Raw genomic sequence first — 89,537 nt, 5'->3', positions numbered from 1 at the left:
AACAATCGCCGCTTGCTTGAGCCGATCGGCAGCATCCCACCGGCCGAGGCCGAAGCCAACTATTATTCCAAACACAAGCAACCCAACGAGTCCGCCATGTCGGCGTGACTCAAACCAAGGAGTCTCCGGGAAACGCGGGGCGGTTCAGTCGATCTCGATGCAGTGGCGCCAGGCGGCATAGCTCTCGGGGAGGTGGCGGGACATGGTGTCTTCCGGACGAGAAAACGAACGCGTAGGCGCGGGCCGCAGATGACCTCTCGTTTTTGCTGGATTAGTGTTACTTTATAACAATGATCCGCAGCTGCGCAGTCTTGCCTACCGTGTTCTGTTTGCTCCCGTCCCTGGTGTACCGTCCGGAATCGCTGCGAGTGCCGTGCTGCCGTTTGTCGTGGCGAGTCGATTGCCCGCCTCGTAAGGGGAGGGCATGTTGAAGCGCCGGCACCTGCTACATGGCGGAGCTGCCGCATTGATGCTTTCGCCTGCGCTGGGATCTGCGCAGGGGCTTGCAGTCTTACGGGCATGCAGCGTGCAGCAGGGCGAGCTGTTGCGCCTGCGGCTGGAGCTGAGTACGCAGCTTGCCTACCGCAGTTTCAGGTTGTCCGATCCCGAACGCCTGGTCATCGATCTGCCTGGCGTGTCGTCGCAGCCGCCGCGCATCGATCCAGTACCCGCCGGTACGGCGGTGGCCCGCATCCGCTGTGCGCCGCATCTCGATGGTCTGCGCGTGGTGTTTGATCTGCAGCAGACCTGTTTGGTCAACCCGCGCTGGGAAGGCAGTACGTTGGTGCTGGAGTGTGCTGCCAAGCTCGGTAGCGTGGCCTTGTCCGCGAGCGAGGCTGCCGCTGTGGCAGCGCCGATAGAGCCGGCCGAGCAGACCACGCCTGACCGATCGCGCCTGCATCCCTATGTGGTGGCGATCGACGCCGGCCACGGGGGGAAGGATCCCGGTGCGGTGAGCGCCGATGCACGCTACGAGAAGCATGTTGCGATGGCGATCGCTGCGCGTCTGCACCAGCGCCTGGCCGCCGATGTGCGCTACCGGCCGACCATGATCCGCAGCGACGACCGTTTCGTGCCCTTGCACGAGCGGGTGTTGATCGCCCATCGCCGCAATGCCGATCTGTTCGTGTCCATCCATGCCGACGCCGCGCCCAACGCACAGGCGCGCGGTGCATCGGTGTATGCGCTGTCGGCGAACGGCGCCAGTTCGGCCATGGCCCGTTGGCTGGCCGACAGCGAGAACGCTGCCGACGACATGGGCGACACCGCGCGCCGGCTGCGTGTTCCGGGCAATCCGGTGCTGTCGCAGGTGCTGGCCGACCTGTCGTTGAGCGGCACCATCACCAGCAGCGTGGCATTGGGCAAATTGATGCTCGGGCGTCTGCAACAGGTGACGCGGCTGCATCAGCCAGAGGTCGGGCAGGCAGGCTTCGCGGTGCTGAAATCGCCGGATATCCCGTCGCTGCTGGTGGAAACCGGCTTCATGAGCAATCGCGACGACTGCCAGCGCCTGTGTGGCGACAGCCATCAGGACGAGCTTGCGCAGGCATTGCACGCCGGCATCGACGACTACTTCGCACGCAACGCCAGGCACGTCACACGGTCCTAGCGTCCCTGGTCGCGCACGTCGTGCGATCGCCATTTTCCACCAACGAGTTTGCGATGTCCGCCACGCTCCCCGATGTTGCCGTCTCCGAACCGTCCACGTTGAGCGCGCCGTTGCGCTGGGTGGGCATGCACGATATCGCCATTCCCGTACGCCTGGATGACGCCGAGCCCGGCGCGACGGTGGGCGCGCGCGCCAGCGTGCAGGTGGATCTGCCGCGGGCAGACCTCAAGGGCATCCATATGTCGCGGCTGTATCGCCTGCTGGATCGGCATCTCGAGCAGCCGCTGTCGCCGGCGATGCTGTCGCAGTTGTTGCAGGCCTTGATCGACAGCCACGACGACTGCGGCAGCCGTGCGGCGCGGGTGTCGCTGGCTTTCGAGGTGATGCTGCGGGTGCCGGCGCTGTTGAGCGAAGGGCTGGCGGGCTGGCGCGCCTATCCGGTGCGTCTGGAGGCGCAATGCGTGGAGGGGCGTAGCCGTGTCCAATTGCAGGTCGATGTGCTCTACGCATCGACATGTCCCTGTTCGGCTGCGTTGTCGCGCCAGCTGCTGAGCGAAGCGTTCGTTCGGCAGCACGCCGGGCGCGATGTGCTTTCAGCCGAGGCGGTGGCGGCGTGGCTGCAGGTCAACGGTTCGTATGCCACGCCGCACAGCCAGCGCAGCATCGCGCAGGTGCGCGTCGACCTGATGGGCCGCATGCAGCGGCTGGAGATTCGCGACCTGGTGGGGGTGTGCGAGCAGGCGTTGGCCACGCCGGTGCAGGCGGCGGTACGACGCATCGACGAGCAGGCCTTTGCCCGCTTGAACGGCGCCAACCTGATGTACGTGGAGGACGCGGCACGGCGGCTGCGCCAGGCGCTCGCAGAGCGCTATACGGCTTTCCATGTGGCGGTGCGCCACCTGGAAAGTCTGCATGCCCACGACGCCGTCGCCGAGACCGGCTGCGATGTTGGGCAATCACCTGTGGCAATCGTCTGAGGAGGCGAGATGCAGTGCAAATTCCCCGGCCGCCCGCCCGCGCGGGCACGCAAGCGCATCGCCCCGCGTGCGGTTCTGCACAGCGGATGCCTCGGCGCGCACAGCGTCTTGTGCGTCTACGCAAAGGCGGCCCTGGCGTTGTTGTGGTTGGCATGATCCGATGGGGCGCATGCAGCGCCGCGCGCAGGCCTGCCGAGAGTGGTCATGGGGTGACGGGAGTCGTCAGGTCGGGCACGCCGGTACCAACCAGACACGACCATGTCGCCGTACGGCTGTGGGGCGAGGTTTCCGGGAGGAGACTGCCGGCAATGCGCGGCCGCGCATGACGCGTGCCATGTAACGCAAAAGCCCCGCAATGCGGGGCCTTGGCAGGATCTGCTGCGGAACGGATGGCGCTCCCTAGGGGACTCGAACCCCTGTTTTAGCCTTGAGAGGGCCACGTCCTAACCACTAGACGAAGGGAGCGTTTTGTCGCGTCTTGAGCAGCGCGCTAGTATAGTGGGGTAATAGCCGTTGGGCAATCCTGCAACACAAGACGGAAGCGCCATCATCGAACCCTCAGTTACATCCCCGTTCACGCTGCGCGTCATTCCGCGCGACCAGCACACCATCTCGCGCAAGGACATCAGCCCCAACGCGCTGCGCGTGCTCTATCGGCTGCGCGAATGCGGCTTCGGCGCCTATCTGGTCGGCGGCGCGGTGCGCGATCTGCTGGTCGGCGGCCACCCGAAGGATTTCGACGTGGCCACCAGCGCCACCCCGGAAGAGGTCAAGGCGCTGTTCCGCAATTGCCGCCTGATCGGGCGCCGTTTCCGTCTGGCGCATGTGGTGTTCGGGCGCGAGATCATCGAGGTGGCCACCTTCCGCGCCAACAGCGACGATGGCAGCGGCGACCGCGAGCTCGATAACGGCCGCCTGGTGCGCGACAACGTCTACGGCACCATCGAAGACGATGCGATCCGCCGCGATTTCACCTGCAACGCGCTGTATTACGCCATCGAAGATTTCTCGGTGCGCGATTACTGCGGCGGCTTCGAGGACGTGCAGGCGCGGCTGATGAAACTGATCGGCAACCCGGAGCTGCGCTACCAGGAAGATCCGGTACGCATGCTGCGTGCGGTGCGATTGGCGGCCAAGCTGGGCTTCGAGATCGAGGCCGGCACCGCCGAGCCTATCCCGCGCCTGGCCGGGCTGCTGTCCGAAGCCGCACCGGCGCGGCTGTTCGAGGAGATTCTCAAGCTGTTCCTGTCCGGGCACGGGGTGGCCAGTTTCGAGGGCCTGGAACGTTACGGCCTGCTTGGCGTGCTGTTCCCGGAGAGTGCGGCGGCGCTGCGCTCCAATCGCAGCGGTGCGTTACGCGCGATGGTGCTCGAAGGCCTGCGCAACACCGATGCGCGCGTGGCCAACGACGAGCCGGTGTCGCCGGCATTCCTGTTCGCACTGCTGCTGTGGCCTGCGTTCTGCCGCACGCTGATGGCGTTGCAGGCGCAGGGCGTGCAGCCGGAAGATGCACAGCGCCGTGCGGCCGACCGGGTCACCTTGCACCAGCTGGAGCGTGTGGCCCTGCCGCGCCGCTTTTCCTTGCCGATGCAGGAGATCTGGTTGCTGCAGACGCGCTTTTCCTCGCGTCAGCGCAAGCGCGTGTTCCGTACCTTGTCGCATCCGCGCTTCCGTGCCGCGTTCGATTTCCTGGCGCTGCGCCAGTTCGCATCGCCCGACCATGCGGCCGATGTCGCGTTCTGGCGCGAGGCGCAGCAGGCCTCGGGCCAGGAGCTGGTGCAGGCCATCGAATCGGCGCAGGCCGACCACGGCGACGAGGACGGCGCGCCCCGCAAGCGTCGCCGCCGTCGCCGCCGCACCGGCGCGCCTGCGGGCGAGTAGGGCATGCACTCCGCCTTTGTCGGCCTGGGTGCCAACCTGGGCCCGGCCGAGGCCAGCATCCGTGCGGCGATCGGCGCCCTGGGTGCGCTGCCGCAGTCCACCCTGGTGGCCGCCTCGCGTCTGTATCGCACGCCGGCCTGGGGCCGCGAAGACCAGCCCGATTTCATCAATGCGGTGGCCCAGCTGCGCACCGGGCTGGCGCCGCTGCAGCTGCTGGACGCCTTGCTCGGCATCGAGCAGGCGTTCGGGCGCGAGCGCCGTGCCGGCGAGCGCTGGGGCCCGCGCACGCTGGATCTGGACCTGCTGCTATACGCCGACCAGGTGCTGGATCTGCCGCGGCTGCAGGTGCCGCACCCCCATCTGCATGCGCGCGCCTTCGCGCTGCTGCCGCTGGCGGAGCTGGCGCCGGAGGCGATCATTCCGGGCCATGGAACGGTGCAGCACGCCCTTCGTGCCATCGATGCCTGCGGGCTGGAGCCGATTGGGTAGATAATGGCCGGCTTACAACCCCACGTAATGAGTTCATGAGCAGCCACAGCGACAGCAAGCCCTGGACCGTGCCCGCCCTGGCCGAGGCCAAGCGGGCGGGTCGAAAACTGGTCATGTTGACCGCCTACGATGCCGGCTTTGCGCGGACCTTCGATGCCAACGGCGTGGATCTGATCCTGGTGGGCGACTCGCTGGGCATGGTGGTGCAGGGGCACGACTCGACCTTGCCGGTGACCACGGCCGACATGGTCTACCACACCGCCGCGGTGGCGCGGGCGCTGCAGCAGGCCTTGCTGGTGGCCGATCTGTCCTTCCAGGCCGACGCCACTCCCGAGCGTGCGCTCGATGCGGCCACCCGGCTGCTGCAGGCCGGTGCGGAGATGGTCAAGATCGAAGGCGCCGGGCACAAGCTGGAGGTCATCCGCTACCTGGTCGAACGCGAGATCCCGGTGTGTTCGCACCTGGGGTTGACCCCGCAATCGGTGCTGCGCTTCGGCGGCTACAAGGTGCAGGGCCGTGGCGAAGCGGGCGAGCAATTGCGGCGCGACGCGCAGGCGGTGGTCGATGCCGGCGCCAGCCTGGTGGTGCTGGAATGCGTGCCGACGCCGATCGCTGCGCAGATCAGCGCCGAACTGCAGGTGCCGACCATCGGCATCGGCGCCGGCCCCGGCTGCGATGGCCAGGTGCTGGTGATGCACGACATGCTGGGCCTGGACAGCGGCCACCGCCGGCCGAAGTTCGTCAAGGATTTCCTGGCCGAGGGCGGCTCGGTGGCCGGCGCGGTGCGGGCCTATGCACAGGCCGTGCGCGACGGCAGTTTCCCCGATGCAGAACACGCGTACGCCGCATGATCCAGACCCTCACAGATCTGTCCGCCCTGCGCGCCCTGGTCACCGGCTGGAAGCGCGAGGGCCTGCGCGTGGCGCTGGTGCCGACCATGGGCAACCTGCATGCCGGCCATTATTCGCTGGTGATGCTGGCGCGCCAGTACGCCGACCGCGTGGTGTCCAGCGTGTTCGTCAATCCGACCCAGTTCGGGCCGAACGAAGATTTTGCGCGTTACCCGCGCACGCCCGAGGCCGACCTGCGCGGCCTGGAAGATGCCGGCTGCGACGCGCTGTGGCTGCCTGATGTGGACACCATGTATCCGCTGGGCACGGCGCTGGCCACGCCGATCCATGCGCCCGGTGTCAGCGATGTGCTGGAAGGCGTGTGCCGGCCCGGGCATTTCGACGGTGTCTGCACCGTGGTGGCGCGCCTTTTCAACCAGGTGCAGCCGGATGTGGCGGCGTTCGGAAAGAAGGATTACCAGCAGTTGGCAGTGATCCGGCAGATGGTGGCCGACCTGGCGTTTCCGATCGAGATCCTGGGCGGCAGCATCGTGCGCGAGGCCGACGGCCTGGCGATGAGCTCGCGCAACCAGTATCTGTCCGCCGCCGATCGCCCGGTCGCCGCGCAGATCCGCAAGGTGCTGTTGCAGATGCGCGACAGTGCCGCCGCCGGCACGCCGCGCGCCCAGGTCGAACAGGCCGCCACCGGTGCGCTCGAAGACGCCGGATTCCAGGTCGATTACGCGGTCGTGCGGCTGCCGGACCTGAGCGAGCCCGGCCAGGGCGGCGCCGGTGCGCGGGTGGCGCTGATCGCCGCGCGCCTGGGCAGCACGCGCCTGATCGACAACCTGGAATTCTAGACGGGGCCGCCGGCAGCGCTGGCCGATGGGCGGCGCGACGGCCGTTGGGCCAGCGCCGTCCTGAAGCCCTCACGACCGGCTGCGGTGCAGGCCGGTGGGTGCGGACGCTTTCCGCTAAAATGCCGGCTTTCCTTTCGTCGTTGCCTGCGTCCATGCACCTGTCCCTGCTCAAAGCCAAGATCCACCGCGCCACCGTCACCCACTCCGAGCTCAACTACGAGGGCTCGATCGCCATCGATGGCCTGCTGCTGGAAGCGACCGGCATCCGCGAATTCGAACAGGTCCACATCTGGGACGTCACCAACGGTGCGCGCTTCAGCACCTATGCCATTCGGGCCGAAGAAGGCAGTGGCATCATCTCGCTCAACGGCGGCGCTGCGCGCCATGTGCAGGTGGGCGATCTGATCATCGTGGCCGCGTTTGCCAGCATGAGCGAAGACGAAGCCAAGACCTTCAAGCCCAATCTGGTATATGTGGGTGCGAACAACGCGATCTCCCACACCAACCACAGCATTCCCACACAGGCCGCATGACACAGACCAACGGATTCGACGCGCTCCACGCCCACGCCCAGCGCCTGCGCGGCGCTGCCATCCCCGCATTGCTTGCCGCCGAGCCCCAGCGGCCCACGCAGTACGCCAGGCAAGTCGGTCCGTTGTATTTCAACTTCGCGCGGCAGAAGTACGATCGCGCCGCGCTCGATGCCCTGTTCGCCATTGCGCGCGAGCGCGATGTCGCAGGTGCGTTCCAGCGCTTGTTCCGTGGCGAGCAGGTCAATGTCACCGAACAGCGCGCTGCCTTGCACACCGCGTTGCGTGGCGACCTGACCGACGCGCCGGTGGCTTCGGAGGCCTACACCACTGCTGCAGAAGTGCGGCAGCGGATGGGTGCGCTGATCCAGCAACTCGAAGCCACCGACGTCACCGATATCGTCAGTGTCGGCATCGGTGGATCGGACCTGGGCCCGCGCCTGGTGGCCGATGCGTTGCGCCCGGTGTCCGGTGCGCGCTTCCGCGTGCATTTCGTTTCCAATGTCGATGGCGCGGCGATGCAGCGCACGCTGGCGACGCTGGACCCGGCGCGTACTGCCGGCATCCTGATCTCCAAGACCTTCGGCACCCAGGAAACCCTGCTCAACGGCAGCATCCTGCATGCCTGGCTGGGCGGCAGCGAGCGCCTGTACGCCGTGAGCGCCAACCCCGAGCGCGCCGCCAAGGCCTTCGACATCGTTCCCAGCCGCGTGCTGCCGATGTGGGACTGGGTTGGCGGACGGTATTCGTTGTGGTCGGCAGTGGGCTTCCCGATCGCGCTGGCGATCGGCTTCGAACGTTTCGAGCAACTGCTCGAAGGCGCCGCGCAGTTCGATGCGCATGCGCTCGACACGCCGCTGGAAGAAAACGTCGCAGTTCTGCACGGCTTGACTGCGGTGTGGAACCGCAACCTGCTGGGCAGCGCCACCCACGCGGTGATGACCTACGACCAGCGTCTGGCCCTGCTGCCGGCATATCTGCAGCAGCTGGTGATGGAGAGCCTGGGCAAGCGTGTCAAGCTCGACGGCTCGGCGGTGGACAGCGACACCGTGTCGGTGTGGTGGGGCGGTGCGGGCACCGATGTGCAGCACAGCTTCTTCCAGGCGCTGCACCAGGGCACCAGCGTGGTGCCGGCCGATTTCATCGGCACCGTGCACAACGACGACCCGTATGCGGAGAACCATCTTGCGCTGATGGCCAATGTGCTGGCGCAGACCGAGGCACTGGCCAACGGCCAGGACAGCAGCGATCCGCACCGGAGTTATCCCGGTGGGCGTCCGAGTACGGTGATCCTGCTCGATGCGCTCACCCCGCAGGCGCTGGGCGCGCTGATCTCGATGTACGAACACAGCGTATACGTGCAGTCGGTGATGTGGGGCATCAACGCGTTCGACCAGTTCGGCGTCGAGCTGGGCAAGCAGCTGGCCAGCCAGTTGCTGCCGGCGCTCAAGGGCGAGGCGGCCGACGTGGCCGACCCGGTCACCCGTGAGCTGCTGGGCAAGCTGCGCGGCTGAGCCTGTCGCGCATCGCTGGTGTCAGACGACGGGGCCCCGCGGGCCCCGTTTCGTTTTTCTGGAGCTCCTGCCTGGCAATAAATTTGGACTAAATGGCCAAATTTCCCAAAATGGGACGTTGGGAGTAGGCTGAGGCAACCACCGCGCGCAGGACCGCCCATGTCTCGCCTCCAGGATCTGCCCAAGCTCGAAAAATCCCCCGCCGCCGACATCAAGGTGAAGGGCTGGCCCAGCCTGATGCGCAAGGTGCGCTCGCATGGCGCGGTGGTCATCACCAACCACAATCACCCCGAGGCGGTGGTGGTGGACGCGGAGGAGTATCGCCGGCTGGTCAACCAGGCAAATGCAGCGACGGCCGCCTCGACGCGCGCGCAGTCGCTGCAGGCATTGCAGACCAGGTTCGATGCGCATCTTGCGGCAGTGACCAATGGCGCAGGTCTGGCCAAGGCGATCGGCAAGCCGGCACGCCGGGGCAGCAAGATCGACCTGGGGCCGTCGCTCTAAATCGTGGGGAACATTCTGGTGCTGGCCGGCGTCAACGGCGCCGGCAAGAGTTCGCTGTTGGGCAGCCTGCTGCGGGAAGACGGCGCCACCTGGTTCAACCCGGATGCGTTCACCAGAGCGCTGGTGGAGCAGGGCTGGATACTGGACGATGCCAATGCGCAGGCCTGGCAGGAGGGCGTACGACGGCTGCGCCAGGCAATGGCCGATGGCAGCGATTACGCCTTTGAAACCACGTTGGGCGCGAATACCATCCCGCGCTTGCTGCGCGAGGCCTGTGCGCAGCACACGGTGGCGGTCTGGTTCTGCGGCCTGTCCAGCGTCGAGCTGCATATCGCACGTGTGGCGGCGCGCGTGGCCGCCGGCGGGCATGCCATCCCCGAGCACAAGATCCGCGAACGTTACGATGCCTCGCGCGCCAACCTGATCGCGTTGTTGCCGCACCTGTCGGTGCTGCATGTCTACGACAACAGCGCACCGGCCGATGCCGCAGGGCAGGTTGCGCCGTTGCTTGTGCTGGAAGCAGATCGCAGCGGCCTGCAATATCCACAAACCCCGGAAGAATTGGCACAGGTGCCCGATTGGGCCAAGCCCATCGTGATGGCAGCACTGGAAACGCGCGGCATGCCTTGAAGCCCATCCGGTCCTGCAAGCGGTGAGGGCGCCACGCACCGGACTCACTCAGCTTCTGGCTGTACCCAGACACTGCGACGACTCAAATCCCTGGCTGTTTTTGCATCCTGTGTCTGGATGGATTGGACGTTTCGGATAGATCAAATGCTGAGCGCATGATTTGCAGCATGGCTGCAAGGCCCAGTCGAGATGGTCGCTGTGCATGCTTCTCAATAAAACAGCCAGCAAACTCTCTGGTGCGGTGTCCTCGCCGATTGCGGGACCCTTGGCGGCATGGATGCCGCCACGGAGCCTCCAGGGAAGGATTTACGGCGTGTCCCGCGAGCGGTGAGGGCACCGCGCCCTCGACCGACTCAGCGTTTGACATGGGCATGCCGCTCGCAGCGCTTTGCCAGCACGCGAGCGGCGACACCACGCGCTTACGCCTTACCCAACTGCACCGCCACCGGGTCGCCGGTGAGGTAGCCCACCGCTGCGCCGAAACGGTTCTTGTAATTGGCGCGCACCAGTGGATCCAGCGTGGCCTTGACGGTGTCGTGCAGCGGGCTCTCCCAGTCGCCGGGATGCTGGAAATTGCTCATGACATAGGTCCAGCCGTGGATCTGGTCCACCGCGTGCAGACCGGTGGATTCGGCGCCGGCCGGCACCGATAGCAGGCGCGTCAGGCTGCCGGTGTCCACGTTGTAGGCCCACAGGAAATTGTTGACGTGCAGGCTGCTGTCTTCGCCGATGAACAGGGTCCGCAGCGATTCGGAGAATTTCAGGTTGTCGGGATTGGCCAGGCGCTCCGGGTCGGCCAGGTTGCCCAATGCATCGGGCTGGGCCAGATCGTGGCCGGTGAGGGCGGCCGGTGCGGCCATGTCGATCGGCACCCACTCGCTGTGGATCGGCGCGCCGCTGCTGTCGCGGCGTCCGCCGCGCAGGTTCAAGGCGTACACCGCGCCAGCATCCGGGCCTTCCACCTTCACGTCGCCGGAGCCATTACGCATGCTGGTGACGATGTAGGACATGGCCATGTAGGCAACCTTGTCCCTGGCATTGACGGTGGTGCCTTCGAGCTTGGTGAAGCCCAGGCTGCCGCCGGCCAGCGCGGCGTAGCGGTGGGTTTCCAGATAGGTGGCGGCCTTTTCCATGCCGGGCTTGATGCGGATCCAGTTGAAGGTGCCGTTGAACGGGATCCTGGTGAACGAGGCATCGCCCGGGTCGCTCAGATGCACGTCCAGGATGTCGGCGGCAGTGAGGCCATCGGCCAGCGCTTCGATCTCGGCGCTGGTGGCGTGGCCCAGCTTGATCCAGCTCAGCGTGGCCGCGCCCGGGCCGACGCCGGAGGTCTGGTGCCACTTGCCGACATAGAGCGTACCGGCGGAAAGGTCGGCCTTGCGGTCGGCGATGAACATGAAAAGCCCGCCATTGGTGGCGTCGTCGCCCATCAGCACGGTGCGTTGGTCGGGCATCACCTGCACCAGCTCATGCGAGATGCGGCCCAGGCAATAGTGCTTGCGCACGCTGCCGGTGCCGTCCGGATGCACGGTGATTTCCGGCAGGTGGCCGTAGTGATACGGGTTGGCCTTGTCCGGGTCGCCATAGAGGTGCGTGCTGTAGCTGCGGAACTGGGTGTTGCCCGCCAGCGCGGTCGCGTCGGGCTCGTATTCTTCGCTGGACAGATGGGTATTCCACGGCGACAGGCTGGCGCCGCAGGTGGTCCACAGCCCGTGCACCGGCGCGGTATCGACGTTGTGGTACTTCACCAGCGACAGCTTGCCGGTGGCTGGGTGCTGATCGAGGGTGAGGACGGCGATGGGCGCGGGAAGGTGGCGATTGGTGTCGTTGCCGGCCTGATCGCGGGTGGTGTATTCGAACTGCACCACGGCGAAGACGTGGTTGCCCTTGACCCCCGGAACCCTCGCATCGCGCAGGGTCAGCAGCGAGGAGCCGTCCGGGCAATCGGAGAAGAATGGGCGTTCGGCACCGGGCCTGGAGCGGTCGATGATGGGGCGGTGGTGGATGTCGTAGTAGCCGCCGGCCAACACGGTACCGCCGTTGCCGTCCGGCACCTGATCGCCGGTGACGAAGAAGGGCTGATAGGCCAGCGTGTAGCGCTGGGTGCTGCCGTCGCTGCGGGCCACGCTCAACGACGAGCCCACCGTGGTGGTGGCCATGGCGGCGGGGTTGGCCAGGCTGGGGGCGGGCATGCCATGGAAGGTGGCCGAGACCAGCGGGGCCGGTGTTTGCGAAGGCCGCAACGAACGGGCCGCCAGCGCGGTATTACCCGGTTGGTTGAACGCGGCGGCACTGGCACTGCCGAGCGGCAACAGCGGAGCGGCCGCCAGCAGTTGCATCAGACGGCGACGTGAGGGGTTGTGGGAGGCGGACATCGAAACTCCAGGCAAAGGCAACGACCGCCGGCGGCGACGGCGCAGCGGCAAGCCGGTCACGCTAGGTCGGGCGTATGACAGTGGTTTGACGGCGAGCTCACCTGTTGAGCCGCGGTCGGGTTGTAGCTGCCGAAGCGAACACTGCCAGCGAGTCACGCAGTACAGGCCGCTGCGCAGTCGCTGGCCCAGGGAGTGGTGCGGTGCAGCAAATGACGATCGGTGGCGATGCCAGCTCGGACAGCCGATTCAGCCTATTTGCGTGGTTTGGCGCCGCCTGCCGGTATTCCAAGCATATAGCCCGGGCCAATAAGTTGGCCGTCGTTTGGCATATAAGCGCGCGTTGTTGACAGGGTAGGGGAATCACGCAAGCGTACGCCGCCTAATGGCCTGCGGCGTCACGCATCGCCGTGGGGAGAACCACCTGGAGACCTGGATCTTGGACAAGCTGCTTCGTCGTACCGCCGCGCCCGTCGCGCGCCGCGCCCTCTCTCTGGCCACCGCCGCTGCGGTGCTGATGCTGGCCGCCTGCCAGGGCAAGGACACCGCTGCCGAGGCGAGCAAGACAGCGCCGGCGGCTACGCCCACTGAAGCCTCCACCGCCATCCATCCGGATCAGTGGCCATCGCCGAAGTGGCCGTTCGCGCAGGATGCGGCGCTGGAGCAGCGCATCAGCGACGTGATGGCCAAGATGAGCGTGGAGGAGAAGGTCGCCCAGACCGTGCAGGGCGACATCGCCAGCATGACCCCGGACGATGTGCGCAAGTACCGCATCGGCTCGGTGCTGGCCGGTGGCAATTCCGACCCGGGTGGCAAGTACAACGCCAGCCCGGCCGAGTGGCTGAAGCTGGCCGACGCCTTCTACGAAGCCTCGATGGATACCTCCAAGGGCGGCAACGCGATCCCGATCATCTTCGGCATCGATGCGGTGCACGGCCAGAGCAATATCGTCGGCGCCACGCTGTTCCCGCACAACATCGGCCTGGGCGCCACGCGCAATCCGGAGCTGATCAAGAAGATCGGCGAGGTCACCGCTGCCGAAACCCGCGTCACCGGCATGGAATGGACCTTCGCGCCCACCGTTGCGGTGCCGCAGGACGATCGCTGGGGCCGCAGCTATGAAGGCTATTCCGAATCGCCGGACGTGGTGGCGAGCTTCGCCGGCAAGATGGTCGAAGGCGTGCAGGGCACGCCGGGCACGCCGCAGTTCCTGGACGGCAGCCATGTGATCTCGTCGGTGAAGCACTTCGTCGGCGACGGCGGCACCACCGACGGCAAGGACCAGGGCGACACCAAGGTGTCCGAAGCCACCATGCGCGACATCCACGCCGCAGGCTACCCGCCGGCCATTGCCGCCGGTGCGCAGAGCGTCATGGCGTCCTTCAACAGCTTCAACGGCGAGAAGATGCACGGCCACAAGGTCATGCTGACCGACGTGCTCAAGGGCCGCATGAACTTCGGCGGCTTCGTGGTCGGCGACTGGAACGGTCATGGCCAGGTCAAGGGCTGCAGCAACGACAACTGCCCGGCCTCGTTCATTGCCGGCGTGGACATGGCGATGGCCGCCGACAGCTGGAAGGGCATCTACGAAACCGAACTGGCAGCGGTGAAGTCCGGCCAGATCAGCATGGAGCGTCTGGACGATGCGGTGCGCCGCATCCTGCGCGTCAAGATGCGTCTGGGCCTGTTCGAGGCCGGCAAGCCGTCCAAGCGCCCGCTCGGCGGCAAGTACGAATTGCTGGGCGCGCCCGAGCATCGCGCCATCGCCCGCCAGGCGGTGCGCGAGTCGCTGGTGCTGCTGAAGAACCAGGCCGGCATCCTGCCGCTGGATCCGAAAAAGCGCGTGCTGGTGCTGGGCGATGGCGCCAACGACATGGGCAAGCAGTCCGGCGGCTGGACGCTGAACTGGCAGGGCACCGGCACCAAGCGCAGCGACTATCCGAACGGCAACACCATCTGGGAAGGCCTGGACAAGCAGATCAAGGCTGCCGGCGGTAGCGCCGAGCTGGCCGTGGATGGCGCCTACAAGACCAAGCCCGACGTGGCGGTGGTGGTGTTCGGCGAGAACCCGTATGCCGAGTTCCAGGGCGACATCGCCACCCTGCTGTACAAGCCGGGCGACGACAGCGAGCTGACCCTGATCAAGAAGCTCAAGGCCGAGGGCATTCCGGTGGTGGCGGTGTTCCTGAGCGGGCGTCCGCTGTGGACCAACCAGTACATCAACGCCGCCGATGCGTTCGTGGCCGCCTGGTTGCCCGGTTCCGAGGGCGAGGGCATCGCCGATGTGCTGCTGCGCAAGGCCGACGGCGGCGTGCAGAACGACTTCAAGGGCAAGCTGAGTTTCTCCTGGCCCAAGACCGCGGTGCAGTTCGCCAACAACGTGGGGCAGAAGGATTACGACCCGCAGTTCAAGTTCGGCTACGGCCTGACCTACGCCGACAAGGGCGATCTGGCCGCGCTTCCGGAAGAATCCGGTGTTTCCGGTGAGCAGTCGGTGGGCGGGGTGTACTTCGTGCGCGGCAAGCCCGCGCTGGGCATCGCCATGCAGCTGTCCAACGCCGGCCAGGCCAACATGCCGGCGACCACGCTGCCGGTGGGCCTGTCAGACGGCAGCCTGAAGATGAGCGCGGTCGATCACAAGGCGCAGGAAGATGCGCGGCGCCTGGTGTGGTCCGGTGCCAAACCTGCAAGCGTACTGCTGGTGTCCGGCAAGCCGGTGGACGTCTCGCGCGAAAGCAATGGCGATGTGCAGCTGCAGCTGACCCTGCGCCGCGACAGCGCAGTGACGGCGCCGGTGTGGTTGGGCGTGGGCTGCGGCGACAAGTGCGGCGGCCGGGTGGATGCGCAGAAGACCCTGGCCGCGCTGCCGCAAGGCCAGTGGAAAGTGGTCGGCATTCCGCTCAAGTGTTTTGCGGTGGCCGGTGCCGATGTGACCAAGCTGACCCAGGTGGCCAGCATCGAAAGCGGCGCTGCGCTGGAGATCGCGGTATCGAAGGTCGCGCTGGGCGCGCTCAACGAAGCCGAAGTCACCGTGGATTGCCCGGTAAAGTGAATCGCAGGCCCGCAGGTATGCCTGCGGGTGGTGCGTCGATGCAATGAAACAGGGCGTGTCGCCGCCATCGGCGGCGCGTCACAACAGCGGCCACCGATCGCGGTGGTGTCATCAGCCGCCGCGGGGGCGGCGTCTTCGATCGGCCGGGATGGCCAGCAGCCGCGGTTCGCCGCGCTGCCGTCGTGCACGGGGTGCGCAGCGGCGGCAGTGGGCAGTCCTGCCTGATCGTTGGCGCTCTTCCCCAAAGCCAGACAGGAGAGTGCAGTGGGTTTGGCGACGTTGGATATCGTGATCGTGCTGGTCTATCTGACCGGCATCTTCGTGCTCGCGCAATTGGTTTCGCGCGAGAAGGCCGGCCACAGCAAGAGCGCCGAGGATTACTTCCTGGCCAGCAAGTCGTTGCCGTGGTGGGCAATCGGCGCCTCGCTGATTGCCGCGAACATTTCCGCCGAGCAGATCATCGGCATGGCCGGCTCCGGTTATGCGATCGGGCTGGCGATCGCCTCCTACGAATGGATGGCGGCGCTGACGCTGCTGATCGTCGGCAAGTTCTTCCTGCCGATCTTCCTGCGCAACGGCATCTACACCATGCCGCAGTTCCTGGAACAGCGCTACGGCAAGTGGATCCGCACGCTGATGGCGGTGTTCTGGCTGCTGCTGTACGTGTTCGTCAATCTCACCTCGATCCTGTGGCTGGGATCGATCGCGGTCAGCCAGGTCACCGGCATGGATCAGACCCTGGCGCTGGCACTGATCGGCGTGTTCGCGCTGGTCTATCAGCTGTACGGTGGGCTGAAGGCGGTGGCGCTGACCGACATCGTGCAGGTCACGCTGCTGGTGCTGGGCGGGCTGCTGGTGGCCGGGCTGACGCTGTCGCGCATCGGCGACGGTGCCGGCGTGCTGGCCGGCTTCCAGCATCTGTGGACTGCGCATCCCGAGCACTTCCACATGATCCTGAGCAAGGACAACCCGTTCTACAAGGATCTGCCGGGCCTGAGCGTGCTGCTGGGTGGGCTGTGGATCATGAACATCAGCTACTGGGGCTTCAACCAGTACATCATCCAGCGCGCGCTGGCGGCAAAGAACATCGGCGAGGCGCAGAAGGGCATGGTGTTCGCCGCGTTCCTGAAGCTGCTGATGCCGCTGGTGATCGTGGTGCCCGGCATTGCCGCAGTGGTGCTGGCGCCGGATCTGGCCAAGCCCGATCAGGCCTATCCGACCATGATGCAGTTGCTGCCCACCGGCATCCTGGGCCTGGTGTTCGCCGCGCTGGTGGCGGCGATCGTGGCCTCGCTGGCCTCCAAGATCAATTCGGTGGCGACCATCTTCACCCTGGATTTCTACGCCAAGTTCCGCCCGCACACCGAGCAGAAGACGCTGGTGCGCGTGGGCCGCATCGTGGCCGCACTGTCGGTACTGATCGGCATCCTGACCGCACGCCCGCTGCTGGGCAACTTCGACCAGGGCTTCCAGTTCATCCAGGAATTCACCGGTTTCTTCACTCCAGGCGTGGTGGTGATCTTCATGCTGGGCCTGTTCTGGAAGCGCGCCAACGAAGCCGGTGCGTTGACGGCGGCGATCGGCTCGGTGGTGTTGTCGTTCGCGCTGAAGTTCGCCTGGCCGGAACTGCCGTTCATGGACCGCATCGGCGTGGTGTTCCTGGCCGCACTGGTGCTGGCGGTGGTGGTCTCGCTGCTGACTCCGGCCACGCAGGCGCGCGATCTGATCCGCACCGACGATGTGGCCTATGGCACCACGCTGGGCTTCAAGGTCGGCGCCGCCGGGGTGATCGCGATCCTGATCGTGCTGTACACGGTGTTCTGGTAAGCCAGGCAGATATCGGGAGTGGCTGACGCAAGGCATGTCAGTCGCTCCGGCAGCGATCATCATGCGGCGCGGCACCTGGGTGTCGCGCCGCATTGCGTTCAGCGCCTCCAGGTGACGCCGGCATCGGACGAGCGGGCAGTGCCAGCTCGCGGAAAACCTCTGCTCGCATTCCCGGGCGCGTAAAGAATGCCAAATCCACACCGACGGCAGTGCCGTCCATCGGTCGACGATCTCAGACGCGCGCGGCGGCCATGTCTGCGGCCAGCAGATCGACCGGCGCGGCGTACGGCTGGTGCCAGGGCGTCTGCAACCAGGCTTCCAGCGCGGCGGCAGGCATCGGCTTGGCGATCCAGTAGCCCTGGCCCTCGTCGCATCCCCAGGCTTGCAGCTGCGCATAGGCCTCGGCCGATTCGATGCCTTCGGCCACCACGCGCTGGCCCAGGCTGTGGCCGAGCTGGATCATCGCCGGCACCAGGGTGCGGTCGGTGCGGTTGTCCGGCAGCGAGCGAATGAAGGATTGATCGATCTTCAACGAGCGGGCCGGCAGTTGCTTGAGGTAGCTGAAGTTGCTGTAGCCGGTGCCGAAGTCGTCGATGGCGATGTGCACGCCCAGCGCGGCCACCGCGGCCAGTTGTTCGGCCAGATGTTCGGGATGGCGGATCATCGCGCTCTCGGTGAATTCGATCTCCAGCCGGCGCGGATCCAGTCTGTGGCGTTCCAGCCCGCGTCGCAGCAACGCCGCAAAGCCGGGGCGGTCCAGGTCGGCGGCCGATACGTTCAAGGCCAGATTGAAGTCCAGGCCCTGCCGCTGCCAGCGCGCGGCCTGGGCGATGCCGTTATCGATCACCCAGGCGGTGATGCGGTTGATCAATGCGGTCTTCTCGGCCATCGGCACGAAGTCCGAGGGCAGCACCGGGCCGATCATCGGGTGTTGCCAGCGCAGCAGCGCCTCGACCGCCACGCAGCGGTGGTCGTGCAGGTCCACACGCGGTTGGTAATGCAGGCGGAGCTGACTGGCGCTGTCCAGCGCCGCGGGCAGGGCGGCAAGCAGGCGGAAGGTCGAGCGCTGGGCCACGTCGTGCTTGCGTTCGTACCGGCTCCACGCCAGCCCGCGCTCGCGCGACACGTCCACGGCGGTGGTCAGCGAGCGGATGGTGTCGGCCGCACCATAACTGCTGTGCAAGGCCACCGCGCCGATCGAGGCCACTGCGGTATGCGGAATGCCCTGATGATCGAGCGGTTCGGCGAAGGCCTTCGACAGCCGGGTGCACAGGCTTGCCAGCCGCTGGTTCTCGGCCTGGGTGAGAAAGCCGAAGGTGGTCGGATCCAGCCGGTACAGCAGGGTGTCGCCCGGCAGGTAGGCGGCCAGCCGGCGCTGCGCCAGCGCCACGTAGCCGTCGGCATAATCCCAGCCGAGCGCCTTGACCATGTCGCGAAAGTAATCGCTGCCGCAGATATCGATCGCCACCGCGGTGGTGGCCGGCGCGGTTTCGCGCTGCGCCAGCCAGACATCCAGATCCTCGCCGAAGCGCGAGCGGTTGGGCAGGCCGGTGGCGCCATCGCGATAGGTGGTGCTGCGCAGGTTCTCCACCCGCAGCACTGCCAGATCGCGCAGCCCCTGCAGATGATCGAGCGCGTCGGCGTCCAGCGCGGTGCGGGGCGTGGTGCCGATCACGCATAAGGTGCCGATGCGGTGGCCGTCGCGCAGCGTCAACGGCGCGCCTGCGTAGAAGCGGATGAACGGTGGCCCCAGCACCAGCGGATTGTCGCTGAAGCGCGGGTCCAACCGCGCATCCAGCACCACCATAGTTTCGTCCGACGCGATGGCATGCGCGCAGAACGCCTGGTCGCGCGGCGTTTCGGGAGTTTCCATGCCAAGGCGTGCCTTGAACCACTGGCGGTGCGCGTCCACCAGCGAGACCAGCGCGATGTCGGCCCCCAGGCTGCGCGCTGCCAGCGCGGCAATGGTGTCGAACACCGGATCCGGCGGCGAATCCAGCAGGCACAGGCCACGCAGGACGGCCACGCGGCTGGCGTCGTCGATGACGGAAGGGGGCTGGGACACGGGGGCAGGGTCGGACGGCATGTTGCTCTATCGGCCTCTGCCGCATTCGCTTGACGCACGTGCCCCGTCTTATTCAGCTGCCAGCAGCGCAATCGCATGGTGCAGCGCAGGGCAAAGCACGTCCGTGTCCGCCGCTGGTCCGGGCAAAGGGCCGCGGTTTTCGCGTTGCAACACGCCTCTGCGCGAGCGGGCAAAGCCCGTCCCGTCATGCCGGCAGGCGATTCGGGCGCATCGGCTGGCCTGCGCCTGCGCGCGGACGCTCGAAAGTTAACGTTACCAGCGCTCGCCGACGGCAGTCTGCGCGCTCGGTCCACATCCAGGCGTTTTTTCGGTTCTGTGACCTGGGCGCGGCGCGCGCCATCGTGCTTCGCGCACGGTGGCCACTGCGGGCCCGGCCGCGCGCGCGCCGCCATGCCCGTGTTCCCCATCTTCTGGAGCCGATCATGAACATCTTCAATCGCCTGGCGCAGCGCGCCGTGCTGCTGGTTGCCGGGCTTGCGCTGACGTCGCTGGCCCACGCCGGTCTCTCCGTTTCCGGCACGCAATTACGCGAGTCCAACGGCAGTGCGCTGGTGTTGCGCGGAATCAATCTGCCGCATGCCTGGTTCGCCGACCGCACCGACACGGCGCTGGCGCAGATCGCCGCCACCGGCGCCAACAGCGTGCGCGTGGTGCTCAGCTCAGGCCATCGCTGGAACCGCACGCCGGAAGCGGAAGTGGCGCGCATCATCGCGCGCTGCAAGAGTCTGGGCCTGATCGCGGTGCTGGAAGTGCACGACACCACCGGTTATGGCGAAGAGGGCGCCGCCGGCAGCCTGGCCAATGCCGCCAGCTACTGGACCAGCGTGCGCGGTGCGCTGGTGGGGCAGGAGGATTACGTCATCATCAATATCGGTAACGAGCCGTTCGGCAACCGGCTCAGCGCCAGCGAATGGGTGACCGGGCACGCGCGTGCCATCGCCACGCTGCGCAATGCCGGCCTGACCCATGCGTTGATGGTGGACGCACCCAACTGGGGCCAGGACTGGCAGTTCTACATGCGCGACAACGCCGCGGCGTTGCTGGCCCAGGACAGCCGCCGCAATCTGGTTTTCAGCGTGCACATGTACGAAGTCTTCGGCAGCGATGCGCCGGTGGACAGCTATCTGCGCGCCTTCCGCAGCAACGGCCTGGCGCTGGTGGTAGGCGAGTTCGGCGCCGACCATCGCGGCGCGCAGGTGGACGAGGCGGCGATCATGCGCCGCGCGCGCGAGTACGGCGTTGGCTACATGGGCTGGTCGTGGTCGGGCAACGACAGCAGCAACCAGTCGCTGGATATCGTGCTGGGCTGGGATCCGGCCCGCCTGAGCAGCTGGGGGCGCACCCTGATCGAGGGCCCGGACGGTATTCGGGCGACCTCGCGCAAGGCCAGCGTCTTCGGTACCAGGCGGCGCTGAAGCGGCCAACGGAACATGGCGCGCAGTCGTCGGGTGGGGCGGCCGCGCGCGGTCATCGGGAACGTGCGCGCGACATCTGCCGGTTCCGGTCACCGGCCGCGCCCGGCTGGCGGTGAGCGCAGCGCCTTCGCCGACCGCGCCTGGCTGGACGCCCTGGCGCATGTTCGGGTGCGGCCTCCAGGGCGATCAGCGCCCGGGTTCGCGCAGCGGCCCGGGGCTCGGCCGTTTGGTCAGCTTGCGCTGCAGCGAGCGGCGGTGCATGCCCAGCAGACGCGCGGCCGCGGACACGTTGCCGCCGGTTTCGTGCAGCGCCTGCTGGATGTGCTCCCACTGCAGGCGGCTGAGCGGGGTCATCATGTCCTGTGCGGCCTCTTCCTCATCCGGCTCGGGCAGGTCGTCGTCCTCTTCGCCCAGCGCCCGCATGATGGTCGGGATGTTGGCCGGCTTGGGCAGGTAATCGTCGGCGCCGAGTTTGATGGCTTCCACCGCGGTGGCGATGCTGGCGTAGCCGGTGACCAGCAGGATGCGCATGTCGGCGCGGATCTCGCGCAGCGGCTGGATCAGGCTCAGCCCGGAATCGTGGCCGAGCTTGAGATCGATCAGGGCGAAGTCCGGCAATGCGCTGCGCGCAGTGGCGAGCGCGCTGGCGGCATCGGTGGCGGTCAGGGTTTCCACGCCGCGGCGTGCCAGGCTGCGCTGCAGCGTGCGCAGGTACAAGGTGTCGTCGTCGACCAACAGGCCGGTACGGATCGGAGTGCTTGTCATGCCAGGACCTCGTGGTCGGAAAGCGGCAGCCGGAACCCGACGCGGGCACCGCTGCCTTCGGCGGGCAGCATCCACAGCTCGCCCTGCAGGCGTTCGACGGTGGCATGCGACAAGGCCAGGCCAACGCCCATGCCGTCGTGTTTGCCGCTGTTGAACAAGGTACCGGGCAGCATGGCCTGCGCGGTGTCGAAGCCGGGCCCGTAGTCGCGCACCTCGCCGCTGAGGTGATCGTCTTCCACTCGAAGCGTGAGGTCGATCTGCGGGCGGCCGGCCCGCTCGCCGGCATCGGCGGCATTGTTGAGCAATACCATCAACAGGTGGCCGACGCCTGGCTGCAACAGCAAGCGCATCGGGGCGTCCTCGTTGCGGCGCAGCTCGATGGTGGGGCGCACCAGCCGCCATTGCTCCAGCACTTCCTTCACCGCGACTTCGCGGCTCAGATGGCCGTTGTCGGCCGGTGCGGCCAGCGCCAGCACGCGCTCGTGGCACTGCACCAGCAGCTCGCGCAAGGTGTCCAGGTCCTCGCGCAACTCGGCCTGATCGCATTGGTCGGCGATATCGTCCACCAGCAGCGTCATCGTCGCCAGCGGGGTGTTGAGTTCGTGCGCCACCGACGCCGCATGCGTGGCCAGCGCCACGATGCCCTCGTTGCGGGCGAAGCGCTCGCGCAGGGTGGAGATCTCGCGTTCGCGTTCGCGCATCGATAGCGCCAACCGCGTGGCGAAGGCCAGCACCACCACGGTGGAGAGCAGGAAGTTGGCCGCCATGCCCCACATGTGCAGGCTCAGCGGATCGAAGCTGCCGTACGGCAGCGGCAGGCCGAACGCTGCGCTGATCACGTAGCCGGCCACGCACGACGCCGCCACCGCCATCGCCCAGCCCAATGGCAGGGCCAGTGCGGCCAGCGCGATCAGCACCAGGAACAGCGAGCCGAACGGATTGGCGATGCCGCCGCTCCAGCCCACCATCCAGGTCAGCACGGTGACATCGACCAGGATGTGGCCGAATTCGGTGGCCGGGCCGACCGCGCTGCGGTGGGCGACGCGCAACTGCGCATACAGGTTGAACACCGCCAGTGCGGCTACGCCGGCCCACAGCGGTTGCTGCGGCAGGTTCAGGCCCATCAGGCCGGTGGCGACCAGGATGGTGGCGGCCTGGCCGGCCGTGGCCAGCCAGCGCAGGCTGCACAGGGTCCGCAGGAAGGAGGCGTCGGAGCTGTTCATCGCCACAATGCTATGCGCTCGGGGCAGTGGCGGCCTGCGACAAACCGTCGCATCGGCCGGCAGGACGGCCCGCAGCACGCTTCAGCTGTGAGCGGACGGAGGACAGGCTAAAATACGCCGATGCATGACGCCGTGACCCGCCCAACTCCTCCCGCCGACGCCACCGCCTGGCCGCGTCGCATCACCCAGGCCGTCAGGATCGGCAGCGTGACCGTGGGTGGAGGCCACCCGGTGGTCGTCCAGTCGATGACCAATACCGATACCGCCGACATCGCCGGCAGCGTCAAGCAGGTGGCCGAGCTGTGGCGCGCTGGCTCGGAGATGGTGCGCCTGACCGTCAACAACGCCGAGTCCGCTGCCGCCATCCCGCGCATCGTCGACAAGCTGCGCATGATGGGGATCGAAGTGCCGTTGATCGGCGACTTCCATTACAACGGCCATCAGCTGCTCGCCGCCGAGCCGGCCTGTGCGCAAGCGTTGGCCAAGTACCGCATCAACCCGGGCAACGTCGGCTTCGGCAAGAAGAAAGACCTGCAGTTCGGGCAGCTGATCGAATTCGCGATCAAGTACGACAAGCCGGTGCGCATCGGCGCCAACTGGGGCTCGCTGGACCAGTCGCTGGCGGCGCAGCTGATGGACGAGAACTCCAGGCGCGAGTCGCCCTGGGACGCCGGCCGCGTGCTGCGCGAGGCGCTGATCCGCTCGGCGGTGGATTCGGCCGAGCGGGCGGTGGAACTGGGCCTGCCGCGCGAGCGCATCATCCTGTCGGCCAAGGTCTCCGGCGTGCAGGAGCTGATCGCGGTGTACCGCGACATGGCCAGCCGCTGCGATTTCGCGTTGCACCTGGGGCTGACCGAAGCCGGCATCGGCAGCAAGGGCATCGTGGCCTCGGCCGCGGCATTGAGCGTACTGCTGCAGGAAGGCATCGGCGACACCATCCGTATTTCGCTGACGCCCGAGCCGGGCCAGCCGCGCACGCAGGAAGTGGTGGTGGCGCAGGAATTGCTGCAGACCACCGGCCAGCGCGCCTTCACGCCAATGGTCACCGCCTGCCCGGGCTGCGGCCGTACCACCTCCGAGTTCTTCCAGGAGCTGGCAGGCGTCGTGCAGAGCCATGTGCGCGCGCGCATGCCGGAATGGAAGATCTCCAACCCCGGCGCGGAGAACATGACCCTGGCGGTGATGGGCTGCGTGGTGAATGGGCCGGGCGAATCGCGTCACGCCAATATCGGCATCTCGTTGCCGGGCACCGGCGAAGCGCCATCGGCGCCGGTCTTCGTGGATGGTGAGAAGGCCGTCACCCTGCGTGGCGAGAACATCGCGCAGGACTTCATCGCGCTGATCGACCAGTATGTCGAACGCACCTATGTCCGACGCGCCGGCTGAATCGCCGGCCGGGTTCAAGGCGTGGTTGCGCCGTAACGCATGGCGCATGGGGCTGTTGTTCGTCGGCGTGCTGGTGCCGCTGGGCCTGTTCGTGGACCTGGCCGACGAAGTCCACGAGCTGGAAAACTTCTATTTCGACGAACCCTTGCTGTGGAGTCTGCGCAGCATTGCCACCCCGACGCTGGATACATTTTTCGGGGTGATCTCCAGGATCGGTTACCAGTACGGCGTGATCCCGGCCGATGTCGGCATCGTGCTGGTGCTGCTGGCGCTGCGGCGCTGGCGCGAAGGAACCTTCGCGGCGTTGGGCTTCGGCGGTTCGGCCTTGCTCAACATGGGCGCCAAGCAGTTCTTCCAGCGCGACCGGCCGAGCCTGTGGGAATCGATCGCGCCGGAGAGCACTTTCAGCTTTCCCAGCGGCCACGCGATGGGCTCGATGACCCTGGCGGCGGTGGTCATCGCACTGGCCTGGCGCACCCGCTGGCGTTGGCCGGTGACCATCGTGGCCAGTGCGTTCGCGTTGCTGGTCGGCGTGTCGCGCATCTACCTGGGCGTGCATTACCCCTCCGACATCCTGGGCGGCTGGTCGGCGGCGCTGGTGTGGGTGGTCGGCCTGTATCTGGTGATGTTCCGCGGCACGCGGCGCCCGCATTGGCGTCGCGTTCGCGTGTCGACCTGAGTGCATCCAGTTCTTCGCTATTTCAGCCAGGCGCCAGCAGATGGATGGGCGCATTGCATGCCCATCGATGTCTGCCTGGATCTCGTGCAGTCCACACCTGCATGCGGCGCACGAACAGCCATCCATGCGCTGACCGGCACGTCCAAGGTCTGGTACGGCGCGGCACTAGAACATCACGCGGTGGTCGCACCCGGTGACTTTCTCTACATCCCGGCCGGCATGCCGCATCAGTCTTACAACAATGGGGGCGCAGCCAGCGGTGGTGCTGCCTGAGCTGGATCACCTGCATGGATGACGGCGGGGCATGGGCGGTCATGCAGCAGCGCTGGAATTGCAGTGTCGAGCGGCTGCCTCGGACTGCAGTGTCCGCGTGGATGCTGCGATGAGCGCTATGCCTGGCCCCGCAGGGAGTGATTCTTTGCGGGGGCATGGCGCAGCAGCTGCAGGCCGGTCACGCTGCCGATCAGCGCGAGCAGCATCACGTAATAGCCCGCGCCCATCGGGTGCTGCTTGACCAGCATCACCACCAGCAGCGGCGTCAGCCCGCCGAAGACGGCATAGCCCAGGTTGTAGGCGAACGACACGCCGGACAGGCGCACCGCCGGCGGGAACATCTCGACCATGATGCGCGGGATCACGCCCAGGATGCCCAGTGCCGCGCCCAGTAGCGCGTACAGCGGAAACACCAGCTGCGGATCGCCGGCCAGGCGATAGAACAGCCACGCCGCTACACCGAGCAACAGGCTGCCGATGAGCAGCACGCGTCCGTTGCCATGGCGGTCGGCCAACGTACCGGCCACCACCGAACCCAGCGCCTGCAGCACGATCGCCAGGCTGTTGGCCTGCAGCGCCACCGCCGCCGGGTAGTGATAGCTGCTCTGCAACAGGCCGGGCGTCATCAACGACACCACCAGCACGCCGCCGGCCACCATCCAGGTCAGTGCCAGTGACCGCAGTACGCCGCGCCGATGATCGCGCAGCACCAGCTTGAGCGGGGTCTCGCGTGCGAGCGCGCGCATGGCGACCAGCTCTGCAAACACCGGCGTTTCGTGCAGCCAGCGCCGCAGATAGACCGATATCAGCCCGAACACCCCGCCGGCGAGGAACGGCAGGCGCCAAGCGTAGTCGGCGATCTCGGCAGTGGTGAAGTAGCGGTTGAGCGCGCCGGCGCCCAGTGAGCCAAGCAGCACGCCACCAGCCAGGCCGGCAGTCAGCGTGCCGCAGGCCAGCCCGGTGCGATGTGATGGCACATGCTCGGCCACGAAGACCCAGGCGCTGGGCACTTCGCCGCCGATCGCGGCGCCCTGCAACAGGCACGCGGCCAGCAGCAAGAGCGGCGCTGCCATGCCGATCTGCGCGTAGGTCGGCAACAGGCCGATGCACAGCGTGGGCAGTGCCATCAGCAACAGGCTCAAGGCGAACATGCGTTTGCGGCCGACCAGGTCGCCGAAATGGGCCATCACCATGCCGCCGAGCGGCCGCACCAGGTAGCCGGCCGCAAAGATGCCAAAGGTCTGCAGCTGCCGCATCCACTCTGGAATGCCGGGCGGGAAGAACAGCTGGCCCAGCACGGCGGCGAAGAAGATGAAGATGATGAAGTCATACAGTTCCAGTGCCCCGCCCAGTGCCGACAACGCCAGGGTCTTGTAGTCGCTCGCGCGCAGGGGCCTGGGGGCGGCGGGCGAGAGCGAGTCAGTGGTCACTGGCAGGCATCCTTGTAGGCGTGGGACGCGCGCAACGCCGCGCGTCGATGTGCCGCCATGCTAGCGCGGCCCTGCTGGCGGTACGGCGCGGCGTACTTGCCGGCGTGTGCGCAAATACGAACCGGCCGCCGCGCTCAGCCCAGGCTGGCCCGCGCTGCCGCTTCGGCATGCAGGGCGGTGGTATCGAACAACGGTACATGGGCGTCGCTGGCGTCCACCAGCAGCGCGATCTCGGTGCAGCCCAGCACGATGGCCTGCGCGCCATCGGCGACCAGGCCGGCCATGATCTGGCGGAACAGCAGGCGCGAGGATGCCTGGATCACGCCCTGGCACAATTCTTCGTGGATCACCCGGTGCAGCTGCGCGCGTGCCGCCTCCGGCGGGACCAGTACCTGCAGGCCGCGTGCTTGCAGGCGCAGGCGGTAGAACGGCTGCTCCATGGTGAAGCGCGTTCCCAATAGCCCGACGCGGGTGATGCCTGCGGCATTCAGCGCATCGGCGGTGGCGTCGGCGATATGCAACAGCGGCACCGACGTGGCCGCGGTGATGGCATCGGCCACGCAGTGCATGGTGTTGGTGCACAGCACCAGCAGCTCGGCACCGGCCGCCTGCAGTGCACGCGCAGCGTCCGCCATGGCATCGCCGGCCGCGTCCCAGTCGCCGGCCTGTTGCAGTCGTTCGATGGTCTGAAAATCCACGCTGTACAGCACCAGCCTGGCCGAATGCAGACCGCCACAGTCGCGCCGCACCGCCTGATTGATCAGCCGGTAATAGGTCTGGGTGGATTCCCAGCTCATGCCGCCGATCAGGCCAAGCGTCTTGACGGGTTTCAACGCGGTGGGTGCGGGTGGCATGCCGTAGGCCCTGGAGTGGCGAACACAACGTTGCGAAGCGTTGCCGGGTAGGGCGTGGACGACGCATCCAGACCCGGGAGTGTACGGGTGCTAAGAGAATTCCGGGTACCTGCCGCGCCGGTCGGGCGACTGCGCAGCAGGATGGTCGGCCGCGCCTACTCGCCCGGTTTGGCGCCTTCCACCGGCGCATGGGTGGCGGCACGGCGCGCCAGCACGGCTTCGCGGTGGGCGATGTAGACGTTGGCGCCGATGATGATGGCCGCACCGATCAGGGTATGGCGTTCGATCGCCTCGCCGAACAGCCACCATCCCAACAGCGCCACCAGCGGCAGCTGCATGAAGCTGATCGGCTGCAATGCCGAGACTTCGCCCAGCTTGAGCGCGCGCGTCCAGAACAACTGCCCGGCGGTGCCGAAGATGCCGGTGGCCAGCAGCCACAGCCAGTCGATGCCCTGCGGCCAGCTCCACTGGAACAGCGCGGGCAGCAGCGACATCGGCACCCAGAACACGTAGGTGTAGAACACCACCGTATCCGAATCGTCGCTGCGCGAGAGCTGCTTGATCTGGATCGCGACGATGGCGCTGATCACTGCCGCCAGCAGCGCCACCAGCAGGCCCGGGCTGAAGGTGGACGAGCCCGGTCGCAGGATCACCAGCACACCGATGAAGCCCGCCGCCACCGCCAGCCAGCGCCGCATGCGCACTTGTTCCTGCAGCCACACCACTGCCAGCACGGTGACGAACAAAGGGGTGGAGTAGGACAGCGAGATGGCCTGCGACAACGGCAGATGCCCGATCGCCCAGAATCCGCACAGCATCGAGGCCAGGCCGATCAGGGTGCGGGCGAAGTATTGCGGCAGCTGGCGTGTGCGCGGCAGCGGCTTGCCCGGACGCACGATCAATGGCAACAGTGCCAGCAAGCCGAAGGCATTGCGGAAGAACGCGATCTCGGTGGTGGGGATGTGCGCGGACGCCAGGCGGATGCTGATGGCCATCAGCCCGAAGGCGAGCGTGCTGATCAGCATCCAGATGGCGGCGCGTATCGGCGCCGGCGCTGCCGTCACCAATGCGCTCCGATGATGCGCGGCTCCGGCTCCAGGATCACCGAGTAGCGCTCGCGCACCGATTCGGCGATGCGCCGCGCGAAATCCAGCAGCTGCGCGCCGCTGGCAGTGCCGTAGTTGACCAGCACCAGCGCGTGATCGGGCGACACGCCGGCATCGCCTTCGCGCCGCCCCTTCCAGCCGCATTGCTCGATCAACCACGCCGCCGACAACTTGCCCTGGCCGGCGTGCTCGCCTGGGTACACCGGCAGCTCGGCGAAGCTGGCCTGCAAGGCGGCGATCTGCTCGCTCGGCAGCAATGGGTTCTTGAAGAAACTGCCGGCATTGCCCAGCACATCCGGATCCGGCAGCTTGCGCCGGCGGATGTTGATCACCGCCTGCGCCACCTCGGCCGCACCGGCCAGCTCGGCCCCCATGCTGGCCAGTTCCTCGCGGATGCCCGCGTAGTCCAGCCGTAGTTCGTGCAGCAGCGGCAGGTTGAACTCCACCGCCACGATCAGGTAACGCTCGGGCTGCTGCTTGAACACGCTGTCGCGGTAGCCGAATGCGCAGTCGTCTGCAGCCAGTCGCACGAACTGCTGGCTCTGCCGATCGAAGGCCTCCACCGCGTGGATGAACTCGCCCACCTGCGCACCGTATGCGCCGATGTTCTGGATCGGGCTGGCGCCCACGGTACCGGGGATCAGCGCCAGATTCTCCAGGCCCGACAGGCCCTGCTGCAGCGAATACAGCACCAGCGCATGCCAGTTCGCGCCGGCACCGGCACGCACGATGGCGTGGTCGGCATGGTGCGCAATGATCGCGATGTCGCGGTTGTCGAAACACAGCACGCAACCCGGCGGGTCGCCGGCCAGCAGCACGTTGCTGCCGCTGCCCAGCACCAGCAGCGGTTCGCCCGCGATCTGCGGCGCTGCCAGCGCCTGCGGCAAGGCCCCGGGCGTGTCGATGCGCAGCAGCCAGCGTGCGGTGGCCTCCACATGAAACGTGTTCAATTCACGCAGCGAGGCGTGTTCGCTCAGGCGCCAGCCCGGTTGCACGGCCTCGCTCATAGCGGCGACACCGCTCCACCGCTGGGTGCCTCGCGGCGGCGGCGGATCGCATCCACGCATTCGCCGATCAGCGGTGGCCCGCGATACACCAGGCCGCTATAGCACTGCACCAGACTCGCGCCAGCGGCCATTTTCGCCACCGCATCGGCGCCGGAGGTGATGCCGCCCACGCCGATCAGCGGAATCGCTTCGGGCAGGCGCGCGCGCAGGCGGCGCAGCACCAGGGTGGACTGCCCCAGCAGCGGTGCGCCGGACAGACCACCGGCCTCGGCGGCCAGCGGGTGATTGGCCACCAGCGTGCGCGTGACCGTGGTGTTGGTGGCGATCACGCCGTCCACGGCCAGATCGGCCAATACGCGCGCGGCCGCATCGATGTCGCGGTCGTTGAGGTCCGGCGCCACCTTCACCAGCATCGGCACGCGCTTGCCATGTTGCGCGCCCAGCGCTTCCTGGGTTTCGCGCAGCTCGGCGATCAGGCGCCGCAGCGCCTGTTCTTCCTGTAGCTCGCGCAGTCCGGCGGTATTGGGCGAGGAGATGTTGACGGTGATGTAGTCGGCCAGGGGGTACACCCGCTCCATGCAGTAGCGGTAATCGCCTGTGGCCTCTTCGTTGGGGGTGTCCTTGTTCTTGCCGATGTTGATGCCGAGCAGGCCGTCGCGCCGGCGCGCACGCTGCACATTGGCCACCAGCGCATCCACACCCAGATTGTTGAAGCCCATGCGGTTGATCACCGCCTGATACTCGGGCAGGCGGAACATGCGTGGCTTCGGATTGCCCTCCTGCGCGCGCGGGGTCACTGTGCCGATCTCGACGAAGCCAAAGCCCAGCGCCATCAGCGCGTCGATATGTTCGCCATTCTTGTCCAGCCCGGCGCCGAGCCCGACCGGATTGGGAAACATCAGCCCGAAGGCGGGCGTGGGCAGCGGCACCGGGCGCCTGGCCAGCAGCGCGATGGTGCCGGCGCGGTAGGCGGTCTCGATCGAGCGCAATGCCAGCGCGTGGGCGCGTTCGGCATCCAGGGAAAACAGCAGGGGGCGGGCAAGCGAATACATGCGGGTCAGTTCAAACTCCCGGCGAAGATGCGGGTCTGGTAATGGAAGTCGATCACCCCGTCGTGCGCGTACGCATCGAACAGGGCGCGTAGCGCGGCCAGCATCGGCGCATGCCGCGCATCGTGCGCCAGCGGCGCATACGAAGAGGACAGCAGCCGGCCACGCAAGGCGTCGAAATCCAGCCGCTGCACGTTCGGAAAACGCGCCATCGCCCGGAACCCACCGCCGAACCAGGCCTGCATGGTGGCATCGTCCTGATAGCGTTCGGCCACCGCCGAATAGTCGGTGCCGTAGTCCAGCAACAGTTGTTCGTAGCCGCGCAGGAAGGCGGTGCTCTCCAGTTCGCGCGAGTTCCAGTACACCACCGCCAGGCCACCGGGCTGCAGGATGCGGGCCCACTCGCTGCGCACCGCCTGCATGTCGAACCAGTGGAAGGCCTGCGCTGCCGACACCAGGCCCACGCTGGCATCGGCCAGCCCGGTCGCCTCGGCGGTACCGTCGATCGCCTGGAACCGGGGAAATTCCGCCAGCCATTGCTGCGCGGCCGCGCGCATGGCCGGGTTCGGTTCCACCGCGGTGACTGCGTAGCCGGCTTCCAGGAACAGGCGGCTGGAGATGCCGGTGCCGGCGCCGATATCGGCCACCGGCAGAGCAGGGGTGACGCCCAATTCGTCGTGTAGCCAGAGCAGCAGCTGCGGCGGATAACTCGGCCGGTAGCGAACATACGCCGCCACCCGGTCGTTGAAGCGCTGTGCCGAGGAGGGCGCGGCCGTACTCAACTGTTGGCGGCCGCCAGCCACGCCATGCCACCGAAGAACAGGACGAAAACGGCAACGCCCAACACCCACAGTGCCAGGGCCAGCCAGCCCAGGATCAGGCCGCCGATCGCCAGCCCGTCGCCGTCCAGCCCCTGCGGATTGCGGCGGATTTCCGCGCGCGCCATGTGCCCCGTGATGATGGCGCAGACGCTGCCGAGGAACGGAATCAACGTCCAGCCGAGAATGCCGGCCACCAGGCTGACGATGGCCATGGCGCTGGTCTGTCGAACGACAACGTTCATCATGAACTCCTTGAGGGGCCGGCAGCCGGCGGCTGGCGTGGCACGATTATCCCAGAGCGGCCGCCCAAAAGGCGTGCCGGTTGAGGCGAACCGTGCGGTATGGCCGGCTTCGAGCGGGGCCAGCGGAGCCGGGGCAAGCTGCGACAACGCATCGAACGCGCGCGGGATGCGTCGGCGGCATGGCCGGGCAGGAGCGAACGGCTGGGTGCAGGCATGCGTTCAAGACTGCCGGGTCCAGCCGGATCACACGCCCTGCATGCAGCAAGAGCTGCCTCTTTGCACGCCGCGGGGGTGTCCCAACGCGCCGGAGCAGTGTCCGGCGCGAGGGCCTGGCATCAGAGATCGAACTTGATGCCCTGGGCCAGCGGCAGCGAATCGGAGTAGTTGATGGTGTTGGTCTGGCGGCGCATGTAAACCTTCCACGCGTCCGAACCGGATTCGCGGCCACCGCCGGTTTCCTTCTCGCCACCGAACGCACCACCGATTTCCGCACCGGAGGTGCCGATGTTGACGTTGGCGATGCCGCAATCGCTGCCCGCCGCCGACAGAAACTTCTCGGCTGCTTTCAGGTTCTGGGTGAAGATCGACGACGACAGGCCTTGCGGCACGCCGTTCTGCAACTCGATCGCCTCGTCCAGCGTGCTGTACTTCATCACGTACAGGATCGGCGCGAAGGTTTCGTGCTGCACCACCGCGTCGCTGTTCTGCAGCCCGGTCACGATCGCCGGCAGCACGAAGTTACCGGGGCGGTCGATGGCGGTGCCGCCGATTTCCACCGTGCCGCCGGCTGCCTTGGCCTTGGCGATCGAGGCCAGGAACTGCTCCACCGCGCCCTGGCTGTTGAGCGGACCCATCAGGTTGGCCGGGTCGGTGGGGTCGCCGATCTTGCCGTCGAGCTGCTTGTAGGCCTTGATCAGCGTGGCCAGCACGGTGTCGTAGCGGGACTCGTGCACGATCAGGCGGCGGGTGGTGGTGCAGCGCTGGCCCGCGGTGCCGACCGCGCCGAACACGATGCCGGGAATCGCCAGCTTCAGGTCGGCGGTTTCATCCAGGATGATGGCGTTGTTGCCGCCCAGTTCCAGCAGGCAACGGCCGAGCCGGCGGGCCACTTTTTCGGCCACCACGCGGCCGATCTGGGTCGAACCGGTGAAGCTGATCAGCGGAATGCGCTTGTCGTCGACCAGCGTCTCCGACAGCGCGGTGCCGGCATCGTTGATCAGGAAGAAGATGTCCGGGAAGCCGGCATCCTTGAGCGCCGCGTTGCAGATCTTCATCGTCGCGATCGCGGTCAGCGGCGTCTTGTTGGACGGCTTCCAGATGCAGATATCGCCGCAGATCGCTGCCAGGAACGCATTCCACGCCCACACCGCCACCGGGAAATTGAACGCACTGATGATGCCCACCAGCCCCAGCGGCTGGTACTGCTCGTACATGCGGTGGCCGGGACGCTCCGAATGCATGGTGTAGCCGTAGAGCATGCGGCTCTGGCCCACCGCGAAATCGGCGATATCGATCATCTCCTGCACTTCGCCGTCGCCTTCGGGCTTGCTCTTGCCCATCTCCAGCGCCACCAGCGAACCAAGGGCATCCTTGTGCGCGCGCAGCGCTTCGCCACACAGACGCACCGCTTCGCCGCGACGCGGCGCCGGCGTGGTACGCCACACCTTGAAGGCGGCCTGCGCACGCGCCACGATCAGCTCGTAGTCGTCCGGCGTGGTGGCCTGCACATCGGCGATCACCACGTTGGTGGTCGGATTGAGCGGCTGCAGCACCCCAGCACCGGTGGCCTGCGACCAGGTCGCTTCGCCGAGATAGGTGCCGGAATTGGACGCGGCGAGGTCGAGCGCCTTGAGCAGGTCAGCGGACATGGGATCTCCTGGAAACGGTGGCGGTCGCGCGGCGGCGAGACCGGCCCACGACACGGGTAGCCGGCGATTTTAGCAGGCTCCACCCACCCCGGCCGACTTGGCAAGCTGGCTGAACATGCGACAATGCCGCCCTTGGCCCCGTAGCTCAGCTGGATAGAGCGTCCCCCTCCTAAGGGGAAGGTCGCCCGTTCGAATCGGGCCGGGGTCACCAAGATCAGTCAGGTGAGCGCTAGCTAGATCGAACCGCTGTACTTACTTCTTCAGTTGCGTTGGGCGCTTGTTTGATTGAGTCGGAACTTGCCTGCTGCCGTATCGCGCCTTCACACGCATTTCCAAAGTTGACCATCCGTCAAATCTGACTGATACTCTGTTTTGGCGTGTTTGAGATGTGCTAATGCTGCGGGAATTCGGGTTCAGCAACTACTACGGCTTCCGCGAAGGGATAACTGTCTCTTTTGAGCTCGGTGCTAATTGCCCAAAAACGATATCGAACGGCTTGTCCGTCAGTACAATAATGTGCGTTAAAGGCGCGAATGCAGCAGGTAAAACGACGGTTTTGCGGGCGCTGTCGTTTGTTGGAGAGTTTGCCACAAAGTCTTTCAGTGCTAAGCCAAATGCTGCTATACCTATAGCTTCTTATTTCCGCTCCGAGGACCCTACTGAATTTTTTGTAGACTTCGAGGTCGGCGGCGTTCGCTATATTTATGAAGCAGCTATGACGGATAGGACGGTCGTAAGCGAAGAGATTTTTCGGAAGGTTAAAAAGAAAACGTCGCTCCTAAGGCGAGAGGGCGATCGTATCGTCTCAAACATCGCTGATTGGTCGCTCCTTAAGGTCATGAAGCTACGTAGCAATGTTTCGGTGATAGCTACGGCACGTCAGTATGATTTTTCTGAATTGGATGGGGTTTTTAATTTCTTTTCAAGCATTAACGGAAACGTGGCTTTTTCGGGTTTGTTGTATGAGAAGGCTTCACTTTCAGATGTCGCTAAAGAGCTATATGCCGACCCGGATAGGCGGGATTTTGTAGAAGGTTTTCTGAAAGAAGTGGATGCTGGAATAACTCAGTTTGTTGTTTATGAGTTCAAAGAGCCAGACCCTGTTGATCCTGAGAAAGACAAGAAGACTTATGTTCCATTTTTTGTACACGGTGCGCCTGAGAATGCAATCACTTGGCATACAGAGTCCAGTGGGACAAGAGCGCTTGTTCATAAGCTTTCAAAAATAAAGCAAGCCATTCGATCGGGTGGGGTCCTGCTCGCCGACGAACTAGATCTACACTTGCATCCAAAGATCGTTCCGAAACTCTTGCAGCTTTTTACGTGTTCTCAGTCTAATCCCCATTGTGCTCAGCTTGTTTTTACGACGCACCAGTCAGATGTTCTGGATATAGCGGGGAAATACAGAACTCTCATTGTAAGCAAGCGAGACAATGAGAGCTTTGGTTATCGTCTCGACGAGGTTGCAGGCGATCTTGTTAGGAATGATCGTCCCGTTGCGCCAATTTATGATGCTGGCAAGATCGGAGGGGTGCCGCGTGTATGACTAAGTTTGGCAATGCGCGTAAGGATGCGTTCCTTCAGGAGTTACCCCGGAATGAGCTCGCTTCGAAGGATGATTGCCTCACATCAAGATGTAAATTCAATTTTCATTACTTTGTACCTGACTCACCTGGTCAGGATTGGGGCGACTGGGGTGTAGTGGGGCTCAGTAAGCTGCTTCGGAAACTTCAGATGTATTCGGAAAGATCATTGTCAGATTGGGAAAACGAGAGGGCTGGGGGGTTGCGGCTGCTCACGTTTTACAATGACTTCCCGCTGCGATCAGAGTTTAAACATCCCCAAAATGTTCCTCATGACGTGCGATGGGGGCGCTTCAGGCTTGAGCAAAAAATAAGGCTTGTTGGTTTTGCTGTTCCCACTGAAAAAAAAGGGATTGAACACATTAAAACCAAGCAAAGGTTCTGTACCAATACCTTCTATGTAGTATTTCTCGATCGCGAGCATAAGTTCTATATCACAGAAAAGGCCTGAAAGCTTTCAAATGCTCACCGGGGTTTCATCGCCGCCAGATGTTGGATGCGCACAGTGTTTCTCTTCGGTGCCGTAGTGGGCATGACCAGCTAAGGCTTCCACTATCACCTTAGAGTCACATCACCCAGCGCTGTGTAGGCGCAGAAGGTGTGACGTAGTCGATCAGGTGGCCTCAGATAGCAGTTCGCTCCGAATATCGCTGAACCAAGCCAACATTGTGTTTTTGGAAGATGATGAGGGGCCTGATAGATGGCGTAATGCCGATCTGGCGTAGCGGCTTAGGAGAACCCCCGTTTTTTCCTGATTTTGTCCGGTCGGCGACGATTTCGTCAAGTTCTTAGCGATCACAGATGGTATCCAGTGGATTGCTTGGGTTCAAGGCAATACAACTGCGGTAGTTACTTCGCCATTAGCGGGATCACTTGCAGAGCGCTGGCTTCCTGCCTAGATCCCCAATGGGGACCACAGGGTATGCGTCCTGAGCGTGTTCATCAGCACAATATCATCCTACGATAACGTCAAACTACGGAGTGTTCGAGCACATCGTCGGCCCGCCAGCTTCGTCGATAACACATTCACCGATGCCGCACCACCCGGACCCCCACCGGCCTTGCGAACTTGTCCATCGACACCGTCGAGATGCGGCTATGGCGGAGCAGCGGGCCGAGTTGCGCGGTGGCGCCCAGGCGTCGGTCCACGTTGGGCTCGGGGACGGTGCGGGGGCGTTTGCGTTTGTCGGCGTTGGCGAAGCGCAGGCGGTTGTATTCGGCCCAGCCGACGGTGGTGATGGCGCTCATCAGTGCGATCACCGGCAGCGCGCCCAGCGCGAACGGGTCCAGGGCGTTGTGCTCGAGATACAGCTCCATATAGGCGCTGCGCAGGCCGAAGAACCAGGCGATCAGCGTTGCCAACGGTGCCCACAGATAGAAGTAGACCATCCAGGCGCCGGCGGTGGCCGCGCCATAGGCGAGGCGGCGCGAGCGGCCGAGGCGTTGCGGCAGGTTGATGATGGGTGGCGTCATTGAATTCCTCGGTCGGGACTTTTCCAGCGAGCGCGCGTATTGCGTCTGGCGATGAGCGCGCGGGGGAGGGCGATCACGGAGGTGAACATGCCGATCGCCCAGAACGCGGCCGGGTACCAGATCACCCAGAAGAACTGGCGTGCCAGGCCCTTTTCGTAGCGGCGCTCGATCAGCAGGCTGGTGCCGAACTGCAGCAGGCACACCACCGCCAGCACCAGGCCGTGCCAGCGCGGCAGGATGGTGTCCACGTACAGTGCGGGCGGCAGCGCGATGAACTTGCCCAGCGCCCACAGCACGACGATCAGCAGCATCACGTAAGCCCAGATCAGGCTCAGGCCGTACTCAAGCAGCACGCCCCACATGCGCCGGCTGCGCCAGGCGAGCGCGCGCCGGCCATGGCTGAGCAGCACCTCCACCCCGCCGCGTGCCCAACGCAGGCGTTGCATCCACAGCCCGCGGAAGGTTTCCGGCATCAGGATCCAGCACAACGCGTTGGGCTCATAGCGGATGTCCCAGCCGTCCAGTTGCAGGCGCCAGGAAATGTCGATGTCTTCGGTGACCATGTTGTCCGACCAGAAGCCGACGTGGTGCAGGGCCGAACGGCGAAACGCGCAGATCACGCCGGAAACGGTGAACAGCCGGCCGTACACACGCTGCGCGCGCTTGATCAGCCCCACGATGGCGGAGAACTCGCCTACCTGCATGCGTCCCATCAAGGTGGTGCGGTTGCGCACGCGTGGGTTGCCGGTCACGCCGCCTACGCGTGGGCCGGCGATCAGATGGCCCACCATCCAGCGCGTCGCGTTGGGATCGAGGATCGCATCGGCATCCACGCACACCAGGTAGTCCGAGCGCGCGGCCAGGGTGCCGACGCGCAAGGCATTGGCCTTGCCGTGGTTCTGTTCGAGGTGTACCACGCGCAGGCGCGGGTGCTGATGGGTCAGATCGTCCAGCACCTCGGCGGTGCGGTCGGTGCTGCCATCGTTGATCGCGATGATCTCGTAGTCGGGATACTGCTGTGCGCTCATCGCCGCGATGGTTTCGGCGACGTGTTTGGCCTCGTTGTAGCAGGGCATCAGCAGCGTGACGAACGGTTCGCTGGCCATCGACGGTGGCCGGGACGGGCCGGGCGTGCCGCGTTCGCGCCGCAGGTAGTAATGGATGCCGCCGATCATCCAGAAGAACGCCATGACGATCGGGTAGTAGAACGCAAAGTTGAACAGGGCGACCAGTAACAGGCTGGACGTCATCGGTCATCGCTCGAGATAGGGAAATTGGCGCGCGGACATCGCTTCGCGCGCTTCGGGCAGGGAGGGATGGCCGCCAATGAAATCGTCGGGGTAGTACGCCAGGTGACGCGCGCCCGCTGCCAACAGCAGCTGGCTATGCGCAAGCAGGACGCCATCGGGCAGCGGCTTGCCGGTGCGCCAATCCACGGTCTGCAGTTCGAAGATGGTGGTGTCGAAGCCACCGGGATGTTCACCCACGCGTTTGACCAGCTGTGCCAGCCAGGATTGCGGATCGTCGGCCTTCTCCATGTAAGGCATGGCCATCAAGGCGGTGTAGTCGTATGCCGCGGCGAATGCGTCCAGCCGTTGCGCGAACCAGGCTTCGCTGTGCGGTTCCAGCACCGGCTGTGCGAACAGGTTGCGCACCGTCACCAGCTTCGGGCGCCAGCGTTCAGCCGCGTTCTTCAACTGCTGGGTGAAGCCGATCAGGGCCTGGGTGCGCCGGGCCGGATCGCCATTGCCATAGGCGGGCAGCTCGTCGTCGCGCAGGTAGGCATCGTCGTGGAACAGCAGGCCTTCGAAATACGCATTGGCCGCAAGGTCTTCGTAGATATCGCTCACCAGTGTGCGCGTGCGCAGGTTGCCCGGATCCAGGCGCGGAACGTCTTTGGGGTCGTTGCCGCGAATCTGCAGGCTGGCCTGCTGCTGTGCATCGGGTAGACGAAATCCCAGCACCGGCAGCCAGGCGAATACGCGCACGCCGGCGCGGGTGCGCAGCTGCCAGGCCACCCGCCCGAACAGGTCCGCGCGCATCGGCAGATGCCGGTTGGGGAAATACAGCGCGTCGGCCGCACCGTCGCCATCCGGATCGGCGAAGGCCTGCAGGAACACATGGCTGGGGCCGATGTCCTTGATGCGTTGGACCAGGATGTCGAGGTTGCGCGCCAGCTGTGCAGGATCCGGGTCGTAGACGTAGTCCAGATCCACCTGGATGGCGCGCAGGCCGTCGCGCGAGAGGTCTCGGCGCAGTTCGCCGGCCAGATCGCGCACGTCGGGGTTGTTGAACAGCAGCAGGCGGCCCAGGCTGGCGAGCGACTGCCCGTCCACGCGGTCGCGCCCCTGCTGGCCGATGTCGGCTTCGTGCAAGCGGCCTTCCAGGTCGAAACTGAGCGTCATGCCCAGCTGCGCGGCGATGGCGTTGCTGGCGCGGTTGTAGGCGGCGTACGGCCACACCATCGCGCGCGGCGGTTTGCCAAGATGCGCCACCATCGCGTCGCGGCTGCGGCGCAGATCGGTCTGGATCCGCTGGCGGTAGTCCGCTTCGTTCTCGTAGCCGCTTTCCGCATGCCATTGGCGCGTCACTGCGGCAGGCGTCTGGTTGCCGAACGGATTACCGGCGATGCCCTTGTGCAGATCGTCGCTGTGCGAGCCGATTTCCACCAGGCCACTGTCCTGCATCTCGCGCAGTTGGGCCCAGGTCACGAAGTCGTCGCCGGTGAAGTCGCGCGGGCCATAGGGCACCACCTGGCCGGCAGGCAGTTCGACCCAACTGGTGACCGGTGCGACCAGCGCCGGATATCCATACGCCTGCAACAGCGGAAACACCCGCGTATACACGCTGCGCAGGCCATCGTCGAAAGTGAGCAACACCGGCCGCGAAGGCAGTGGGCGCCGGCCGGCGCGTGCATCCAGCACCTGTTGCACGCTCACCGGGTGATACGCATGCGAGCGCAGCCAATCCAGATGCGCAGCGAAGTTGCTGGTGGACACCGCATAGCGATCCGGGTCGCCCTTGGCTGCGACGTCGTCGCGGATATCGTGGTAGCTGAGTACCAGCAGGCCGGCCCGCGCCGACGAAGCGAAGCTCATCAGCAGCAGCGCGAGCAGCAACAGCGGCAGGCGGATCAAGGCGTACCTCCCCATCGGAAATCCAGGTCCAGTCCAAGTTGTTGTTCGCGCCGGCCGTCGTAGACCGGTCGCGACCAACTGACGCCATACGTCAGGGCGCTGCCATCGCCCAGCGACCACAAATGCCGGTAGGCCAGCGCGGGCACCCACTGGCTACCAAAATCCGACTGATAGGTCGGGCCGACGGTCACTTCCAACCGCTGCCGGAAGGCATAGTCGTAACGGCGCCAGCCGATCTGTTCGATACGCATGCCGGCAGTGACACCGGCGCTGCGACGCGGATTGAAATAATCGCCAACGCGGTCGTCCTCGGCGGCGGACACCGATGCTGCAAGCAGCCCGTCGAGCAGCAGATACGGATTGGCCCACAGCCGCTGGCTGCCGGAGAGATCCAGTTGATTGCGCCGGTTGCCATCGCTGTAGCGTAATCGCTGTGCCTGCAGCTCCCAGCGGCGTTCGTCGCTGGGGGTCCAACGCACGCTGGCGCCGATGCTGTCGGCGGTGATGCCACGGCGGCGTGCCTGCAACGAGGCCTCCGGATCGCGCGTGCGCCAGGCAACGCTGGCATACCATGCATCGGAGAAGCGCCAACCGGCATCCAGTGCCCATGCGGTGCCATCGCGGTCGAAGTCGTCCAGCGCGCGGCCGCCGTAGGCGCTGAAATCCAGGCGGTCGTAGCGGTAATGCGTGCCGAGCCAGAAGCTGCGATAGCGCACCCGCGTGTCCTGGAAATCCGCCCAATTGTCGCGGCCACGCAGGCCGACACGCCAGCGTTCGCCGAGCAAGGGCGATTCGGCTTCGAGCAGCGTTCCGCCGAAATGATTGCCCAGCGGCGACACCGCCGTGGTGCGCTCGTCGTTGTCGCTGCGACCCCAGGACTGGCTCAGGTGCACCTGCCAGCCGCGCTGGCGTTGCAGCGACGCGCCCAGCCGTTGCAGACCCACATCATCGGGATACTCGGTGCGCAGGGTCTGGAACTGTGCGTCGGCCAGGTCCAGCCGATCGAGATCGCGCTGGGTTTCGACCATGCCGCTGCGCGCCTGTTTCTGGTGCGGGTCCAGCGTCAGTGCGATCCGATTGCGCTGCAGTGCCTGTGTGGTGTGGCCGCGTCGGGCCTGGATCGACGCCAGCGCGGCCTGCAGCTCGGCATTGTCCGGGCCGATGGAAACGCGCTCGCGCAGCAGGCGTTCCGCGTTGCGATTGTTGTTGGCCGCGGAGCGCGCGGTGGCAAGCGCGATGTCGGCGCTGAAGCGGTCCCAGTTTTCGTAACCGCTGGTGGCACCAGCGCGTCGCGGCCAGGGAGCCTGCGTGGCGACCAGGCGTTCGAACACGGGCATTGCCGCATCGAAGCGCTCCTGTTCGAGCAAGGCGTAGCCCAGCAGGACCTGCGTATTGAAATCGTCCGGGTTGTGCTGCAGGGCCTGACGCAGCACCGCTTCGGCTTCGGCAGGGCGGCGCAACCCCATCAGCGAGTCACCGACGGTTGGCAGCACGTATGTGGGTACCTCGATGCCCTGCGCGCGCAACGCCTGGTACCCGGCCACCACATCGCGGTGACGCTGGTGCTGATTGAGCGCGATCAGGCGATCGATGCGCAGCCGCGTCGCCTCGCCGGCAACCTGCGGCGGTGCGCTGCGTTCGATGCGCGCCACGTTGGCCAATGCCTGATCGGTTTCCGCGTAGCGGTGCGCCGCATCGATCGGTTCGGCACTGGCCCAGCCGATCATGCGGGCGATGCGATCGTTGTCGAGACGGTCGCGTTCCTGCTGCGAGAACCAATCGGGATGACGCCAGACCGCTTCGGCGGCCAATTGCGCGCTGCCAAGGTCGCTAAGCGTGAATGCCCGCATCGTGTAGGCGCCCTTGTCGCGCGGGTCCTTACGCAGCACCCGCTCGTAGATCGCTAGTGCATCCGCATAGCGCTGCTGGCCACGGAGTCGCTCGGCCTGCTGCATGGGGGTCAAGGCGGAGGCGTCAGTCACCTCTGAGGGCCGCACTTCTTCGCTGCGCGCGGGGGGCGCACAGGTGGCAAACAATGCGAGGCCGAACAGGGGGGTGAGTGCGCCTAGGCGGTCAGGACGACCGAGCCGCACGGAATGCAGGCAAAGAACGGAAGAAGTTCACTAGCGATCCCGGCTATAAGGATCGGCGATACTGCGTATGCCCATGTAAAAACGACGTCGTCACAACGTTGGTGCGATGTTCATCGGTTGATTCCGCTAGCGAATGCCTGCGATGAAGGCGGTCGGAGCCAGGCACGGGCGGAACCGGTATTGCTTTGGTCGACTGTTTGCGGAGCGCGAGGCACAGCAAGGACATACCAGAGCTGCTTTCCCGAACATTGGCAGTTTCGGTGGAGTTGTTAGCGGCTTTGCCGAAGTTTCGTCTGCGATTGCGCAGTCATGCGATTCGATGCAGCAGAGTGAGGCCCGCTATTCTTCACTTTTAGTGTGATTTTCATCACATAAGTCTGATTGTCAGGCTTTTCCTACAGGGTGGCCCCTACAGCGCGCGTTGACGCACCATTGACGCGACCGCACAGTACCGCCGCACTCGCCGCGTCCTCGGTTGGCGTCGCCGTTCTGGCGGCCAGGCGTGGCGGTGCGGGCGGCGGCGCGCCCAGGCGCGACCGTGGCACAGGGGGCATGACAGATGTGGATGCGATCGGCACCGTTGGTGCTGGCGGCCTGCCTGTGGGCGGTCGCCAGGCCGGCGGCTGCCCAACAAACTGCGCCGACGAGCCTGGACCGGCAGGAACAGCTGCGTCAGGCCGAAGAGATCCAGCGCCGTCAGGAGCAGGAGCGCCAGGCGCCTTTCGCCGGCCCGCGCGAGGAGCCCGAGCGCGTGGACGCACGCAGCACCGTGCTGCCCAAGGAACAACTGTGTTTCCCGATCAATCGCGTGCGCCTGTCCGGCGCGGGCGACGACGCTGCACGCTTTGCGTGGTTGTGGAAATCGCTGCGCGGTTACCAGGGGCGCTGCATCGGCCGCACCGGCATCGACATCATCCGCCGCCGCGCCCTGGATCAACTGGTGGCGCGTGGTCTGGTCACCACCCGCATCGGGGTGCCCGAGCAGGATCTGTCGCGTGGCGAACTGCGCTTCGAACTGCTGCCCGGACGCCTGCGGGCGGTGCGTGTGGTTTCCGACACCGATGGCGCCGGCTGGAAGACGGCCTTGCCGTTGCGCGGCGGGGATCTGCTGGACCTGCGCGCGATCGAACAGGCGGTGGAGCAGTTCAAGCGCCTGCCGTCGCAGGACGCCAAGATCGATATCGCGCCGGGAGACGCGCCGGGCGAATCGGATCTGGTCATCACCCTGCAGCACGGCCGGCGCTGGCGCGGTGTGGTCAATGCCGAGGATTCGGGTGTGGACGCCACTGGTCGTGTGCAGGGTGGGCTGGATCTTTCGCTGGACAATCCGCTGGGCTTGAACGATCTGCTCAGCGTCGGCTACAGCCACGATCTGGCCAGCCGCGACGACGAGCGCGGCACCCGCGGCAACAGTCTTGGCTACAGCCTGCCGTGGGGCTGGTGGACGTTCGCGCTGTCGGCATCGTCCTACCGCTATCACCAGCGCGTGGACGGGTTTTTGCAGACCTTTCGCTCCAGCGGCCAATCCAGCAACGTGCAGCTGGATCTGCAGCGCATCTTGCATCGCGACGCCACCAGCAAGACCTCCGCCGGCGTGGTCATCGGCCGGCGGCGTGCGCGCAGCTACCTGGACGGGGTGGAAATCGGCATCCAGCGGCGCGATACCAGCAGTGCGGAGTTCTATCTCGCACATCGGCGCTATCTGGGCGCGCTGCAGTTGGATGCGCGGATTGCGCATCGGCGCGGTACGCCCTGGTTCGACAGCCAGTGGACCGATTACGACCCGCAGATCGGCTTCCCGACGTTTCGCTATGGCGTGACCACGCTGGATGTGAGCACGGCGCTGCCATTCAAGCTGGGCCCGGTAGCGATGGCGTGGGAAAGCAGCCTGCGCGCGCAGACCGCCGGCGAACTGCTGCTCGGTTCGGAATTCCTCACCATCGGCGGCCGCTACAGCGTGCGTGGCTTCGATGGCGAAGCCAACCTGGGTGCGGAAAAAGGCGCGTACTGGCGCAATACCCTGAGTTTCCCGATCCAGCGGATCGGGCTGACGCCCTACCTGGGCCTGGACGCGGGCCGCATCGATGGCACCAGTGCCAGCGGGCTGCGTGGTCGCAGTCTGGTCGGCGGTGCGCTGGGTCTGCGCGGCGGATGGTTCGGCGCCAGCGTGGATGCGTTCGCGGGTTGGGCCATTCACCGCCCCGACGGTTTTGCAAGCGCGCAGCCGGCTTACGGCGCGCGCGTGATCTACCAGTTCTGATTTGGATCGCGCTGCCGACCGGCAGCGCGCTGTGCTGATTGATGCCGCCGACAGGCGGCCAGAGAGAAACGATGGACATCGAAGCGATGAGCGTGCGTGATTACGTGGCCGAACAGGGCAAGCGCGCGGTGGCGCTGTTGCTCTGCGTCACCATCACCTGGACATCGTTCCCGGCATGGGCGCAGGTCGCACCGACGGCCAACCCCGGCGGGCAGACCCCGGGGCAACAGGTCGCCGCCAACGGCGTGCCGGTGGTGGATATCGTGGCGCCCAATGCGCGCGGCATCTCGCACAACCGCTACGGCACCTTCAATGTCGGCCCGAACGGGTTGATCCTCAACAACAGCGCACAGATCTCCAGGACCGAGCTGGGCGGCTACGTGGCCGGCAACGACAATCTGCAGCGCAGCGGCGCCGCCTCGCTGATCCTCAACGAGGTCACCTCGGCCAGCAGCCGTCTGCAGGGCTATACCGAAATCGCCGGCACCCGGGCACAACTGGTGATCGCCAACCCGAACGGCATCTCCTGCGATGGCTGCGGATTCCTCAATACCTCACGCGTCACCCTGACCACCGGCACCCCCAATCTCGGCGCCGATGGCGCGTTGAATGGCTTCAGCGTCACCGGCGGTGCGCTGACGATCGGCAGCAACGGTTTGGACGCGTTCGCCGTGGACCGCCTGGATCTGCTGTCTCGGCAGCTCGGTGTCGAGGGATCGATCTGGACCCGGGAACTGGTGGCCAACGCCGGCGTCGGTCGGGTCAGCTACGACGGCATGCTGCTGGATGTGCTGCCCGGTACCGATGGATCGCCGCCGTCGATCGGCATCGACGTGGCGCAGCTGGGCGGCATGTATGCCGACCGCATCCGCCTGATCGCCACCGAAGCCGGGGTGGGCGTGGTCAGCCGCGGCACCCTGGCGGCGCAGAGCGGCGATCTGCAGATCGACAGTGCGGGCCAGGTGAGTCTGGGCGGCACTGCGGTGGCGCGCGATGGCATGAATGTACGCGCCACCGGCGCGCTGGATCAGCGCGGCGTGCTCGGCTCGCAACAAGGCGACGTGCACCTGCGTGCGGCAAGCATGACGCTTGCGGGCGACCTGGTCGCCGCCGGCATGCTTGATGCACAAGCCGGTGGTGCGGTGGACCATGTGGGCCGCAGCAGCGCAGGATCGATCCGTCTGTTCGGTTCGCAATTGAATGCCGATGGCAGCCTGCATACCACCGGTGCGTTGGATCTGAGCGCCGATGGACTGTTGCGCAGCGGTGGCGTGGCCTATGGTGGTACCGGCGCCAATCTGCAGGCGGCGCAGATTGCGATCTCCGGCACCTTGCAGAGTGGTGCAGCGCTTGCGCTGAACGCCGATACCATCGATGCACTCGGCACGCTGGATGCGGCAACTGCATTGCGGATCAACGGCAATGGCGATGTGCGCTTGGCGGGACTGGCACAGGCCGGGCAGGGTGCCGGTGTGCAAGCCGGCGGCCGGCTGGAGCTGCAGGGTCAGTTGATCGCGGCCGATACAGTGGCGCTCGATGCGGCGAGCATCGACATCGCACAGCGTGGCGCAGTCTCTGCCGGTGGCGATCTTGAACTGCGCAGCGCAGGTGCATTGAACAATGCCGGTAGCGGCTACGCCGGCCGCGATCTGCGTTTGCAAGCAGCGTCCGTGACCACGTCAGGCAGTCTGTCTGCCGCACGCGACGCGCAGGCGGCGGTTGCGGGTGATCTGGTCAATCGCGGTATGTTCGTTGCGGGCAATGCGCTGACCATCGACGCGGCGCAGCTGGAAAGTCGCGGCGATATCGGTAGCCAGCGTGGGGAGGCCACGCTGCGCAGCCGTGGCAGTCTGGTGCTGAGCGGCAACACCGTGGCAGGCGCTGCCTTGGACCTGGACGCCGCAGCGGATGCGCAGGTATCCGGCGTCGTCAACGCCGGTCGCGTGAATCTTCGTAGCGGCGGCGATACCGCGCTCTCCGGTACCTTGCAGACCACCGCCGGTGGGTTGGTGATCGCCGCAGGCGGTGAGCTCGCCAGCGATGCCGTGGTGGGTTCGACAGGGGCCATCGATTTGCAGGCGAACGGCACGCTGCGTCAGCGTGGCCAGCTCCGTAGCGATGGCGCGTTGCAGTTGCGCGGCGCGGCGGTCGAGCACGATGGTGTCATCGATGCAGGTGGCACCCTGCGCATCGCCAGTGCTGCCGACCTCGCGTTGGACGGCACTGTGCAGAGCGCCGGCTCGGCGACATTGCAGGCGGGCGCAGCACTGCAGAACCGCGCGAAGGTGATTGCTGCCGGCGCACTGGATGTCGAGGCAGCCTCGCTGCGCAACGCGCAAAGTGGCGCGTTCTCGTCGGATGCCAGTGCGCGCGTGCGCACGGCCGGCACATTGGACAACGCCGGCAGCCTGTATGCGGCACGCGATCTGCAGCTGACCGCAGGTGCGTTCACGCAAAGCGGCAGTACCGGCTCGGGCAATACGCTTTCGGCCGCGATGAGCGGGTCATTCGACAACGCAGGCACGGTGGTCGCCCGCAATGCGTTACAGATCGATGCCGGCAGCGTACGCAGCAGCGGTCAACTCGGTAGCGAAGCTGCAGGTGTTCGTCTGGGCAGCCAAGGCGATATGACGCTGCAAGGCGTGGTTGCCGCTGCGACCACGCTGCAGGCCAGCGCCGCGGGCGATCTGCAGCAGGCAGGCTCGCTACGCGCGCAATCGCTGGCACTGCGTGCCGGGCGCGATCTCACGGCCGCCGGCAATCTGCAATCGGCATCCACGCTGGATCTGCAAGCGCAGCGCGCACTGACGTTTGCCGGGCAGGGACGGGCCGGTGGTGATGCTTCACTGCGCGCTGCCACGCTGACGACGCGCCAGGATGCGCTGCTGCAAGGCGCAGGCGCGATCGCACTGGACGGCGCAACCATCGACAGCCGCGGCACGCTGGATGCGGGCAGCGATCTGCAGATCCGCAGCCAGGGCGATCTGACGCTGGCGGGTGTGGCACAAGGCGGCCGCGACGTGAGCCTGGACGCCACCGGTACGCTCGGTAACGCGGCGCACCTCTTTGCCGGTCGCACTCTGTCGCTGCAGGCAGGCAGCCTGGATAACACCGTCAACGGTGTGCTGGCAGGCGAGGGCAACGTGGCACTGACCACCGTGGCGCAGCTCGACAACGCCGGCCGGGTGCAGGCCGGTGGCGACCTGCAGATCAGTGCTGCAAGCCTGGACCAGCGCGGTAGCGCGTCTGCGGGCAACACGTTGCGTGCGACGATTGCTGGCACGTTGGACAGTCGCGGCAATCTGGTCGCCAGGAACGCGCTGCAGATCGATGCGGGCACGCTGCGCAGCACCGGGCAGGTGGGCAGCGAAGCTGCCGATGTCACGCTGACCAGCCAGGGCGCGCTGCAACTCGATGGTGTGGTTGCAGCAGCCACTGGATTGCGTGCGACTGCGGGTGGCGATCTGCAGCAAGCCGGTTCGCTCAAGGCACAGTCGGTGACGTTGAGGGCTGGTCGCGACCTCACTGCGAACGGCACCGTGCAATCGGCATCCACCCTGGATCTGCAGGCGCAGCGCACGCTCGCCGTGAACGGGCAAGCATCGAGTACCGGTGACGCAAGTGTCACCGGAGCGACAATTCTGACGGGTGCTGCAGCCGTGCTGCAGAGCGGGGCCGCGATCAGCGTGGATGGCGGCTCCATCGATAGCCGTGGCTCGCTCGATGCGGCGACCGATCTGACTGTGCACAGCGCCGGTGATCTGGCGCTGGCCGGGGTGGTCCAGGCCGGGCGCGATGTTGCGCTGACGGCGACCGCTGCGTTGAACAATGGCGCTCAAGTCGTGGCGGCCCGCGATCTGCACGTGCAGGCCGCCAGCGCCAACAATGCCGCAACTGCGACCCTGGGTGCGCTCCGCGACCTGCGCGTCGATGTCGCCGGGGTGGTGGAAAATAATGGCAACCTGCACGGCGAGCGCGGCCTTGCATTGAACACCGGCACGTTGCTGCAGCGCGGCCGTGTCTACAGCGGGAATGCGCTATCGATCGCGTCGACGGGTGCATTCGAAAACGCCGGCCAGCTGGTCTCCGGCAAGGATCTGAGCATCGCCGCCGACAGCATCTTCAGCACCGGGCAACTCGGCTCGGTCAACGGCGCACTGACGCTGAGCAGCCAGAACGCGATCGATCTACAAGGTGTCGTGGCTGCGGCGACCACGCTGCAAGCCACCGCAGGGACCGATCTGCTGCAGGCTGGCTCGCTCAACGCGCAGGCCGTGACATTGCAGGCCGGCCGCGACCTCACTGCCGGCGGTACCTTGCAGTCCGCGTCTGCGTTGGATCTGCAGGCGCAGCGCAGCCTGACGTTGAACGGTCAGGCGCAGGCAGGCAACGATGCCAACCTGCGTGGCGACAACATCGCCACCGGCGCCGCTGCCGTGCTCAAAAGCGGCGTGCAGATCGCCCTGGACGGTGCGGCGATCGACAGCCGTGGCACGCTCGATGCCGGCGGTGATCTGCGCCTGCGCAGTACCGGCGCATTGGCGCTGGCAGGTGTCGCGCAGGCCGCGGGCGATGTCGTGCTGAGCGCCGATGGCAGCCTGCGCAATGCCGGGCAGGTGGTCGCCGGCCGCGATCTCACGCTGCAGGCGAGCGCCATCGACAACGCCGACGGAGGCGCCCTGGCCGCCGAGCGCGGCCTCGTGCTGACGACCGGCGCGTTGCAGAACGCCGGCACGCTGCAAAGCGGCGACGACCTGCAGATAACCGCCGCCAGCATGACCCAGAGCGGCACCGCGATTGCCGGCAAGGCACTGACCGCCGATGTCGCCGGGCTGCTGGACAACCGCGGCACCCTGATCGCCAAGGACGCGCTGCGCATCGACGTAGACAGCCTTCGCAGCAGCGGCCAGCTCGGTAGCGAAACCTCCACGGTGGTGCTGAGCAGCCGCGGCGACACCGTGCTGCAGGGTGTGGTTGCCGCAGCGAACACGCTGCAGGCCAGCGCCGGTGGCGATCTGCAGCAGGGTGGCTCGCTCAAGGCGCAGGCGCTCGCCCTGCAGGCCGGGCGCGACCTCACCGCCGCCGGCACGCTGCAATCGGCAACGCTGCTGGACTTGCAGGCCCAGCGCAGCCTGGTGTTCGACGGGCAGGCGGCCAGTGGCGGCAGCGCCAGCCTGCGTGGCGCCAGCATCGCCACCGGGCAGGCCGCCGTGCTGCAGAGCGGCGGCGACATCACCCTGGATGGCGCGGCGATCGACAGCCGCGGTGCACTCGATGCTGCCGGCGATCTGGCCTTGCGCAGCACCGGGCAACTGGCCGTCGCCGGCCTGGCGCAGGCCGATCGCAACATCGTGCTCAGTGCCAACGATGCGCTCAGCAACGCCGCCCAGGTGGTGGCCGGGCAGAACCTCACCGCCACGGCCGCCAGTGCGGGCAACACCGGCACGGGCGTGCTGCTGGCGCAGGGCGACGCCACCTTGTCCATCGCCGGTCTGCTCGACAATGCCGGCGCGGTGCGTGCCGGCAATCAATTGACCTTCGGCCTGGGCGCGCTGCGCCAGACCGGGCAGGCATACGGCGTGAGCGGCCTGGGGCTGACCGCGTCCGGTGCGGTGGACAACCGCGGCGGGCTGATCGGCGGCAACAGCCTGCGCGTGGAGGCCGGGCAGCTCAGCAGCAGTGGCCAGTTGGGCAGCGAACGCGGCGCGGTCGCGGTGATCAGCCGCGGCAATCTGCAGCTCGGCGGCAATCTGGCATCGGCAGGCGCCTTCTCTGCGCAGGCCGGCGGCACCCTGGCGCAAAGCGGCAACCTCAGCGCAGGCAGCACGCTGGAGCTGCGCGCCAGCAGCGATCTCACCGTGGCCGGCCAACTGGCCGCGCAGCAGCTCACGCTGACCAGCGACACGGTGCTGCGGCAGCAGGGCGTGGTCAGCGGTCACAGCGTGAGCCTGCAGGGCGCGCGCATCGAAAACGCCGGCCAGACCACCGCGGCGGGCGATCTCAGCCTGCGTGCGGGCGACATCGCCATCGCCGGTACCGTGGGCGCGGGCATCGCCGGCGATGGCAGCCTGGGCAGCGCCGGGACGTTGCGTCTGACCGCAGACCGTCAGCTGAGCGCATCCGGCAGCTTGCTCGCAGGCGGCACCCTGCTCGCGCAGGGCAGCCAGCTATCCCTGGCCGGCGCCACGACCCGCGCCACCGGCAACGTGGCGCTGACCACCGCCGGCAGTCTCGATCATCGTGGCGGCGATCTGCTGGCAGGCGGCATGCTGACCATCCAGGCCGGCGGTGCCATCGACAACGGCCGGCTCAACGGCGTCGGCGGGCAACTGCAGGCCACCCAGCTCGGCATCGACGGTGGCAGTTTGAACAACGCCGGTGGCCGTCTGGTCCAGAGCGGCGTCGGCCAGGCCCGCCTTGGCCTCGCCGGCGCGTTCGACAACACCGCAGGCACCGTCGCCAGCAATGGCCAGGACCTGACCATCACCGCTGCCAGCGTCGACAACACCCAGGGCCGCATCGATCATGCCGGCACTGGCACGCTCGCGGTCACCAGTCGCGGCGGATTGAGCAACGCCTCCGGGCGCGTGCTCACCCAGGGTCAGCTGACCCTGGGCGCTGCCGGCACGTTGAACAACCAGGCCGGCACGGTTGCCGCCGCAGGCGATGCAAGCCTGACCGCATCCAGCCTCGCCAATGTCGGCGGGTCGGTCGCTGCGCGCGCGCTCACCGTGCAGAGCGGCGGCGCGGTGGACAACCGCAGCGGGCTGCTGCAGGCCAGCGGCGGTGGCTTGAGCGTGCGCGCCGCCAGTCTCGCCAATGCGGGGGGCACGGTGCAGTCAGTGGCCAGCGGCAACCTGGGCGGTGGCCTGCGCATCGAGCTCGATCGTGGCCTGGACAACGGCAATGGCCTGATCGGTGCGAGCACCGATGCGGTCGTGACCGCAGAAAACATCAGCAGCGCCGGCGGCAGCCTGCAAGCGGCGCGCGACCTCGGCATCACCGCACGCGGCCAGCTGGACAATCACCAGGGCGGCAAGCTCAGTGCCGGGCGCGATCTCAACGTGGCAGTGAGCGGCGCACTGCTCAACGGCGGTGGCCAGCTCGACGCCGGCAACGCACTCACCGCCTCCGGCGCGCGCATCGACAATACCCAGGGCAGCATCGTCAACAACGGCGGTGGCCTGACCCGCATCGTCACCGGCGGCGACCTGACCAATACCAGCGGCAACCTGGGCGGGCGTGGCAGCGTGGTCATCTATGCCGCCTCCATCGCCAACAACGCCGGGCAACTGGTCGCCGCCGGCGATTTGATCGCCAACACCAACGGTTTGAACAACCAGGGCGGCAGCGTCTACGCCGGCGCCAATGTCCTGTTGCAGCGTGCGGGCGCGTTCCTGGACAACCGCAACGGCAGGATCAAGGGCGAGCAGTCGGTGCAGCTGTGGCTGCAATCGCTGAGCAATGCCGGCGGGCAGATCGGTGCCGGCAGCGTCAGCGGCGGAGCAGGCAATGTGCTGATCGACACCGTCGGCTTCGACGGCGGCGGCAGCATCCTGGCGCAGAACCTGCTGGATCTGACCTTGCGCGGGGATTACACCCATCGTGCCGGTGCCGATCTGGTCAGCAATGGCGACTTCAACCTGCGCGTGGGCGGCAACCTGGTCAACGAGGCCACGCTCAAGGCCGCGCGCCGGCTGGAGATTACCGCCAGCAGCATCAGCAACCGTGCCGGTGCCAACATCCTCTCCAACGACACCCGCCTCAATGGCGGTAACCTCATCGACAACGCCGGCAACATCTCCGGCAACGGCGCGTTGTCGCTGGTGGCCAACAGCGTCTACAACACCGGCAGCGTCGTCGGCGGCAACGTCTCGGTGAACACCGGCACCCTGGTCAACGGCGCCGACTTCGGTGGCGCCACCGGCAATGCGGCCTATGGCTCGGCCTTGCTCGGTTCGACCGGCAATATGAATCTTGTCGTGCGCGATCAGCTGCTCAACCGCGACGCACGCATCTTCAGTCTCGGCAATATCGCCATTGGTGCGGCGCAGGATGGCGGCGGTACGCTGGTCTCGCGCACTGGCGTGGTGAATAACCTGTCGGGCAGTATCGAGGCGGATGGGAGCATTTTGATTGCGGCGAATCAGCTGAATAATCGGAGGCGGGTACTGAGCACGAAAACGGGTCCGCTCAGCATTGCAGAACAAAATGAGATAAACGCCACCCTTCCCGAGGATGTGATTCGGGTAGATCCGATGCCGGAAGTCGATCCTGGTACGATCGTTCCATCGCTCTATGGCGGGCACACTCCAGGCATCTATCGTTCCTACGAAGTGGTCGAGCGTGAGCAGCTACTTGCCGCGAGCGCAGAGAGCCGTATTGCTGCCGGCAGTAACATAGGAATTGCCGCAAACGTTACTAATAACACTTCGACAATTGCTGCGGCAGGCGCGCTCTGGCTGAATCAGTACGGTGTTTCCGGCATCTCTGACAGCATTGTTTCCTTGGGAGATTCGGCGCTTAATCAGGCGCTCGGACTGCGTCAAACGGTTAATTACACTGACACTCAGTATATTGCGCAGGCCGTGTATAACGATTGTATGCAGCCTGTCGGAGGTCGCGTTCTTTGTTATTGGGAGACTTGGGAGAATGTAGTAGGCAGAGGGACTACCGATAGCAGCTACATTGCGTTGGGCGCCAGCATGACCGGCAACCAGGGCGTCAGCATCAACGGCGCGAACATCAGCAATGGCGCTGTCGGCATCGATGGGCGCGCGGTGAGCGGCGCGTCGCTGGCTGCGGTCGGCGCGCAAGGTGGCCTGAGCGGCCGCGGCAGGCAGAGCGCAGCCAGTGCGGGTCAGCAGGCAGTCACCGGGCGCGCCAATGGCGGCGCCAGCAGCATCCGGGTCGCCACGGGCACCTCCGGCAGCGCAGGCACTCAAGTCGGCGCCAACACGCAGGACGCCACGCTGGCCACCTCCGGCGGCATCGTCGCGATGTCGGTCGCGCCGGTGATGTCCAACGACAGCGGCCTGGCGCGCAGCACGGTCGATCAGGCCACGGTGCAGACCACCGCAGCCGGCACCGGCATCGTCGTGGGTGCCAATCAGGGCCGGGTGGATGTCGATCCGTCGAGCATCCCGGTAACCGAGCTTGTGGGCGGCGGCCAGACCTCGCTGGCGCAGATCGATCTGCCCATCGGCGGGCTGTATCGCCTGTCCAACGGCACCGCCACCGACCGCACCGCGATGGGCCGCGCGGCCACCAGCCTGGGCGGCATCAACGCCTGGCGCAGCAACGGCCCGGGCCGTCGTTACCTGATCGAGACCGATCCGCGCTTCGTCAACTACGACAACTTCATCAGCAGCGACTTCCTGCTGGACAAGCTGGGCGTGGACCCGGAGTGGACCCAGACCCGGCTGGGCGATGGTTTCTACGAGCAGCGCCTGGTGCTGGACCAGATCACCCAGCTCACCGGCCGCCGCTACCTGAGCAACTACGCCGATGGCGTGGCGCAATACCGCGCCTTGCTCGAGTCCGGCGTGGCCGCCGCAGGCCAGCTGCAGCTGAGCATGGGCGTGGGCCTGACTGCCGCGCAGGCCGCTGCACTGACGCAGGACATCGTATGGATGGTGGAGCAGGAGTACCAGGGCCAGACCGTGCTGGTGCCGGTGGTCTACCTGGCGTCCAACTCGCTGCAGCTGCGTGGCAACGGCGCGCTGATCGCCGGCGGCAACGTCGAACTCAACGCCACCAACGCCATGAGCAACCAGGGCGTCATCGCGGGCGCCGACGTCAGCGTCACCGCCGGCAACCTTCTCAACCAGGGCCGCATCAGCGGCACCGGCACGGTGTCGTTGCAGGCGCGCAACGACCTGCTCAACCAGGGCCAGATCCAGGGCCGCGATGTCGCGCTGGCCGCTGGCAACAACCTGGTCAGCGAAGCGTCCAGGGCCATCAACGGCGCCGGCATCCTGTCCGGCATCAGCGCCAGCAACACCTTGCAGCTGATGGCCGGCAACGACATGACCCTGACCGGCACCCGCGTGCAGGCGGGTGGCAGCGCGGCGCTGATCGCCGGCAACAACCTCAGCCTCACGCCCAGCGCTTTGCGTGACGACAACGGCCTGCTGCGCGGCGGCGACGCCGTCTCGCTCATTACGGGCAAGGACCTGATCGTTTCGGCCGGCAACGACCTGCAACTGCATGGCGTGACCATCAAGGCCGGCGGCAGCGCGGCACTGCAGGCGGGCAACGACCTCTCGCTGACGCCGGCCACTGGTCTCGACGGCAAGCCCACCACCCGCACCAGCATCAGCACCGGCGACAGCCTGCAGCTGACCGCCGGCAACGACCTGACCATCCGCCAGGCCGAGGTCAAAGCCGGCGGCGACCTGATCGCTGCCGCGGGGAACAATCTCAACGTCGTGTCCGTCCTCAACGAGACCGAAACCGATAGCTACAAGAGCCGCAACGGCAAGACCCGCGTCACCACCACCACGACCACGCAGACCATCGATCAGCAGGCGCTCACCGCCGGCGGCAACCTGATCCTCAGCGCCGGCAACGACGTCAACCTGGTCGCCGCAAAACTCGATGCAGGCAAAGGGCTGGGCGTCAGCGCCGGCAACGACATCAACGCCAGCACCCTGACCACGGTGGACACCAGCGATGTCCTGGAGACACGCAAGCGTTTCAGGCAGACCACCAGCACCCGCGACGAAACCGTCCACGGCACCGAGTTCACCGCCGGCGGCAACCTCGCCATGCAGGCGGGCAACGACATCACCCTCACCGCCGCATCGGCCGCCACCAAGGAAGGCGGCATCACCCTGGCCGCCGGCAACGACGTCAACCTGCTCGCCGCCAGCGAGCAGCACGATGCCGTGCAGGACATGACCAAGAAGAAGAAGGGCACGTTCAGCAGCAAGACCACTACCACTCATGATGCGTGGCAGGACACCGTGGCGGTCACCACCACGCTCAGCGGCGACACGGTGCAGATCGCGGCAGGCAACGACCTGCTGTCGCAAGGTGCGCAGGTGGCCAGTACGGGCGATGTGGTGCTGGCCGCCGGCAACAACCTCACGCTGGACACGGTGCAGAACACGCACAGCGAGGAACACGAAAAGACCGTCAAGAAGTCCGGCCTGTATGGCGGTGGTGGATTCAGTGTCGCCTTGGGCGTGACCAAGAAGACCGACGGCCTGGACGTCACCGAGGTCACCAATACCGGCAGCCTGGTCGGCAGCACCGACGGCTCGGTGACGATGACCGCTGGCAACAAGGTCGCCATCACCGGCAGCGATGTGCTGAGCGCCACCAGCACCACCATTGTGGGCAAGGAGGTCACGATTGCGGCGGCAGAAAACACCGTGGACACGGTGCAGACGTCCAAGCAGCAGAGTGCGGGTATCACGTTGGGGCTGACAGGGGGCGTGGTTGCAGCAGCGCAAGCGGCCTACAGCGCAACCAAACGTGGTTCAGAGGTAGAGGATGACCGTCTAAAAGCACTTTATGCCGCCAAGGCGGGTTACGCCGTCAGCGATGGCGTTGCCGAATATCAGGCAGCTGCGGCCGCTGGCAGCAGTATGGGCGGTGTGAGTCTACGCATCGGGATCGGTGCCAGCAGTGCGTCGAGCAAGACGACCACGCATGAGGAAACCACTGGTGGTAGCCGAATCCTAAGCGACGGCAACGTCACCATCGCGGCGACCAGCGGTGACCTGAATGTCATTGGTAGCAAGATCAATGGTGAAAATGTCGCGCTGTCTGCGGCGAACGATCTGAACTTGCTGAGCAACCTGGAGACCAACACCAACAAGTCGGAGAACAAGAACGCCGGTGGCGAGATTGGTGTCAGCGTCGGGACCACGACAGGTGTGTATCTCACTGCCTATGCGGGTAAAGGCAGTGCCAAGGGCAATAGTGACGTACACGCTGAGAGCGTGGTGACCGCCAACGACAGGTTGACTTTGGTCAGTGGTAACGACACTACGATCAAGGGGGCGCAAGCAGTCGGCGACAGAGTGCTGGCCGATGTTGGCGGTGACCTGCTGATCCAAAGTGAGCAAGACACCAGCGACTACAAGAGCAAGCAGCAACAGGCGGGCATGACGTTGGTGTGGGGCTTTAGCGGAAGCAGCGCGAGCTACAGCCAGCAGAAGGTCAACAGCAGCTACACCAGCGTGACCGAACAAAGCGGCATCCAGGCTGGCAATGGCGGCTTCGACATCACGGTGGGCGGCAATACGCACCTCATTGGCGGTGCAATTGCAAGCACGGCGGATGCTGCGCTCAATCGCCTGTCCACGGAAAGCCTGACGGTAGACGTTCTTCAGAACGAAGCCAAGGCAAAGGCATCGAATATCGGCGTGGGTGCGGGAACCAGTGGTGCCGGGTTGGTGCAATCGGCTGCAAGTGCAGGGCTGAGTGCTCTGGGAAGCGCCAATAGCAATGCAACGAGTACGACTCGCAGTGACATTGCTGCGGGTGCTATTGAAATACGTAACAAGGATCTCAGCGCCCTGGACGGTCTGAAGCGCAGCGCCTCAGTACTTGATGGCAATAGCGTCAAGGCGATTGACACAAACAAGTTGCAGGAACAGGTCGAGCTGAGCCAGGTTGCAGGCGAAGTCGGATTCCGTACTGCCAGGGAAGTAATTGCTGCACGGCGTGACGCGGCAACAGAAGAACTGAAGGCTGCCGCCGCGGACTATCAGGCAGCCACAACCGATGAAGAGCGTGCGGCAGCAGTGGTACGGCGTGACGCGGCTCAATCCAGCCTGAAGCAATGGTCCGATGGCGGCAACGCCAAGATGGCGACGCAGGTGCTGGCAGGCGTATTCCAGGCGAGCCTGGGCGGGGGCAGCGCTCTAGGGGCTGCTGCTGGTGTGGCTGCCAACGAAGGATTCCTGACCAAGCTATCAGGAGTTATCAACAAGGGTATGGATGGGGATGGTATCGCCCACGAAGGGGCGATGAACCTGGCCAGCATTGGCCTGGGTCTGATCGCTGGCGGTCTGATGGGGGATGCCACGTCGGGCGCCATCGCTGCCAACACGTCCCAGCAATATGGTTATTACGACTACCGTGACGGTAAGCGACAGCTGCTAGCCTCCGATGCTCTGCGTGAGATGGCGGGCGGTGATGAGGCTTTACTGCAAGGCATGCGTACGCTGATCAACGAGGCAATCAAGAATGGTGCAGATCCGGCCAGCCTTGCGGCCGCGCTTACGACGCCTGGCGTCGCCAACAACATGGCGGGCATGGCGCTGGTTGAAGCATCGGCACAGAAGGAATACGGCAAGAGTTTTGGTGCGCTCGGCGTGGAGGATCAGAAGATTCTTCTTGGCATGGTGGGCAAGGTCTATGTTGAAGGTGTACAGAGCATTGGCCCTGATGGCGAGCCTCTTGCTGCTATTGGAAGTGTCGAGAAGCTTCCAGCAGTAGAGGTGGTTGGTAAATCGTCCGGGGTGCTACTGCACGCCGGTCAGCTTGTCAGCGGGGTCATCGAGAGTGGTGGTCGCGGCGTTGAGAGGGCAAGCAACTGGCTGGGCCAAGACACAGCATTGGCGCTCGCTTACGTGGCGATGGCGGCTGCTGGCGGCCCGGTCAAGACCGTTGCGAGTACGCTGTTTGAAAACTCCGCGCCAGGAGAGTTCCTTCAAAGTGCTAAGCAGAAGTACTTGATCGACCCATTTGGTAAAGTTATTGGTACCTACGGCCTAGGGGCTCAAAACGAGCAGCAGCTTGATTCGGTTAAGCCCGCCAGCAGCGTGATGGCTGAGATGGGTGTCAACTCGGCGATGTCCGCAATTGGTGCCACGACAGCTGGCGCTGGTGCAAAGAGCGTCGTAGAAAGTGCTCAAGGTATTGGAGGTAAGATAGATGCAGCCAAAGATATAAAGGTTGAGCTGCATGAGATTTCCGATAATAATTTGACTGTCAAAATAGATTCGAGTAAGGCTGCTAAAGGTACGGCTGAGTATGATATTCTCAATAGCCCTGCAGCCAGGAGCCCAAACACTCGTTACGAGCTCGATAATGGTAATTCATTTAAGACGAATTCTGCGGGTCAGGTGGAAGAATTGAGTTTCACTCCTTCAAATGTGAAGGTGCCGCGTGATTCAAGACAGACGGCAGCAGGAAAAGAGGGACGCGATACTGACGTAGGTGGGCATGCCCAGGCCTGCAGCCAAGGAGGGTCGTGTGACGGATATAATCTTTTTCCTCAGGATTCTAACTTTAACAATTCGGCCTACAAAGTGTTCTATGAAAACGAAATAAAAAGAGCGCTTAACGATCCGGGGAGAGTGGTTGGCCAAACCACTATAAAGTATGGAAGAGCTAGGCCTGATTCTCCGCGCCCTGATACCTTGAGTGTGACTTACACGATTGATGGTAAAGTTAGAACGAGAGTGTTCGAAAATGAGTCAAAAAAATTTCCAGTGGATAAGTGAAGATGATTACTAAAGATGTAGAGTTGCTGAGTGAGATATTGAATGCTATTGAAGTTGGGGTGGGTGTTGAATATGACTTCTTAGAGTATGAGGTTGTAGTTGGGTGCGGATACATTGATACTGCTCTGGTTGTTAAATTGAATGGCGTTGATGTCGATCAGTGCAATTTTTCGATAAATGACTCGTTGATATATAAGGCTGCAAGGTCTTTGAAGGAAATGGCTGTTGGACGTGGAGAGGATTGGACGTCTTTCGTAATTTCATTCAAAAAAGGAGAGCAAGTAAAGGTTAATTTTAATTATGAATGACAGCATGGGCTGTCGTCGGAATTTGAGAGGTAGTTCGGTTTAACGGACTTCAATGCTCTTCAGTCACGCTTACGATCAATTCGCCTTCTCGCAGACGGACTTGTAGTTTGCGGCCAATGGTAAACCCCAGTTGTTCCAGCCAGCGACCGCGCAGGCGTAGCGTAGGAACGCGTTGATCGCTGGCGGGGTAGTAGCCATAACCGACGGTCAGCTGCTGCGGCGGGCGCGGGCGACGCTTTGCGCGCTGTTGTTTGGCAAGGTCGGCGGCGTTGGCGGCTTGAACCTCTTCGGGCGTGAGCAGCGGGGTACGCGGCGACTCTTTGATGTGCCAGACCGCGTCGCGGGGTGGTTGACGCTTTACGCGCTTGCGTGTGGGGGATGGCGATTGATGCATGGCAAAGCCCTCCGTTGCGAACAGGCGCCGTCGCCGATCAGCGACGGGATGTCGGGAGGTTAGAAACCGCACGTAGCCGGCGGGCGTATTTCCCCGAAGGGTGTTGTATTAGCCGCCCTCCCGACGCAGGCATTGCGTCGGCTGCACCTGCGAAGTGCAGGCACAAAAAACCCACCGGTTTGACGGAGGTGGGTACCGCTACGTGAGGAGTTTCTACGCTCCTTGGAGCAAGAGATTGCTACCGGGCACGAGCGATGTCAATGGCTGCGCAACGTCGAACTCAACGCCACCAACGCCATGAGCAACCAGGGCGTCATCGCGGGCGCCGACGTCAGCGTCACCGCCGGCAACCTTCTCAACCAGGGCCGCATCAGCGGCACCGGCACGGTGTCGTTGCAGGCGCGCAACGACCTGCTCAACCAGGGCCAGATCCAGGGCCGCGATGTCGCGCTGGCCGCTGGCAACAACCTGGTCAGCGAAGCGTCCAGGGCCATCAACGGCGCCGGCATCCTGTCCGGCATCAGCGCCAGCAACACCTTGCAGCTGATGGCCGGCAACGACATGACCCTGACCGGCACCCGCGTGCAGGCGGGTGGCAGCGCGGCGCTGATCGCCGGCAACAACCTCAGCCTCACGCCCAGCGCTTTGCGTGACGACAACGGCCTGCTGCGCGGCGGCGACGCCGTCTCGCTCATTACGGGCAAGGACCTGATCGTTTCGGCCGGCAACGACCTGCAACTGCATGGCGTGACCATCAAGGCCGGCGGCAGCGCGGCACTGCAGGCGGGCAACGACCTCTCGCTGACGCCGGCCACTGGTCTCGACGGCAAGCCCACCACCCGCACCAGCATCAGCACCGGCGACAGCCTGCAGCTGACCGCCGGCAACGACCTGACCATCCGCCAGGCCGAGGTCAAAGCCGGCGGCGACCTGATCGCTGCCGCGGGGAACAATCTCAACGTCGTGTCCGTCCTCAACGAGACCGAAACCGATAGCTACAAGAGCCGCAACGGCAAGACCCGCGTCACCACCACCACGACCACGCAGACCATCGATCAGCAGGCGCTCACCGCCGGCGGCAACCTGATCCTCAGCGCCGGCAACGACGTCAACCTGGTCGCCGCAAAACTCGATGCAGGCAAAGGGCTGGGCGTCAGCGCCGGCAACGACATCAACGCCAGCACCCTGACCACGGTGGACACCAGCGATGTCCTGGAGACACGCAAGCGTTTCAGGCAGACCACCAGCACCCGCGACGAAACCGTCCACGGCACCGAGTTCACCGCCGGCGGCAACCTCGCCATGCAGGCGGGCAACGACATCACCCTCACCGCCGCATCGGCCGCCACCAAGGAAGGCGGCATCACCCTGGCCGCCGGCAACGACGTCAATCTGCTCGCCGCCAGCGAGCAGCACGATGCCGTGCAGGACATGACCAAAAAGAAGAAGGGCACGTTCAGCAGCAAGACCACCACCACCCATGATGCGTGGCAGGACACGCTGGCCATCGGCACCGCGCTGAGCGGCGAGTCGGTCAACATCTCGGCTGGCAACGATGTCGCCGTGGTCGGCTCGACCGTCCTCGCCGAGGGCGATGTGCGCCTGGCCGCAGGCAACAACGTCATCATCGAATCCGCCCAGGACACCAGCAGCGAAACGCATCGCTTCAGCCAGAAGCGCTCGGGCCTGACCGGCAGCATCGGTGGGGGCGTTGCCAGCATTGGCTACAGCCATGCGCGCAGCAACAGCGAGAATACGACCGAGTCGGTTACCCAAGTCGCCTCGTCGGTCGGCTCGACGGAAGGCAATCTCGTCGTCAGCGCGGGCAACCAGCTGACCATTGCCGGCTCCGATCTCGGTGCCGGCAAGGACCTGACCTTGGCCGCCAAGGACATCGCGCTGTTGGCACGCCAGGACACGGTGGATAACGACGCCAGCCAGTCCAGCAAGTCGAACGGCTTCTCGATCGGCGTGACCTACGACCCGGGCGCCTCCTACCGCAGCGCCCGCGATTCCACCACCAAGAACATGGTCGACACCGGCTCGACCATGAGCAAGATGAGCCGCGATGCCGAAGGCGCAGCCGCCGGCACCATGGCCGCGATCACCCCGGTCGTCATCCAGGCCAGCAGCCATCGCTCCAATGCGGCGCAGAACGAAAGTACCAGCGACGCACGCGTCAGCCAGCTCGCCGCCGGCGGCAACCTGACCCTGCTCGCCAGCGACGGCTCGATCACCAGCCAGGGCACGCAAATGTCTGCGGAGGGCAATGCGCTGCTGCTCGCCAGCAAGGACATTGTGTTCGACGTTGCGCACAATACCCAGTCCAGCGGCAATGCCAGCACCGGCAAAGGCTGGGGCTTCAACAATGCTGCCGGCTTGCCGTACGGCAACTACAACCAGCAGGGCACCGGCAACGGGCAGACCGACACCATCACCGGCACCCAGTTGTCGGTGGGCGGCAATGCCAGCCTGACCACCACGCAGGGCGACATCGCGCTGACCGCGAGCAACATCGCGGCCCAAGGCAATGTCAGCATGCGCGCGGCCGGCGACCTGACCATCCAGAGCGGCCAGGACCTCCTCGGCAATACCAACCAGTCCACCAGCAAGGGCATCGGCACGGTCGTCATCTCCGACACCGAGCGCTTCGCCGGCTACAACAAGAAGAATCACACCGACGACAACGCACAGGTCACGCAGGTGGCCAGCAACGTCGGCAGCCTGGGCGGCAATGTCAGCCTGAGCGCAGGTGGCACGTACACGCAGTCGGCCAGCAATGTGGTCGCAGCGAAAGATGTCGACATCACCGCCGCCTCGATCCAGCTGCTGACCGCCAATACAAGCAGCTCGGCCTCGCAGCAGGACGACGACCTCAAAATTGGCGCCTTCGCGCGCATCAAGTCCCCGCTGATCGATCTGATCAACAACGTGGACGATGCACGTAAGTCCGATGGGCGGTTGGGCGCGATGCAAAACATGGCTGCCGCCGCGAATGCCTACCAGACGGCACGGGCGGTTCAGAGTGGCTCGCTGCTCAGCGTCGAAGCAGGCGTGGGTTTCGCCACCAACGAGAGCAGCTTCAACAGCAGCAGCCAACTCTCGCAAGGCTCCACCATCACCGGTGGCGGCAATGTCAGCCTGAAGACCACCGAAGGCGACCTGCGCATCGTGCAGGGCAACCTCAAGGCCGGCGATACGCTGCGCCTGGACTCGGCACGCGATCTGGTGCTGGAAGCGGGCAGCTCCAGCAACACCGAGCAGAGCAAGGGCAGCAATGCGGGCTTCGAGGTCGGCGTCGGCGCCTCGGTCGGCGCGCAGACCGGCGTGTATGCGTATGTGCAGGCCAGCGTCGGCAGCCACAAGTCCAACGTGGATGGCAGCACCTGGCAAAACACACAACTGGCCGGCCAGAACATCGCATTCACCTCGGAAGGCGACACCACCTTGCGAGGCGCTGTGGTCAAGGGTGACAGGATCGATGCACAGATCGGCGGTGATCTGACCATCGAATCGCTGCAGGACAAGCTGGACATCCAATCGAAGGAAAGCAGCGTCGGTGGTCGCGTGCAGGTGTCGTTCGGCAGCGCCTGGGATGTCAGCGGCTACGCCAGCGCGGCCAAGGCCAACGGCAACTATCTCGGTGTCTTCGAGCAGTCGGGCCTGTTTGCGGGCAATGGCGGTTACCACGTCAATGCCGGCAACGTAAACCTGATCGGCGGCGCCATCGCCAGCACGAATGCAGCTGCCAGCGAGCTGACGGCCGATGCGCTGACGTTCACCGATCTGAAGAACCGGATGGACTACAGCGCCTCGTCGGGCAGCATCAGCGGTGGCTTCGGCAGTACCGGCAACCAAACCGATGCCAACGGCAACCCGGTGCAGAAGAGCGCGGGCGAGCAATCCCGCGACATCGGCAACACCATCGCCAACGGCGACTACGGCAAGGCCAACACCGGCAGCTTCATGCCGGGCGTACCGATGAGTGAGAGCGGCAGCGACACCACCGACACCCGCGCCACGCTGACCGAAGGCAACATCAAGATCGGCGGCAAGACCACAACGGCCGCGGCCACCGGCATCAACACCGATGCAAGTGCGGCGCATGAGGCTGTGGCGACCCTGCCGGACGTGCGCAAGATCCTGGGCGAGCAGCAGGCAATGGCAGCGGCGGCCAGCACGGTCATCGCAACGGGCAGGCAGATCGGCCAGGACATTGCCGCATCGGCCGAGAACAAGGCGCGCGCCATCGAAGACCAGTACAGGAACGACCTCAAGACCGACGATGACAGGAATCGCTTTGCAGCCTTGACGCCTGCCCAGCGGGAAAGCGAACTGCTGCAGAACGCTCCCGACTACCGCGCAGCTTACGAGTCAAAGCAGCAATGGGGCACGGGCGGCGACTACAGCCGGGCGTTGCAAGCGGTCACCACGGTCCTGGTCGGCAGTGTCGCCGGCCAGGGGGCGAGCCAAGTTGCCGGTAATGCACTGGCACCTTATGCCGCCCAACTGGTTGGCAAGACCTTCGACCAAAACCACGGCAGCAACCCCAACGCCGTACTGCAAGGGCTATCGCATGCAGTCCTCGGCGCGGTGCTGGCGCAAGTCAACGGCACATCCATGGCCGGTGGCGCGCTTGCGGGCGCAGGTGGCGAGCTGGCGGCGCAGTACCTGACCAAGACCCTGTACGGCGACGACCCGCAAGCCTACGGCCCGGATGGCAAGTTCGATCCGAACCGTTTGCCGGATGCGGACAAGCAGCTGATCGTCTCGTTGTCGCAGGCCGTTGGTGCCATCGCGGGTGGGATGACGGGCGGGAGCTTAAGTGAGGCAGCTGTGGGCGCGCAGATCGCCGACAACGCAGTAGTCAATAACCGAATGCTCCGTAATAGCGAAATTGACAGGATTAAGGAGCTCAGTGGCGGCGATCCTGAAAAAGAACTTCGATTGACACTCGCCGCATGTGCAAAAGTCGAATGCTCATCTGAGCACCCAGTAGGTAGCGATGCATTTAATTTCTACTCAATATTGGAGTTGGAAGGCGGGAAAGATGAGTATGCGCAGGAGCGAGAATTGCTGTCGAGTCAGTTCAGCCAAGTAACCCGAAATGACGAATTCGGCGTGCCATATAAAATGGGCGAAAAAATATTTGACTACACGCTAGCTGATCAATGGGGTGATTCTGCTAGTGTTTGGAATTCTGTTAATGGAAATCCTTTAGGGAAAGCCATGGGTGTCGTGCAAGCCGCTGGTGGCGGTACAGCTGCAACAATCGGCCTATCAACCTGTGTTGAGACATTTGGGCTAGGCTGCCTTGCGGCTGCTTGGGGAGTGGATCAACTTCAAGCTGGTATACGCTATGCTGACTCTGGAGTTGTAGCCAATACCATTGGTGGTACACTACTTTCTAAAACAGGTTTATCAATTAATGCATCTGAAAACTTGTATGGCTTAGCAGGCGCTGCATTATCGGCTGGAAATTTAAAGTTGATGGCAGGCATAGTCGAAGTAGCGCCAGGTAAATTCGATTATATTTTTGGTAAGGTTGCCAGTAATTCGCATAACGCTGCCAGATCAAATCAGCTTGCTCTTGAGATGAAGAGACTTGGCGTCCATGATAACGCAGCCGGTCGCCAAATGCTAAATGAACATTTATCTAACGCCGTGAAAAATGAAGGAAATATAGTTAATAGGTTCAGTAATGAATATGGTAAGTTTGAAGTTCGTGAGTCATTATTTATCGGGCCATCAGGTAGGGCGGTAAATATTCAAAGCACTTTCCAAATAATGGATAACGGAACTCGCAGGTTGAGCACAGTCATCCCTCGAAATTGAAGAGATGGAAAATGATTATCCCAAGAAGAGTTGATTTTCTGACTGAGTTAGGAATGGAGCCAATCGAGATTGACTCAAGTCTTGGCCTATCTACATACAGGAAAAATTCAAGTGATGGAAAAATCGAGATGGAAGTTTCCTTTAGCGCCGTCATGAAGTCCCTTCAAATCTCCTTGAGACTTTCCGAAAAAGAAATTATCAAATTCTCATCAGAGAAGGTTGCTTCTATAGAAATAGTTAAGAATGAAATGGCCTCAGGATTATGCGTAAAATTTGATCTTTCTGAGGTAAGCTCTGAGGCTTTTATTGGGCTGGAGCCCGACATCAGCTGTGATTGGTGGTCGATTGCTAGGTGAAATTATCGGAGAATCAGGATAATCAGCGACGGAGATAATTAAGCGGCGGCCCTGACCGCCAGCCTGACCTGCAGCAAAGGACAACAACAGCGGCAGCGCGCTCAACGGCATCGGCGCGCAAGGTGGCCTGAGCGGCCGCGGCAGGCAGAGCGCAGCCAGTGCGGGTCAGCAGGCAGTCACCGGGCGCGCCAATGGCGGCGCCAGCAGCATCCGGGTCGCCACGGGCACTTCCGGCAACGCGGGAGCGCAGGTCGGTGCGAACACCCAGGACGCCACGCTGGCCACCTCCGGCGGCATCGTCGCGATGTCGGTTGCGCCGGTCATGTCCAACGACAGCGGCCTGGCGCGCAGCACGGTCGATCAGGCCACAGTGCAGACCACCACGGCCGGCACCGGCATCGTCGTGGGTGCCAACCAGGGCCGGGTGGGTGTCGATCCATCGAGCATCCCGGTAACCGAGCTTGTGGGCGGCGGCCAGACCTCGCTGGCGCAGATCGATCTGCCCATCGGCGGGCTGTATCGCCTGTCCAACGGCACCGCCACCGACCGCACCGCGATGGGCCGCGCGGCCATCAGCCTGGGCGGCATCAACGCCTGGCGCAGCAACGGCCCGGGCCGTCGTTACCTGATCGAGACCGATCCGCGCTTCGTCAACTACGACAACTTCATCAGCAGCGACTTCCTGCTGGACAAGCTGGGGGTGGACCCGGAGTGGACCCAGACCCGGCTGGGCGATGGCTTCTATGAGCAGCGCCTGGTGCTGGACCGGATCACCCAGCTCACCGGCCGCCGCTACCTGAGCAACTACGCCGACGGCGTGGCGCAATACCGCGCCTTGCTCGAGTCCGGCGTGGCCGCCGCAGGCCAGCTGCAGCTGAGCATGGGCGTGGGCCTGACTGCCGCGCAGGCCGCTGCACTGACGCAGGACATCGTGTGGATGGTGGAGCAGGAATACCAGGGCCAGACCGTGCTGGTGCCGGTGGTCTACCTGGCCTCCAACTCGCTGCAGCTGCGTGGCAACGGCGCGCTGATCGCTGGCGGCAATGTCGAACTCAACGCCACCAACGCCCTGAGCAACCAGGGCGTGATCGCGGGTGCCGATGTCAGCGTCACCGCCGGCAACCTGCTCAACCAGGGCCGCATCAGCGGCACCGGCACGGTGTCGCTGCAAGCGCGCAACGACCTGCTCAACCAGGGCCAGATCCAGGGCCGCGATGTCGCGCTGGCCGCAGGCAACAACCTGGTCAGCGAGGCGTCCAGGGCCATCAATGGTGCAGGCATCCTGTCGGGCATCAGTGCCAGCAACGCCCTGCAGCTGTTCGCCGGCAACGACATGATGCTGAGCGGATGGCTGGCCTAGTTGCTGTGAGAAATCGATGTGTCACCGCCGGTGAGCCAGGCCGATCAACAGAGACATCAAGTGGATATGGAAGGGTCATGCCATCGACGTCGACATCGCTGACGTTATAAAGGCGACAAGCCTTCGCTTTTACGCATGTATTTCGTGTTGTTGAGCGAAGTGCCGGTCGATAAAGCAGGCGCTCAAGCCACTAGCGAGTACGCATCTTCGTTCCCAAACTGAGCGCAGCTGAAATTCGCCATCGGTATCTGCGTAGGACACTGTGCTGCTGCGATATTCTCCATAAGACATAATGCAGCCCATTCGTACATATCTAATCCGATGTATTTGAGGAAGTGACCATGTCAGGTCAACGTTTCGATTTTGTAGGCGCGCGCGGCACTCCATTGTCTGGTCGCATCGAGAGTCCGCTGACCACGCCGCGGGGGTGGGCGATCTTCGCCCATTGCTTTACCTGCGGGAAGGACAGCCTTGCGGCGACGCGGATTTCCAAGGCGCTGGTCTTGAGTGGCATCGGTGTTCTCCGGTTCGATTTTGCCGGCCTTGGGGGCAGCGGCGGTGAGTTCGCTGCGTCCACCTTCGCCACGGATGTCGATGATCTGATCGCTGCCGGGCGTGCCATGGCGGAGGCAGGCCATGCGCCGACGCTGCTGATTGGCCACAGCCTGGGCGGGGCCGCTGCCTTGAGCGCTGCGGCAGACATGCCTTAGGTACGTGCAGTGGCGACTGTGGGTGCACCTTCGCAGGTGAAACATGTGCTGCGGCAAATCGATGCGGCCTCGCTGCAACGTATCGAACAAGATGGCGAGGCGGAACTGCTGCTTGCCGGACGCCCGTTCAAGATACGCAAGTCGTTCGTCGACGATGCGCGCCAGCAGGATCTGCAGGAGCGTATCGGCCGGATGCGCAAGCCGCTGCTGGTAATGCACGCGCCTGGTGATACGGTGGTGGACATCGGTAACGCGACCGAGATCTTTCTCGCGGCACGCCATCCCAGGAGCTTCGTGTCACTCGACGATGCCGACCATCTGCTGACCCGGCGCGCCGACGCCGAATACGCAGCCTCGGTGATCGCTGCATGGGCTGCGCGCTATCTGCCCACACTGGCGGCGAGTATCCCGGACGTCGCGCAGGGCGAAGGCGTGTTGGCCGAAGAGACCGGCGGCGGGGCATTCCAGTTGGCCATATCCAGCGGAAAGCACCGTTTCCTGGCCGACGAGCCAGGGGCGCTCGGCGGAAAGGCGAGCGGCCCGTCGCCCTACGACCTGGTCTCGGCGGGCTTGGCCGCCTGCACCGTGATGACCATGCGGATGTACGCTCGGCACAAGGGTTTGCCGCTGGTGCGCGCGAGTGCGCGTGTCACCCATAGCCGGCACGCCGAGCAGACGCCGGCAGACCTGTTCACCCGAGCGATCACCCTGGAAGGTCCGCTGGACGAAGAACAGCGAAACAAGCTGCTGGCGATCGCCGATCGATGCCCGGTGGACCTGACGCTCAGCCGAGGGTCGGAGGTGTCTACCCATCTCGAGCAGAGCGGCGACCACCCATCGCGTGTGACCCCCGGTGTCGCTGCCGCGGTGAACGTGGCGCGCCACGTCGTCGATGCGCCAGCCGCAGGGCTGGGTAGCGCGCAGGATCGGAGCGATGTCGTAGACATTGCAGGTTGACGAACGGGAGCCCGCCCGTCAGGCCTGCGCGCACGTTGCGATCATTTGCGCTGGGGGCTGAGCCCAGTCATTGCGCGGCGCGCGACAGGACCTGGCGGGTGTGTGTTCGCCAGGCGGCCTGCTCGCCGAGGCCAACCGCCGAGCCAGCTGGGTGCTGCGTGTTTCGAGGGCGTGCGAAGAACAACTCAGTTCGGTCGATCGCGCAGTCCGGGCAGGCTTGCTGACCCATGGCCAGGCATGCGCAACGTCCCCAAGCTGGGCAGCCGGTCGGCATACGCGCCGTCTGCACGAGCGCCCTGGCAATGTGGTCGCCCTCGAAGCGAGCGGATGCACCATGCAACACACGACTTCCAAACAAACACGATGGCTTGGCCTGCTGGGCTGGTTGGCGCTGTGCTATGCCATTGCCGGACTGGGCGCCATGGCCTCCATCCAGGCCGCAAGCTTCTACGCGGAGCTGGTTCGCCCGGCATGGGCGCCACCGGGATGGCTGTTCGGGCCGGTGTGGACGGTGTTGTACGGGATGATGGCGGTGTCGGTGTGGCTGGTGTGGCGAAGCGGAGGATGGACTGGCGCGCGCGGGGCGTTGACTCTGTTCGTCGCGCAGCTCGCACTCAACGGGCTGTGGAGCTGGTTGTTCTTTGCATGGCATCTGGGCGCGTGGGCGTTCGCGGACATCGTGGCGCTGTGGCTGGTGCTGGCGGCTACCATTGGTGCGTTTGCGAAGCGGCATGCGCTGGCGGCATGGTTGTTGCTGCCCTACCTGGCATGGGTGAGCTTCGCGGCCGCGCTCAACTTCGCGGTGTGGCAACTCAATCCTCAGGTCCTCGGCTGATCCGGTGTCACTCAACGGATCGCTTGATCCCTTATCAAACACGCAGATCACCACGACGATCTGTCGCTCCGGCCGAAGTAACCACAGCGGTTGGAATGCCATGGCGCTTGCGAGCAATACCGTCTACCGAGCGGTGCCGTGGCACTGGCCTGTGTGCGAAACCTGCGCATGTCGGTTACCGACGAATGCTTCAAAAGTTTCCATGGTAATCAATTGCTTGCGGGCGTCGTGCTTAAATCCCTGAGCGGCAAGGTTTTCTGTCGCAGGCGCCGTGCGTGCAGGTTCGCCCATGCACGCCATGCTTGACAGGCTTCGGTCCGGTGATGTCTTTTGCATGCATGGTCAATGCCCTCGCCATCGCTTCGCAACCTTGCCAGCCGTCGCTGCGGGCCGGCACGGGCGTGGCCGGTATTACCACCACCATTACTACCGTCACCATTCGCCCGGTGCGGTCCGTCGTCTTCGCGTAACTTCCGAAAACAACGGCCCCGCACCCGGATCAGGATGCGGGGGCTCCCCTCTCACCTGATGCGGACGGGGCCTCCCCAACGAGGTCTGTCGATGTCATCGCCCGCTGTTTCGCTCGACCCCGCCGCCGCGTCGGCGCCATCCCTCCGCACCGTGGTGCATAAATTCGGCGGCACCTCGGTCGCCGATGCCGAGCGCTACCGGCATGTTGCGCGGCTGTTGCTCGCCCGCGACGAGCCGATGCAGGTCACCGTGGTTTCGGCAATGAAGGGCGTCACCGATGCCTTGATCGAGCTGGCCGAACTGGCCGCGCACAATCGCCCCGAATGGCGCGAGCGCTGGCACGAAACCCGCGCACGCCATCGCGGTGCGGCAGTGGCGTTGCTGGGCGAGCACTCCGGGCCGACGGTGGAGTGGCTGGACGAACGCTTCGAGCATCTATCGCAGATCCTTGGCGCCCTGGCGGTGATCGGAGAGCTGCCGCGCGAGGTGCTCGATCGCGTGCAGGGCCTGGGCGAGGTGTATTCGGCGCAGTTGCTGGGCGACCACTTCCGCGCGCTTGGCGAAGACTGCGCGGTGCTGGATGCGCGTGAGGTGCTGGTGGTCGATCGCGGCGAGCTGGGCGTGGATGTGGACTGGCAGGTGAGCGCGCAGCGCCTGGCCACCTGGCGCCAGGCGCATCCGCAGACGCGCGTGGTGGTCACCGGGTTCGTGGCGCGCGACCGTGCCGATCGCATCACCACGCTGGGCCGCAACGGCAGCGATTATTCCGGTGCGATCTTCGCGGCGCTGTTCGATGCCGACGAGCTGCACATCTGGACCGACGTGGATGGCGTGCTCTCGGCCGACCCGAGGGTGGTGCCCGAAGCGGTGCAGCTGGAAACGCTGAGCTACGACGAAGCCTGCGAGCTGGCGTACTTCGGCGCCAAGGTAGTGCACCCGCAGACCATGTCGCCGGCGATCGAGCGCGGGCTGCCGATCATCATCCGCAACACCTTCCAGCCCGAGCATCCAGGCACGCGCATCACCGCCGACAGCGCCGTGAGCGGGCCGATCAAGGGCCTGACCCTGAGTCCGGATCTGGCCGTACTCAATCTGGAGGGCACCGGCCTGATCGGCGTGCCGGGTACGGCCGAGCGCGTGTTCGCCGCGCTGCGCACGGCGCAGGTGTCGGTGGTGATGATCTCGCAGGGGTCTTCGGAGCATTCGATCTGCTGCGTGGTCAAGCAGCATGAGGCCGAGCGCGCGCGCAGTGCGCTGCTGCAGGCCTTCGCGCATGAACTCACCGTGGGCCAGGTGCAGCGTGTGCAGCTGACCACGGGCATCAGCGTGCTGGCAGCGGTGGGCGATGGCATGGCCGGCCAGCCCGGCGTGGCGGCGCGCCTGTTCGAATCGCTGGGGCGCGCGCAGGTCAACATCCTGGCAATCGCCCAGGGCTCGTCCGAACGCAATATCTCGGTGGCGATCGATGCCGCGCACGCGACCAAGGCCTTGCGCGCGGCGCACGCCGGTTTCTGGTTGTCGCCGCAGACGTTCTCGGTGGGTGTGATCGGTCCCGGCAATGTCGGTGCCGCGCTGCTGGATCAACTGCGCGTTGCGCAACCGCAGTTGCTGGGCAAGGCCAACCTGGATCTGCGGCTGCGCGCGGTGGTCTCGCGCGGACGCATGTTGCTGGACGAGCGCGGCCTGGTCGGCGACTGGCGCGATGCGTTCGCCGCTGCCGCCACGCCCACCGACCTGGAGCGCTTCACCACGCACCTGCTGTCGGCGCATCTGCCGCATACGGTGATCATCGATTGCAGCGGCAGCGCCGAAGTGGCCGACCGCTATGCGGGCTGGCTGGCTGCCGGCATCCATGTGGTGACGCCGAACAAGCAGGCCGGTTCCGGCCCGCTGGAACGCTTCGAGGCGATTCGTGCTGCTGCCGATGCCAGCGGTGCGCGCTTCCGCTACGAAGCCACTGTGGGCGCCGGCCTGCCGGTGATCACCACGCTGCGCGATCTGGTCGACACCGGCGATACGGTGACCTCGATCGAGGGCATCTTCTCCGGCACGCTGGCGTGGTTGTTCAACAAGTACGACGGTAGCGTGCCGTTCGCCGAACTGGTCACGCAGGCGCGCGGCATGGGGTATACCGAGCCGGACCCCCGCGACGATCTGTCCGGCGTGGACGTGGCGCGCAAGTTGGTGATCCTGGCCCGCGAAGCCGGCCGGGCGATCAGCCTGGAAGACGTACAGGTGGAAAGCCTGGTGCCCGAAGCCCTGCGTCAGGCCAGCGTGGACGATTTCATGGCCCGGCTGTCCGAGGTGGATGCAGTGTTCGCGCAGCGCCTGCGCGATGCGCGTGCGCGCGGCAACGTGCTGCGCTACGTGGCGCAGCTGCCGCCGGATCGCGCGCCCAGCGTGGGCCTGGTGGAGCTGCCCGCCGATCACGCCTTCGCCAATCTGCGCCTGACCGACAACGTGGTGCAGTTCACCACGCGCCGCTATTGCGAAAACCCTCTGGTGGTGCAGGGACCTGGGGCCGGCCCGGAAGTGACGGCCGCCGGCGTGTTCGCCGATCTGTTGCGGGTGGCAGCGGGCGAGGGGGCGCGCTTGTGAATCGATCCGTCATCAGCCAACCGCCGCTGTCAGAGGCAGGGGAGGCAAGGCCTGTCGCGACTGCCGGCGTACTGCAGCAGGCGCGCGCGTTTGCGCCTGCCTCGGTGGCCAACGTGGCGGTGGGCTTCGATCTGCTCGGTTATCCGGTCGAAGGCGTCGGCGACACGGTGACCGTACGGCGCATCGCCGCACCGCAGGTGCGCATCGCCGCCATTCGCGGCACCACCGTCGCGCTGCCGCTGGAGGCCGAGCGCAACACGGCGGGCGCGGCGTTGATGTCGCTGCGTGCGGCCTTGCAGCTGCCGTACGGCTTCGAAGTGGAGATCGACAAGGGCATCGCCTTGAGTTCGGGCATGGGAGGCTCGGCAGCCTCGTGCGTGGCTGCGCTGGTGGCCGCCAATGCGCTGCTGGAAACGCCGCTGAGCCACGCGCAGCTCTACCAGCACGCACTCGACGGGGAGGCGGTCGCCAGCGGTAGCCGGCATGGTGACAACCTGGGGCCGCTATTCCTGGGTGGGCTGGTGCTGTGCACGCTGGAACGGCTGGTGCCGATCGCGGTGCCGGCGGGCTGGCATAGCCTGCTGGTGCACCCGGAGGCGGTGCTGGAAACCCGACGGGCACGCGACGCCCTGGCCGGCGCCTATCAGTTGCGCGAGTTCGTCGCCCAGAGCAGCAACCTTGCGCTGGTGCTGGCCGGCTGCCATGCCGGCGATGCCGATCTGGTGCGCGCCGGCCTGCGCGATGTGCTGATCGAACCGCGGCGCGCGCCGCTGATCGACGGTTTTGCCGATGCCAAGCAGGCCGCGCTCGATCACGGTGCGCTGGGCGCCAGCATTTCCGGGGCCGGGCCCAGCGTGTTCGCGTGGTTCGAAACCCGTGCGGCCGCCCAGGCCGCCGCGCCGGCGGTCCAGGCAGGATTCGCCGCAGCGGGACTGGAAAGTCAGTTTTGGGTATCGCCGATCGCCAGTCCGGCAGCGCGGTTGATCGAATGACTGCTCACCGCAACACGCAATCGGATTGCAAGCGGCCTATCGCCCGCGCAGTGTCGGGCAGTCGGCATGCCGCGCAGGCCTCACTCGACCACGACCTCGCTGATCTGCAGCACCGGCGTCAGATCGGTGTAGTTGGGGATGTCGCCCAGGATCTCGGCCGCATGCGGGCCGAAGCCGGCGTTGAAGGTCTCGACCGACGCGCAGAAGATGTGACACATGCCGATGAAGGCCGGGGCGCTGCCGGCTTCGCCGCCGCTGATGCCTTTGTCCACGGTGTATTTCAGGCAGGCTGCGCCCATGCGCGCGCTCACCAGCGGCATGTGACGGTCGCGGTAGTAGCTGTGGTCGAAACGCGCGCCTTCGCGGTAGGGATACATCACGCTGACCTTGATCATCTGCCGGCTCCACGGAAGGGTGCGCGCAGCATAGCGCCGCACCGCCCGGGGCGAGTGACCGGGCTGGCACATACGCAGAGCATAGGCGCCCTGGGTGCCTGTTCACCGATCGCAGCGCCGGGCCAGGCCCGGTCTTCTTCCTGTCTGGAGTCATGCTGATGTTCATTTCCACCCGTGGGGGCGCGCCCGCCGCAAGCCTGAGCCAGGCGATCGCTGCCGGATTGGCGCCCGATGGCGGTCTGTATGTGCCGCAGACGCTGCCGCCGGCGCGCACGCTGGTTGCCGGCGCCGATCTGGCCGCCACCGCCACCACGCTGCTGCAGCCGCTGTTCGCCGGCGATGCGTTGGCCGCCGAGTTGCCGGCCATCTGCGCCGAAGCCTTCGATTTCCCGGCACCGCTGGTGCCGCTGGCCACCCCCGGCGATTACGCATTGGAGCTGTTTCATGGGCCCACCGCCGCGTTCAAGGATTTCGGTGCGCGGTTCCTGGCGGCCTGCCTGACCCGCCTGCGACGGGCCGAGGACCGCCCGCTCACCATCCTGGTCGCCACCTCCGGCGATACCGGTGCGGCGGTGGCGGCCGCCTTCCATCGCCAGCCCGGGCTGCGGGTGGTGGTGCTATACCCGGATGGCCGCGTCTCGCCACGGCAGGCGCATCAGCTCGGCTGTTTCGGCGACAACATCCAGGCCCTGCGCGTTGCCGGTTCGTTCGACGATTGCCAGGCGATGGTCAAGCAGGCCTTGAACGATGCGTCGCTGCAGGCGCAGGTGCCCTTGAGCTCGGCCAACAGCATCAGCCTTGGCCGCTTGCTGCCGCAGATGAGCTATTACGCGCACGCGGCCCTGCAGCACCATGCCGCGTCCGGCAGCGTGTTGAATCTGGTGGTGCCCACCGGCAACCTGGGCAACGGCTTGGCCGCCATCCTGGCGCGCGCGCTCGGCATACCGTTGGGCGAGATTGCACTGGCATCCAATGCCAACCACGTGTTGCCGGATTACTTCGCTGGCGACGAGTACGCGCCGCAACCCAGCGTGGCGACGCTGGCCAATGCGATGGACGTGGGCGCACCGAGCAACTTCGAACGCCTGCGCTGGTTGTACCAGGGCGACGACGCGGCCCTGCGCGAGGCCTTCCGCGCCCTGTCGGTGGACGATGCGGCGATCGGCCACACCATCCGGCAGCGCCACGCGCACTACGGCGAAGTGCATTGCCCGCACACTGCCACCGCGGTGCACGTGCTGGAACAACTGCGCGCAGAAGGCGCCGAGGGCGTGAGCGGCGACTGGGCGGTGGCGGCCACCGCGCACCCGGCCAAGTTCGAGGGCGTGGTGGAGCCGCTGATCGGTGCGCCGGTGGAGGTTCCGCCGGCCCTGGCGGCGTTGTTGCGGCGCCCGGCACACGCCGAGCCGCTGGCGCCGGACTACGCAGCGCTGCGGCAGCGCCTGCTTGCCGATGCAGCCTGACCGAACGCGTTCAGCCACCTGGGGTTGGAAACTGACGCGCGGGCGGCTATTTCTAGACAGGTGCGGGCCCGGCGTGGCGCCGCGTTCGATGTGGATCGCAGCATGGGTTTTCGAGTGATCGCCGTTGCCACCGCGTTGTGCGGATGGTCAGCGGCCGGCGCGGCACAGGCCGCCGACGCCATGGCCGCCTCGCCGGTGGCGCCGTTGGGCGCACCGCGTGCCGGATTGATCGACGCGCTGGCGCGCCAGGCGCCAGCGCTGGATCGCAAGGTGCTGGCGCTGGCCACCGAAGCCTTGCATTGCGCACGGCAGCGCCAACAGGTGGGCGACGACCGCGTACTCAGCGTGATCGATTACAGCCGGCCGTCGACCGAGCGCAGGCTTTGGGTGTTCGATCTGGCGCGGCAGCGGCTGCTGTTCAAAGAATGGGTGGCGCACGGGCGCAATACCGGCGAGAACCTGGCCGCGACGTTTTCCAACACCGACGGCAGCTTCCAGTCCAGCCTGGGCGCGTTCACCGCGCAAGAGTCGTACACCGGCCAGAACGGCTATTCATTGCGCCTCAAGGGTCTGGAGCCGGGTTTCAACGACCATGCGCGCGACCGCGCCATCGTCATCCACGGCGCGCCCTACGTGAGCGAGGCGATCATCCGTAGTCAGGGCCGGCTGGGCCGCAGCCTGGGTTGCCCGGCGGTGCGGCCGGCGGTGGCCAGGCAACTGATCGACACCTTGCGCGACGGTGCATTCGTGTTCGCCTATTACCCCGACCGCACTTGGCTGCGGCAGTCACAGCTGCTGCATGGCGGATGCGGCGCGGCGGTGGCGGTGGCGGTGGCGGCGGCTGGAGGACGTTGAGGCACGGCCGCGATGTCCCGGCGCAGAGGCTTGGAGCGGCTAGCAAACGACTGCGCAGCCGCCAGGCGGGCGCGGCCGGTGTTCGGAATCGGCATGTACCAAACGTACACTCCGGTTCCTCCGCGTCGTCCACATCCAGCTGAAGACCGCTCGCTACGTGCTGTTAGCCGCTCTGAATCGTGACTGCCACCTGCCGCGCTCTACATCTTGAGAAAGACAGCGAGGCGCTTCTTCAGACCGTTTCGCCGGCCAGGCTGCGCAATGCCGCGTAATCGAGGATCTGCACCAGATGCAGCTGTGGCAGCGCGATCAGTTGCTGCTGCCTGAGTTTGGTGAACGTGCGGCTCACCGTTTCCATGGTCAGGCCGAGATGGTCGGCGATGTCGCTGCGGCTCATCGGTAGTGCCACAGTATCGCCGGTGGCGCCGGGCTGGGTGGAGCGGGCGGCCAATCGCAGCAGGAAGTGCGCCAGCCGCTCGCCGGGCTGCAACCGCGCCAGCACCAGGCCGGTGTCCTGTGCGGCGGCCAGCTCCATGCTGGCACGCTGCAGCAGCTTGCGCTCCAACTGTGGATAGCGCTCGCGCAACTGGCGCATCTGCGTCATCGGCGTGCGACAGACCCGGGATTCGACGATGGCTTCGATGTCATGCCGGTGCTGCGGGGTCTCGGTCAGCCCCACGTAGTCGCCGGGCAGGACGAAGCCGGTGATCTGGCGGCGGCCGTCGGCCAGGGTGCGCACCATGCGCAAGGCGCCGGAAGTGACGGTGTAGACGTGATGACGGGGCTCGCCGGCCCGGACCAGCGTGTCGCCGGGCGCATGCACCGAACTGCTGGTGGCCTGGTCCAGCGCCTGCATTTCCACTGGCGACAGCGCCGCACAGATCGCCCGGCCGCGGACCGCGCACAGCGTGCAATCGGACAGGCGTGCATGGGTGGTGGCGGCCGCGCCGGGCGCCTGGCAGGTCACGCTGGGGTCTGAAAGCTGCCGGTACATGGGTCACGCACTGCCTGGGACGCGCGGGAATGATACGCCATGCGGTCAGTCCGCCCGCCCAACCGGTAGAATTGTCGGCTCGCCCCCACGTCGTCCTGCAGGAGTTCCGCTCGTGATCAAGCCCCGTACGCCGCCCGGCATCATGGAATTGCTGCCACGCGAGCAGATCGCGTTCCAGCGCATGCTGGACGTCATCCGCCGCAACTACGAGCGGTTCGGGTTCCTGCCGGTGGAGACCCCGGTGTTCGAGCTGTCCGATGTGCTGCTGACCAAATCCGGCGGCGAGACCGAGCGCCAGGTGTACTTCGTGCAGTCCACCGGTGCGCTGGCCAACGCGGCCGCGGCGGCCGACGAGGGTGCCGACCATGGCGGCTTGCCCGAACTCGCATTGCGCTTCGACCTGACCGTGCCGCTGGCGCGTTATGTCGCCGAGCACGAGCACGACTTGAGCTTTCCGTTCCGTCGTTACCAGATGCAGCGCGTGTACCGCGGCGAGCGCGCGCAGCGCGGGCGTTTCCGTGAGTTCTATCAGTGCGACATCGACGTGATCGGCAAGGATGCGTTGAGCATCCGCTACGACGCCGAAGTGCTGGCGGTGATCCACGCGGTGTTCGCCGAACTGGGCATCGGCGATTTCAAGGTGCAGTTGAACAACCGCAAGTTGCTGCGTGGGTTCTTCGAAAGCCTTGGCGTGGCCGAGGGCGAGCTGCAACTGGCGGTGTTGCGCGAGGTGGACAAGATCGACAAGCGCGGCGCCGACTATGTGCGCGATACGCTGGTGGGCGAGGGCTTCGGCATTGCGGCCGAGCAGGTCGCCAAGATTCTGGACTTCGTCGCCGTGCGTTCGAACGGACATGCCGATGCGCTGGCGCAGTTGCAGGCGCTGGAAACCTCGGCAGGCGCCAGCGCCACGTTGGGCGAGGGCATTGCCGAGTTGCGTGAAGTGCTCGAGCTGGTCAAGGCGCTGGGCGTGCCCGAAAGCGCGTACTGCCTGAATTTCTCGATCGCACGCGGGCTGGATTACTACACCGGCACCGTCTACGAGACCACGCTGACCGACCATCCGCAGATCGGCTCGATCTGCTCGGGCGGCCGTTACGAGAGCCTGGCCAGCCACTACACCAAGTCCAAGCTGCCCGGCGTGGGCATTTCGATCGGCCTGACCCGCCTGTTCTGGCAGCTGCGCGAGGCCGGCTTGATCCAGGGCATTGCCGAGAGCAGCGTGCAGGCGATGGTGGCGCTGATGGATGAAACGCGCCTGGACGATGCGCTGGACATCGCACGCCGGCTGCGCATTGGCGGCATCAACACCGAAGTGCAGATGGAGCCGAAGAAGATCGGCAAGCAGTTCCAGTACGCCGCCCGTGCCGGCATCCGCTTCGTGGTGCTGGCCGGTGACGACGAGCTGGCCCGCGGCGTGGTGGCGGTGAAGGATCTGGTGCGTGAGCAGCAGTTCGAGGTGTCTCGTGACGAGCTGGCGAGCACGTTGCAGGTAGAGCTTGAGCAGGCCAAGGTGATGCCGTAGGGCCGAGCGCGGCGCTGATAGAGCGCCGCTGTCCAGTTGCTCCTACCGCTTGCGGGAGAACTGGTGCGCAGCGCCGGTCATCCACCCGTCCCTTCTCCCGCCTGCGGGAGAAGGTGGCGCGCAGCGCCGGATGAGGGGGCTCTGGCTGTTGCGACTCACCCGGAAGATTGCCAGCGCCTCGCCCCCATCCGCCCTTCGGGCACCTTCCCCCGCGGGCGGGGGAAGGGAGCAGCCGATTTTTCCTCCTTTCTGCCACTCGTTCCTTCTCCCGCTTGCGGGAGAAGGTGGCGCGCAGCGCCGGATGAGGGGGCTCTGGTTGTTTCGACCCAGCCGGAAGATCGCCAGCGCTTGCCCCCATCCGCCCTTCGGGCACCTTCCACCGCTGACGGAGAAGAAGCATGCTGCCACGGCGTGACAATCGCGCCTGCTTGCGTTAATGTACTAGCACGCTATTACGTTAACGCAATGAAACAACGTCCCGCACCCCGCGAATCCACCGACATTGCCGCTTCGCTGCAGATGCTGTCCGAGGCGCTGGCCTGCCTGCGTGAGCCTGGCGCGGTCGAGGCCTTCCTGCGTGACCTGTGCACGCCTGCCGAGCTCGAGGCCATGACCGATCGCTGGCGGGTGGTGCCATTGCTGATCAAGGGCGTGCCATACCGCGAGATCCACGAGCTGACTCAGGTCAGCGTGACCACCATCGGGCGCGTCGCGCGCACCCTGGACCACGGCGCCGGCGGTTATGCCGCGGCCCTGCGCGAGCAAGCCGCGCGCCCTGTCGAATCCCACTGAGAGAACACGATGAGTGCTTCCACGGCAGCACCGGCACGCGACCGGTTGCGCATCGCCATCCAGAAGAGCGGCCGCCTGGCCGAGCCGGCGCGCAGCCTGTTGGCGGCCTGCGGGCTGAGCTGGCGGCAGAGCCGCGACAAATTGTTCTGCTATGGCGAATCGCTGCCGGTGGATCTGTTGCTGGTGCGCGACGACGATATTCCCGGCCTGATCGCCGACGGCGTCTGCGACCTGGGCATCGTCGGCCAGAACGAGCTGGACGAGCAGGCTGCCGAGCGCCGCCGCAACGGCCTGCCGGCGGCGTATCACGCCGTGCGCGGCATGGGCTTTGGCCAGTGCCGCTTGATGCTGGCGGTGCCGGAGGAGTGGGACTGGCAAGGCGTGGCGCAACTGGCCGGCAAGCGCATCGCCACCAGCTACCCGGCGATCCTGGCCGACTGGCTGGAACAACAAGGTATCGAGGCGACGGTAGTGGAACTGTCCGGCTCGGTGGAGATCGCCCCGCGCCTGGGCACCGCCGATCTGATCTGCGATCTGGTCTCCAGCGGTGCCACGCTGGCCGCCAACCAGCTCAAGCCGGTGGAACTGGTGATGGAAAGCGAGGCCGTGCTGGCCGGCGCGGTGCGCGAACCGGCCGATGCACGCGCCGCGCTGCTGGCGATGTTGCTGCGTCGCATGGACGGGGTGCTCAAGCTGCGCGACAGCAAGCTGCTGATGTTCCGCGCCGAGCAAACCCACGTCGAGGCGCTGCGCCGTCTGCTGCCCGACGCCGAGCCATTGGTGCAACTGCCCGACGACGGCAACGGCGCGTTGCGCCTGCAGACCATGTGCCACGGTGCGGTGACCTGGCAACGGCTGGAAGAACTCGAACGCGCAGGTGCGCAAGGCTTGATGGTGTTGACGGTGGAGCGCTCGCTGGCATGAATGGTCTCGATTGGTCCCGATTGGACAGCGCCGCACGCGCCGCTGCATTGACGCGTCCGGTACAGACCGTGGCCACGCAGACGCGTGATGCGGTCGCTGCATTGATTGCCGACGTCCGCACGCGCGGCGACGCCGCATTGCGCGAGATCACCGCGCGCTTCGACGGCGTATCGCTGGACAGCTTCGTCGTCACCGCAGCGGAGTTCGCCGCTGCCGACGCCGCGGTGGCGCCGGAGTTGCGCCAGGCCATGCAGGATGCAGTGGCGCGGATCGACAGCTTTCATCGTGCGGGCATGAGCGAGGGCTATGCGGTGGAAACCGCGCCCGGCGTGATCTGCGAAAAGATCGTGCGGCCGATCGGCCGGGTGGGCCTGTATGTGCCGGCCGGCAGCGCGCCATTGCCGTCGACCGCGTTGATGCTCGGTGTGCCGGCACGGCTGGCCGGTTGCCGCGAAGTGGTGTTGTGCACGCCGCCGCGCAAGGACGGCAGCGTGGACCCGGCGGTGCTGGTCGCCGCGCAGCTCACCGGCGTGCGCCAGGTGTTCAAGCTCGGCGGTGCGCAGGCGATCGCCGCGATGGCCTATGGCACCGAGTCGGTACCGGGCTGCGACAAGTTGTTCGGGCCGGGCAACAGCTATGTCACTGAAGCCAAGCAGCAGGTGGCGCAGTCCGGTGCGGCGGCGATCGACATGCCGGCCGGCCCGTCGGAAGTGCTGGTGATCGCCGATTCCGGCGCACAACCGGCCTTCGTCGCCGCCGATCTGCTCTCGCAGGCCGAACACGGCCCGGATTCGCAGGTGTTGCTGTTGTCCGATAGCGATGCGTTGATCGCGGCAGTGCAGGCGCAGTTGGAGGTACAGCTGGCGAGGCTGTCACGTGCCGACATCGCGCGCCAGGCGCTGGCGCAATCGCGGTTGATCAAGGTGCAGTCGCTGGACGAAGCGTTTGCGATCAGCAACCGTTATGCGCCGGAGCACTTGATCCTCGCGCTGCGCGAACCGCGTGCATGGCTGGGCCAGGTCGAGGCCGCCGGTTCGGTGTTCCTCGGCGACTACACGCCGGAAGCGCTCGGCGACTACTGCAGCGGCACCAACCATGTGTTGCCGACCAGCGGTGCGGCGCGCGCGTACAGCGGTGTGAGCGTGGCCAGCTTCCAGAACATGCTCAGCGTGCAGGCGGCCAGCAAGGCCGGCATCGACGGCATCGGCGAGTGCGCCTTGATCCTGGCGCGTGCCGAAGGACTGGATGCGCACGCCAATGCGGTGGCGCTGCGGATGGGAGTGGCCGCATGAGCACGCCATCGATCCTGGATCTGGTCCGCGAAGATCTGCGTGCGTTCGCCGGTTATTCGTCAGCGCGCACCAGCGCCTTGCAGGGCGATGTGTGGCTCAACGCCAACGAGTCGGCCTGGGGCAACCCCGCCGACCCGCAGGGCAGCACACGCCGCTATCCGGACCCGCAGCCCAAGGGCCTGCGCAATGCACTTGCAGGGCTGTACGGCTGTGCGCCGGAACAGCTGTTGATCGGCCGTGGCAGCGACGAGGCGATCGATCTGCTGGTGCGCGGTCTGTGCGTGCCCGAGCGCGATGCGGTGGTGGTCACCCCCCCGGTGTTCGGCATGTATGCGGTGTGCGCCAGGCTGCAGAACGCACCGCTGGTGGAGGTGCCGCTGGTCGATGGCCGCGATGGCTTCCATGCCGATATTCCGGCCATCGTGGAGGCCGCGCTCGCGGCGAAGGCGAAGCTGGTGTTCCTGTGCTCGCCCTCCAACCCGGCCGGCTCGGCGATTGCGCTGCAGGACATCGAAACCGCACTACAGGCCCTGCAAGGCAAGGCATTGGTGGTCGTCGACGAAGCCTATGGCGAATTTTCAGATGTGCCATCGGCGGTCGGTCTGCTCGATCGCTACGACAACCTGGCCGTGCTGCGCACCTTGTCCAAGGCCCATGCACTGGCGGCCGCGCGGATCGGCAGCCTGATCGCCAACGCCGAATTGATTGCCTTGCTGCGCCGCTGCCAGGCGCCGTACCCGGTGCCCACGCCGTGCGCGGCGATGGCCGAGCAGGGCTTGTCCGCGCCGGCACTGGAGGTGACCCGCCGGCGCGTTGCCGAGCTGCGCAGCGAACGCGAGCGCATGCGCGTGGCGCTGGCAGGTCTGCCAGGCGTACGTCGGGTCTATGCATCGCAGGGTAACTTCCTGCTGGTGCGCTTCGATGATGCCGAGGCTGCGTTCCAGGCGCTGCTGGAAGCCGGGGTGGTGGTGCGCGACCAACGCGCGGTGCCGTGCCTCTCCGATGCGTTGCGCATTACGCTGGGCACGGTCGAGCAGAACGAACGCGTTCTGGGCGCGCTGCAGCGCAAGCAGGAGGCTGCATGACACCGATCCTCTTCGTCGATCGCGATGGCACGCTGATCACCGAGCCTGCCGATCACCAGATCGATACCTACGAGAAGCTGCGCTTGGTCGACAACGTCATCCCGGCAATGCTCAAGCTGCGTGACGCGGGGTACCAGTTCGTGATCGTCACCAACCAGGACGGGCTGGGTAGCGAAAGCTACCCGCGCGCCGCGTTCGATGGCCCGAACGACCTGATGCTGCAAATCTTCGCCAGCCAGGGCATCGAGTTCCGTGAAGTGCTGATCGACTGCAGCTGGCCGGCCGACAATGCGCCCACGCGCAAGCCCGGCATTGGGTTGATGGTGCCGTACCTGCAGGACCGCAGCATCGACTGGGCACGCTCGGCGATGGTGGGCGACCGCATCACCGACATCCAGTTCGCGCAGAACCTCAACATCCGCGGGTTCCAGCTGCGCACCGCAGAGTTCGGCGGCGAATGGGACTGGCCCGGTATCGCACACGAACTGGCCGACGCGCCACGCCGCGCGGTGGTCCAGCGCAATACCAAGGAAACCCGCATCCGTGTGGAGCTGGATCTGGACCGCGTCGCCGAGCCGCACACCGCCACCGGCCTGCCGTTCTTCGACCACATGCTGGAGCAGATCGGCAAGCACGGCGGCTTTGCGCTGGACATCCGTGCAGAGGGCGATCTGCACATCGATGAGCACCACACCATCGAAGACACCGGCCTGGCACTGGGCCAGGCATTGCGCGAAGCGCTGGGCAACAAGCGCGGCATCGGCCGCTACGGCTTCGATCCGTCGCACAGCCCATGGCTTGCGGCAGGCGAGGGCGCACACCATGGCTTCACCCTGCCGATGGACGAAACCATCGCCAGCGCCGCGCTGGATTTCAGTGGCCGGCCGTACTTCGTGTTCGACGGCGACTTCAAGCGCGAGCGCGTGGGCGACATGCCGACCGAGCTGGTGCCGCATTTCTTCCGTTCGATCTGCGATGCCTCCGGCTTGAATCTGCATCTGAGCGTGCGTGGCGACAACGATCACCACAAGGTGGAAGCCTGCTTCAAGGCGCTGGCACGTGCGCTGCGCCAGGCGATCCGTCGCGAAGGCACCGCCTTGCCGTCCACCAAGGGCGCGCTATGACCGACCTTGCGCTGATCGATGCCGGTGGTGCCAATCTGGGCTCGGTGCGCTATGCGCTGGAGCGGCTGGGCGTGGAAGCACGGGTGGTGCGCGATGCCGCGGGGCTGCAGGGCGCGCAGCGGGTGATCCTGCCCGGCGTCGGTGCGGCACCGGAGGCGATGGCGCGGCTGCGTGCGCAAGGCTTGGTCGAACCATTGCAGCAGCTGCAGGTGCCGGTGATCGGTATCTGCCTGGGGATGCAATTGCTGTTCGAACACTCCGAAGAAGGCGATGTCGACTGCCTTGGGCTGCTGCCGGGCATCGTGCGCCACATGACGCCGGCGCTGGGCATCCGCGTGCCGCACATGGGCTGGAATCAGCTGCTGCCCCTGCGCGAGTCCGCGCTGCTGGCCGGTTTGCCGGAGCGCGCCAGCGCCTACTTCGTGCACGGTTATGCGGCGCCGGTGACTGCCGACACCGTGGCTGCCTGCGATCATGGTGGTCTGTTCACCGCAGTGGTGCAGCAGGGGTTGCGCTGCGGCGCGCAGTTCCACCCCGAGCGTTCGGCGGATACCGGTGCACGCATCCTGCGCAATTTTCTCGAGATGAGCTTCCCATGAGTTTCACTGTCTACCCCGCGCTGGATATCCGCGATGGACGCGTGGTGCGCCTGCTGCAAGGCGATTACGCCCGCGAAACCCGCTACGGCGACGATGTGCTGCCGCGTGCGCAGGCCTTCGCCGACGCCGGCGCGCAGTGGATGCATCTGGTCGATCTGGATGCGGCCAAGGCCGGTGGCTATACCCTGGCCGCCACCCTGGGCGAGATCGCACGCCAGACCGGTCTACAGGTACAGACCGGCGGCGGCGTGCGTTCGCGCGACGACGTGGCGCGCATTCTCGATGCCGGTGCCGCGCGCGTGGTGATCGGCTCGCTGGCGGTACGCCAGGCCGAGACCGTGATCGCCTGGTTGCAGGAATTCGGCGCGCAGCGGCTGACCATTGCGCTGGACACGCGCCAGGACGCTGCGGGTATCTGGCAGTTGCCGGTGCATGGGTGGACCGAGGCGGCCGAGGCCACGCTCGATGAGCTGACGGTGCGTTATGCGCAGGCGGGCCTGCAGCATCTGCTGTGCACCGATATCGCGCGCGACGGCATGTTGTCCGGGCCGAACATGGCGCTGTACGCGCACGTGCGCGCGCTTGCGCCGCAGTTGCAGGTACAGGTCTCCGGCGGCGCGCGCAACCTGGCCGACGTGGCTGCTGCCAAAGCCTCCGGCTGCGCGGGCATCGTGCTCGGCAAGGCCTTGCTGGAAGGGCACCTGGACCTGGGCGAGGCCTTGGCATGCTGAGCCGGCGCATCATTCCCTGCCTGGACGTGCGCGATGGTCGCGTGGTCAAGGGCGTCAAGTTCCGCGACCACATCGACATGGGCGACATCGTCGAGCTGGCACTGCGTTACCGCGCGCAGGGCGCCGACGAGTTAGTGTTCTACGACATCGGTGCCAGCCCGGAAGGGCGTTCGGTCGATTACACCTGGGTGGAGCGGGTGGCGCGGTTGATCGATATCCCGTTCTGCGTGGCCGGTGGTATTGGCGATGTGGAAACGGCGCGTGCGGTGCTGCATGCCGGTGCCGACAAGATCTCGATCAATTCGCCCGCGCTGGGCCGCCCGCAATTGATCTCCGAACTGGCCGATGCCTTCGGCGTGCAATGCGTGGTGGTGGGCATCGACTCGATCAGCGAGGACGACGGGCAATGGCGCGTGCGCCGCTACACCGGCGATCCGAGCAAGACCCAGGCGCTGCCGATGCGCACCCTGGACTGGGTGGCCGAGGCGCAGCGCCTGGGCGCGGGCGAGATCGTGCTCAACTGCATGGACAACGATGGCGTACGTCGCGGTTACGACATCGCCCAGCTGCGTCAGGTGCGTGCACTGTGCCGGGTGCCGTTGATCGCCTCCGGCGGTGCCGGGCAGATGCAGCACTTCGCCGACGTGTTCGACCAGGCCGATGTGGATGGGGCATTGGCCGCAAGCGTGTTCCACAGCGGCGCGATTCCGATTCCGGAACTCAAGCGGTTCCTGCGCGCGCAACAGATCGAGGTACGTGATGGGCAGTGAGACCGGGACAACCGCCAGCGCCCTGGATACGCTGGACTGGAACAAGGGCGATGGCTTGTTGCCGGTGATCGTGCAGGACGCCGACAACCTGCGCGTGTTGATGCTGGGCTACATGAATGCCGAGGCCCTGGCAGTGACGCAACAGCGCGGCGAGGTCACTTTCTTCAGCCGCAGCAAGCAGCGTCTGTGGACCAAGGGCGAAAGCTCGGGCAACGTGCTGCGGGTGGTCTCGATCGAGGCCGACTGCGATGCCGATACGCTCCTGGTGCTGGCGCGCCCGCACGGGCCGACCTGCCACCTGGGCCGCACCAGCTGTTTTCCGAGCGCGCCCGCGCAGTTCCTTGGCAGCCTGGATGCGGTGATCGCCACGCGTGCGCAGGAGCGCCCGCATGGCAGTTACACCACCAGGCTGTTCGAGCAAGGCATTCGCCGCATCGCGCAGAAGGTGGGCGAGGAGGGCGTGGAAACCGCGCTGGCCGGTGTGGCGCAGGACGATGCCGAGTTGCTCGGCGAGTCCGCCGACCTGCTGTACCACCTGATCGTGCTGTTGCGCGCGCGCGGGCTGGGTCTGGGCGACGCGGTCGCGTTGCTGGAGTCGCGGCATAAGTAATCATCCGCAGGAACGCTCCCTGCTGGAGCGCGCCTGAGCGCGATGGCTTTACCGGTAACGCCCCGTCGCGCCCGGGTGCGTTGCTGCGCCAGATGGACGGGCTTGCGCGGATGGCACGCCAGAGACTGCGGTAACCCAACCCGGCCCCCGCTACAATCGCCGCTGGTCACCGCTGGAATGTCCATGCATCTTCGTCTCGCCCTCCTGGCCCTTGGCCTGCTTGCAGGCGCTGCGCACGCGCGCGATGCCGTTGTCGATGGCGTGGTGTTCGAAGAGCGCGACGGCAAACCGGGGCGGAGCGGTGATGAGCCTGGTGTTGCCGATGTCATCGTCTCCAACGGGCAGCAACTGGTCCGCACCGATGCGCAGGGGCACTACCGTCTGCCGGTGCGCGAAGGGCAGACCGTCTTCGTGATCAAGCCGGGTGATCGCAGCTTCGTCCCGAATGCCGATGGCCTGCCCGGGTTCTGGCGCCACTATGCGCCCAAGGGCTCGCCCAAGCGCAAGTACCAGGGGATCGCCGCCACTGGTACGAGCACCCGCAACTGGGATTTCGCATTGACGCCGCGGCAGGACCCAGGCGGAAACGGCTTCCAGATGCTGGTCTTCGCCGACAGCCAGACCGCCACCTTGGCCGATGTGGACTACTACCGCCGGGACATCGTCGCGCCCATCGTCGGCAAGCAGCCGGCGCGGCTGGGAACCACCTTGGGCGATATCGTCAGCGACGATCTGAGCCTGTATCCAGCCTTGAACCGCGTCACCGCGCAGCTCGGCGTGCCCTGGTTCCATGTGCCGGGCAATCACGACCTCAACTTCGATGCCGGTGACGATCTGCATTCGCTGGAGAGCTGGCGCGCGGTCTATGGCCCGGACACCTACGCTGTGGAAGAGGCCAACGCCAGCTTCGTGTTCCTGGACGATGTGATCTACACGCCGGGCGCCAGGCCGGCGTATGTCGGCGGCCTGCGCGAAGACCAATTCGCGTTCCTGCAGGCCTATCTGGCGCAGCTGCCGCGCGAGCGGCTGGTGGTGCTGGGCATGCACATTCCGCTGTTCGATGCGGCACCGGATCAGGAAACCTTTCGCCATACCGATCGCCGGCGCCTGTTCGCGTTGCTCAAGGATTTTCCGCACGTGCTGGTGCTGAGCGGGCACAGCCACACGCAGCGGCAGGTGATGCATGGCGCCGACGAGGGGTGGACGGGCGTGCGTCCGTTGCACGAGTACAACGTGGGCGCTGCCTGTGGCGCGTTCTGGTCGGGCGCGAAGGACGCCGATGGCATTCCCGATGCGACGATGAGCGATGGCACGCCCAACGGCTACGCGGTGCTGAAGGTCGCTCCCGGCGGCGATTACACGCTGGCCTATCACGCGGCGCGTGCCGCCGACGATGCACAGCTGCTGTTGCACGCGCCCAAGGTGTTGCGGCAGGGCGCGTATCCAGCCTGGGGCATCTACGCCAATGTGTTCATGGGCCAGGACGATACCGCGGTGGACATGCGCATCGACGATGGTCCCTGGCAGCCGATGAAGCGGCAAGAGCGCGCCGATCCGCGCGTGTTGGCCGAGAATGCGCGCGACGATGCCGCCGATGCACTGCGTGGCTACGACCGCTCGCCCGAGGCCACGCCTTCCACCCATCTGTGGCGCGCCGCGCTGCCGACCACGCTGGAGGTCGGGGAACATACTGTCGAGGTGCGCGCACGCCTGCCGACCGGTGAGTACAGCGCACGCACGGTGTATCGCCTGCAGCGCGCCGAGCCCTGACGGGCGCAGCGCTTGCCGAAAACACGAACGCCTCCACGAGGGAGGCGCTTTCGGGATCCGGGCTGGCAGGCGGTGGCGCGCTGGCGGGGATCGATGCTGGCTGGCTTGGCGCTGGCTGGCCCGGGAAGTGTAGCGAGGCAGCGCAAGCGCTGACGAAATGAGAATTAGTCTCAGCCTTCCGGAACTTGCTGCGCGGTAGGTGGGCGGGTGCCGGACGAGGTCGCTGCGGGCACAGCCGTCTTGCCGGTGGCGCTTTCGACAGCACGGGACGCGTCGCCGCTACCCTGCGGTACAGCATCGACGCCGGCATCAGTGTCGCCGCCGGCATCCGGTACGCGATCCACTGGCGGGTACGGATACGCCACTGCCGGCCCCAGCGCCAGCCCTGCGCGCCAGCGGGCCAGCACTGGCGCGATGCGTGCGCCCAGCGATTGCTGCGGCAATGAAGGCAGCTCGCCCTCCTGCTTCTCGCGTGCGGTAATGGCCGCCCTGGCCATGGTGAACGCCGCCAGCGGGTCGTCGGTTCGATTCATCGCATCGATCAACCAGGCCTGGCCGAAGTAGGTGGCATTGGACGTATTGCCGCAGCCGAACGAGGGGCGGTCCGCGCGCGCGGCGGTGAGGATCAGCGTGTCCGGCGTGCGCAACGCAGGAATGAAGCCCCCCGAGTAGCACGCCGACAGGACGATGATGCGTCGGACGATCCCGGCGTCGTCCAGCGCGGTGCGCAGATCCTGCGGGCTGATGAAATCTTCCTCGTTCTCGTCTACCTGCACGTACAACGTGTGATCTTCGGTGCCGTGCGTGGTGACGAACAGTAGCAGTGCGTCCTGCTTGCGATCCATGCGCTTGCCGACGGCGACGAGCGTATCGTAAAGATTGTCATAGGTCGCCAGCGGAGCGTACGGCTGCTCGCCCAGGTTGTCCGGGTTGTTGACCAGGGTGACCACCCGGCCGCGCGCATCGAAGCGTCGCTCGAACAATTGCGCAAGGTACAGCGTTTCGTTACGGAACACATCGTCGCTGGCATCGCCGGCAAAGCCGACCACGTACAGATCGGTCACGCCGGGGCGTTGCGGCTGCAGTGCCGCCAAGGCCTTGGCAAGTGCGGCCTGGTCGACCGGGTCCGCCTCGGCGGCCGGTTGCGCGGCCGGTGCAGGCAGGACTGCGCCGGCATCGGGATGGCAACCGCCCAGTAGAACGGCCAGTGCCAGTAGCGTCAGCGTCCGCCGGATCGCGGGCGCCGCGGGCAACCAGGATGGGAGCGATGGGAACAACGCCGACGCCTCTCGAATACGCGTATCAGCAGGACTGAAATGCTGCGCCTGGAGGAACACCCGGCCGCTGCGCGGCAGGCGGGTGTCTTCCCTCACCGCGCTGGCTCAGAACGTGAGCTGCGAAAAGCTTTCCAGACGCTGGTGGCTGCCGATGTCTTCGGCCGAACGCGGGGTGGGGTAGTCCTCGCGGCGATCCAGCAGTGCGGTGCGCATGCCGGTGCGCCT

The 89,537-nt window shown here is 65.6% G+C and carries 61 protein-coding genes, 2 tRNA genes, 1 other RNA gene and 2 pseudogenes (1 of these 66 cut by a window edge); 44 read left to right on the top strand and 22 right to left on the bottom strand.

Going from position 1 to position 89,537, the window contains the following annotated elements:
• Positions 1–469 precede the first annotated feature (469 nt).
• Positions 470–1,609, top strand: coding sequence for an N-acetylmuramoyl-L-alanine amidase (locus LL964_RS07225; RefSeq protein ID WP_208621401.1), 1,140 nt, complete (start codon positions 470–472; stop codon positions 1,607–1,609).
• 53 nt (positions 1,610–1,662) lie between these two features.
• On the top strand, positions 1,663–2,586 hold the full coding sequence (gene folE2 / locus LL964_RS07220; RefSeq protein WP_104586435.1) for a GTP cyclohydrolase FolE2: 924 nt from the start codon (positions 1,663–1,665) through the stop codon (positions 2,584–2,586).
• Positions 2,587–2,976: 390 nt separating this feature from the next.
• On the opposite strand, the gene LL964_RS07215 is transcribed toward folE2, so the two are convergent.
• Positions 2,977–3,051 (bottom strand) — tRNA-Glu (locus LL964_RS07215).
• 48 nt (positions 3,052–3,099) lie between these two features.
• Here LL964_RS07215 and pcnB point away from each other — a divergent pair.
• The 8 genes from pcnB (at position 3,100) to LL964_RS07175 (ending at position 9,824) form a co-directional block, all read left to right on the top strand.
• Positions 3,100–4,467 carry a polynucleotide adenylyltransferase PcnB gene (pcnB, locus tag LL964_RS07210; RefSeq protein ID WP_104586433.1) on the top strand — a complete coding sequence of 456 codons (1,368 nt, stop codon included), beginning with the start codon at positions 3,100–3,102 and terminating at the stop codon, positions 4,465–4,467.
• 3 nt (positions 4,468–4,470) lie between these two features.
• Positions 4,471–4,956, top strand: a complete 486-nt coding sequence (folK, locus tag LL964_RS07205; RefSeq protein ID WP_104586432.1) for a 2-amino-4-hydroxy-6-hydroxymethyldihydropteridine diphosphokinase — start codon at positions 4,471–4,473, stop codon at positions 4,954–4,956.
• Between the two features lie 35 nt (positions 4,957–4,991).
• A complete protein-coding gene (panB, locus tag LL964_RS07200) occupies positions 4,992–5,807 on the top strand; it encodes a 3-methyl-2-oxobutanoate hydroxymethyltransferase (protein ID WP_104586431.1) in 816 nt (271 codons plus the stop codon).
• Positions 5,804–6,646, top strand: a complete 843-nt coding sequence (panC, locus tag LL964_RS07195; RefSeq protein WP_104586429.1) for a pantoate--beta-alanine ligase — start codon at positions 5,804–5,806, stop codon at positions 6,644–6,646. The genes panB and panC overlap by 4 nt, the downstream gene beginning before the upstream one ends.
• Positions 6,647–6,798: 152 nt before the next feature.
• Entirely contained in the window at positions 6,799–7,179 is a 381-nt protein-coding gene (panD, locus tag LL964_RS07190; protein ID WP_104540474.1) for an aspartate 1-decarboxylase, read from the top strand.
• Positions 7,176–8,690, top strand: a complete 1,515-nt coding sequence (gene pgi, locus LL964_RS07185; protein WP_104586428.1) for a glucose-6-phosphate isomerase — start codon at positions 7,176–7,178, stop codon at positions 8,688–8,690. Before panD ends, pgi begins: the two co-directional genes overlap by 4 nt.
• A 159-nt stretch (positions 8,691–8,849) precedes the next feature.
• The gene (locus LL964_RS07180; protein WP_104586426.1) at positions 8,850–9,194 is read left to right on the top strand and encodes a type II toxin-antitoxin system prevent-host-death family antitoxin; all 345 of its coding nucleotides are present in this window, start codon (positions 8,850–8,852) and stop codon (positions 9,192–9,194) included.
• A gap of 3 nt (positions 9,195–9,197) precedes the next feature.
• Positions 9,198–9,824: an ATPase gene (locus LL964_RS07175; RefSeq protein ID WP_146092330.1), complete on the top strand. Its 627-nt coding sequence runs from the start codon at positions 9,198–9,200 to the stop codon at positions 9,822–9,824.
• 419 nt (positions 9,825–10,243) lie between these two features.
• Here the strand turns inward: LL964_RS07175 and LL964_RS07170 are convergent, their stop codons facing one another.
• Complete coding sequence (locus tag LL964_RS07170; protein ID WP_104586425.1) at positions 10,244–12,199, bottom strand: PhoX family protein; 1,956 nt, start codon at positions 12,197–12,199, stop codon at positions 10,244–10,246.
• A gap of 436 nt (positions 12,200–12,635) precedes the next feature.
• Between LL964_RS07170 and LL964_RS07165 the strand changes: the two genes are divergently transcribed.
• Positions 12,636–15,248: a glycoside hydrolase family 3 protein gene (locus LL964_RS07165; protein WP_104586495.1), complete on the top strand. Its 2,613-nt coding sequence runs from the start codon at positions 12,636–12,638 to the stop codon at positions 15,246–15,248.
• 264 nt (positions 15,249–15,512) lie between these two features.
• Positions 15,513–17,075 carry a sodium/sugar symporter gene (locus LL964_RS07160; protein WP_104586423.1) on the top strand — a complete coding sequence of 521 codons (1,563 nt, stop codon included), beginning with the start codon at positions 15,513–15,515 and terminating at the stop codon, positions 17,073–17,075.
• A gap of 232 nt (positions 17,076–17,307) precedes the next feature.
• Here LL964_RS07160 and LL964_RS07155 read toward each other — a convergent pair whose 3' ends face one another.
• Positions 17,308–19,161 (bottom strand): putative bifunctional diguanylate cyclase/phosphodiesterase, encoded by a 1,854-nt coding sequence (locus LL964_RS07155; protein WP_104586419.1) that lies wholly within the window; start codon positions 19,159–19,161, stop codon positions 17,308–17,310.
• Between the two features lie 422 nt (positions 19,162–19,583).
• On the opposite strand from LL964_RS07155, the gene LL964_RS07150 reads away from it, so the two are divergent.
• Entirely contained in the window at positions 19,584–20,576 is a 993-nt protein-coding gene (locus LL964_RS07150) for a glycoside hydrolase family 5 protein (RefSeq protein WP_104586418.1), read from the top strand.
• A 186-nt stretch (positions 20,577–20,762) separates the two neighbouring features.
• Here the strand turns inward: LL964_RS07150 and LL964_RS07145 are convergent, their stop codons facing one another.
• Together LL964_RS07145 and LL964_RS07140 are read right to left on the bottom strand one after the other, a co-directional pair.
• The gene (locus tag LL964_RS07145; protein ID WP_104586416.1) at positions 20,763–21,341 is read right to left on the bottom strand and encodes a response regulator transcription factor; all 579 of its coding nucleotides are present in this window, start codon (positions 21,339–21,341) and stop codon (positions 20,763–20,765) included.
• Entirely contained in the window at positions 21,338–22,564 is a 1,227-nt protein-coding gene (locus LL964_RS07140) for an ATP-binding protein (RefSeq protein WP_104586414.1), read from the bottom strand. The genes LL964_RS07145 and LL964_RS07140 overlap by 4 nt, the downstream gene beginning before the upstream one ends.
• 120 nt (positions 22,565–22,684) lie before the next feature.
• Here LL964_RS07140 and ispG point away from each other — a divergent pair, with 120 nt between their 5' ends.
• From ispG to LL964_RS07125, 3 genes are read left to right on the top strand one after another with little or no spacing between them, the layout of a single operon-like run.
• Positions 22,685–23,950, top strand: coding sequence for a flavodoxin-dependent (E)-4-hydroxy-3-methylbut-2-enyl-diphosphate synthase (gene ispG, locus LL964_RS07135; RefSeq protein WP_104586411.1), 1,266 nt, complete (start codon positions 22,685–22,687; stop codon positions 23,948–23,950).
• Entirely contained in the window at positions 23,931–24,629 is a 699-nt protein-coding gene (locus tag LL964_RS07130) for a phosphatase PAP2 family protein (protein ID WP_104586409.1), read from the top strand. Before ispG ends, LL964_RS07130 begins: the two co-directional genes overlap by 20 nt.
• 57 nt (positions 24,630–24,686) lie before the next feature.
• Positions 24,687–24,902 carry a cupin domain-containing protein gene (locus tag LL964_RS07125; protein ID WP_228329399.1) on the top strand — a complete coding sequence of 72 codons (216 nt, stop codon included), beginning with the start codon at positions 24,687–24,689 and terminating at the stop codon, positions 24,900–24,902.
• A 116-nt stretch (positions 24,903–25,018) separates the two neighbouring features.
• On the opposite strand, the gene LL964_RS07120 is transcribed toward LL964_RS07125, so the two are convergent.
• The 8 genes from LL964_RS07120 to amaB form a co-directional block, all read right to left on the bottom strand.
• Positions 25,019–26,332, bottom strand: a complete 1,314-nt coding sequence (locus LL964_RS07120; protein ID WP_104586407.1) for an MFS transporter — start codon at positions 26,330–26,332, stop codon at positions 25,019–25,021.
• Positions 26,333–26,466: 134 nt separating this feature from the next.
• The gene (locus tag LL964_RS07115) at positions 26,467–27,186 is read right to left on the bottom strand and encodes an aspartate/glutamate racemase family protein (RefSeq protein WP_104586405.1); all 720 of its coding nucleotides are present in this window, start codon (positions 27,184–27,186) and stop codon (positions 26,467–26,469) included.
• Between the two features lie 155 nt (positions 27,187–27,341).
• Positions 27,342–28,253, bottom strand: a complete 912-nt coding sequence (locus LL964_RS07110; RefSeq protein ID WP_104586403.1) for a DMT family transporter — start codon at positions 28,251–28,253, stop codon at positions 27,342–27,344.
• On the bottom strand, positions 28,247–29,299 hold the full coding sequence (gene murB, locus LL964_RS07105; protein ID WP_104586401.1) for a UDP-N-acetylmuramate dehydrogenase: 1,053 nt from the start codon (positions 29,297–29,299) through the stop codon (positions 28,247–28,249). Before murB ends, LL964_RS07110 begins: the two co-directional genes overlap by 7 nt.
• Positions 29,296–30,351: a quinone-dependent dihydroorotate dehydrogenase gene (locus LL964_RS07100; protein WP_104586399.1), complete on the bottom strand. Its 1,056-nt coding sequence runs from the start codon at positions 30,349–30,351 to the stop codon at positions 29,296–29,298. Before LL964_RS07100 ends, murB begins: the two co-directional genes overlap by 4 nt.
• Before the next feature lie 5 nt (positions 30,352–30,356).
• The gene (locus tag LL964_RS07095) at positions 30,357–31,130 is read right to left on the bottom strand and encodes a class I SAM-dependent methyltransferase (RefSeq protein ID WP_104586494.1); all 774 of its coding nucleotides are present in this window, start codon (positions 31,128–31,130) and stop codon (positions 30,357–30,359) included.
• On the bottom strand, positions 31,127–31,411 hold the full coding sequence (locus tag LL964_RS07090) for a DUF4190 domain-containing protein (protein ID WP_104586397.1): 285 nt from the start codon (positions 31,409–31,411) through the stop codon (positions 31,127–31,129). Before LL964_RS07090 ends, LL964_RS07095 begins: the two co-directional genes overlap by 4 nt.
• Positions 31,412–31,746: 335 nt before the next feature.
• Positions 31,747–33,279: an L-piperidine-6-carboxylate dehydrogenase gene (gene amaB, locus LL964_RS07085; RefSeq protein ID WP_104586393.1), complete on the bottom strand. Its 1,533-nt coding sequence runs from the start codon at positions 33,277–33,279 to the stop codon at positions 31,747–31,749.
• Positions 33,280–33,413: 134 nt separating this feature from the next.
• Between amaB and LL964_RS07080 the strand changes: the two genes are divergently transcribed.
• The 3 genes from LL964_RS07080 to LL964_RS07070 all read left to right on the top strand — a co-directional run bounded on the left by LL964_RS07080 (position 33,414) and on the right by LL964_RS07070 (position 35,313).
• A tRNA-Arg gene (locus tag LL964_RS07080) sits at positions 33,414–33,490 on the top strand.
• Positions 33,491–33,673: 183 nt separating this feature from the next.
• Positions 33,674–34,825 carry an AAA family ATPase gene (locus LL964_RS07075; RefSeq protein WP_104586391.1) on the top strand — a complete coding sequence of 384 codons (1,152 nt, stop codon included), beginning with the start codon at positions 33,674–33,676 and terminating at the stop codon, positions 34,823–34,825.
• Positions 34,822–35,313: a hypothetical protein gene (locus LL964_RS07070; protein WP_146092329.1), complete on the top strand. Its 492-nt coding sequence runs from the start codon at positions 34,822–34,824 to the stop codon at positions 35,311–35,313. Before LL964_RS07075 ends, LL964_RS07070 begins: the two co-directional genes overlap by 4 nt.
• 575 nt (positions 35,314–35,888) lie before the next feature.
• Here the strand turns inward: LL964_RS07070 and pgaD are convergent.
• The 4 genes from pgaD to pgaA are packed head-to-tail and all read right to left on the bottom strand — an operon-like array spanning position 35,889 to position 41,427.
• Positions 35,889–36,335, bottom strand: coding sequence for a poly-beta-1,6-N-acetyl-D-glucosamine biosynthesis protein PgaD (gene pgaD, locus LL964_RS07065; RefSeq protein ID WP_104586387.1), 447 nt, complete (start codon positions 36,333–36,335; stop codon positions 35,889–35,891).
• A complete protein-coding gene (gene pgaC / locus LL964_RS07060) occupies positions 36,332–37,585 on the bottom strand; it encodes a poly-beta-1,6-N-acetyl-D-glucosamine synthase (RefSeq protein WP_104586385.1) in 1,254 nt (417 codons plus the stop codon). The genes pgaD and pgaC overlap by 4 nt, the downstream gene beginning before the upstream one ends.
• A gap of 3 nt (positions 37,586–37,588) precedes the next feature.
• On the bottom strand, positions 37,589–39,487 hold the full coding sequence (pgaB, locus tag LL964_RS07055) for a poly-beta-1,6-N-acetyl-D-glucosamine N-deacetylase PgaB (RefSeq protein WP_104586383.1): 1,899 nt from the start codon (positions 39,485–39,487) through the stop codon (positions 37,589–37,591).
• Positions 39,469–41,427, bottom strand: coding sequence for a poly-beta-1,6 N-acetyl-D-glucosamine export porin PgaA (pgaA, locus tag LL964_RS07050; RefSeq protein ID WP_104586381.1), 1,959 nt, complete (start codon positions 41,425–41,427; stop codon positions 39,469–39,471). The genes pgaB and pgaA overlap by 19 nt, the downstream gene beginning before the upstream one ends.
• 697 nt (positions 41,428–42,124) lie before the next feature.
• On the opposite strand from pgaA, the gene LL964_RS07045 reads away from it, so the two are divergent.
• From LL964_RS07045 to LL964_RS07035, 3 genes are all read left to right on the top strand, one after another.
• Complete coding sequence (locus LL964_RS07045; protein ID WP_104586379.1) at positions 42,125–43,825, top strand: ShlB/FhaC/HecB family hemolysin secretion/activation protein; 1,701 nt, start codon at positions 42,125–42,127, stop codon at positions 43,823–43,825.
• A 71-nt stretch (positions 43,826–43,896) separates the two neighbouring features.
• Positions 43,897–58,290, top strand: a complete 14,394-nt coding sequence (locus LL964_RS07040) for a two-partner secretion domain-containing protein (protein ID WP_228329397.1) — start codon at positions 43,897–43,899, stop codon at positions 58,288–58,290.
• A gap of 2 nt (positions 58,291–58,292) precedes the next feature.
• Positions 58,293–58,598 carry a hypothetical protein gene (locus LL964_RS07035; protein WP_046934926.1) on the top strand — a complete coding sequence of 102 codons (306 nt, stop codon included), beginning with the start codon at positions 58,293–58,295 and terminating at the stop codon, positions 58,596–58,598.
• A 49-nt stretch (positions 58,599–58,647) separates the two neighbouring features.
• Here LL964_RS07035 and LL964_RS07030 read toward each other — a convergent pair whose 3' ends face one another.
• A complete protein-coding gene (locus LL964_RS07030; protein ID WP_039419023.1) occupies positions 58,648–58,992 on the bottom strand; it encodes a SymE family type I addiction module toxin in 345 nt (114 codons plus the stop codon).
• 270 nt (positions 58,993–59,262) lie between these two features.
• Here LL964_RS07030 and LL964_RS07025 point away from each other — a divergent pair.
• From LL964_RS07025 to LL964_RS06990, 8 genes and pseudogenes are all read left to right on the top strand, one after another.
• Positions 59,263–64,827: pseudogene (locus tag LL964_RS07025) on the top strand (hemagglutinin repeat-containing protein); the annotation flags it as partial.
• Between the two features lie 11 nt (positions 64,828–64,838).
• Positions 64,839–65,183, top strand: coding sequence for a hypothetical protein (locus tag LL964_RS07020; RefSeq protein WP_146092451.1), 345 nt, complete (start codon positions 64,839–64,841; stop codon positions 65,181–65,183).
• A gap of 88 nt (positions 65,184–65,271) precedes the next feature.
• Positions 65,272–66,528 (top strand): annotated as a pseudogene (locus LL964_RS07015) (hypothetical protein); the annotation flags it as partial.
• 356 nt (positions 66,529–66,884) lie between these two features.
• Positions 66,885–67,253 carry an alpha/beta fold hydrolase gene (locus LL964_RS07010; protein WP_228329395.1) on the top strand — a complete coding sequence of 123 codons (369 nt, stop codon included), beginning with the start codon at positions 66,885–66,887 and terminating at the stop codon, positions 67,251–67,253.
• A 36-nt stretch (positions 67,254–67,289) separates the two neighbouring features.
• Complete coding sequence (locus tag LL964_RS07005) at positions 67,290–68,210, top strand: bifunctional alpha/beta hydrolase/OsmC family protein (RefSeq protein ID WP_228329394.1); 921 nt, start codon at positions 67,290–67,292, stop codon at positions 68,208–68,210.
• 334 nt (positions 68,211–68,544) lie between these two features.
• On the top strand, positions 68,545–69,045 hold the full coding sequence (locus tag LL964_RS07000; protein WP_104588869.1) for a TspO/MBR family protein: 501 nt from the start codon (positions 68,545–68,547) through the stop codon (positions 69,043–69,045).
• Between the two features lie 561 nt (positions 69,046–69,606).
• Positions 69,607–72,114, top strand: a complete 2,508-nt coding sequence (gene thrA, locus LL964_RS06995; RefSeq protein ID WP_104588868.1) for a bifunctional aspartate kinase/homoserine dehydrogenase I — start codon at positions 69,607–69,609, stop codon at positions 72,112–72,114.
• Positions 72,115–72,140: 26 nt separating this feature from the next.
• Positions 72,141–73,106: a homoserine kinase gene (locus LL964_RS06990; RefSeq protein WP_104588873.1), complete on the top strand. Its 966-nt coding sequence runs from the start codon at positions 72,141–72,143 to the stop codon at positions 73,104–73,106.
• Positions 73,107–73,186: 80 nt separating this feature from the next.
• Here the strand turns inward: LL964_RS06990 and LL964_RS06985 are convergent, their stop codons facing one another.
• The gene (locus LL964_RS06985) at positions 73,187–73,501 is read right to left on the bottom strand and encodes an EthD family reductase (RefSeq protein ID WP_104588867.1); all 315 of its coding nucleotides are present in this window, start codon (positions 73,499–73,501) and stop codon (positions 73,187–73,189) included.
• Between the two features lie 152 nt (positions 73,502–73,653).
• Here LL964_RS06985 and thrC point away from each other — a divergent pair, with 152 nt between their 5' ends.
• From thrC to LL964_RS06970, 3 genes are all read left to right on the top strand, one after another.
• Entirely contained in the window at positions 73,654–74,964 is a 1,311-nt protein-coding gene (thrC, locus tag LL964_RS06980; protein WP_208621495.1) for a threonine synthase, read from the top strand.
• A 102-nt stretch (positions 74,965–75,066) separates the two neighbouring features.
• Complete coding sequence (locus tag LL964_RS06975) at positions 75,067–75,819, top strand: murein L,D-transpeptidase catalytic domain family protein (protein WP_104588866.1); 753 nt, start codon at positions 75,067–75,069, stop codon at positions 75,817–75,819.
• Positions 75,820–75,912: 93 nt separating this feature from the next.
• Positions 75,913–75,988, top strand: a non-coding RNA gene (locus tag LL964_RS06970) — sX9 sRNA.
• 63 nt (positions 75,989–76,051) lie between these two features.
• Here the strand turns inward: LL964_RS06970 and LL964_RS06965 are convergent.
• On the bottom strand, positions 76,052–76,675 hold the full coding sequence (locus LL964_RS06965; protein ID WP_167395456.1) for a Crp/Fnr family transcriptional regulator: 624 nt from the start codon (positions 76,673–76,675) through the stop codon (positions 76,052–76,054).
• A gap of 250 nt (positions 76,676–76,925) precedes the next feature.
• Between LL964_RS06965 and hisS the strand changes: the two genes are divergently transcribed.
• The 11 genes from hisS to LL964_RS06910 all read left to right on the top strand — a co-directional run bounded on the left by hisS (position 76,926) and on the right by LL964_RS06910 (position 88,035).
• A complete protein-coding gene (gene hisS / locus LL964_RS06960; protein WP_104588864.1) occupies positions 76,926–78,338 on the top strand; it encodes a histidine--tRNA ligase in 1,413 nt (470 codons plus the stop codon).
• A 465-nt stretch (positions 78,339–78,803) separates the two neighbouring features.
• On the top strand, positions 78,804–79,130 hold the full coding sequence (locus LL964_RS06955; RefSeq protein WP_104588863.1) for a YerC/YecD family TrpR-related protein: 327 nt from the start codon (positions 78,804–78,806) through the stop codon (positions 79,128–79,130).
• Positions 79,131–79,139: 9 nt separating this feature from the next.
• Positions 79,140–80,054: an ATP phosphoribosyltransferase gene (hisG, locus tag LL964_RS06950; RefSeq protein ID WP_104588862.1), complete on the top strand. Its 915-nt coding sequence runs from the start codon at positions 79,140–79,142 to the stop codon at positions 80,052–80,054.
• Complete coding sequence (gene hisD / locus LL964_RS06945; protein ID WP_104588861.1) at positions 80,051–81,346, top strand: histidinol dehydrogenase; 1,296 nt, start codon at positions 80,051–80,053, stop codon at positions 81,344–81,346. Before hisG ends, hisD begins: the two co-directional genes overlap by 4 nt.
• Positions 81,343–82,431 (top strand): histidinol-phosphate transaminase, encoded by a 1,089-nt coding sequence (hisC, locus tag LL964_RS06940; protein WP_104588860.1) that lies wholly within the window; start codon positions 81,343–81,345, stop codon positions 82,429–82,431. Before hisD ends, hisC begins: the two co-directional genes overlap by 4 nt.
• Positions 82,428–83,555, top strand: a complete 1,128-nt coding sequence (hisB, locus tag LL964_RS06935) for a bifunctional histidinol-phosphatase/imidazoleglycerol-phosphate dehydratase HisB (RefSeq protein ID WP_104588859.1) — start codon at positions 82,428–82,430, stop codon at positions 83,553–83,555. The genes hisC and hisB overlap by 4 nt, the downstream gene beginning before the upstream one ends.
• Positions 83,552–84,154: an imidazole glycerol phosphate synthase subunit HisH gene (gene hisH, locus LL964_RS06930; protein ID WP_104588858.1), complete on the top strand. Its 603-nt coding sequence runs from the start codon at positions 83,552–83,554 to the stop codon at positions 84,152–84,154. The genes hisB and hisH overlap by 4 nt, the downstream gene beginning before the upstream one ends.
• Complete coding sequence (hisA, locus tag LL964_RS06925; protein WP_104588857.1) at positions 84,151–84,885, top strand: 1-(5-phosphoribosyl)-5-[(5-phosphoribosylamino)methylideneamino]imidazole-4-carboxamide isomerase; 735 nt, start codon at positions 84,151–84,153, stop codon at positions 84,883–84,885. The genes hisH and hisA overlap by 4 nt, the downstream gene beginning before the upstream one ends.
• Positions 84,879–85,655 (top strand): imidazole glycerol phosphate synthase subunit HisF, encoded by a 777-nt coding sequence (hisF, locus tag LL964_RS06920; protein ID WP_104588856.1) that lies wholly within the window; start codon positions 84,879–84,881, stop codon positions 85,653–85,655. Before hisA ends, hisF begins: the two co-directional genes overlap by 7 nt.
• Positions 85,645–86,265 (top strand): bifunctional phosphoribosyl-AMP cyclohydrolase/phosphoribosyl-ATP diphosphatase HisIE, encoded by a 621-nt coding sequence (gene hisIE, locus LL964_RS06915; RefSeq protein WP_104588855.1) that lies wholly within the window; start codon positions 85,645–85,647, stop codon positions 86,263–86,265. The genes hisF and hisIE overlap by 11 nt, the downstream gene beginning before the upstream one ends.
• Positions 86,266–86,448: 183 nt before the next feature.
• Positions 86,449–88,035 carry a calcineurin-like phosphoesterase C-terminal domain-containing protein gene (locus tag LL964_RS06910; RefSeq protein WP_104588871.1) on the top strand — a complete coding sequence of 529 codons (1,587 nt, stop codon included), beginning with the start codon at positions 86,449–86,451 and terminating at the stop codon, positions 88,033–88,035.
• A 170-nt stretch (positions 88,036–88,205) separates the two neighbouring features.
• Here the strand turns inward: LL964_RS06910 and LL964_RS06905 are convergent, their stop codons facing one another.
• Both LL964_RS06905 and mtnC read right to left on the bottom strand, forming a co-directional pair.
• The gene (locus LL964_RS06905) at positions 88,206–89,288 is read right to left on the bottom strand and encodes a C13 family peptidase (protein ID WP_104588854.1); all 1,083 of its coding nucleotides are present in this window, start codon (positions 89,286–89,288) and stop codon (positions 88,206–88,208) included.
• 129 nt (positions 89,289–89,417) lie between these two features.
• Positions 89,418–89,537, bottom strand: partial view of an acireductone synthase gene (mtnC, locus tag LL964_RS06900; RefSeq protein WP_104588853.1) — the 3' portion only. It continues 579 nt past the right edge of the window; the window shows 120 of its 699 coding nt (coding positions 580–699); its start codon lies beyond the right edge, outside the window — the gene reads right to left on this strand; its stop codon occupies positions 89,418–89,420.

This window comes from Xanthomonas melonis (assembly GCF_020783655.1).
Lineage (GTDB): Bacteria > Pseudomonadota > Gammaproteobacteria > Xanthomonadales > Xanthomonadaceae > Xanthomonas > Xanthomonas melonis.
Note: the sequence above shows the minus strand (reverse complement) of the source record. Positions and strands in the feature narration are given on the sequence as shown.

What these genes read in the sequence shown, in the direction of transcription:
- LL964_RS07035 (WP_046934926.1), top strand. Translation starts at nt 58,293, where the DNA reads ATGATTACTAAAGATGTAGAGTTGCTGAGTGAGATATTGAATGCTATT.
- LL964_RS07010 (WP_228329395.1), top strand. Translation starts at nt 66,885, where the DNA reads ATGTCAGGTCAACGTTTCGATTTTGTAGGCGCGCGCGGCACTCCATTG.
- hisIE (WP_104588855.1), top strand. Translation starts at nt 85,645, where the DNA reads ATGGGCAGTGAGACCGGGACAACCGCCAGCGCCCTGGATACGCTGGAC.
- LL964_RS07040 (WP_228329397.1), top strand. Translation starts at nt 43,897, where the DNA reads ATGGACATCGAAGCGATGAGCGTGCGTGATTACGTGGCCGAACAGGGC.
- panD (WP_104540474.1), top strand. Translation starts at nt 6,799, where the DNA reads ATGCACCTGTCCCTGCTCAAAGCCAAGATCCACCGCGCCACCGTCACC.
- amaB (WP_104586393.1), bottom strand. Translation starts at nt 33,279, where the DNA reads ATGTCCGCTGACCTGCTCAAGGCGCTCGACCTCGCCGCGTCCAATTCC.
- LL964_RS07170 (WP_104586425.1), bottom strand. Translation starts at nt 12,199, where the DNA reads ATGTCCGCCTCCCACAACCCCTCACGTCGCCGTCTGATGCAACTGCTG.
- pgaC (WP_104586385.1), bottom strand. Translation starts at nt 37,585, where the DNA reads ATGACGTCCAGCCTGTTACTGGTCGCCCTGTTCAACTTTGCGTTCTAC.
- LL964_RS07130 (WP_104586409.1), top strand. Translation starts at nt 23,931, where the DNA reads ATGTCCGACGCGCCGGCTGAATCGCCGGCCGGGTTCAAGGCGTGGTTG.
- pgaA (WP_104586381.1), bottom strand. Translation starts at nt 41,427, where the DNA reads ATGCAGCAGGCCGAGCGACTCCGTGGCCAGCAGCGCTATGCGGATGCA.
- LL964_RS07225 (WP_208621401.1), top strand. Translation starts at nt 470, where the DNA reads ATGCTTTCGCCTGCGCTGGGATCTGCGCAGGGGCTTGCAGTCTTACGG.
- LL964_RS07100 (WP_104586399.1), bottom strand. Translation starts at nt 30,351, where the DNA reads ATGTATTCGCTTGCCCGCCCCCTGCTGTTTTCCCTGGATGCCGAACGC.
- LL964_RS07090 (WP_104586397.1), bottom strand. Translation starts at nt 31,411, where the DNA reads ATGAACGTTGTCGTTCGACAGACCAGCGCCATGGCCATCGTCAGCCTG.
- LL964_RS07030 (WP_039419023.1), bottom strand. Translation starts at nt 58,992, where the DNA reads ATGCATCAATCGCCATCCCCCACACGCAAGCGCGTAAAGCGTCAACCA.
- LL964_RS07075 (WP_104586391.1), top strand. Translation starts at nt 33,674, where the DNA reads ATGCTGCGGGAATTCGGGTTCAGCAACTACTACGGCTTCCGCGAAGGG.
- LL964_RS06985 (WP_104588867.1), bottom strand. Translation starts at nt 73,501, where the DNA reads ATGATCAAGGTCAGCGTGATGTATCCCTACCGCGAAGGCGCGCGTTTC.
- LL964_RS06910 (WP_104588871.1), top strand. Translation starts at nt 86,449, where the DNA reads ATGCATCTTCGTCTCGCCCTCCTGGCCCTTGGCCTGCTTGCAGGCGCT.
- LL964_RS07125 (WP_228329399.1), top strand. Translation starts at nt 24,687, where the DNA reads ATGCCCATCGATGTCTGCCTGGATCTCGTGCAGTCCACACCTGCATGC.
- thrC (WP_208621495.1), top strand. Translation starts at nt 73,654, where the DNA reads ATGCTGATGTTCATTTCCACCCGTGGGGGCGCGCCCGCCGCAAGCCTG.
- LL964_RS07155 (WP_104586419.1), bottom strand. Translation starts at nt 19,161, where the DNA reads ATGCCGTCCGACCCTGCCCCCGTGTCCCAGCCCCCTTCCGTCATCGAC.
- LL964_RS07070 (WP_146092329.1), top strand. Translation starts at nt 34,822, where the DNA reads ATGACTAAGTTTGGCAATGCGCGTAAGGATGCGTTCCTTCAGGAGTTA.
- hisG (WP_104588862.1), top strand. Translation starts at nt 79,140, where the DNA reads ATGAGTGCTTCCACGGCAGCACCGGCACGCGACCGGTTGCGCATCGCC.
- thrA (WP_104588868.1), top strand. Translation starts at nt 69,607, where the DNA reads ATGTCATCGCCCGCTGTTTCGCTCGACCCCGCCGCCGCGTCGGCGCCA.
- LL964_RS06965 (WP_167395456.1), bottom strand. Translation starts at nt 76,675, where the DNA reads ATGCAGGCGCTGGACCAGGCCACCAGCAGTTCGGTGCATGCGCCCGGC.
- LL964_RS07140 (WP_104586414.1), bottom strand. Translation starts at nt 22,564, where the DNA reads ATGAACAGCTCCGACGCCTCCTTCCTGCGGACCCTGTGCAGCCTGCGC.
- panC (WP_104586429.1), top strand. Translation starts at nt 5,804, where the DNA reads ATGATCCAGACCCTCACAGATCTGTCCGCCCTGCGCGCCCTGGTCACC.
- LL964_RS07020 (WP_146092451.1), top strand. Translation starts at nt 64,839, where the DNA reads ATGATTATCCCAAGAAGAGTTGATTTTCTGACTGAGTTAGGAATGGAG.
- hisA (WP_104588857.1), top strand. Translation starts at nt 84,151, where the DNA reads ATGAGTTTCACTGTCTACCCCGCGCTGGATATCCGCGATGGACGCGTG.
- hisB (WP_104588859.1), top strand. Translation starts at nt 82,428, where the DNA reads ATGACACCGATCCTCTTCGTCGATCGCGATGGCACGCTGATCACCGAG.
- folK (WP_104586432.1), top strand. Translation starts at nt 4,471, where the DNA reads ATGCACTCCGCCTTTGTCGGCCTGGGTGCCAACCTGGGCCCGGCCGAG.
- hisH (WP_104588858.1), top strand. Translation starts at nt 83,552, where the DNA reads ATGACCGACCTTGCGCTGATCGATGCCGGTGGTGCCAATCTGGGCTCG.
- murB (WP_104586401.1), bottom strand. Translation starts at nt 29,299, where the DNA reads ATGAGCGAGGCCGTGCAACCGGGCTGGCGCCTGAGCGAACACGCCTCG.
- ispG (WP_104586411.1), top strand. Translation starts at nt 22,685, where the DNA reads ATGCATGACGCCGTGACCCGCCCAACTCCTCCCGCCGACGCCACCGCC.
- pgi (WP_104586428.1), top strand. Translation starts at nt 7,176, where the DNA reads ATGACACAGACCAACGGATTCGACGCGCTCCACGCCCACGCCCAGCGC.
- pgaB (WP_104586383.1), bottom strand. Translation starts at nt 39,487, where the DNA reads ATGGGGAGGTACGCCTTGATCCGCCTGCCGCTGTTGCTGCTCGCGCTG.
- LL964_RS07045 (WP_104586379.1), top strand. Translation starts at nt 42,125, where the DNA reads ATGTGGATGCGATCGGCACCGTTGGTGCTGGCGGCCTGCCTGTGGGCG.
- hisC (WP_104588860.1), top strand. Translation starts at nt 81,343, where the DNA reads ATGAGCACGCCATCGATCCTGGATCTGGTCCGCGAAGATCTGCGTGCG.
- LL964_RS07115 (WP_104586405.1), bottom strand. Translation starts at nt 27,186, where the DNA reads ATGCCACCCGCACCCACCGCGTTGAAACCCGTCAAGACGCTTGGCCTG.
- LL964_RS06975 (WP_104588866.1), top strand. Translation starts at nt 75,067, where the DNA reads ATGGGTTTTCGAGTGATCGCCGTTGCCACCGCGTTGTGCGGATGGTCA.
- folE2 (WP_104586435.1), top strand. Translation starts at nt 1,663, where the DNA reads ATGTCCGCCACGCTCCCCGATGTTGCCGTCTCCGAACCGTCCACGTTG.
- LL964_RS07180 (WP_104586426.1), top strand. Translation starts at nt 8,850, where the DNA reads ATGTCTCGCCTCCAGGATCTGCCCAAGCTCGAAAAATCCCCCGCCGCC.
- hisD (WP_104588861.1), top strand. Translation starts at nt 80,051, where the DNA reads ATGAATGGTCTCGATTGGTCCCGATTGGACAGCGCCGCACGCGCCGCT.
- LL964_RS07145 (WP_104586416.1), bottom strand. Translation starts at nt 21,341, where the DNA reads ATGACAAGCACTCCGATCCGTACCGGCCTGTTGGTCGACGACGACACC.
- pgaD (WP_104586387.1), bottom strand. Translation starts at nt 36,335, where the DNA reads ATGACGCCACCCATCATCAACCTGCCGCAACGCCTCGGCCGCTCGCGC.
- LL964_RS07000 (WP_104588869.1), top strand. Translation starts at nt 68,545, where the DNA reads ATGCAACACACGACTTCCAAACAAACACGATGGCTTGGCCTGCTGGGC.
- panB (WP_104586431.1), top strand. Translation starts at nt 4,992, where the DNA reads ATGAGCAGCCACAGCGACAGCAAGCCCTGGACCGTGCCCGCCCTGGCC.
- LL964_RS06955 (WP_104588863.1), top strand. Translation starts at nt 78,804, where the DNA reads ATGAAACAACGTCCCGCACCCCGCGAATCCACCGACATTGCCGCTTCG.
- LL964_RS07150 (WP_104586418.1), top strand. Translation starts at nt 19,584, where the DNA reads ATGAACATCTTCAATCGCCTGGCGCAGCGCGCCGTGCTGCTGGTTGCC.
- hisF (WP_104588856.1), top strand. Translation starts at nt 84,879, where the DNA reads ATGCTGAGCCGGCGCATCATTCCCTGCCTGGACGTGCGCGATGGTCGC.